General features: G+C 68.1%; 104 protein-coding genes and 2 tRNA genes (2 of these 106 only partly in view). 62 read left to right on the top strand and 44 right to left on the bottom strand.

Going from position 1 to position 109966, the window contains the following annotated elements; translation table 11 throughout:
* Both DELCS14_RS23235 and DELCS14_RS23240 read right to left on the bottom strand, forming a co-directional pair.
* A protein-coding gene (locus DELCS14_RS23235; RefSeq protein WP_013803825.1) for an SCO family protein crosses the window boundary here: on the bottom strand, positions 1–263 show its 5' portion. Its footprint begins 403 nt before the window's first position; 263 of the gene's 666 nt are visible here — the first part of the coding sequence; its start codon is at positions 261–263; the stop codon falls past the left edge of the window.
* A gap of 124 nt (positions 264–387) precedes the next feature.
* Positions 388–756: a DUF2946 family protein gene (locus tag DELCS14_RS23240; protein WP_013803826.1), complete on the bottom strand. Its 369-nt coding sequence runs from the start codon at positions 754–756 to the stop codon at positions 388–390.
* A gap of 103 nt (positions 757–859) precedes the next feature.
* Here DELCS14_RS23240 and DELCS14_RS23245 point away from each other — a divergent pair, with 103 nt between their 5' ends.
* Complete coding sequence (locus tag DELCS14_RS23245; protein ID WP_013803827.1) at positions 860–1624, top strand: alpha/beta fold hydrolase; 765 nt, start codon at positions 860–862, stop codon at positions 1622–1624.
* A 58-nt stretch (positions 1625–1682) separates the two neighbouring features.
* On the opposite strand, the gene DELCS14_RS23250 is transcribed toward DELCS14_RS23245, so the two are convergent.
* From DELCS14_RS23250 to DELCS14_RS23260, 3 genes are read right to left on the bottom strand one after another with little or no spacing between them, the layout of a single operon-like run.
* On the bottom strand, positions 1683–3374 hold the full coding sequence (locus DELCS14_RS23250) for a cobaltochelatase (protein ID WP_013803828.1): 1692 nt from the start codon (positions 3372–3374) through the stop codon (positions 1683–1685).
* Positions 3364–4341 carry an AAA family ATPase gene (locus DELCS14_RS23255; RefSeq protein ID WP_013803829.1) on the bottom strand — a complete coding sequence of 326 codons (978 nt, stop codon included), beginning with the start codon at positions 4339–4341 and terminating at the stop codon, positions 3364–3366. The genes DELCS14_RS23250 and DELCS14_RS23255 overlap by 11 nt, the downstream gene beginning before the upstream one ends.
* Positions 4334–5161: an IclR family transcriptional regulator gene (locus tag DELCS14_RS23260; protein ID WP_012203918.1), complete on the bottom strand. Its 828-nt coding sequence runs from the start codon at positions 5159–5161 to the stop codon at positions 4334–4336. Before DELCS14_RS23260 ends, DELCS14_RS23255 begins: the two co-directional genes overlap by 8 nt.
* A 131-nt stretch (positions 5162–5292) precedes the next feature.
* On the opposite strand from DELCS14_RS23260, the gene xsc reads away from it, so the two are divergent.
* From xsc to DELCS14_RS23280, 4 genes are all read left to right on the top strand, one after another.
* The gene (gene xsc / locus DELCS14_RS23265) at positions 5293–7104 is read left to right on the top strand and encodes a sulfoacetaldehyde acetyltransferase (protein WP_013803830.1); all 1812 of its coding nucleotides are present in this window, start codon (positions 5293–5295) and stop codon (positions 7102–7104) included.
* Between the two features lie 223 nt (positions 7105–7327).
* On the top strand, positions 7328–8302 hold the full coding sequence (locus DELCS14_RS23270) for a bifunctional enoyl-CoA hydratase/phosphate acetyltransferase (RefSeq protein WP_013803831.1): 975 nt from the start codon (positions 7328–7330) through the stop codon (positions 8300–8302).
* On the top strand, positions 8299–9345 hold the full coding sequence (locus tag DELCS14_RS23275; RefSeq protein WP_013803832.1) for a putative sulfate exporter family transporter: 1047 nt from the start codon (positions 8299–8301) through the stop codon (positions 9343–9345). Before DELCS14_RS23270 ends, DELCS14_RS23275 begins: the two co-directional genes overlap by 4 nt.
* A 242-nt stretch (positions 9346–9587) precedes the next feature.
* Positions 9588–9797 carry a hypothetical protein gene (locus tag DELCS14_RS23280; RefSeq protein WP_012203914.1) on the top strand — a complete coding sequence of 70 codons (210 nt, stop codon included), beginning with the start codon at positions 9588–9590 and terminating at the stop codon, positions 9795–9797.
* 19 nt (positions 9798–9816) lie between these two features.
* Here DELCS14_RS23280 and DELCS14_RS23285 read toward each other — a convergent pair whose 3' ends face one another.
* Positions 9817–10710: a LysR family transcriptional regulator gene (locus DELCS14_RS23285; protein WP_013803834.1), complete on the bottom strand. Its 894-nt coding sequence runs from the start codon at positions 10708–10710 to the stop codon at positions 9817–9819.
* Positions 10711–10811: 101 nt separating this feature from the next.
* On the opposite strand from DELCS14_RS23285, the gene DELCS14_RS23290 reads away from it, so the two are divergent.
* Entirely contained in the window at positions 10812–11798 is a 987-nt protein-coding gene (locus DELCS14_RS23290) for an NAD-dependent epimerase/dehydratase family protein (RefSeq protein WP_013803835.1), read from the top strand.
* A gap of 46 nt (positions 11799–11844) precedes the next feature.
* Here DELCS14_RS23290 and DELCS14_RS23295 read toward each other — a convergent pair.
* The 5 genes from DELCS14_RS23295 to DELCS14_RS23315 form a co-directional block, all read right to left on the bottom strand.
* Positions 11845–11921: transfer RNA gene (locus DELCS14_RS23295), tRNA-Gln, on the bottom strand.
* 76 nt (positions 11922–11997) lie between these two features.
* A complete protein-coding gene (locus tag DELCS14_RS23300; RefSeq protein WP_013803836.1) occupies positions 11998–13008 on the bottom strand; it encodes a GTP-binding protein in 1011 nt (336 codons plus the stop codon).
* Entirely contained in the window at positions 13005–14669 is a 1665-nt protein-coding gene (locus DELCS14_RS23305) for an amidohydrolase (RefSeq protein WP_013803837.1), read from the bottom strand. Before DELCS14_RS23305 ends, DELCS14_RS23300 begins: the two co-directional genes overlap by 4 nt.
* A gap of 13 nt (positions 14670–14682) precedes the next feature.
* On the bottom strand, positions 14683–16065 hold the full coding sequence (locus tag DELCS14_RS23310) for a sodium:solute symporter family protein (protein WP_013803838.1): 1383 nt from the start codon (positions 16063–16065) through the stop codon (positions 14683–14685).
* Between the two features lie 13 nt (positions 16066–16078).
* Positions 16079–16285: a DUF3311 domain-containing protein gene (locus DELCS14_RS23315; RefSeq protein WP_012203908.1), complete on the bottom strand. Its 207-nt coding sequence runs from the start codon at positions 16283–16285 to the stop codon at positions 16079–16081.
* Between the two features lie 142 nt (positions 16286–16427).
* On the opposite strand from DELCS14_RS23315, the gene DELCS14_RS23320 reads away from it, so the two are divergent.
* A complete protein-coding gene (locus DELCS14_RS23320; RefSeq protein WP_013803839.1) occupies positions 16428–17339 on the top strand; it encodes a LysR family transcriptional regulator in 912 nt (303 codons plus the stop codon).
* Positions 17340–17356: 17 nt separating this feature from the next.
* Here the strand turns inward: DELCS14_RS23320 and DELCS14_RS23325 are convergent, their stop codons facing one another.
* A complete protein-coding gene (locus tag DELCS14_RS23325) occupies positions 17357–18259 on the bottom strand; it encodes a LysR family transcriptional regulator (RefSeq protein WP_013803840.1) in 903 nt (300 codons plus the stop codon).
* A 171-nt stretch (positions 18260–18430) separates the two neighbouring features.
* On the opposite strand from DELCS14_RS23325, the gene pdxA reads away from it, so the two are divergent.
* Positions 18431–20137 carry a 4-hydroxythreonine-4-phosphate dehydrogenase PdxA gene (gene pdxA, locus DELCS14_RS23330; RefSeq protein WP_043796910.1) on the top strand — a complete coding sequence of 569 codons (1707 nt, stop codon included), beginning with the start codon at positions 18431–18433 and terminating at the stop codon, positions 20135–20137.
* A 423-nt stretch (positions 20138–20560) separates the two neighbouring features.
* On the opposite strand, the gene DELCS14_RS30885 is transcribed toward pdxA, so the two are convergent.
* The gene (locus tag DELCS14_RS30885; protein ID WP_157158316.1) at positions 20561–20857 is read right to left on the bottom strand and encodes a hypothetical protein; all 297 of its coding nucleotides are present in this window, start codon (positions 20855–20857) and stop codon (positions 20561–20563) included.
* 408 nt (positions 20858–21265) lie between these two features.
* Here DELCS14_RS30885 and DELCS14_RS23335 point away from each other — a divergent pair, with 408 nt between their 5' ends.
* From DELCS14_RS23335 to DELCS14_RS23360, 6 genes are all read left to right on the top strand, one after another.
* On the top strand, positions 21266–23446 hold the full coding sequence (locus tag DELCS14_RS23335) for an SdrD B-like domain-containing protein (RefSeq protein WP_228676811.1): 2181 nt from the start codon (positions 21266–21268) through the stop codon (positions 23444–23446).
* Positions 23447–23519: 73 nt separating this feature from the next.
* Positions 23520–24131, top strand: a complete 612-nt coding sequence (locus tag DELCS14_RS23340) for a hypothetical protein (RefSeq protein WP_013803843.1) — start codon at positions 23520–23522, stop codon at positions 24129–24131.
* On the top strand, positions 24131–24751 hold the full coding sequence (locus DELCS14_RS23345) for a hypothetical protein (protein WP_013803844.1): 621 nt from the start codon (positions 24131–24133) through the stop codon (positions 24749–24751). The genes DELCS14_RS23340 and DELCS14_RS23345 overlap by 1 nt, the downstream gene beginning before the upstream one ends.
* A 26-nt stretch (positions 24752–24777) precedes the next feature.
* Complete coding sequence (locus DELCS14_RS23350) at positions 24778–25233, top strand: hypothetical protein (RefSeq protein WP_012203901.1); 456 nt, start codon at positions 24778–24780, stop codon at positions 25231–25233.
* Complete coding sequence (locus DELCS14_RS23355) at positions 25230–26036, top strand: hypothetical protein (protein WP_013803846.1); 807 nt, start codon at positions 25230–25232, stop codon at positions 26034–26036. Before DELCS14_RS23350 ends, DELCS14_RS23355 begins: the two co-directional genes overlap by 4 nt.
* On the top strand, positions 26036–26677 hold the full coding sequence (locus tag DELCS14_RS23360) for a hypothetical protein (protein WP_013803847.1): 642 nt from the start codon (positions 26036–26038) through the stop codon (positions 26675–26677). The genes DELCS14_RS23355 and DELCS14_RS23360 overlap by 1 nt, the downstream gene beginning before the upstream one ends.
* Positions 26678–26719: 42 nt before the next feature.
* Here DELCS14_RS23360 and DELCS14_RS23365 read toward each other — a convergent pair whose 3' ends face one another.
* Together DELCS14_RS23365 and DELCS14_RS23370 are read right to left on the bottom strand one after the other, a co-directional pair.
* On the bottom strand, positions 26720–27070 hold the full coding sequence (locus DELCS14_RS23365; RefSeq protein WP_013803848.1) for a DUF1304 domain-containing protein: 351 nt from the start codon (positions 27068–27070) through the stop codon (positions 26720–26722).
* Positions 27071–27170: 100 nt separating this feature from the next.
* The gene (locus DELCS14_RS23370; protein WP_013803849.1) at positions 27171–27548 is read right to left on the bottom strand and encodes a hypothetical protein; all 378 of its coding nucleotides are present in this window, start codon (positions 27546–27548) and stop codon (positions 27171–27173) included.
* Positions 27549–27951: 403 nt separating this feature from the next.
* Here DELCS14_RS23370 and DELCS14_RS23375 point away from each other — a divergent pair, with 403 nt between their 5' ends.
* From DELCS14_RS23375 to DELCS14_RS31435, 5 genes are all read left to right on the top strand, one after another.
* On the top strand, positions 27952–28308 hold the full coding sequence (locus DELCS14_RS23375) for a PRC-barrel domain-containing protein (RefSeq protein ID WP_013803850.1): 357 nt from the start codon (positions 27952–27954) through the stop codon (positions 28306–28308).
* A 129-nt stretch (positions 28309–28437) separates the two neighbouring features.
* Positions 28438–28788 (top strand): four-helix bundle copper-binding protein, encoded by a 351-nt coding sequence (locus tag DELCS14_RS23380; protein WP_013803851.1) that lies wholly within the window; start codon positions 28438–28440, stop codon positions 28786–28788.
* Between the two features lie 151 nt (positions 28789–28939).
* Complete coding sequence (locus DELCS14_RS23385; RefSeq protein WP_012203894.1) at positions 28940–29299, top strand: hypothetical protein; 360 nt, start codon at positions 28940–28942, stop codon at positions 29297–29299.
* Between the two features lie 134 nt (positions 29300–29433).
* Complete coding sequence (locus tag DELCS14_RS23390; protein ID WP_012203893.1) at positions 29434–29715, top strand: H-NS histone family protein; 282 nt, start codon at positions 29434–29436, stop codon at positions 29713–29715.
* 57 nt (positions 29716–29772) lie between these two features.
* Complete coding sequence (locus DELCS14_RS31435; protein ID WP_267233440.1) at positions 29773–29901, top strand: hypothetical protein; 129 nt, start codon at positions 29773–29775, stop codon at positions 29899–29901.
* 827 nt (positions 29902–30728) lie between these two features.
* Here DELCS14_RS31435 and DELCS14_RS23395 read toward each other — a convergent pair.
* The 3 genes from DELCS14_RS23395 to serS all read right to left on the bottom strand — a co-directional run bounded on the left by DELCS14_RS23395 (position 30729) and on the right by serS (position 32765).
* Complete coding sequence (locus DELCS14_RS23395) at positions 30729–31262, bottom strand: hypothetical protein (RefSeq protein ID WP_157158317.1); 534 nt, start codon at positions 31260–31262, stop codon at positions 30729–30731.
* A gap of 63 nt (positions 31263–31325) precedes the next feature.
* A tRNA-Ser gene (locus DELCS14_RS23400) sits at positions 31326–31415 on the bottom strand.
* A 33-nt stretch (positions 31416–31448) separates the two neighbouring features.
* On the bottom strand, positions 31449–32765 hold the full coding sequence (gene serS, locus DELCS14_RS23405; protein WP_012203833.1) for a serine--tRNA ligase: 1317 nt from the start codon (positions 32763–32765) through the stop codon (positions 31449–31451).
* A gap of 137 nt (positions 32766–32902) precedes the next feature.
* On the opposite strand from serS, the gene DELCS14_RS23410 reads away from it, so the two are divergent.
* Positions 32903–33601 carry a CBS domain-containing protein gene (locus tag DELCS14_RS23410; protein ID WP_013803854.1) on the top strand — a complete coding sequence of 233 codons (699 nt, stop codon included), beginning with the start codon at positions 32903–32905 and terminating at the stop codon, positions 33599–33601.
* A gap of 76 nt (positions 33602–33677) precedes the next feature.
* Here DELCS14_RS23410 and ispH read toward each other — a convergent pair whose 3' ends face one another.
* Both ispH and DELCS14_RS23420 read right to left on the bottom strand, forming a co-directional pair.
* Entirely contained in the window at positions 33678–34676 is a 999-nt protein-coding gene (ispH, locus tag DELCS14_RS23415; RefSeq protein ID WP_012203831.1) for a 4-hydroxy-3-methylbut-2-enyl diphosphate reductase, read from the bottom strand.
* A 1-nt stretch (position 34677) separates the two neighbouring features.
* Positions 34678–35148, bottom strand: a complete 471-nt coding sequence (locus DELCS14_RS23420; RefSeq protein ID WP_012203830.1) for an FKBP-type peptidyl-prolyl cis-trans isomerase — start codon at positions 35146–35148, stop codon at positions 34678–34680.
* 96 nt (positions 35149–35244) lie between these two features.
* Between DELCS14_RS23420 and radC the strand changes: the two genes are divergently transcribed.
* From radC to DELCS14_RS23445, 5 genes are all read left to right on the top strand, one after another.
* Positions 35245–35925 carry a DNA repair protein RadC gene (radC, locus tag DELCS14_RS23425; protein WP_013803855.1) on the top strand — a complete coding sequence of 227 codons (681 nt, stop codon included), beginning with the start codon at positions 35245–35247 and terminating at the stop codon, positions 35923–35925.
* 49 nt (positions 35926–35974) lie between these two features.
* Positions 35975–36487 (top strand): sigma-70 family RNA polymerase sigma factor, encoded by a 513-nt coding sequence (locus DELCS14_RS23430; protein WP_013803856.1) that lies wholly within the window; start codon positions 35975–35977, stop codon positions 36485–36487.
* Between the two features lie 8 nt (positions 36488–36495).
* Positions 36496–37488 carry a FecR domain-containing protein gene (locus tag DELCS14_RS23435; RefSeq protein ID WP_013803857.1) on the top strand — a complete coding sequence of 331 codons (993 nt, stop codon included), beginning with the start codon at positions 36496–36498 and terminating at the stop codon, positions 37486–37488.
* A gap of 98 nt (positions 37489–37586) precedes the next feature.
* Positions 37587–40157: a TonB-dependent receptor gene (locus DELCS14_RS23440; protein WP_013803858.1), complete on the top strand. Its 2571-nt coding sequence runs from the start codon at positions 37587–37589 to the stop codon at positions 40155–40157.
* Between the two features lie 68 nt (positions 40158–40225).
* Positions 40226–40885 carry a Smr/MutS family protein gene (locus tag DELCS14_RS23445; protein WP_013803859.1) on the top strand — a complete coding sequence of 220 codons (660 nt, stop codon included), beginning with the start codon at positions 40226–40228 and terminating at the stop codon, positions 40883–40885.
* 30 nt (positions 40886–40915) lie between these two features.
* On the opposite strand, the gene DELCS14_RS23450 is transcribed toward DELCS14_RS23445, so the two are convergent.
* On the bottom strand, positions 40916–42199 hold the full coding sequence (locus tag DELCS14_RS23450; protein WP_013803860.1) for an MFS transporter: 1284 nt from the start codon (positions 42197–42199) through the stop codon (positions 40916–40918).
* A gap of 35 nt (positions 42200–42234) precedes the next feature.
* On the bottom strand, positions 42235–42729 hold the full coding sequence (locus tag DELCS14_RS23455; RefSeq protein WP_013803861.1) for a MarR family winged helix-turn-helix transcriptional regulator: 495 nt from the start codon (positions 42727–42729) through the stop codon (positions 42235–42237).
* Positions 42730–42834: 105 nt separating this feature from the next.
* Here DELCS14_RS23455 and DELCS14_RS23460 point away from each other — a divergent pair, with 105 nt between their 5' ends.
* Positions 42835–43443 (top strand): PaaI family thioesterase, encoded by a 609-nt coding sequence (locus tag DELCS14_RS23460; protein WP_013803862.1) that lies wholly within the window; start codon positions 42835–42837, stop codon positions 43441–43443.
* Between the two features lie 72 nt (positions 43444–43515).
* Here DELCS14_RS23460 and DELCS14_RS23465 read toward each other — a convergent pair whose 3' ends face one another.
* Positions 43516–45594 carry a bifunctional 2',3'-cyclic-nucleotide 2'-phosphodiesterase/3'-nucleotidase gene (locus DELCS14_RS23465; protein ID WP_013803863.1) on the bottom strand — a complete coding sequence of 693 codons (2079 nt, stop codon included), beginning with the start codon at positions 45592–45594 and terminating at the stop codon, positions 43516–43518.
* Positions 45595–46221: 627 nt separating this feature from the next.
* Here DELCS14_RS23465 and DELCS14_RS23470 point away from each other — a divergent pair.
* Both DELCS14_RS23470 and DELCS14_RS23475 read left to right on the top strand, forming a co-directional pair.
* On the top strand, positions 46222–46551 hold the full coding sequence (locus DELCS14_RS23470; RefSeq protein ID WP_017407724.1) for a hypothetical protein: 330 nt from the start codon (positions 46222–46224) through the stop codon (positions 46549–46551).
* Positions 46552–46615: 64 nt separating this feature from the next.
* A complete protein-coding gene (locus DELCS14_RS23475) occupies positions 46616–47506 on the top strand; it encodes a LysR substrate-binding domain-containing protein (RefSeq protein WP_013803865.1) in 891 nt (296 codons plus the stop codon).
* Between the two features lie 379 nt (positions 47507–47885).
* Here DELCS14_RS23475 and DELCS14_RS23480 read toward each other — a convergent pair whose 3' ends face one another.
* Positions 47886–49274, bottom strand: coding sequence for a hypothetical protein (locus tag DELCS14_RS23480; RefSeq protein ID WP_013803866.1), 1389 nt, complete (start codon positions 49272–49274; stop codon positions 47886–47888).
* A gap of 145 nt (positions 49275–49419) precedes the next feature.
* Here DELCS14_RS23480 and DELCS14_RS23485 point away from each other — a divergent pair, with 145 nt between their 5' ends.
* Positions 49420–50349, top strand: a complete 930-nt coding sequence (locus tag DELCS14_RS23485) for a LysR family transcriptional regulator (RefSeq protein ID WP_013803867.1) — start codon at positions 49420–49422, stop codon at positions 50347–50349.
* A gap of 3 nt (positions 50350–50352) precedes the next feature.
* Positions 50353–51282: a tripartite tricarboxylate transporter substrate binding protein gene (locus DELCS14_RS23490; protein ID WP_013803868.1), complete on the top strand. Its 930-nt coding sequence runs from the start codon at positions 50353–50355 to the stop codon at positions 51280–51282.
* A gap of 87 nt (positions 51283–51369) precedes the next feature.
* Here DELCS14_RS23490 and DELCS14_RS23495 read toward each other — a convergent pair whose 3' ends face one another.
* Positions 51370–52233 carry a DMT family transporter gene (locus DELCS14_RS23495; RefSeq protein ID WP_013803869.1) on the bottom strand — a complete coding sequence of 288 codons (864 nt, stop codon included), beginning with the start codon at positions 52231–52233 and terminating at the stop codon, positions 51370–51372.
* 123 nt (positions 52234–52356) lie between these two features.
* Between DELCS14_RS23495 and DELCS14_RS23500 the strand changes: the two genes are divergently transcribed.
* On the top strand, positions 52357–53736 hold the full coding sequence (locus DELCS14_RS23500; RefSeq protein ID WP_013803870.1) for a PLP-dependent aminotransferase family protein: 1380 nt from the start codon (positions 52357–52359) through the stop codon (positions 53734–53736).
* Here DELCS14_RS23500 and DELCS14_RS23505 read toward each other — a convergent pair.
* Positions 53733–54320, bottom strand: a complete 588-nt coding sequence (locus DELCS14_RS23505) for a TetR/AcrR family transcriptional regulator (RefSeq protein ID WP_012203814.1) — start codon at positions 54318–54320, stop codon at positions 53733–53735. The genes DELCS14_RS23500 and DELCS14_RS23505 overlap by 4 nt on opposite strands.
* A 95-nt stretch (positions 54321–54415) precedes the next feature.
* Here DELCS14_RS23505 and DELCS14_RS23510 point away from each other — a divergent pair, with 95 nt between their 5' ends.
* From DELCS14_RS23510 to DELCS14_RS23530, 5 genes are all read left to right on the top strand, one after another.
* Entirely contained in the window at positions 54416–55612 is a 1197-nt protein-coding gene (locus DELCS14_RS23510) for an MFS transporter (protein WP_013803871.1), read from the top strand.
* Positions 55613–55781: 169 nt separating this feature from the next.
* Positions 55782–58307, top strand: coding sequence for a TonB-dependent receptor (locus DELCS14_RS23515; protein WP_013803872.1), 2526 nt, complete (start codon positions 55782–55784; stop codon positions 58305–58307).
* A 75-nt stretch (positions 58308–58382) separates the two neighbouring features.
* Complete coding sequence (locus DELCS14_RS23520; RefSeq protein WP_043796444.1) at positions 58383–60551, top strand: TonB-dependent siderophore receptor; 2169 nt, start codon at positions 58383–58385, stop codon at positions 60549–60551.
* A gap of 100 nt (positions 60552–60651) precedes the next feature.
* Positions 60652–61794: a PepSY domain-containing protein gene (locus DELCS14_RS23525; protein WP_013803874.1), complete on the top strand. Its 1143-nt coding sequence runs from the start codon at positions 60652–60654 to the stop codon at positions 61792–61794.
* Positions 61791–61988: a hypothetical protein gene (locus DELCS14_RS23530; protein WP_013803875.1), complete on the top strand. Its 198-nt coding sequence runs from the start codon at positions 61791–61793 to the stop codon at positions 61986–61988. The genes DELCS14_RS23525 and DELCS14_RS23530 overlap by 4 nt, the downstream gene beginning before the upstream one ends.
* Before the next feature lie 30 nt (positions 61989–62018).
* On the opposite strand, the gene DELCS14_RS23535 is transcribed toward DELCS14_RS23530, so the two are convergent.
* Positions 62019–62822, bottom strand: a complete 804-nt coding sequence (locus tag DELCS14_RS23535; protein WP_013803876.1) for a response regulator — start codon at positions 62820–62822, stop codon at positions 62019–62021.
* Positions 62819–63457, bottom strand: coding sequence for a response regulator (locus DELCS14_RS23540; protein ID WP_013803877.1), 639 nt, complete (start codon positions 63455–63457; stop codon positions 62819–62821). Before DELCS14_RS23540 ends, DELCS14_RS23535 begins: the two co-directional genes overlap by 4 nt.
* Before the next feature lie 113 nt (positions 63458–63570).
* On the opposite strand from DELCS14_RS23540, the gene DELCS14_RS23545 reads away from it, so the two are divergent.
* From DELCS14_RS23545 to DELCS14_RS23570, 6 genes are all read left to right on the top strand, one after another.
* On the top strand, positions 63571–63942 hold the full coding sequence (locus DELCS14_RS23545; RefSeq protein WP_012203798.1) for a response regulator: 372 nt from the start codon (positions 63571–63573) through the stop codon (positions 63940–63942).
* Positions 63942–64862 (top strand): ABC transporter substrate-binding protein, encoded by a 921-nt coding sequence (locus DELCS14_RS23550; protein ID WP_013803878.1) that lies wholly within the window; start codon positions 63942–63944, stop codon positions 64860–64862. Before DELCS14_RS23545 ends, DELCS14_RS23550 begins: the two co-directional genes overlap by 1 nt.
* Before the next feature lie 24 nt (positions 64863–64886).
* Positions 64887–67415, top strand: coding sequence for an ATP-binding protein (locus tag DELCS14_RS23555; protein WP_013803879.1), 2529 nt, complete (start codon positions 64887–64889; stop codon positions 67413–67415).
* Between the two features lie 126 nt (positions 67416–67541).
* Positions 67542–68102 (top strand): sigma-70 family RNA polymerase sigma factor, encoded by a 561-nt coding sequence (locus DELCS14_RS23560; RefSeq protein WP_013803880.1) that lies wholly within the window; start codon positions 67542–67544, stop codon positions 68100–68102.
* Positions 68099–69163 carry a FecR domain-containing protein gene (locus DELCS14_RS23565; RefSeq protein WP_013803881.1) on the top strand — a complete coding sequence of 355 codons (1065 nt, stop codon included), beginning with the start codon at positions 68099–68101 and terminating at the stop codon, positions 69161–69163. Before DELCS14_RS23560 ends, DELCS14_RS23565 begins: the two co-directional genes overlap by 4 nt.
* An 88-nt stretch (positions 69164–69251) precedes the next feature.
* Positions 69252–71633: a TonB-dependent siderophore receptor gene (locus DELCS14_RS23570; protein ID WP_013803882.1), complete on the top strand. Its 2382-nt coding sequence runs from the start codon at positions 69252–69254 to the stop codon at positions 71631–71633.
* Positions 71634–71800: 167 nt separating this feature from the next.
* Here the strand turns inward: DELCS14_RS23570 and DELCS14_RS23575 are convergent, their stop codons facing one another.
* Complete coding sequence (locus DELCS14_RS23575) at positions 71801–72967, bottom strand: hypothetical protein (protein WP_143290086.1); 1167 nt, start codon at positions 72965–72967, stop codon at positions 71801–71803.
* Between the two features lie 83 nt (positions 72968–73050).
* On the bottom strand, positions 73051–73311 hold the full coding sequence (locus DELCS14_RS23580) for a hypothetical protein (RefSeq protein WP_049801454.1): 261 nt from the start codon (positions 73309–73311) through the stop codon (positions 73051–73053).
* A gap of 282 nt (positions 73312–73593) precedes the next feature.
* Here DELCS14_RS23580 and DELCS14_RS23585 point away from each other — a divergent pair, with 282 nt between their 5' ends.
* The 4 genes from DELCS14_RS23585 (at position 73594) to DELCS14_RS23600 (ending at position 76690) form a co-directional block, all read left to right on the top strand.
* Positions 73594–74781, top strand: coding sequence for a muconate cycloisomerase family protein (locus DELCS14_RS23585; RefSeq protein ID WP_013803884.1), 1188 nt, complete (start codon positions 73594–73596; stop codon positions 74779–74781).
* A gap of 28 nt (positions 74782–74809) precedes the next feature.
* Positions 74810–75088: a muconolactone Delta-isomerase gene (gene catC, locus DELCS14_RS23590; RefSeq protein ID WP_012203794.1), complete on the top strand. Its 279-nt coding sequence runs from the start codon at positions 74810–74812 to the stop codon at positions 75086–75088.
* 42 nt (positions 75089–75130) lie between these two features.
* Entirely contained in the window at positions 75131–76123 is a 993-nt protein-coding gene (locus DELCS14_RS23595; RefSeq protein ID WP_012203793.1) for a tripartite tricarboxylate transporter substrate binding protein, read from the top strand.
* Between the two features lie 144 nt (positions 76124–76267).
* On the top strand, positions 76268–76690 hold the full coding sequence (locus DELCS14_RS23600) for a hypothetical protein (RefSeq protein ID WP_013803885.1): 423 nt from the start codon (positions 76268–76270) through the stop codon (positions 76688–76690).
* A gap of 4 nt (positions 76691–76694) precedes the next feature.
* On the opposite strand, the gene DELCS14_RS23605 is transcribed toward DELCS14_RS23600, so the two are convergent.
* Positions 76695–77651 (bottom strand): DMT family transporter, encoded by a 957-nt coding sequence (locus DELCS14_RS23605; protein WP_013803886.1) that lies wholly within the window; start codon positions 77649–77651, stop codon positions 76695–76697.
* Positions 77652–77723: 72 nt separating this feature from the next.
* Between DELCS14_RS23605 and DELCS14_RS23610 the strand changes: the two genes are divergently transcribed.
* Complete coding sequence (locus DELCS14_RS23610; protein ID WP_013803887.1) at positions 77724–78608, top strand: LysR family transcriptional regulator; 885 nt, start codon at positions 77724–77726, stop codon at positions 78606–78608.
* On the opposite strand, the gene DELCS14_RS23615 is transcribed toward DELCS14_RS23610, so the two are convergent.
* Genes DELCS14_RS23615 through DELCS14_RS23625 form a run of 3 tightly spaced genes read right to left on the bottom strand, consistent with a single transcriptional unit; the run spans position 78605 to position 84024 of the window.
* Positions 78605–78847, bottom strand: coding sequence for a formate dehydrogenase subunit delta (locus DELCS14_RS23615; RefSeq protein WP_013803888.1), 243 nt, complete (start codon positions 78845–78847; stop codon positions 78605–78607). The genes DELCS14_RS23610 and DELCS14_RS23615 overlap by 4 nt on opposite strands.
* The gene (gene fdhF, locus DELCS14_RS23620; protein ID WP_013803889.1) at positions 78847–81783 is read right to left on the bottom strand and encodes a formate dehydrogenase subunit alpha; all 2937 of its coding nucleotides are present in this window, start codon (positions 81781–81783) and stop codon (positions 78847–78849) included. Before fdhF ends, DELCS14_RS23615 begins: the two co-directional genes overlap by 1 nt.
* A 12-nt stretch (positions 81784–81795) precedes the next feature.
* Entirely contained in the window at positions 81796–84024 is a 2229-nt protein-coding gene (locus tag DELCS14_RS23625; RefSeq protein ID WP_013803890.1) for a formate dehydrogenase subunit gamma, read from the bottom strand.
* A 299-nt stretch (positions 84025–84323) separates the two neighbouring features.
* On the opposite strand from DELCS14_RS23625, the gene DELCS14_RS23630 reads away from it, so the two are divergent.
* Entirely contained in the window at positions 84324–84767 is a 444-nt protein-coding gene (locus tag DELCS14_RS23630; protein ID WP_016449026.1) for a MarR family transcriptional regulator, read from the top strand.
* A 93-nt stretch (positions 84768–84860) separates the two neighbouring features.
* Here the strand turns inward: DELCS14_RS23630 and DELCS14_RS23635 are convergent, their stop codons facing one another.
* The 4 genes from DELCS14_RS23635 to DELCS14_RS23650 form a co-directional block, all read right to left on the bottom strand.
* A complete protein-coding gene (locus DELCS14_RS23635; RefSeq protein WP_013803891.1) occupies positions 84861–86177 on the bottom strand; it encodes an MFS transporter in 1317 nt (438 codons plus the stop codon).
* 353 nt (positions 86178–86530) lie between these two features.
* Entirely contained in the window at positions 86531–89503 is a 2973-nt protein-coding gene (locus DELCS14_RS23640) for a cytochrome c (protein ID WP_013803892.1), read from the bottom strand.
* Positions 89500–90057, bottom strand: coding sequence for a (2Fe-2S)-binding protein (locus DELCS14_RS23645; protein ID WP_013803893.1), 558 nt, complete (start codon positions 90055–90057; stop codon positions 89500–89502). The genes DELCS14_RS23640 and DELCS14_RS23645 overlap by 4 nt, the downstream gene beginning before the upstream one ends.
* Positions 90058–90164: 107 nt before the next feature.
* Positions 90165–91322, bottom strand: a complete 1158-nt coding sequence (locus DELCS14_RS23650) for an FAD-dependent monooxygenase (protein WP_012203778.1) — start codon at positions 91320–91322, stop codon at positions 90165–90167.
* Between the two features lie 323 nt (positions 91323–91645).
* Here DELCS14_RS23650 and DELCS14_RS23655 point away from each other — a divergent pair, with 323 nt between their 5' ends.
* The 5 genes from DELCS14_RS23655 to DELCS14_RS23675 all read left to right on the top strand — a co-directional run bounded on the left by DELCS14_RS23655 (position 91646) and on the right by DELCS14_RS23675 (position 97563).
* Positions 91646–92434 (top strand): Asp/Glu racemase, encoded by a 789-nt coding sequence (locus DELCS14_RS23655; RefSeq protein WP_012203777.1) that lies wholly within the window; start codon positions 91646–91648, stop codon positions 92432–92434.
* An 11-nt stretch (positions 92435–92445) separates the two neighbouring features.
* Complete coding sequence (locus DELCS14_RS23660) at positions 92446–93291, top strand: alpha/beta hydrolase (RefSeq protein ID WP_013803894.1); 846 nt, start codon at positions 92446–92448, stop codon at positions 93289–93291.
* A 50-nt stretch (positions 93292–93341) separates the two neighbouring features.
* On the top strand, positions 93342–94427 hold the full coding sequence (locus DELCS14_RS23665) for a hypothetical protein (protein ID WP_012203775.1): 1086 nt from the start codon (positions 93342–93344) through the stop codon (positions 94425–94427).
* Positions 94424–95113 carry an N-carbamoylsarcosine amidohydrolase gene (locus DELCS14_RS23670; protein WP_013803895.1) on the top strand — a complete coding sequence of 230 codons (690 nt, stop codon included), beginning with the start codon at positions 94424–94426 and terminating at the stop codon, positions 95111–95113. Before DELCS14_RS23665 ends, DELCS14_RS23670 begins: the two co-directional genes overlap by 4 nt.
* A 107-nt stretch (positions 95114–95220) precedes the next feature.
* Positions 95221–97563, top strand: a complete 2343-nt coding sequence (locus tag DELCS14_RS23675) for a molybdopterin cofactor-binding domain-containing protein (protein WP_013803896.1) — start codon at positions 95221–95223, stop codon at positions 97561–97563.
* Positions 97564–97576: 13 nt separating this feature from the next.
* On the opposite strand, the gene DELCS14_RS23680 is transcribed toward DELCS14_RS23675, so the two are convergent.
* The 4 genes from DELCS14_RS23680 to apbC form a co-directional block, all read right to left on the bottom strand.
* Positions 97577–98884: a HipA domain-containing protein gene (locus tag DELCS14_RS23680; RefSeq protein ID WP_013803897.1), complete on the bottom strand. Its 1308-nt coding sequence runs from the start codon at positions 98882–98884 to the stop codon at positions 97577–97579.
* Positions 98885–98898: 14 nt separating this feature from the next.
* Positions 98899–99324, bottom strand: a complete 426-nt coding sequence (locus tag DELCS14_RS23685) for a helix-turn-helix domain-containing protein (RefSeq protein WP_228676812.1) — start codon at positions 99322–99324, stop codon at positions 98899–98901.
* Between the two features lie 225 nt (positions 99325–99549).
* Positions 99550–100509 (bottom strand): LysR substrate-binding domain-containing protein, encoded by a 960-nt coding sequence (locus DELCS14_RS23690; protein WP_013803899.1) that lies wholly within the window; start codon positions 100507–100509, stop codon positions 99550–99552.
* 19 nt (positions 100510–100528) lie between these two features.
* On the bottom strand, positions 100529–101620 hold the full coding sequence (apbC, locus tag DELCS14_RS23695; RefSeq protein WP_012203771.1) for an iron-sulfur cluster carrier protein ApbC: 1092 nt from the start codon (positions 101618–101620) through the stop codon (positions 100529–100531).
* Between the two features lie 138 nt (positions 101621–101758).
* Here apbC and DELCS14_RS23700 point away from each other — a divergent pair, with 138 nt between their 5' ends.
* From DELCS14_RS23700 to DELCS14_RS23715, 4 genes are all read left to right on the top strand, one after another.
* Positions 101759–102319, top strand: coding sequence for a restriction endonuclease (locus tag DELCS14_RS23700; protein ID WP_013803900.1), 561 nt, complete (start codon positions 101759–101761; stop codon positions 102317–102319).
* 56 nt (positions 102320–102375) lie between these two features.
* Positions 102376–103614, top strand: a complete 1239-nt coding sequence (locus DELCS14_RS23705) for a patatin-like phospholipase family protein (protein ID WP_013803901.1) — start codon at positions 102376–102378, stop codon at positions 103612–103614.
* Positions 103615–103754: 140 nt separating this feature from the next.
* Positions 103755–105821 (top strand): methionine--tRNA ligase, encoded by a 2067-nt coding sequence (gene metG / locus DELCS14_RS23710; RefSeq protein ID WP_013803902.1) that lies wholly within the window; start codon positions 103755–103757, stop codon positions 105819–105821.
* 12 nt (positions 105822–105833) lie between these two features.
* Positions 105834–106118 (top strand): hypothetical protein, encoded by a 285-nt coding sequence (locus tag DELCS14_RS23715; protein ID WP_013803903.1) that lies wholly within the window; start codon positions 105834–105836, stop codon positions 106116–106118.
* 2 nt (positions 106119–106120) lie between these two features.
* On the opposite strand, the gene DELCS14_RS23720 is transcribed toward DELCS14_RS23715, so the two are convergent.
* Positions 106121–106771 carry a YitT family protein gene (locus DELCS14_RS23720; protein WP_013803904.1) on the bottom strand — a complete coding sequence of 217 codons (651 nt, stop codon included), beginning with the start codon at positions 106769–106771 and terminating at the stop codon, positions 106121–106123.
* 174 nt (positions 106772–106945) lie between these two features.
* Positions 106946–107443: an outer membrane protein assembly factor BamE gene (locus DELCS14_RS23725; RefSeq protein WP_013803905.1), complete on the bottom strand. Its 498-nt coding sequence runs from the start codon at positions 107441–107443 to the stop codon at positions 106946–106948.
* A 46-nt stretch (positions 107444–107489) separates the two neighbouring features.
* Here DELCS14_RS23725 and DELCS14_RS23730 point away from each other — a divergent pair, with 46 nt between their 5' ends.
* From DELCS14_RS23730 to panD, 5 genes are all read left to right on the top strand, one after another.
* Positions 107490–107693: a DUF3460 family protein gene (locus DELCS14_RS23730; RefSeq protein ID WP_012203764.1), complete on the top strand. Its 204-nt coding sequence runs from the start codon at positions 107490–107492 to the stop codon at positions 107691–107693.
* Positions 107694–107741: 48 nt separating this feature from the next.
* On the top strand, positions 107742–108635 hold the full coding sequence (locus DELCS14_RS23735; RefSeq protein WP_034390789.1) for a ScpA family protein: 894 nt from the start codon (positions 107742–107744) through the stop codon (positions 108633–108635).
* Between the two features lie 59 nt (positions 108636–108694).
* Positions 108695–109333 carry a 7-carboxy-7-deazaguanine synthase gene (gene queE, locus DELCS14_RS23740; RefSeq protein ID WP_013803907.1) on the top strand — a complete coding sequence of 213 codons (639 nt, stop codon included), beginning with the start codon at positions 108695–108697 and terminating at the stop codon, positions 109331–109333.
* Between the two features lie 8 nt (positions 109334–109341).
* Positions 109342–109707, top strand: coding sequence for a 6-carboxytetrahydropterin synthase (locus DELCS14_RS23745; protein WP_013803908.1), 366 nt, complete (start codon positions 109342–109344; stop codon positions 109705–109707).
* 142 nt (positions 109708–109849) lie between these two features.
* Positions 109850–109966 carry the 5' portion of an aspartate 1-decarboxylase gene (gene panD / locus DELCS14_RS23750; protein WP_012203760.1) on the top strand. 264 nt of this gene lie beyond the right edge of the window, so only the first 117 of its 381 coding nucleotides appear in the window; its start codon is at positions 109850–109852; its stop codon lies beyond the right edge, outside the window.

Below are 109966 nucleotides of genomic sequence, written 5' to 3' on the forward strand. Positions count from 1 at the left end.
AGGGCCTGGCCCTTGAAGTCGGCCAGCGTGCGCTCGCGCCCATCGGCATCGCGCAGGCGGAAGTCCCGGCCGTACTGCGCGCCGGTGAGGTCGATGCCCTTGAAGGGCACGGTGGCGGGCTTGCAGCCGGCCAGCAGCGCCAGTGCGGCCAGGCCGCCGCCAAGGCAGGCGCGGCGAGACAGGGCAACGCAAGCAACGGATTGGAGGGTCGAAGAAAAATCGGCGGCGCGCTGCGGCGCCGCATGGCAATCGGAACGGAACATGGCTTCCCTGCGTGGAATCTTGGCGAAGCCGCACCACCAAGGCTGCGCCCGGCCGGTGCGGCAATGTTCTGAGACAGGCCAGCGGCCAGACAGCGCGGGACAGCGCTGCACAGCAACCGAGGGCTCAGGCGATCAGCAGCAGCAAGGGAGGCCCGCGCGGCGGCAGCGGCGCGCCGACCAGGGAGGCAATGCGGGCAGAGACGATGGGCTGCAGCGCGCGGCCCAGCGGCTGCGGTTGCGCCCAGGAGGGGGAGACATGCGCGGGCGGCGGCGTTACCGCCAGGCACAGCGGGCAGTCCAGCGAATGCTGGGCAGACACCGCCTGCCCTTCTTCACCGTTGACCACGACCAGCTTGACACTGCCGCCAGCCGTGCAGACCAGCTCCATGGCCTGCGGGTGCACCAGGGGCGATGCAATGGCCAGGCCCAGCGTCAACGCGAACCACGCCATGACCAGGCGGGCCAACGAGATGGAGTTGCGCAGGGCGTGCATGGCTGGGGATTATGGGGCTGAGATGCCGGATATGCGTGGTATCCGTAGCCGCCTGCCCGCATGGGCCATCCCATAATCGCCTTTTCCCCAAGCAGTGACCGCCATGTCGAAACTCCATGTTGTGCAGCAGGGCCAAGGCCCGGCCCTCGTTCTGAGCCACGCGCTCGGTTGTGACCTCCAGATGTGGGACGGCGTTGCCCAGGCGCTGGAAGACCGCTTCACCGTGGTGCGCTATGACCACCGGGGCCACGGCCGCTCGCCCGCCATCGGCGAGGCTTTCGACATGAACGACCTGGCAGACGACGCAGCCGGCGTGATCGAGGCGCTGGGCCAGGGGCCGGTGCACTTCGTGGGCCTGTCCATGGGCGGCATGACGGCCCAGGCCCTGGCCGTGCGCCATCCGGCGCTGGTGCGCAGCATCACCATCGCCAATTCGGCCAGCTACTACGACGAGGCCGCGCGCGCAGGCTGGCAGGCGCGCATTGCCACCGTGCACGACCAGGGCGTGGCGGTGATTGCCGACGGCGCCATGCAGCGCTGGTTCACCCCCGAGTTCCGCACCGGGCAGGCGGCCCGCGTGGCCTCCTTGCGCGCAGGGCTGGAGGCTTTGGCGGCCAAGCCCTATGCGGCGGCCTGTGCGGCCGTGGGCGGCATCGATTTTCGCGAGAGCAATCGGCGCATCGCCTGCCCCGCACTGCTCATTGCGGGCAGTCGCGATGAGGCCACGCCGCCTGCCCTGTCCGAGGACATGCAGGCGCAGATTCCGGGCGCGCAGCTGGTGTCGCTGCCTGCCGCGCATTTGAGTGCCGTGGAAATGCCCGTGGAGTTTGCGCGGTTGGTGAGCGACTTTGTCGCGCAGGTCCGCTAAATCTGCAGTTCCACCCGGGCGGGATGGGGACTGAGCGAAGTCGCTATCGCGGGGGGCATCACGGCCGGCAGATCAACTCCGCCACGTCCATCAGCAGGGCTTCATCGATCTGCTCGCGCAGGTCCGCCGCCAGCCTGCGCCGGTAGAACACGCCCAGGTCCAGCCCCACGCCCAGCGCGCGGATCTGCACGTCGCCCGCGCGCTCGTGCCGGGCGATGACCTGGCGCAGGTGCTGGTCCAGGTAGTGCTCGTCGTTGGCCTGGTGCGTGGCCGTGTCCATGGGGCAGCCGTCCGAGATGACGAGCAGGATGCGGCGCTGCGCGGGCCGCGCCAGCAGCCGCTCGCAGGCCCATTCCACGGCCTCGCCGTCCACGCCCTCGCGAAACAGGTCGGGCCTGCGCAGCGCGGCAATGCCGTGGCGGGCGTGGCGCCAGGGTTTGGCGGCATCCTTGAAGACGATGTGCAGCCGCTCGTTGAGCCGGCCCGGGATGTGGGGCTGGCCCGCGCGCTGCCAGTCGCGGCGGGCGCGGCCGCCGTTCCAGGCCTGGGTGGAAAAGCCCAGCACGTCCACCGGCACGCCGGCCATGGACAGCGCGCGGCCCAGCAGGTCCACCAGCAGGGACAGCGGGCGCGCATGCGCCTTCATCGAGCCCGAGCAGTCCAGCAAGATGGCCACGGCCGCATCGCTGACGGGGCGCGGCAGCTCGTTCCTGAAGATGGCGCGCTGCTGCGGATCGCTGACCAGTTGCGCCAGCCGGCTTGCATCCAGGTGGCCATCCTCCAGGCCGAACTGCCAGCCGTCGTGGCGCGGCACGGCCAGGCGCTGCTGCAGGTGGCGGGCCAGCCGGCCCGCGTGCAAGCCGCTGCGCGCCAGTTCGTCATCCATCTGCCCGCGGAACTCGGCCAGTTGCGCTGCGCGGATCAGCTCGGTGGCCTGCGCCTCGCGGTCATAGGCGCGCGTGAACACGCGGTAGCTGTGGGCAGCGCCGGCCCAGGCGCGGCTGTCGCCGCTGAGCGCCACGGGCGGCGCATCCAGGCTTTGCGATTCAAAGTGCAGCGGCAGCGCGAAGCTGCCCCGCCGGCGCGGCCCGGCAGCGCCACGCGGCACCTCCTCCTGGGCTGACCGCACGGCCTGGCCCACCCAGCGGCTGATGGCCAGGGCCGGCGCAATGAAGGCCTGCTGGTCCTGCCGGTGGCGGCGCAGCAGGGCCCACTGCGCGCCCAGTTGCGCGGACAGGCCGGCGCGCGTGGCCTCGGCCAGGTCGGCCAGGGCATCGGGCGGCTCATGTCCGCTCAGGCGGCTCCAGGCTGTCAGCGCCACAGTGAACAGCAGGATGCCCAGGCTGCTTTCGGTCAGGCCCGAATCGGCAAAGGCCTGGCTCCAGTGCACAAAGCGCGCATGCAGGTTGGCGCGTGCGCCGGGCCATTCTTCAGGCGCCAGGCTTTCCACGCGCAACTGCTCCAGCAGTTCGAACACCAGCCGCTCCACCGGGTCGCCGGGCAGGTAGCGCGCGTGCAGGCCGGCATCGCTCAGCCGCAGGCGCAGGCTGGCACCGTCGAGCAGGCCGCGCTGGTCGGCCAGTTGAGCGGGCACGTCGGATTGGTGGGCCGCTGCCAGCACCACGGGCGCCGTGCCCCGGTACAGCGTCTGCCCGCTCCATTGCAGCGAGGCGTCGCCCGCCATGGCGCGCAGCAGCGCGCCGCCCCAGGCCTCCATGCGCGCCAGCGAGGGGGATGCCTCAGCAGGCATGGGCGGGCTCGTCGCGCAGCGCCAGTTCCTGGCCGAAGCAGCGCTGGAAGTACTCGGCCACGATGGCCCGCTCGGCCGGCTCGCACTTGTTGAGGAAGGACAGCTCGAAGGCCAGCCGCAGGTCGTGGAAGATCTGCGCGTTCTCGGCCCAGGTGATGACGGTGCGCGGCGACATCAGCAGCGACAGGTCGCCCACCGCAAAGCCCTTGCGCGTGAGCGCAGCCAGCGCCACCATGGCGGCCACCTGCTCGCGCCCCTGCGGCGTGGCCAACTGCGGCACGCGCGCCAGCACGATGGCGGCCTCCTCGGCCGGTGCCAGGTAGTCCAGGCTGGTGACCAGGTTCCAGCGGTCGAGCTGGGCGTGGTTGAGCATCTGCGTGCCGTGGTACAGGCCGCTGAGGTTGCCCTGGCCCAGGGTGTTCATGGTGGCGAAGAGGCGGAACTGCGCATGCGGCTGGAGCACGCGCTTTTGGTCCAGCAGGGTGAAGCTGCCCTCGCGTTCGAGCACGCGCTGGATGACGAACATCACATCGGGCCGGCCCGCGTCGTATTCATCGAAGACCAGGGCCACGGGCCGCTGCAGTGCCCAGGGCAGGATGCCTTCCTGGAACTGCGTGACCTGGCGGCCCTCCTGCAGCACGATGGCGTCCTTGCCCACCAGGTCCAGCCGGCTGATGTGGCCGTCGAGGTTGACGCGCACGCAGGGCCAGTTCAGCCGCGCCGCCACCTGCTCGATGTGGGTGGACTTGCCCGTGCCGTGCAGCCCCTGGATGACCACGCGCCGGTTGTGCGCAAAGCCGGCCAGGATGGCCAGCGTGGCCTGCGGGTTGAAGCGGTAGGCCGGGTCCACGGCAGGCACATGCTCGCTGCGTTCGGCAAAGGCCGGCACCTGCATGTCGGTGTCCAGGCCGAAGGTCTCGCGCACGCCAAGTGTGCGCGTGGGATGCATCAGGGTCAGCTCAGTCATCGTCAGGGGCTCCCGGGGGGACTTCGTCGTTGATGCGCGCAATCGCCTCGGCCGCCGCGCGCAGTTGGGGAAGAAAGGACAGCGCCCGCTCGCGCGTGAAACGCATGATGGGCGCCTGCACGGCCAGCCCCATGTTCGAGGGGCCGCCCTGGATGGAGGGCACGAGCACGCCCAGGCACAGCAGGCCGGGCAGGAATTCCTCGTTGTCGAAGGCATGGCCCTGGGCGCGCACCTGGTCCAGTTCGGCGTCCAGCGCGTCGAAGGCCGTCAGCGTGTTGGCCGTGAAGCCTTCCAGCGGCACGGCCGACAGCAGCCGCCTGCGCTGCGCGGGCGCCATCTGGCTCAGGAACAGCTTGCCCGTGGCAGAGCAATGGGCCGGCACGCGCGAGCCCGGGTGCAGATAAAAGCGCAGCGGCGCGGGCGTCTCCACGCGGTCCAGGTAGAGCACCTCGCTGCCCGAGAAGGCGGTGATGTTGCAGCTCTCGCCGATATCGCGCACCAGCTGGGCCAGCACCGCGTGGCGTGCGCCATGCGTGGTGTTGTTGAGCAGCACGCTCTCAGCGAGCCGCATCAGGCGCCGGCCCGTGCCGTAGTGCCGGCCATTGCCCTCGCGCTGCAGGATGCCCGCGCCCTCGAGCTGCTGGAGCATGCGGTGCATGGTGGGCTTGGGCAGGCCTGTCTCCTCGACCATGGTCTGCAGCGTGAAGGGCTCATTCTTCTGGGCAATGGCCTCCAGCAGGGCGAACAGCCGCAGGTTGGGCGTGTCGCCATCGATACGGGCAGGGATGGGGTCACGGGTGTTCATGGTGTTGGTCATCATATGTTTTTCAATTTTTCGAGTCAATTTGTTCCGAAAAAAGAAATTTGTTTGACATCCAGGCGAAGTCAGTCCTAGACTTGCGCCGTAATTTCTTTTTTCGGAACATTGAGTTCCATTTTCAAGGAGACAACATGACTGCAGCCAACAATCGTACGGTGGTCGAAGGCGTCCAGAAGATGACCCCTTCCGAAGCCTTTGTGGAGACCTGCGTGGCCAACGGCGTCACGGAGATGTTCGGCATCATGGGCTCGGCCTTCATGGATGCCATGGACATCTTCGCGCCCGCCGGCATCCGCCTGATCCCCGTGGTGCACGAGCAGGGCGCCGCCCACATGGCCGACGGCTATGCGCGCGTCTCGGGCCGCCACGGCGTGGTGATCGGCCAGAACGGCCCCGGCATCAGCAACTGCGTGACCGCCATCGCGGCCGCCTACTGGGCCCACAGCCCCGTGGTCATGATCACGCCCGAGACCGGCACCATGGGCATGGGCCTGGGGGGCTTCCAGGAAGCCAACCAGCTGCCCATGTTCCAGGAGTTCACCAAGTACCAGGGCCATGTCTGCAACCCCAAGCGCATGGCCGAGTTCACGGCACGCTGCTTTGACCGCGCCATCTCCGAGATGGGCCCCACACAGCTGAACATCCCGCGCGACTATTTCTATGGCGAAGTGCAGTGCGAAATCCCCAAGCCCATGCGCGTGGAGCGCGGCTCGGGCGGTGAAAACAGCCTGCAGGCCGCCACGGAACTGCTGGCCACGGCCAAGTTCCCCGTGATCCTGGCCGGCGGCGGCGTGGTCATGGGCGATGCGGTCGAGGAGTGCAGGCAGCTGGCCGAGCGCCTGGGCGCACCCGTGGTCACGGGCTACCTGCGCAATGACGCCTTCCCCGCCAAGCACCCGCTGTGGGCCGGCCCGCTGGGCTACCAGGGCTCCAAGGCCGCGATGAAGCTCATCGCCCAGGCCGACGTGGTGATCGCGCTGGGCTCGCGCATGGGCCCCTTCGGCACCCTGCCCCAGCACGGCATGGACTACTGGCCCAAGAACGCCAAGATCATCCAGGTCGAGGCCGACCACACCAACCTGGGCCTGGTCAAGAAGATCTCGGTGGGCATCCACGGCGACGCCAAGGCCGTGGCACGCGAGCTGGGCCGCCGCCTGCAGGGCCAGACCCTGGCCTGCGACGCCACCAAGGCCGCGCGCGCCGACACCGTCGCCACCGAGAAGGCGGCCTGGGAGAAGGAGCTGGACGAGTGGACGCATGAGCGCGACCCCTACAGCCTGGACATGATCGAAGAGGCCAAGGGCGAGCGCACGCCCACGGGCGGCCAGTACCTGCATCCGCGCCAGGTGCTGCGCGAGCTGGAAAAGGCCATGCCGCCGCGCGTGATGGTCTCCACCGACATCGGCAACATCAACTCCGTGGCCAACAGCTACCTGCGCTTCGACGAGCCGCGCAGCTTCTTCGCGCCCATGAGCTTCGGCAACTGCGGCTATGCCCTGCCCACCATCATCGGCGCCAAGTGCGCGGCGCCCGACCGTCCGGCCATTGCCTACGCCGGCGACGGCGCCTGGGGCATGAGCATGGTGGAAATCATGACCGCCGTGCGCCATGACATTCCCGTCACGGCCGTGGTCTTCCACAACCGCCAGTGGGGCGCGGAGAAGAAGAACCAGGTGGACTTCTACAACCGCCGCTTCGTGGCCGGCGAGCTGGAAAGCGAAAGCTTCGCGGCGATTGCCAGCGCCATGGGCGCCGAGAGCATCGTGGTCGACCAGATCGAGGACGTGGGCCCGGCGCTGCAAAAAGCCATCGACCTGCAGATGAACCACGGCAAGACCTGCGTGATCGAGGTGATGTGCACGCGCGAACTGGGCGACCCGTTCCGCCGCGATGCGCTGGCCAAGCCCGTGCGCTTCCTCGAAAAGTACAAAGATTTCGTCTGAAGCTGTCTGACACCCCCTGAGGCGCTGCGCGCCTTCCCCCTCTCTACCCGCTGCGCGGGGGAGGGGGACGACACCCTCGGTGCGGGGCGGCCCTTCCTCGGTGTCCCTGGGATGGGCCGCGCCGGTTTCATGCGCCTGGGTGAAGCGCAAGGCCCTCGAAAGCCGATTCCCAGATTCCCTGCGTTGCTCGCGCCGGGCCCTGTACTTTCCCGCAGGAGCTTTCATGGTCCCCCCACTTTCACTCGCCGTGGCCGCCGATGATGCGCCCGCCACGCACCGCCCCCATCTCCAGCACTTGCTCGACCAGGCCAAGGCGCAAGGCCCCATCCCGGTGGCGGTGGCCTATCCCTGTGATGCGGGCTCGCTGCAGGCCGCCATGCAGGCCGCGCAGGCGGGCCTGATCACGCCGCTGCTGGTCGGCCCCGAGGCACGCATCCGGGCGGCGGCCCAGGCAGCCGGGCTGGATCTGGCGGGCGCGTCCATCCATTCCACAGCCGACGATCCACGCGCGGCGGCGGCCCAGGCGGCGGCGCTGTGCGGCAGCGGCCAGGCCCGCGCGCTGATGAAGGGCAGCCTGCACAGCGACGAGTTGCTGGGCGCTGCCGTGGCGCGCGAGGCCGGCCTGCGCGGCAGCCGCCGCGCCAGCCATGTGTTCGTGATGGACCTGCCGGGCTTCGAGCGCCCGCTGCTGATGACCGATTGTGTGGTCAACATCTTCCCCACGCTGATGGACAAGCGCGACATTGCGCAGAACGCCATCGACCTGGCACGTGCCATCGGCATTGCGCGGCCCCGCGTGGCCGTGCTCTCGGCGGTGGAGACGGTCAACCCCGCCATTCCCGGCACCATCGACGCGGCCGCGCTGTGCAAGATGGCCGACCGGGGGCAGATCAGCGGCGCCATCCTCGACGGGCCGCTGGCCTACGACAACGCCATCTCGCTGCGCTCGGCGCATCACAAGGGCATCGTCTCCGATGTGGCCGGCCAGCCCGACGTGCTGCTGGTGCCCAGCCTGGAGGCCGGCAACATGATCTACAAACAGCTGGTCTACATGGCCGATGCCGAGTGCGCGGGCCTGGTGCTGGGCATGCGCGTGCCCATCGTGCTGACCAGCCGTTCGGACTCGGTGGCCAGCCGCATCGCGTCCTGCGCGCTGGCGGTTCTGGCCGATGCGGCGGGCGGCAAGGAGCAGCCATGAGCCAGGTTCAAGCCCCGTTGGCAGCACAGCCGCCCGTGCCGCGCATGCTGCAATGGTTGAAGCTCCTGCCCGGCACAGGCCTGTCGGGCGTGATTGCGCTGGCAGCCACCTTCGTCTCCACGCTGCACGGCGGGCCGCAGCTGCTGTTCGCGCTGTTCTTCGGCGTGGCCTTCCACTTCCTGAGCCAGGACGCGCGCGCCAAGCCGGGCATCGAGTTCTGTGCACGCGGCGTGCTGCGCCTGGGCGTGGGCCTGCTGGGCGCGCGCATCACGGCCACGCAGATCGCGGGCCTGGGCTGGACCACGGCGCTGATCGTCATCGCCGCCGTGGTCACCACGCTGCTGTGCGGCACGCTGCTGGGCCGGCGCCTGGGCCTGACGCGGCCGCAGGGCGTGCTGTCGGGCGGCGCGGTGGCCATCTGCGGCGCCTCGGCGGCGCTGGCCATCTCCTCGGTGCTGCCGCGCGACAAGGACAGCGACCGCTTCACGCTGACCGTGGTGGTCACGGTCACCGTGCTGTCCACGGCCGCCATGGTGCTGTACCCGCTGGTGGCGCGCGCCCTGCACCTGCCGCCCGAGCTGGCGGGCCTGTTCATCGGCGGCACCATCCACGATGTGGCCCAGGTGGTGGGCGCGGGCTACACCATCGACCAGGCCACGGGGGACTACGCCACCATCGTCAAGCTGTTCCGCGTGTCCATGCTGGCCGTGGTGGTGGTCATGGTCTCGGCCCTGTTCAAGCGCCAGCGCGAGGCTGCGGCCGAGCAGCACCACGGCAAGAAGCCGGGCCTGGTGCCCTGGTTCCTGTGGGTGTTCGTCGCGCTGGTGGCCATCAACTCGCTGGGCTGGGTGCCGCCGGGGCTGCAGCACCAGTTGAGCGACCTGTCGCGCAACTGCCTGGTGCTGGCCATTGCGGCCCTGGGCCTGAAGACCTCGTTCCAGCAACTGGCCCAGGCCGGCTGGCGGCCTTTTGCACTGCTGGTGGTGGAGACGCTGTGGATGGCGGCCTTCGTGCTGATCGCCATCGAGTTCGAGATGCGGTGAGCCCAGGCGCAACACGGCAGTTTTCCAGGGCCCGCCATGCGCGGGCCCTTTTCATTTCTCATGGAACCGGCGCATTTGATGTTCGCGCATTGAGGTGATACATTTGCACACAATTTTTTGACGCACATCAACGCCCGACACGAGCCGTGAACGTTCTTCGCAAGCAAGCCGGCAGATTCCGCAGAAGGACTGCCATCCAGGTCCTCGCCCTCCTGCGCAGGCAACAACCCCTGCAAGCCGCCTTGCTGCGGCTGCTTCCGTGCCTGCTGCTGCTGGCCGGCTGCGCCGTGCTGCTGGACTCCCTGGTGCCCATCCCGCTGTGGGCCGTCGCCGGCCTGACCGGGGTCATGGCGGGCTACATCGCCCACAACTGCCAGGCGTTTGTTGCATCCCAGCGCAGGAAATCCATGCTGCGCCATCTCGCGCGCTGCTGCCTGCTGCACGCCCAATGAAACACAGGCGCCCGGGTCTTCAGGCACCGCTGCTGGCATAGGCCGTCAGCGCCTGCGCGACCGCCTTGAAGACCACGGCGCAGCGCTCGCTCTTGCGCAGGTCCTCATGCATGGCCACCCAGGTATCGAGCTTCCATGAGAATGCCTGCGGCAGCACCCGCACCAAGCCCGGGTCCCTGGCCGCCAGCGCCGACTGGCAGATGCCGATGCCAAAGCCAGCGCGGATGGCGCCCAGCTGTGCCAGGTCGCTGTCCGAGCTCAGCGCCATGGCCTCGCGCGTGAACATCGGAAACTGCTGCTGAAACCTGCGGATGAAGGCGTTCTCATGGTCGAAGCCGATTAGCGAGTGCCCGGCCAGTTCCTGCAGCGAAGCCGGCACCCCATGCCTGGCCAGATAGCTCTCATGGGCATGCAGCCCCAGTTCGATGGCGCCGATATGGCGGGCCACCAGCGCCTCCTGCTGCGGCCGGAACATGCGCACGGCCACATCGGCCTCGCGGCGCAGCAGGTCATCGACCGCGTTGGACAGCACCAGTTCGATGCGCAGTTCAGGATGGGCCGCGCGCAATTGCGCCAGCACGGGCGGCAGCAGCTCCACGCCCACGACCTCGCTGGCCGTCAGGCGCACCGTGCCGCGCACGCCCGCGCCATGGCTGGCCGCCACGCGGCGCAGCGCGGCAGCCGTCGCGGCCATGCTGGCCGCATAGGGCTGCAATTCATAGGCCGCCTCGGTGGGCGCGAAGCCATCGGACGAACGGGTGAACAGTTGCAGGCCCAGCGCCGACTCCAGCCCGTCGATGTGCCGGCCCACGGTTGGCTGCGCCAAGCCCATGGCCCGGCCCGCCGCTGACAGCGACCCGGACTCCAGCACCTGCAAAAAGCTGCGATACCACTCCCAATGGGGTTCCGACATCACTGATCCATTCATTTATGCATGGACACCAGAAGATTCTAGGCAATTTTCCTTTTGCGGCGTGTTGCGGACACTGGCGTGGTCACCACAGGACCCGCACCATGCCATCCATTGCACTTTTCGGCGCCGCAGGCGCCATCGGCCAAAGCCTGGCCGCCGCGCTCAGACAACAGGGCCGCGCCTATCGCGTGGTCGGCCGCAACGCAGCCAGCCTGCGCCAGACCTTCGGCGCCGATCCCCTGGCCGAGATCGCCACCTGGAACCCGGATGTCGCCGGCTCCATCGAGGCTGCCGCCCACGGCGTGGACACGCTGGTCTACCTGGTGGGCGTGAACTACTGGCAGTTTCAATTGCATCCCGAACTGATGCGCAAGACGCTGGAAGGCGCCATTGCCGCGGGCGTGCGCCGCATCGTGCTGATCGGCACCGTCTATCCCTACGGAAAGGCCCGCACCCTGCCCGTGGCGGAAGATCATCCGCGCGAGCCCCATACCTTCAAGGGCCGCATGCGCAAAGCCCAGGAGGACCTGCTGCTGCAAGCCCATGCACAGGGCCGCATCGAGGCCACCGTGCTGCGCCTGCCCGACTTCTACGGTCCCGGAGTGCACAACAGCCTGCTGCACGGCGCCTTCGAGGCGGCGGCCCACGGCGGCCGGGCCGACATGATCGGCCCGCTGGACCGGCCGCACGAATTTGTCTATGTGCCTGATGTGGGCCCCGTAGTGGCGCGCCTCATCGACACGCCGCAGGCATTCGGCAGGGTCTGGCACCTGGCGGGCGCGGGGGCGACCACGCAGCGCGACATCGTCTCGGAGATCGAACGCCTGAGCGGCAGGCCGTTGAAACTGCGCGTTGCAGGCAAGACCGCGCTGCGCCTGGCCGGCCTGTTCAGCCCCTTGATGCGCGAACTGGCCGAGATGCACTACCTGCTGACCGATCCGCTGATCATGGATGACTCGGCCCTGCACACCCTGCTGGGCCCCATTGCCAAGACTCCCTACACCCAGGGCATACGCGCCACGCTGGATGCCGCCAGGGCGGGCGCGGGCTCAGCTGTGAACTCCAGCCCGCAGCAGGCCACGGCCTGAAAACAAAAAAGCCCTGACAGCAGAACTGCCAGGGCTTTTGTCTATCTGGCAGGGGAGGAAGGACTCGAACCCTCGCATGCCGGAATCAAAATCCGGTGCCTTTACCAACTTGGCGACTCCCCTAGAAGACGTAAATTCTAATACGTTTTTTTGGGCCGAAATCCAAAATTCAGAAAATTTGGTCCAAAACGTTCTTCAATCATTCCGGCGCCAACGCGGCATCCAGCTGGCCACGAATCGCCTGCTGCCCCGCCGCCGTGAAGCAGCCAATGAAGACAAAGGCGGACCCGGCCACCTGCGCCGCGCCCAGATCCGCCACGCGCAGCCGGCCTCCCACTACATGGATTTCCTGCAAAGGCTGCTGCCCCCGCAACCGCACGATGCCCTTGGCCCGCAGCAGCGGCACCGGCAGGGTGCGCAGTGCCTGCCTGAGGCGCTGCTTGTCGAATTGCCGGTGCGTGGTGTACGAGAAACTGGTGATTCCTGCCATCCCGGCGAGACCTGCCGTGCCATCCACGGCCCTCTTCCAGGCGCCACCTTCACCCGCAAGCGCACCCAGCAGGCGCTGCGGGTGCTGCGGTTGGCGTGGCAGGGGTACGGCATCCAGAAAGACGGCCAAGGGAATCTCGCCGCCCTGTGCGGTCAGCACCATGGTGTGCGGGGCGATCTCGGCCAGGCGCTGCCTTGCCTTGCCGATCATCGCCGCGCTGGCCAGGTCGGTCTTGGTCAGCACCAGCGCCGTCGCGCCGGCGATCTGGCGGCGGACCATGTCGCCGACCAGCGGGTCGCACAGTTGCTCATCGACGTCCTGGACATCCACCGCCACCAGGATGGCGTTGAGCTGCAGCGCGGGGTCGAGCATGCCGACCTGCGCGATGCGCACGGGGTCGGAGACGCCGCTGGCCTCGATGACCAGCAGGTCGGGGCGGTCGGGCCGCGCGCCCACGGCGGCCAGGGCCTCGGCCAGCCGCCCGCCGATGGAGCAGCAGATGCAGCCGTTCTCCAGCTGCAGTACGTCGCTGCTGCGTGTGCGGATCAGGGCGGCGTCGATGTTGATCTCGCCGAAGTCGTTGACCAGGACGGCCACGCGCAGGCCATCGGCGCGCTCCAGCAGCCGGTTGAGCAAGGTGGTCTTGCCCGCGCCCAGGTAGCCGCCCACGACGACCATGGGAATGGGCGCCCGCTGCGCCGCGGCGGCCGGCGTGCTCATGGCGCTGACCCGGGCGCAGGGAAGATGCGCCCGCCCAGCACGGTGCCCCAGACCTTCACGTCCTTGAGCGTCGCTGGCGCCACCGCGCGGGGATCGTCCTCCAGCACGGCGAAGTCCGCCAGCTTGCCGGGCTCGATGCTGCCCACGCGCCGCTCCAGCTTGAGGGTACGGGCCGCGCCCATGGTGATGGCGTGCAGGGCGTCGTCCACCGACAGGCGCTCGGCCTCGCCCAGCACGCGGCCTGAAGCGGTTTCGCGCTGCACGGCGCACCAGGCGGTGAACAAGGGGTTGATGGGGGTGATGGGCGCATCGGAGTGCATGGAAAAGTCCATGCCCAGGCGCCGTGCCGTGCCCGCCGCATTCATGCGTGACGCCCACTCCATACCCACGGTCTGCCCGGCGTGCGCATCCCCCCAGTAATAGAGGTGGTTGGAGAAGAAGTTGACGCACATTCCCAGGCGCGCGGCGCGCTGCAGCTGGGCGCTGCTGGCCAACTGGCAGTGCTGCAGGGTGTGGCGATGGTCGGCGCGCGGGTGCCTGGCCAGCAAGTCCTCGATCACATCCAGCACCACCTCGGTGGCCTCGTCTCCGTTGGTGTGGATGTGCAGTTGCAGATCGGCCAGGTGGAAGGGCTCGAACAGCGCGGGCAGCTGCGACGGCGGAATCAGCCACAGGCCGTTGGGCTGCCCGCCCGCGTAGCCGGGAGCGCGCAGCCGCGCGGTGAAGCCCTGGATGGAGCCGTCCACGATGAACTTGACGGGGCCGAACTGCAGCTTGTCGCTGGCCGACGATGCAGCAGCGGCGTGCACGCGCGCGGCGCCGCCTTCCGGGTTGCGCTGCGGCGCGAAGGCCGGGACGATGCGCAGCGGATAGGCCGCGTCGCCCGTCACCTCGCGCAGCGCGGCCAGGCCCTGGGGCGAGAGATCGCTAACCAGGTCGGTGGCCGTGGTCACGCCCGCGAGCTGGGCCACGCGGCCGAACTTCCAGATGGCCTCGCGCTGCTCGGCAGCGGCCAGCGACAGCGCGCTGCCGATCACCTTCTGCACGGGGTACATGGCGGCGAATTCCTGGAGTTCGCCCGTGGGCTGGCCCTCGGCGTCCTTGTGGATGCCGTCGATATCGGTGTCCTCGTCGATGCCGGCCAGCGCCAGCATGGCCGAGTTCACATTCATCAGGTGCACGCTGGCGTGCAGGATGACGATGGGCCGCGTGGTGGAGACACGGTCCAGCTCGCGCACCGACAGCCGGCTGCTGCCAAAGAGGATGGGATCGAACCCCCAGGCCAGCAGCGTGGCCTGCGCATCGGGCAGGGCACGCTCGGCCTCGGCCAGGCGGGCCAGCACGGCGTCCAGCGTGCGCAGGCCGGGCCACAGTCGCCCGTCGGGATCGCGGCGGTCAAAGTAGCCAAGGTAGACCGCATCCCACATGGCGCCTTCCATCAGGTGGCTGTGGGCCTCGATCAGGCCGGGCATGAGGACCTTGCCGCGCAGGTGGTCGATGCGTTCGGCATCGGGCCAGGCGGCCATGTCGGCCTCCCCGCCCACCGCCAGCACCGTGCTGCCCCGCACGGCCACATGGGTGGCCTGTGGCTGGGCCGGGTTCATGGTGAGGATGGTGCGCGCCGCGAAGATGCGCACGCGCTCGCTGGTTTCGTGGTTCATGGGGATGTTTCCCTCAGGCGGTCTTGACGTGTGCAGCACGCGGCAGGCAGTGGACGATGGCCGTGACCAGCAGGTTCAGCGCCAGGCTGATGAAGCCCAGGTTGATGCCGCCGAAGTCCGGTTGCTGCAGGTACAGCACGATGGCCAGCGCCTGCCCGCAGACGATGCCCAGGGCAATGGCCAGGGGCCGGATGCGCCAGCCAAACAGGATGGCCATCATTCCCGGGAAGAACTGCGTCACGCCGTAGTAGGTGGTGTTGATCAGGGTCAGCATCAGGTTGGGCGTGAGCAGCGTCATCACGATGGACAGCAGCAGGTAGATGACGATCACCACCTTGGCGCCCTGCTTTTGCTTGGCCTCGGGCAGGCCGGGCAGCAGGTTGCGCGCCACGATGGGGCCGATGGCCAGGCAGATGCCCGCCAGCACCAGCAGGCCCGACAGCGCGGCGCCTGCGGCGACCAGGCCCAGCAGCCAGTCGGGCAGCAGGCGCACGGCAGCGGCGAAGAAAGCCTCGTTGGGCGATGCCAGTTCCAGGTTCTGGCTGATGGCGTAGTACGAGGCCAGCACCAGGAACGGGTACATCAGCATGTACAGCGGCATGGCGATCTGCGTGCGGCGGATGGTGTGCGAACTCTTGGCCGTGAAGAAGTTCTGCACGGCGAACGGCATCATGTAGAAGCCCAGCGCCTGGAACAGCATGGTGCTCATGGAAAAGCGCAGCTGTGTATCGGTCATGTGGTTGCTGACCTTGGCACTGGCGGCGGCGAACACATCGCCCACCCCGGCATGCCAGCCCACGGCCACGCCCGTGGCGATGATGGCCACCACCATGAGGATGTCCTTGAGGATGGCGATGTAGGCCGAGGCACGCACGCCCGAGATGGCGATGTAGGTGAAGGCCAGGCCCGCCGAGATCAGCAGCAGGTGCAGCGGCTGGAAGTTCCAGCCCAGCCCCTTGAGCGCCGCCACCAGCCCCGTGAACTGCAGCTGGCCCCAGGGCAGCAGGAACAGGATGGCCGAGCCGGCCACGATCAGCTCCAGCGCGCGGCTGCCGAAGTGGCCCTTGAACAGGTCCGGCAGCGTGATGGCGTTGTGGCGCAGGCCGGCCTTCCAGATCATGGGGCCGAGGAAGTAGCCCAGCGGATAGGCCAGCAGGATGTAGCCCAGGAACCAGACGCCATAGGTCGGCCCCTTGGCGTAGATGCCGCCCGGAAAGCCGACCATGGTGCCGATGCTGTAGATCTCGCCGGCGGCGAGGAAGAACACCAGGTAGGCGCCGAACTGGCGCGAGGCGACGAAGAAGTCATGCACGCTTTGCGCGCCCTTGCCCGTGCGCGAGCGGATGGCCAGGTACAGGGACAGTGCGATGAAGCCCAGAAAGACTGCGGTGGTCATGGCGGTGCTCCCTTCAGGCCGACTGCACGTCGTCGGCTTCGTGGCGGTCGAACATCAGCCAGCACACGAGCATGCACAGCGACGTCAGCACGAACCACATGAAGATCCACAGGTAGATGAAGGGCACGCCGAGCAGATGGCGATCGACGGACGCAACCCAGGGAAGCAGGCCGATCACCGCGATGTACGGGATGCCTATGCCGATGAACAGCTTGAGCATGGTTTGTCTCCTTTTGCTCCGATGAAAGAGTTGGCGGTTGTGGCCGCTCTATAGGACGTTTCAATGTCCATGGATGCGATCTTAGGAAGTGCCTACCTATAATTCAAATGAGAAATTTGCCAACAAACCATGAGGATCACGCATGGATACCCAGAAGCTGCGGCACTTGCTGGCCATCGTCGAGCACGGCACTTTTTCAGACGCGGCGCGCGCCGTGCACCTGACCCAGCCGGCGCTGAGCCGCAGCATCCGCGCACTGGAAGACGAGCTCCGGGCGCAGCTGTTCGACCGGGGCGCGCGGCGCGCCCGGCTGACGGTCTTCGGCGAACTGGTGGCCGAGCGCGCACGCCGCATGCGGCTGGAGGAAACCCAGCTGCGGCGCGACCTGGAGCTGCTGCGCGGCGGCCAGGAGGGCGCACTGGCCATAGGCGTGGCGCCGGCCCCGGCGGCACTGCTGCTCAAGCCCTTTCTGATCCACATGGCGCAGGCGCATCCGCACATCAAGGTGCGCACCGAGATGGGCGCCACCAGCTCCCTGCTGGAGCTGCTGCGCAATGAATCGATAGACGCCATCGTCGGCGACGCCTATGTGCTGCGCGCCGCCGATGACGTGGACATGGAGCTGCTGGGCGAGCTGCCCGCCGGCCTGGTCTGCCGCGCGGGCCACCCCGTGCTGCAAAACCCCGGCATGGACGAGATCCGCCGCTACCCCCTGGCCACCACCACGTTGAGCACGGCCATGGCGCGGCAGCTGGCCGAGCTGTGGGGCGAGGGCGCCGAGCCCGACAAGCTGTTCACCCTGCACTGCAACAACCTGGAATTGCTGCGCAGCGTGACCCTGGCCACGGACACCTTGCTGTTCGGCGTGCTGTCCATCACGCGCCAGGAGCGCGCCAGCGGCACCATGGCCGAAGTGCCCCTGCCCGCCGATCCCCGGCGCTGCGGCCGCTACGGCATGGCGCGCATGGGCGCGCGCAGCCTGTCACCGGCGCTGGAAACCGTCTATGCATTCACCCGCACGCATTGGCGGGAGCTGTCCGAGCACGACCAGTGAAGCCGGGCAGGCGCAAGTCATGCGTCGGCCCGCGCCAGCGGCAATGTCTGCGTGCGCAGCCACTCCAGCACCAGGGCGAAGCGGGCCTCGTCATGCACCGGCCTGGGTGACATGAGCACGTAGTGCGAGCCGTCGGCCACAAAGCCGCGCGGCGCGCACAGGGTGCCGCTGGCCAGATCGTCGGCCACCAGCGCCAGCGGCCCGATGGCAATGCCCGCCCCGGCAACGGCGGCCTGCAGGCTCAGGTAGAAATGCTCGAAGCGGGCCTCGCGCCCGGGCTGCAGCAGCACGCCGGTCAGCTCGCTCCAATGCCGCCATGCGTCTGGGCGCGATGCCGTGTGCAGCAGCACGCCGCCCAGCGGCCCGGAGCGTGCCAGCGTCTTCGCAAGTGCAGGCCTGCAGACGGGACCCACGTGCTCCTGCAAAAAGGGCTCGGCAACCACATCGGCGCCCATGTCGAAATCCGCGCGGCGTATGGCCAGATCGATGCCCTCGCGCGCAAAGGGCACCGAGCCGCCGGCCGACACCAGGCGCAGCTCGCGCTGCGTGCCGATCGCTTCCTGCAAATCGCCCAGGCGGGGAATCAGCCAGCGCATCAGAAAGGTGGGCTCGCAGGACAGCACCAGCGGCCGGTCCGGCCCGGCGGCCTGCCGCGCTCGGCCCAGCGCGCCGCGCAGGCGCTCCAGCGCCAGGGCCACCTCCTCGGCCAGCACACGTGCCGTGGGGGTGGCAATGATGCTGCGGTTGCTGCGCTGGAACAGCGCAAAGCCCAGCGCCTCTTCCATGTCGCGCACGGCGCGGCTCACGGCGCCATCGGTCAGGTGAAGCTCGCGCGCGGCCTTGGAAACGCTGCCGTGGCGCACCGTGGCCTCGAAGGCACGCAGGGCGGACAGCGGCGGCATATGTGTGGGTGGGGCCATGGGACTGGAGGGCGGCATCGGACACATCGGACACATCAGACACATCGAAGAAAGGGAGTGGGGAGAGATTTCAATTGACTTTTGATCAACTGAATACTGAATCCATATCGATTTTCTGCAGTGCGATTTTCATGCAAAGTACCTCCATCGATTGAGCTTTCAGCAATGACCATGAACGAAGCCCCCACCATCGCCCCCGCACCCCTGGCCATCACCATGGGCGATCCCGTGGGCATAGGCCCCGAGATCATCGTCAAGCTGGCCATGGACCCCGCCCGGCCCCGTGCGCCTTTTTTCGTCATCGGCGACACGGGGCGGCTGCAGCGGGCAGCCGACATGCTGGGCGTGCACCCGCGCATCCACGCCATCGACACGCCGGCCCAGGTTCCCGCCACCGTGCCACCCGCCACCGTCTTCGTGCTCCAGACCGGGGACCGGCTGCCCGAGGACCTGGCCTGGGGACGCATCGATGCGCGCGCCGGGGCCGCCTGCCATGCCTACATACAGCGCGGCATCGACCTGGCCCTGGCCGGCGAAGTCGCAGGCCTGGTGACCGCCCCCATCCACAAGGAGGCGCTGCGCGCCGCGGGCTGCCCCCACCCCGGCCATACCGAGATGCTGGCCGAGCGTTCGGGCACGCGCGACTTCGCCATGATGCTCGCCAATGACGAACTGCGGGTGCTGCTGGTCTCCATCCACGTGCCGCTGCAGCAGGCCATTGCCGCAGTCACGCCGGACAACGAACTGCGTGCCATCCGCCTTGCGCACCGGGCCTGCCGGGCGTTCGGCATCGCCCGGCCCCGTGTGGCCGTGGCGGGCCTCAATCCGCACGCCGGCGAGAACGGGCTGTTCGGGGACGAGGACCGCTCGGTGATCATCCCCGCCATTGCGGCCGCACGTGCCGAGGGCATAGACGCCAACGGCCCCTGGCCGGGCGACACGGTCTTCATGCGGGCACGCCGGGGCGAGTTCGACGTGGTGGTCGCCCAATACCATGACCAGGGGCTGATTCCCGTGAAGTACCTGGGCGTCGAGCAGGGCGTGAACATTACCGTGGGCCTGCCCTTCGTGCGCACCTCGGTGGACCACGGCACGGCCTTCGACATCGCCGGCACGGGCCGTGCTGACCATGCCAGCCTGGCCTGCGCGCTGCGCCAGGCGGCGGCCATGGTGCAGGCGGGCCGCTCCGGCGCCAGCGGGCAGGCGCAGCGCCCGGACTTCATCTTCATGCTCACGCAGCAGGACAAGACCATTGCCGATGCGCGCGAGCGGCTGCGCGAAGTGCTGGCCCAGGGCGTGCGCCATGTGGGCTTCAAGGACATAGGCCTGCCCCTGCCCCAGCTGCGCGAGCTGGCCCGGGACATCCGCGCAAGCGGTGCCAGGGTCTATCTGGAAGTCGTCAGCCTGGACGAGGCCAGCGAGGTGGCTTCGGCCCGCGCGGCGGTCGAGCTCGGGGTGGACGTTCTCATGGGCGGCACGCGCCCCGAGGCGGTGCTGCCCGTGCTGCGCGGCAGCGGCATTGCCTACTATCCGTTCCCCGGCAGGATCAGCGGGCATCCGAGCGTGCTTTCAGGGCCGGCCGAGGACATCGTGGCCAGCGCGCGCCGCATCGCGGGGCTGGAGGGCGTTCATGGCCTGGACCTGCTGGCCTACCGTTTCCGGGGCGACGTGCCGGCCCTGATCAAGGCGGTCTGCGATGCGGTGGACAAGCCCGTGGTCGTGGCCGGCTCCATTGATCGCAGCGAACGCATCGCGGCCGTGCTTGCTAGCGGTGCCGCGGGTTTCACGGTAGGCACCGCCGCCTTCGAGGAGACTTTTCCAGCCGCGCGGCCCGGGCTGGCGGCGCAGTTGCAGGCCATACAGGCGCTGGTGGACTGAGAGCGGGCCGGCCACCGCGCGCACCTCAGACAACGCACGCAACTCTCGCACCTCCCGTGCCGGCCACGCCTCCCGCACATTCCGCGCGCCGGTGTCACGGGCCAGCAACTGGCGCCGCTCGGCTTCGGCCAGGCGGTGGGTCTTCAGCCGCTGGACCACATGGAACTGGCGCTTCTTGGCCATGAGGGACGCGCCGCCTGCAAAGCCTTCCATGCGGCTTGCCGCCTTGCCATGCTGCGGGGCATTCCAGGGGTACAGGCCTGCCACCAGGGTCACAACGACAGCCAACACCATGACCACGAGCGCCCTCCAGGGTGCCCGGGGTCTGCGTTGGCCTTGCCTGTGATGCGCCTGAGAGTTCATGAAGACAGGGCAAATGATTGCGGCAGCTTGCATTGGTGCAGGTGCTTTAGCCTGCATCAATCAACCTGGCCGGATACCAGTCCAAAAACCAATCAGAACCTGGCGCACTTCAGTTGCGCCATTCCTTGATTCTCCAGCAGCCGGAATCTGATGAGAACCCTCGTTTTCCAACAGATGAATTGCCTGAAAACGGAGATAACGCCCAGCAGCCTCTATTGCCGCATGAAAAGCAAATGATTCATTGCTATCAATAGAAAACCTGAAACCCATCCATAGCCAAAAAGCAAAGCCCGCCAACTGCCCTCTGGGCGCTGCCAGCCAGGCACCGCAGCGCCACAGATGAACATCGAATGGCATCACCCTTTCCCCTACCATCCGGCAGCGTGCCGTCCTACTGGATAAACCATGCCATTTAGGGAACGATGATATTCACCCTGAATACCTCTCATTCGGCACACCATTGACAACGGCCGGTCTTTGAAGTGCAGCTCCGGTATTTGCAGGGCCCAATCGATGGCTGCACGCATTCAGCCATTTTCCGCAGTTTTGTGATCAGTTGTTTTGGCCAGATGGCTTGGCATCCGATGAATAAAGCAGGGATCTTGGTTGATGATTCGAACGCTGCCGCGGACCGTTGCCGGCCCCGCTGGAGTCTGGTCGCGCCTGCCGCTCGCGTGCCTTGGGTGGAGCCTGGCAGCCGCTCCCGCCTTCCTGTGCGGCGCACAGGCGCAAACACCTTCTTCGGCGGCCGTTGCCGGTACCTCCATGGCTGAGGCACGCATCGAATCCCTGGACCGCGACCAGGCCGAGCAGGCCCGGCTCAAGGCACTCTCCGAAGGGGCCGCCCCTGCCTACCAGGACCGTTTCATGGATCCGGACGAGATCGCACAGTCCGCTGCCGCCGAGCCCGAAGCCGAGCAGCCCGAGGGCTTTCGCGCCTGGGTGGTGGAAAGCCGCCTGGGCCTGGGCGAATCCCGCACCACCGGCTATGGCCGCCAGCGCGCCACAGAAATCGGCCAGCGCCTCGAATACCGCCGCGAGACACTGAACTACGGCGAGTTCACCCTGCAGGCCGAAGGCCGGCACCTGAGCGGCGACAACTTTGGCAATGGCCTGGGTATGGGTGGCTTGAGTATTGGTGGCCTGGGCTATGCCCGGCAAGCCACGAGCGAGCGCTTCACGCTGCGCAACCTTGGCTTTCCGCTGACCACGCAGACCTTCGCCGACACGGCCGTGGGCGACCTCTACAGCGAGCTGACCGATGGCCTGGCGCGCAACTACCGGCTGTCGCTGGGCTCGACCACGGTGCGCGGCGCCTCGGCGCGCATCTTCCGCCCGGACCTGGACCTGCGCGCGGGCTACGGCCAGCGCGGCCTTCTCACGGGAGGGCCCTACCCCGGGTTCGAGAAAAACCAGGGCACGCTGGGCTGGCTGGGCGCCACCGTGCGGCTGGATGGTCCCTGGTTTGCCGCCTTCCAGCTGGACCAGGCCGACGATATTCCCGCCTACTACAGTCTCAGGCACTACCCCGGCGATGACACGCAATACGACCCCGGCTCCGCCCTGGGCCTGGGCAGCAAGCGCGTGACCAGTTGGGCCGCTTCGCTGGGCTACGGGCGCGGCGTGCTGCGCGATGGCGACTTCAGACTTCGCACCACGCTGCTGGGCAGCCGTACCAGCGCGCCCCTGTTTTCTCCAGCGGCAGGCACCGCCGGCACGGAGGGCCGCAGCGCCCAGGGCCTGTTCATCGAGGCCAGTGCGCGCGCGGGCGCCTACCGCCATGAATTCGGCCTGCATGCAGCCCAGCCCCAGCTGCACTTTGGCGACTACGCGCTGTCCAGCGCGGCGCGCGGCGCCTATTGGCGCGTGGACCGCCATGTCACCCGCCTGAGCTGGGGCATGGGGCTGGACTACGAACGCACGCCGCAAACCACGGCGCAGGATGCAGGCTTTCAACTGTCGGGCTACCGCCGCCTGGGAGCGAATGGCAATGCCCAATACCAGTTCGACCGGCACACGGCCGTGGGCGGCAGCTTCAGCGCCTACCAGACGCGCAACGATGCGGGCACCGCAGGCGGCGGCCAATCGCGCAGCCTTTATGGCAGCGCGTTCTACCAGACCCGCTTTTTCGACTGGCCGCGCAGCCGCTTCATGCTGACCGTCCGGCGCAACGAGCTCATCGTGCTGGGCGACTCCTCCGCCACGGGCCAGGAGGTGCAGTGGGAGCAGGACTGGGCTGGTGCACGCCAGGCAACGCTGCGGTCCGAGCTCACCACCACGCTGGGCTATGCGCGCGACCGCAGCGGCGGCATGTCGCGCAACTATCCAACGGCCGGGCTGCAATGGCGCTACTGGCTGGAAAGCGGGCTGCAGCTGGCCGGCAACCTGCGCTACACCTCGCAAAGCGGCAGCCTCTACACCAGCCGGGGCCTGTCGGGCTCGCTGTCGGCCGAGAAGGAACTGGGCCGGGGCTGGCGCATGGGCGTCATGGCGCACTTCAACCAGGCCCGGTCCTCGCTGCTGCCCACGCCCTCTTCCCTGCCCAACCTCTACCGCAGCGACGAGAAGACCGCCTATGTCTACCTGCGCTGGGAAGGTAGCGCGGGCACGGCCTATGCGGCCGCAGGCGCACCCGGTGAAGGCGTGGGCGGCGGCAGCCTGTCCGGCCGCGTGTTCTACGACGCCAACCGCGACGGCGAACAGCAGGCGGGCGAGGCGGGCGTGGCCGGCGTCGAGGTGGTGCTTGACGGCCGCTACCGCACGGTGACCGACCGCGATGGCCAGTTCGAATTCCCGGTGGTGCCCACGGGCCACCACCGGCTGTCGCTCACCCAGGAAAGCGTGCCGCTGCCCTGGGGCGCCTCCGGCGACAACACCAGCAGCGTGCACGTGCCCCTGCGCGGCCAGGCCTCGGCGTCGATTGCCGTGGTCAAGGTGGGCGAGTGAGTGAATGAGTGAATGAATGACTGATTAAGGCGCACAGGCTTCCCAGGCAACCCGTTCCATCCAAGGAGATTCCATGAAACGAACATCCATCGCTCAACGCCTGCTGGCCGCATCGCTCGGCGGCCTCGGCCTGGCCCTGACCGCGTTGCCTGCCATGGCCGAGAGCCAGTACGGATCGGGCACCGGAACCATCACGGCCCAGGCCAAGGTCAACCTCAGCGTGACCGTGCCCAAGCTCATCTTGCTGCGCGTGGGCTCGACCAATACCACGGTGGACACGGTGACCTGGACCTCGACGCTGAGCATCCCCGGCGTGCCCACCACGCCGCTGGCCTCCGTCAACAACACCAACGTGGACTGGAACGGCGCCGCGCCCACCGTCGCCGCCACCTCGGCTGCCGCCACGCTCACGGTCTATGCCTGGACCAATGCAGGCGCCGGCACCATCAACTGCGCGGTCGGCGCCTGGAATGCCACGGGCGGCCCCACCAACGCGGACTTCACCGTCACGACCACCGGCAACCTGCCCCACCCCGGGCCCAATCTGGGTGCCTGCGCGTCCACCTCGTTCCCCTCCAACGTGGTTGCGACGGGAACCTGGGCATATGCGCTGGGAGGTACGCCGGCCAGCTGGGCTGCCAATACCTATACCAACGTCATCACGTATACGGCCCAGGGCATCTGATGGACAAGGCTTTGCCTCGCCTGCTGGCCGCAGCGGCCCTCTGCGTTGTGCAGCCGCCCGCGCAGGCCGTGTTCACCATCGTGACCGACACAGACCTGCTCAACTACAGCCTGACACTGCGCGTGGGCACGACCGGGGCAACCGTGGACACCGTGGCCTTCAGCGTGACGGGAGCCAACGCCGGCCTCACGCCCGTGGCCGTGACGGGCACGCCCAGCATCAGTGTCTCGGTGTCTCCCACACGTCCCGCGCTGGGCACCGCCGTGGCCCGGCCAGTCACGCTGGTCGTCGATTCATCCACCGCACTTTCCTGCCAGTCGGGTGGCTGCGGCAGCGCGACCATTCCGTTCAGCAAGATCAGTTGGGTGGCATCGAACAACGGCAATGCTGCGTCCGGCGACATACAGAACGGGCGCTTCACCGCCAGCGCCGGCCAGTCCATCGCCAGCTACAACGCGAACGCATCCGTCTGTTCTGGCGCGCTGTGCCCGGTCGCTGGCTGGACCGTCCAGTCACGGCAACTGACCGGCACCGTGCTGCAGTTCACCTACGACAACGACGTGGTCTACCCGGGCGGCAACTACAAGGGCACCGTGCGCTTCACGGCATCGATGGTATGAGGCCGCTGGCCTGGCCGCTCCTGTGCATGGCACTGGCCTGGGCCACGGCCCTCGCGGCGCATGCCGAAGTGGCGCGGCTGGACGACTCGGCTTCGCCCCGGTCCCAGGTGCGCAGCGACTTCGCCCGGGCCAGGGTCGTCGGCGAGCGGCTGCTGGAGCTGCCCATGGGACGCATCGAATACCGGCTGGCCACGGCGCCCCATGTCGGCCGCACGGCGCGCATCTTCTATGTGATTCCCGCCCTGGTCACGGGCCTGCGCTCGCCTGCGGGCATGCAGGTGCAGTGGCGCGGCAATGGCGTGTTTGCAGGTGGCACGGGCCGGCCCGGCGATCGGGTCCAGGTCTGGAACGGCGTGGTGCGCACGCCCTGGATGGCCGAGGTTTTCGACCTCACGCTGCACATCGACCCCGCCGAGCTGCGCCTGACCCGGGGCTCGGCGCTGAGCTTCGAGTCCTACTTCGAGATCGAGACCCTGCCATGAAAGCTCCTCCCATCGCCGTTTCACTGGCCCTGCTGATCGCCTGCACCGGCGCCGCCGCCGCACCGTTCGAGCTGGTCGTGGCGCCCTCGCGTTTCGAGCTGTCGGCCAAGCCGGGGGCGCGCACGGGCCAATCGCTGGACATCCACAACCTGGCCTCGGCACCCACCGAGGTGGCCATGCGCACCATCGACTGGACCTATTCCGACACGGGCGACATCACCTACCACGACGAACTGCTGCCCGGCAGTTGCCGGCCCTGGGTGCTGCTGGAGCGGCGCAGCGTCACGATTGCAGGCCGCAGCAAGAAGGCCTTCCGCTTCCAGGTGGAGCCGCCTGCCGATGCGCCGCGCGGCGAATGCCGCTTCATGATCGCCATCGAAGGCGTGGAGCCCGCGCAGCAGACCGTCATACGCAGCGGCGGCGCCAGCCTGAGCCTGCCTGTCACGGGCCGCATCGCGGTGGCCGTCTACGTGACGCTGGGAGGTGCTGCGCCCCAGCTGGACATTCGCCAGCTTTCCATGGCCGAAGACGGCAAGACGCGCCGCGCCCTGGTCACCGTCAGCAACACCGGCGATGCCCATGGCCGGCTGGAAGGCAGCCTGGACGCCGTGGACAACAAGGGCCGCCGCTTCGAACTGGTGCCGGAAGGCACGCCCATATTGCCGGGCCAGACACGCACGCTGGCCCTCATGCCCAAGGGTGAAGACGGCCAGCCCGCCCCGCCGCCCGCGTATCCGGTCAAGGCCAAGGGCAGCCTGGACTGGGAAAAAGGCAGCTTCAAGATCGATGTGGAACTGAAGTGATGACAACCAGGCCGATGGCGTGGCTGGCCCTGTCCATGGCGCTGGGCGGCCTGGGCCACACCGTGCATGCGGCGTCCAGCACCACAGGCCCCAGCCTGCTGGTGCCGCTGAGCACCTCGGTGAACCTGGACTTCACCATCGCCATCGACAAGTTCATCTTCTTTCGCATAGGCGACGGCACCTGGCCCACACCCGGCGGCACGACCAGCAGCGTGGCCTTTGTGCTCGCCCCGTCCATCCCTGGCGTGCCCACCACGCCCGTGGCGGGCAGCAACACCTCGGTGAACTGGAGCGGCGCGGCCCCCAGCTTCAGCATCACGCCCAGCGGCAATGTGCTGCCGGTGGAGGTGCGCAGCAACGCAGGCCAGGTCACGCTGCGCGCCACCGCCACCACGGCGCTGACCAGCGGGGCCAATACCATCCCGCTGTCGGAGATCACCATCGCCACCAGCGACAGCAACCTGCCCGCGCCGCTGATACCCAATACGGGAACGGGCGCAGCGGTCAACGTGGTGGCCACCGCCTTTGCGGGGCTGGTCACCCAGCGCACGGCGAACTGGACCCTGTCCTATGCCAACCTGGCCTCCCGCAGGGCAGGCACCTACACCGGGCAGGTCACCTTCACAGCCAGCTCGCCCTGAGCGCTTTGAAAGCTTTGGGCGCTTTGGGCGCTTTGGGCGCGCTCAAAGGCCCAGGTACAGCGCAACCAGCGACACAGCAGCCGGCACGGCCTGCACCCAGAGGATCTTGCGGCTGGCCGTGGCGGCGCCATACACGCCGGCCACCAGCACGCAGACCAGGAAGAAGTATTTGAAGCCCAGGCCATCGGCCCCCTGCGCCAGCCCCCAGATCAGCCCAGCGGCGAGAAAGCCGTTGTACAGGCCCTGGTTGGCGGCCAGTGTCCTGGTCTGCTGGGCAAATTCGGGCGTCAGGCCAAACGCGCGGCGTCCGGCCGGCTTGTCCCAGAGAAACATCTCCAGCAGGAGGATGTAGACATGGATTGCGGCGACGATGCCGATGAGTACGTTGGCCATCTGGGGTGGGAAGAAAGTGGACAGGCCTCTGTATACGGGATGCACCCACACCCGTCCATGGCCGCTGCGCTACACAGGGCCTGCCACCACCCCTTCCCTGTCACCCGGAAGACTTGCTGCCGAGGTGCGACGGTTTTTCCGCGCCCTGCGCAGGTGCCACGGCGCCAGCGGCCGCACCGCCCAGCGCACCGGCCACGCTGCCTACCGTGCCGCCGACCACCACGCCCACCGGGCCGGCAATCACAGCACCCGCCGCAGCGCCTGCAGCGGCTCCGGCCAGCACGCCGCCGCCGATGAATACCGAGCGCGACTCGCGCTCTGCATCCTCGGGCGACAGTTCGAACTGCGCGGACGCATCGGGGTCCTGCGAAGGAACACCGTGGCCGGGGCGTGCCTGCTCGGCAAGGTCTTCATCCTCGGGGGCATCCGTGGACACCGGCTGGGTGGGCTGGATGGATGGCTTGTTGCTTGCATTCATGGGGCTCTCCTTCGGGGCATGCCACACGCATGCGGGACTGCCTGCGCTTCATTGCCCTGTCGTTTTTGTTGTACGCCTCGCCCTGCCGCGCCGCAGCCGGCCCAGGCTGCTGCCCCGCGTCAGCCAAGGCCCGCAGCCCCGCCGACCTTGACTACAGGGGCTCGTAGGACCTGGCCTCCGCCGCCCAAGGCACCTCCTACGCCCGTCGCGGCGGCCCGACTACCCGGTGCCCGCAGATGCCGTCCTAAGCTAGAACCCAGAAGCACACAGGCTTCGACTTCGCCAGGCGATGCACAGGTTTTCTTGACAGGCCGGCTACCGCGCCCCATTCAAAGCCGCATCGCTCAGCCGCCAGACGCACCGCGCTGGCGGGTCAGCACAAACCCACTCACTGGAGAACGTCATGGTCACACCCAACACCGCATCGAGCGTCATTTCTTCCGAAACCGTCAGCGGCACCAATGTCTACAACCCGGCAGGCGACAAGCTGGGGACCATAGACACGCTGATGATCGACAAGCTGTCCGGCAAGGTCCGCTATGCCGTCATGGAGTTCGGCGGCTTCCTGGGCATCGGCACGGATCGCTATCCGCTGCCCTGGGAATCCCTCAAGTACGAGCCCAACATGAATGGCTACGTGGTGTCGCTGACGCGCGAGCAACTGGACAACGCTCCACGCTACGAACGCGATACGGCTCCGGCATACACCGATGAATATGGCCGCCGCGTGAACGATTACTACGGCGTGCCCTACCTGTAAATCCCGACCCTCGCGGTCTTTGACACAGCCCCGTTCGCGGGGCGTTTTCTTTGGTGCGGATAGCTGCCAGCGAATGGCCAAGGAAGAACGCCCTGCGCAACTTCACTCCCTCATTCCTGGAGAACTGCCATGAATACCACCCCACCTGCCATCGACTACAAGGCCTGCATGGACGCCTGCCAGGCCTGCGTCATTGCCTGCAATACCTGCGCCGCCGCCTGCCTGAAGGAGTCAGACGTCCAGATGATGGCCGCCTGCATTGCCCAGGACCTGGAATGCGCGCAGATCTGCGAACTGGCCGTGGCCGCAATGGCGCGCCAGAGCCCGCATGCGCCGGACATCTGCCGCCTGTGCGCCCAGATCTGCCAGGCCTGCGCCGACGAATGCAGCAAGCATTCCCACGACCATTGCCAGACCTGCGCGGCAGCCTGCCAGCAATGCGCCATGTCGTGCAATCTCATGGGCATGCAGTCTCACTGACACGGCTGGCATGGGCCATGACAGCCGCCCTGGCAGAAATCCTGCAAACACGCAGGAAAAAACGCCACCGGCGCTGTCGCCAAACGCCGCGCCTTCGCGGAACCGGGCCTGCCTACACTTTGATGCATATCCAGGCACACAGGAGGCAGACATGGCACTTGAAATCAGCGCAGAGGAACGGTTCTTCACCCTGCTGAACCAGTTGAAGCACATGCCTCCCTGCTCATCCCGCCAGGAGGCACACGACATGCTGTTGCTGCTCTGGATGCGCATCTGCGAAGGCGCTGGCGCTCGCCGTGAATTGCTCAACCGCATGCGACAACGCACGCTGTGCGCAGAACATGGCTGGAAAAACCTCGACAAAAGCCCTTGCCATCTGGATTCGGACACCCTGCCAGGCATCCGCATCTATCTGCACTCCAACGGCACCATCGTCATTCAAAGACAGGGGGGAGCGCAGGATTCCGAAATCCTGCACTTCAGCGCCAGGCGCGAATTTGCCGAGGCCTAGGCCCGGTCCGCGCACAGCGCATGGGGGCAGTCGGAGCAGAGGCTAGGTGCAAACACCAACGATGTCCCACATGCGACATGGGCCCTGTCTCCATAGAATGCGTCATTGTGTAGCACACTATCCATGAGGAATACATGACAGCAGATTACAAAACCCTCCTCCAGCAGAAGGCCGAGCTTGAGGCAAAGATCGCCGCCACCCTGAAGGCGGAAAAAGGCGGAGTCATCGCCAAGGTCCGCGAACTCGTCGAGCAGTTCGGTCTGACCCAGGATGACATCTTCAGCACCGGCAAGGCCAAGTCCGCCAGCATTGGCGTGGCCAAATACCGCGACCCCGCCAGCGGAGCCACCTGGACCGGCCGGGGCAAACCGCCGCGCTGGATTGAAGGCAAGGACCGCAAGGCCCTCGAGATCTGAGCACGGCCCGCCAACGCGGGCCTTTTTTATGGCCGCAACTGCCTGCTGCGCGAGAACGTGAGCATCCAACTACTGCGCAAGGTATTCGCATCCACCGGCGAAATCGGCTTTACCTGCCACGTCTGCGCTGATGTGGTGATTCCCTACCCGCAGACCTTCGCAGTGGTCAAAGTCGTGCGCGCGTAAGCACAGCCAGGCCCAGATACAACAAAGCCCCGCATGGTTCGCCCAGCGGGGCTCTTTTGAAACATATAGTCAATGCAGCGGAGTGCCCGAGCTGGTCTTAGGCCCAATTGCGAAGAGGTGCATTAAGCCATTCTCCACAGTAGAAGTTATTTGAAGCCCAAGATTGATTGGCTAGCTTCGTAACAAAAACTATGTCATTTCCGTCAACGACTCGAGTTATCAAATCTCTCACTTGGCTTGCTGTCTGGGTTGTGTCAAGCAACCAAACAGACTCCATGCCTTTGCAGTAGTTGTATTGCTTCAGCAGGCTGTGCAGCGGCTCGTAATTTCGACCTGGGTTCTTCAAGTCGTAAGTCACCAAAAGTATTGCCATTGAGTCCTCCTAATGGAGCTCGAAACTTATCAGCATTTGCTTACAACTGATGCCAGGGTTTCTTTGGACTCATAGCAACCCAACCTCTCTCACCTCGCGCAGACGACTCACGAAGCAATCATTGACTGCCAGGAGAACGCCTCGGGCGTGCAGGCGCGCCGCTGCAGTTGCTGGAGGCGATAACAGGGCCACGATCTTCCTGGGGCGCCCCAGGGGCATCCGCAGGGCGGCCAAGGGGTAGGGGGGCAGCCAACGTCCGGAGCCTTTGCAGACCTAGACCGCCCTATTCCTCACGCGCAAAAAATTTCCCCCGTTTGAATTTTGTTAATCAAACAGAAACGCCCCGAAACCCAACATCCATTCGGGTTTTCGGGCGTTCCGATTCTTTGATTCTTTGATTTTTCGTTAAAGCTTTAACATCCCGCCATCGCACATGACGATGCCCAGCGAGGCGTCAAACTGGCGACTCATCCAAGGTCCACTTGGCAAGACGGTCCCGGAAACCGATCGAGGCAGCAACCGCATCAAACAGCTTGATAGCGAAGTTCTGCAGCAGTGGGTAGTGAGGGATAGTCTTCGCTCCTGTCACGATGTACTCCAGCTCCTTCGTGCTGTACATCACATTGAGCAAAGTCAGCACAGACTCGTCCAGGGCGTGCGATTGAAGCAATGAGTCGAGCCCGTTTTCCTTGCTGGCTGTGAAGGCCTTCTCCAAGTCATGGCCCAGCTTACGGCGAAGGTGCTCAAGCGTGACGCCCTTGCTCAGCAGAAAAACCTTGAAGGTGAGTTCCAAGCCATGACCCAAGAGATATAGGGCAGGGACAGGAGGCATGACCATGCGGGAATCTAGCTGGGCCGCACGTTCGTACACAACGAAGGCAGCCTCCAGGAACTCATGTCCGTAGCGGACCATCCCCATGGGCGTCGTTCGCTCCGGATCGTCATGCGGATGGGGTTGGTTCGCTTGACTGGCCATCGCTTCATCCATTGATGGGTAGATTGATGGGCACAACAAAAAAGCGCCTCGGAAGGCGCTTGTTTGCTGACACATTGGCGGAGAGGGAGGGATTCGAACCCTCGGTACGTTCGCACGTACGCCTGATTTCGAGTCAGGTACAATCGACCACTCTGCCACCTCTCCGCAGCGTCGAAGCTGAAATTATAGCCTAAAAATTCAGGCCTTCAGCAAAGTCTGTCCACCCATGTACGGGCGCAGCGCCTCGGGGATGGTCACCGAGCCGTCGGCGTTCTGGTAGTTCTCCAGCACAGCCACCAGCGTGCGGCCCACGGCCAGGCCGGAACCGTTGAGCGTGTGCACCAGCTCGTTCTTGCCCTGGGCATTCTTGAAGCGTGCCTGCAGGCGGCGCGCCTGGAAGGCCTCGCAGTTGGAGACCGAGCTGATCTCGCGGTAGGTGTTCTGCGCAGGCAGCCAGACTTCCAGGTCATAGGTCTTGGCCGCGCCAAAGCCCATGTCTCCCGTGCACAGGCTCATCACGCGGTAGGGCAGGCCCAGCTTCTGCAGCACGGCCTCGGCGTGGCCCGTCATTTCTTCCAGCGCCTCGTAGCTCTTTTCCGGATGCACGATCTGCACCATCTCGACCTTATCGAACTGGTGCTGGCGGATCATGCCGCGCGTGTCGCGGCCATAGCTGCCGGCCTCGGAACGGAAGCAGGGGCTGTGGGCCGTGAGCTTGATGGGCAGTTGGTCCTCGGCCACGACCACGTCGCGCACGAAGTTGGTCAGCGGCACCTCGGCCGTGGGAATCAGGTAGAGCGCCGCGTTGTCGGGCACGGGTTCGCCATCCTGGCCGCCCTTCTTGGCGGCGAACAGGTCGCCCTCGAACTTGGGCAACTGGCCCGTTCCCTTGAGCGAGTCGGCATTGACGGCGTAGGGCACGTAGCACTCGGTGTAGCCATGCGAGTCGGTCTGCAGGTCGATCATGAACTGCGCCAGGGCGCGGTGCAGGCGGGCGATGGGGCCCTTCATCACGGTGAAGCGCGAGCCCGACAGCTTGACGCCCATGTCGAAATCCAGGCCCAGCGGCTGGCCCACGTCCACATGGTCCTTGACCTCGAAATCAAAGGTCTTGGGCGTGCCCCAGCGGCGCGCCTCCACATTGCCGCTTTCGTCCGCACCGACGGGCACGCTGTCGTGCGGCAGGTTGGGCACGGCCAGCAGCATGGTCTGCAGCTCGCCCTGGATCTGCTCCAGGCGCGTGGCCGACTGGTCCAGCTCGGTCTTGAGACTGCCGACTTCGGCCTTGGCGGCCTCGGCAGCGTCCTTCTCGCCCTTGCCCATCAGCATGCCGATCTGCTTGGACAGCTGGTTGCGCTTGGACTGCAGCTCCTCGGTCCGTGTCTGCAGGGACTTGCGCTCTGCTTCCAGGGACTGGAAGGCCTCCACATTCAGGAAGGCCTGGGGCTTTTTGCGGGTCTCCAGCCGTGCGACGGCCGAGTCAAGGTCTTTGCGAAGAAGAAGGATATCGAGCATAGCCGGCAATTTTAGGCGGTATCGCCATGGCAGCGCCCGCCCCTGGGCGTTGGGGGTCTTGCCGCTACAGAAATCCCGCGCCAGCGCCGATACTTCCGATATGCCGCCCACAGCGGTTTGCGCACCCGGGAGCACCCATGTTTTTTGTCTTCGGTCCCAACGGACAGATGTTTCGCGGTCCCGCCGAGCGGCTGGGCCAGGTGGCGCCCGTGCGCCGCGTACAACGCCCGCAGGCCCTGCGCACGCGCTCGGCCGATGTGATGGCGGACGATGCCGCCGCCTCGTTCCCCGCCATCCTGGCCGACCTCGCGGGCCAGCCTGCCGGCGCGCCGGAGCCCGCTCCGCGGCTGCGCGGAGCGGTCGATGCCTACCTTTCCACGGAAAAAGGCCCCAGCCAGCCACGCCAGCCCCTGCAGACCGTGGCCGACGTGATGAGCCACGAGGCCGTGACGGTATCGCCCGAGGCCGGTGTCAACGACGCCTGGCGCGTGTTGGCCGAGCACGGCGTGGCCCAGGCCCCCGTGCTGGATGCCGGTGGCCGCGTGGTCGGGCTGCTGCTGCGTGCCGACATGGCGCCGCTGGACCTGCTGCCCGAGCCCGGTGCGATCAAGGACGCCATTGCCCTGGCGCGCCGGCCCGTGAACGAGGTCATGATCTCCCCCATTCCCACGGTGGCCACCACCACCGACCTGCGCCGCGTGGCAGGCGTGCTGCTGGAGACCGGCCTACCGGGCCTGCCCGTGACCGATGAGCAGGGCCTGCTGGCCGGCTTCATCAGCCGCACCGACATCCTGCGCGCCGTGGCCTCCGATCCTCCGCTGGATCTGTGGAGCTGAGGCTTTCGGCCCCACCATGCAAAACGGGCGCCAGGCGCCCGTTTGCTTTTTGGCCAATGCCCGCTGCGCCTGCGGCTCAGCCGCCCGTCTCGGGCTGCTTGCCCACGGAGATCTCCAGGCCCGTGGCCGCGTCGATCTTCAGGCCCTTGGGCAGCGGGAACTTCACGGTCTCCTCGATGCCATCCATCTTGCGCACCGACAGCGCGCCCAGCTGGCGCAGGCGCTGGATGACCTCGTCCACCAGCACCTCGGGGGCGGAGGCGCCGGCCGTCAGGCCCACGCGCCCGGCATTGGCAAACCATTCCTCGCACAGCTCGCCCGCGTTGTCCACCATGTAGGCGGGCGTTCCCAGGCGCGCGGCCAGCTCGCGCAGGCGGTTGCTGTTGGAGCTGGTGGGGCTGCCCACGACGATGAGCACATCCACCTGCGGCGCCAGCACCTTGACGGCGTCCTGGCGGTTTTGCGTGGCGTAGCAGATGTCCTGCTGCTTGGGCTCGCGCACCTGCGGAAAGCGGGCGCGGATGGCCGCCGTGATGCCGGCGGCATCGTCCACCGACAGCGTGGTCTGCGTGACCACGGCCAGCTTCTCGGTCTGGCGGGGGGTGACCCGGGCCACATCGGCCTCGTCCTCGACCAGGTGGATGCCCTCGGACAGCTGGCCCATGGTGCCCTCGACCTCGGGATGCCCCTTGTGGCCGATCATCAGGAACTCGTAGCCTTCCTTGGCGAGCTTGGCCACTTCCACATGCACCTTGGTCACCAGCGGACAGGTGGCGTCGAAGATGGAGAAACCGCGCCTGCGCGCCTCTTCCTGCACCGCCCGGCTCACGCCGTGGGCGCTGAACACCAGGGTGGAGCCGGGCGGCACGTCGTCCAGCTCCTCGATGAAGATCGCTCCCTTGGCCTTGAGATCGTTGACCACGAAGGTGTTGTGCACGATCTCGTGGCGCACGTAGATGGGCGCGCCGAACTTGGCCAGCGCACGCTCCACGATCTCGATGGCACGGTCCACGCCGGCACAGAAGCCCCGGGGCTCGGCCAGCAGGATTTCCTGGGGCGAGGTCGAGTCCAGCACCTCAGAGCACCCCGATGATCTGCACTTCGAACGTCACCGGCTGGCCCGCCAGCGGGTGGTTGAAGTCGAACAGCACGGCGCCGTCCTCGCGCACCTGCACCACGGCGCCCGCGTAGCTGCCCAGGCCGTCGGGCGTGGGGAACTGCACCACGTCGCCAGGCGCGTACTGCTCGTGCGGGTCGCCCAGCTCGTTCATCAGCTTGCGCGCCACCCACTGCATCATGTCGCCGTTGCGCTCGCCAAAGGCTTCGCCGGCCGGCATCTCGAACGTGGTGCGCGTGCCTTCGGCCAGGCCCAGCAGGCGCTGCTCGACGGCGGGCGACAGCTCGCCCGCGCCCAGGGACAGCGTGGCGGGCTTGTCGTTGAAGGTGTTGATCACATCACCTGCAGGCCCGGACAGGCGGTAGTGCAGCGTGAGGAACGAGCCGGTCTGGACCGTGGGGAGGGCCGAGGAAGAAGCGCTAGAGGTCATGGAAGTCCCGATAAACTGGCCCGTATTGTAGAAAAACATCCATGCCCCCACGCCCCGTGCAACGGTGTCCCTGCGGCGCCCCCACCTGGCTGAACCATGGCTCTCAAAGACCTGCCTGCCCAGGCCCAGCCGCGCGAAAAGCTCGCGGCACACGGCCCCACGGCGCTTTCCGATATCGAACTGCTGGCCATCGTGCTGCGCACCGGCATGGCCGGCAAGGGCGTGCTGCAGCTGGCCCAGGAACTGCTGCAGCTGCCCGGCCGGGCCGGCCTGTCCGGGCTGCTGCAGGCCGGGCACGCCGACCTGAAGGCCATCAAGGGGCTGGGGCCTTCCAAGTGCGCGCAACTCCTGGCCGTGCTCGAACTGGCGCGCCGCGCCATGGCCGAGCAACTGCGCGAGCGCCCGGCCCTGGCCTCGCCCGAGGCCGTGGCGCGCTACCTGCAGCTGCACCTGGCGGCGCGCCAGCATGAGGTCTTCGCCGTGCTGTTCCTGGACGGCCAGAACCGGCTGATCGCGCTGGAAGAAATGTTCCGGGGCACGCTCACGCGCACCAGCGTCTACCCGCGGGAGGTGGTGCTGCGCGCCCTGCACCACCATGCGGGCGCCGTCATCCTGGCCCACAACCATCCCAGCGGACAGGTCCAGGCCAGCGCCGCCGACAAGGCCGTCACGCAGAGCCTGCAGGCCGCCCTGGGCCTGGTGGACATCCAGGTGCTGGACCATGTGATCGTGGCGCCCGGTGCCTCGCTGTCCATGGCCAGCGAGGGGCTGATGTAGGCAGACTCTGTAAAATGAGAAAAATTCTCATTTGCAAAACCGCTGCACCATGCCCTCCCCGTCCACCGCCGACCCGGTGCACACGCTCTACGTCGCCCACCATGACTGGCTGCACGGCTGGCTGCGGCGCAAGCTGGGCAATTCCCACCAGGCCGAGGACCTGGCGCACGACACCTTCGAGCGCGTGGTGGCGTCCCGGCAGGCCCATGCCATCCAGGAGCCGCGTGCCTACCTGACCACGCTGGCCCAGCGGGTGCTCTACAACTTCTGGCGCAGGCGCGAACTGGAGCAGGCCTGGCTCGATGCGCTGGCCACGCTGCCCGAGGAAGTGGCGCCCTCCCCCGAGGACTACGCCCTGGTGCGCGAAGCCATCGAGGCCCTGGACCAATGGCTGGACGGCCTGCCCCCGAAGGTGCGGCAGGCCTTCTTGCTGCGCCGGCTCGACGGCCTCAAGCACGCCGAGATCGCCGAGGCCATGGGCGTGTCCATTGCCACGGTGGAGCGCTACATGAAGCAGGCCCTGGTGCACCTGTACCTGTCGCCGCAGGCATCCCACGGCTGATCACCTGCATGGATGCCGCCACCGATCAGGCCATCGACTGGCTGGTGCGCCTGGACTCGGGCCACGCCAGCGATGACGACCGCCGCGCCTTCGCCCATTGGCTGCGCCAGTCGCCCGGCCATGCCCAGGCCTGGGCCATGGTGCAGCAACGCCTGTCCGCCGGGGTGGAGCCCGCCCTCGTGCAGTTGCGCCGGCAGGGCGGGGGCACGGCATCCCTGGGCCTGCAGGCGCTGGTGGCGCCCATCCCGAAGGCCGCGCGCAGGCGCGGCCTGTTGCGCGGTGGGCTGGCCGCCCTGCTGGCCAGCACCGCCACGGCCTGGCTGGTGCACCGGCAAACACCGCTGACCACGCTGGCCGCCGACCTGCGCACGGGCACCGGCCAGCGCAGCCACCACCGGCTGCCGGACGGCAGCGAGATCGAACTGGACGCCCGCTCGGCCGCCGACATTGCCTACAGCGACACCCGCCGCCTGGTGCGCCTGCGCGAAGGCGCACTGCTGGCGCAGGTGGCTGCCAGCGCGCCGGGCCAGCCCCTGCGCCCGTTTGTCGTGCAAAGCGCCCAGGGCACGGCCCAGGCGCTGGGCACGCGCTTCATGGTGCGCCAGGCCGAAGGCAGCACCCTGGTGCATGTGCTGGAGCACAGCGTGCTGCTCACCAGCCTGAACGGCCGGCAGCACCGGCTGCAGGAGGGCCGCAGCGCCTGGATCGACGCCGATGGCATCCGCACGCAGGACACCGCCCATCTGGCGCCGGCCGCCTGGGCCGACGGCGTCATCGACGTGCGCGACCAGCCGCTGGGCGAGGTGATCGACGCGCTGCGGCCCTACCAGGCCGGCATCATCCGCATCAGCCCCGAGGCCGCGCGCCTGCGGATCTTCGGCGTGTTCCAGCTGGCCCGGCCCGACCAGGTGCTGCAGGACCTGGTGGACACCCATCCCGTCAGCGTGCGCCGCTGGGGGGACTGGCTGACGGTGATCGACGTGCGAAACCGGTCCGCTTGAGTCTTTTTTTGCGCCGCGTGAGGGGTTTTGCCGCCCTTGTCGCACATACGGAATGAAAGCCCTTCATTTCCACCGCAACGACAAGGACCTCCGACTCCATGGCCTCCGCACGCCGCCCTCTCCGTATCCCGCAGCCCGGCAGCACGCCCGCACACCGCAGGCCGAGCCCGCCCTCGCTGCTGCTGCCCGTGGCCGCCGCGCTGGCCTGGTCGCTGTCCGCACCGCCGCAGGCCTGGGCACAGCCGGTGGCGGCCAGCACATCGCAGGCAGCCGCCACCCTGGAATGGAACCTGCCCGCCGGCGCGCTGGACGACTCGCTGGCGCGCATCGCCCGCCAGGCCCAGCGCAGCATCAGCGCCGATCCGGCCCTGCTGGCCGGCAAGCGCGCGCCCGCCATCCGGGGCAGCTACAGCGTGGAGCAGGCCGCCCAGCTGGCGCTGGGCGACAGCGGGCTGCGGCTGGCACGCACGCCCCAGGGCACGCTCACGGTGCTGGCCTCCGTCGCCGCGCCCGCGGCGTCACCGGCCACGGCAGCCCCGGGCCGCGCCCAGGACCATGCGCTGGCCGAGGTCAAGGTGGTCGCCCAGGCCGACCGGGCAGGCACGACCGAAGGCACGGGCAGCTACACCGCGCGCGGCCCCAGCGGCGTGGCCACGGGCCTGGCGCTGAGCGTGCGCGACACGCCGCAGTCGGTCAGCGTGATGACCCAACAGCGCATGGAGGACGAAAACCTCACCAGCATCAGCGACGTGCTGGCGCGCGTGCCGGGCATCTCCACCTCGGCGCTGGGCACCGAGCGCAGCAACGCCAATGCGCGCGGCTACCCCATCACCAACTACCAGCTCGACGGCGTCAGCACGCACACCGAATTCCTGGGCCTGGACGCCCTGCCCACGCAAAGCATTGCCGACATGGCGCTGTACGACCGCATCGAGGTGCTGCGCGGTGCCTCGGGCCTGACCACGGGCGCGGGCGATCCGTCCGGCATCGTCAACATGGTGCGCAAAAAGCCCACGGCGCAGTTCCAGGGCTCGGCCGAGGCCAGCGTGGGCTCCTGGGGCAACCGGCGCGGCGTGCTGGACCTGTCCTCGCCGCTCAACGCCTCGGGCAGCGTGCGCGGCCGCCTGGTCGCCGTGCACCAGGAGGGCGACAGCCACATCGACTTCTACAGCAAGAAAAAAGAGGTGCTCTATGGCGTGATCGAGGCCGACCTCACCTCCACGCTCAAGCTCACCGCCGGGCTGGACCACCAGCGCGGCCGCTCGCGCGGCTCCATGGCCTACCTGGGCTTTCCGCTGTTCAGCAGCGACGGGCGGCAGACCGACTTCCCCGTCTCCTTCAACCCGGCCAGCCGCGACAACCGCTTCAACACCGACTCCACCAGCGCCTTCGTCACGCTGGAGCAGGCGCTGGCCAACCGATGGCAGCTCAAGCTCTCGGCCAACTACCTGCGCTCCAACCAGCGCGAAGACGCGGTCTACCTGGCCGTCAACAACAGCCTGTTCGACCGGGAGACCGGCGATGGCCTGTCGCTTAACGCCGAGCGGCGTGACTACCGGCTGCGCAACAAATCCGTGGACATCAACCTGCGCGGCCCCTTCAACCTGGGCGGGCGCGAGCACGAGGCGGTGCTGGGCTTGGACTACACCGACTTCCAGAGCCTGACCGACGGCAGCTTCGACATCACGGGCCTGCGCAACAAGCCCGTCAACATCTACCAGTGGGACAGCAGCGGCAGCCCGGTGTTCGGCGACCGCTTCGTGGTCTTCGACAGCACGCGCCGCCAGACCAGCCTGTACGGCGCCGGCCGCTTCGCGCTGGCCGACGACCTCAAGCTCATCGTGGGCGGCAAGCTGTTCAACTACGACAGCGACTACCGCACCGACACCACGGACGGATACCACCAGACCTCGCCCTCGTCCGAACGCCGCGTGTTCACGCCCTACGCAGGCCTGGTCTACACGCTGAACCCGCAGCACACGCTGTACGCCAGCTTTGCCACCATCTACAGCCCGCAGACCTCGCGCGACCGCAACGGCGCCTTCCTGGACCCGCAGGAAGGCAACACCTACGAGGCCGGCATCAAGAGCGAATTCCTGGACGGGCGCCTGGCCACCAGCGCCGCCGTCTACCTCATCCGCCAGGACAACCTGGCCGAGTCCGACCCCGGCCAGTTCATCCCGGGCACCACCACCACCGCCTCGCGCGCCATCAAGGGCGCCAAGACGCGGGGCCTGGACCTGGAAGTCAACGGCGCCATCAACCGCCAATGGTCGATTGCCGCCTCCTACAACTTCAGCGCCTCCGAAGACGCCACGGGCCAGCGCATCAACACCACCTTCCCGCGCCAGATGGCCCGCCTGTGGACCACGTACCGCATGCCCGGCGAATGGCGCAGGCTGACCGTAGGCGGTGGTGTCAACTGGAGCAGCGGCATCGAGTACAGCGGCGAAGCCTGGCAGGTCGGCAAGCAGGTCAGCGCACGCCAGGCCTCCTACGCCGTGGCCGGGCTCATGGCCCGCTATGACGTGAGCGACCAGCTGTCGCTGACGCTGAACGTCAACAACCTGTTCGACCGCAAGTACATCGCGGCCATGTCCGGCTGGTGGTACTCGGGCATGTACGGCGCGCCGCGCAATGTCCAGGTCAGCGCCCGCTATCGCTTCTAGGGCCACCAGGCCTTGAGAGGGCGCCATGGCCGCCGGGGTGCCGAAATTGCGGTACAACCGGCGTCACCATGACTTTGAAAGCCACCAGCCTGCAGGACCTCGCGCCAGTGCGCCGCGCACTGGCCGAAGCCGCCGCCCAAGAGGCCCTGCTCCAGCAGCAGCGCGCCGAGGCGGCGCGCCGCCTCCTGGCCGAGCAAAAGCTGTTCGAAAACACCGTGGGCCCGGTGCATGCGCTCAAGTCCGCGCACGCCCGCCACCTCCACGCCCCCGAGCCCCCCGAGCCGCTGCCCCTGCAGCTGGAGCTGGACGAGCAGCGCGTGCTGCAGGAGGCCATGAGCGACGAGTTCGACGTCAGCACCCTGCTGGACACCGACGACCAGCTCAGCTTCCGGCGCCCCGGCATCGGCCTGGACGTGACCCACAAGCTGCGCGCCGGGCAGTGGAGCATCCAGCGCCAGCTGGACCTGCACGGCCTGCGCGTGGACGAGGCGCGCGAGGCGCTGGGCCAGTTCATCCGCCTGTCGCACCGCACCGGCATACGCTGCGTGCGCGTGGTGCACGGCAAGGGCCTGGGCTCGCCGGGCAAGACCCCCGTGCTCAAGGGCCGCGTGCTGCGCTGGCTGGTGCAGAAAAAGGAAGTGCTCGCCTTTGTGCAGGCCCGCCCGGCCGAAGGTGGCGCGGGCGCCCTGGTCGTCCTGCTGCAGCCGGGCAAGCGCCAGCTGTACTGAAGGCGTGGATGGCGTGAACGGTGATGGGGCTCAGGCCGCGGCCACCGCCGCCGCCTTGCGCGCCCGCCCTATCACCAGCGCCATCACCGCCGCCACCAGGCAGGCCAGGCCGGCCGCATACAGCGCGGGCGTATAGGTCAGCAGCAACGTGCGCGTCAGGCCTGCGCCCCAGGCAGCGGTGGCCGCGCCCAGCTGGTGGGCCGCGAAGATCCAGCCGAACACCAGCCCCACCTTCTGCGGCCCGAAATGCTGGGCCGTGAGCTTGACCGTGGGCGGCACCGTGGCGATCCAGTCCAGCCCGTAGAACATGGCGAACAGGCCCAGGCCGTAGAAGGTGAACTCCGAATGCGGCAGCCAGAACAGCGACAGGCCGCGCAGCCCGTAGTACCAGAACAGCAGCTTGCGGTTGTCGTAGCGGTCCGACAGCCAGCCCGACAGCACGGTGCCCACGAAATCGAAGGCCCCCATCATGGCCAGCACCGACGCGGCGGGCACCGCGCCCATGCCGTTGTCGCCGCACAGCGAGATGAAGTGCGTCTGCACCAGGCCGTTGGTGGACAGGCCGCAGATGAAGAAGGTGCCCGCCAGCAGCCAGAAGGTGCGGTTGCGCGCGGCCTCGGCCAGCACCTTGAAGGGCGTGCCGAAGTTCATGGCCATGGCCGGCGGCGGCGGGGCCGAGGCATCGCCGCCAAAGGGCACCAGGCCCAGGTCCGAAGGCCGGTCCCTCACGAACAGCAGGGCCAGCACGGCAATCAAGGCACTGGCCACGAACACCGGCACCGTGGCCGAGCGCCAGCCCCAGTGCTCGATCATCCAGGCGGCCAGCGGCAGGAAGGCCAGCTGCCCCGTGGCCGCACTGGCCGTGAGCACGCCGATGACCAGGCCGCGCCGCGCCGCAAACCAGCGGTTGGCCACCACGGCGCCCAGCACCAGCGCCGTCAGGCCCGTGCCCATGCCCAGCAGCAGGCTCCACAGCAAAAACAGATGCCACAGCTGCGTGGCCTGCGTCACCATCGCCATGGCGCCACCCAACAGGGCCAGGCCCATGCACATCACGGCACGCAGGCCGAAGCGCTCCATCATCACGGCCGCAAACGGCCCCAGCAGGCCGAACAGCGCAAAGCGCAGCGCCAGGCTGCTCGAAATCTGCTCCGTACTCCAGCCGAACTCGCGCGACAGCGGCTGCAGCATGGCGCCCGGCAGGCCCAGCGCCGCCGACATGGTCAGCATGGTGAGGAAAGTGATGGCCGCGACCAGCCAGCCGTAGTGGATGCCGCGCCGCTGCAGCCAGCGCGCCGTGGAGTTGGAGAGCATGGGAGTCTCTTCGGGGGTTGGGAATTCGGTAGGGCCTACGCCTGCGGGCCGTCTGCAGCGTTGCCATCGCCAGCGCCATCGCCATTGCCGCCATCGAGCAGCACCAGGCATTCGTCGATCAGCGCATGCAGGGCCGCCACGCGCTCCGGGCCCACGCGGGCGTTGAGCTCGTTCTGTGCGGTCTTCCAGCTTTGCTTGGCCTCTTCGCGCTTGGCCTGGCCCGCGTCGGTGATGTGCACCAGGCGGCTGCGCTGGTCCTCGCCCTGGCCCATGCGCACCCAGCCGGCGTCGATCAGCGGCTTGAGGTTGCGCGTCAGCGTCGAGGCGTCCATGCGCATGCGCCGCGCCAGGTCCGAGGGCCGCACCGGACCGGCGGCCAGCACATGGCTGAGCAGCGAGTACTGCGTGATGCGCAGCCCCGTCTCGTTCAGATGGGCGTCATACACCTGGCCCACGCTGCGCATGAGCTGGCGCACGCGGTGGTTGGTGCAGCCCTGGGGCACGGCGAGGATGTCTGGATTCACTGGCATGGCGCAGATTATTGCATATACAACTGTTGTAGATACAATAATATCCACGCCGCCATCCCAGACAGTCTGGCGCCCGCATTTTTCCCAATGAAAGAGAGACATTCCATGGACACCCGCACCCACTCCCCGGAGCAGGCCGCCCACAGCCTCACCTCCAGCGTCACCTCCGGCGCCATCTCCCCTGCCCTGCAAGCCTGGCTGGACGAGGAACAGGCGGTCACCCTCCGGCTGGACGCCGGCCCCGGCGCAGGCGTGTCGCGCCCCGACCAGGTCGCAGGCCGCAGCGGGCTGGAGCTGATGCAGGCCATGCTGCGCGGCGAACTGCCCTACCCGCCCATTGCACGCACGCTGGACTTCATGCTGATTTCCGTGGGCGAAGGCAGCGCCGTCTTCCAGGGCCGCCCCGGCGCCAACCACCTCAACCCCATGGGCACAGTGCACGGCGGCTGGTTCGCCACCTTGCTGGACTCGGCGCTGGGCTGCGCCGTCCACACCTGCATGCCGCCGGGCCGGGGCTACACCACGGCCGAGCTGGGCGTGAACCTGGTCAAGGCACTGACCCCGCGCGTGCCGCGCGTGCGCGCCGAAGGCCGCGTGCTGCACTGCGGCCGCCAGCTGGCCACGGCCGAGGCGCGCCTGGTCGGCCCCGATGGCACGCTCTACGCCCACGCCACCACCACCTGCCTGGTGTTCGAGATGCCGCCTGCGCGCTGAAGCCCGTTCGGCACAAGCAAAAAAGCCCCGTGCCAGATGCACGGGGCTTTTTTGTTGCTTGCCTGCCGGAACTTACTTCGACAGATCCAGGCGGTACTTGGACGTGCCCTTGCCCGAGCCGTCATCGGCCGCCACCAGCGAGATGTTGGCCAGGCCCGCCGCCTGCGCCACCGGCAGCGCGTTGGCGCCGGAGCTGAACACCACGTTGGCCGAGGTGGCCACCTTGGTGAAGCGCCAGCTCTTGGCCGCGCCATTGGCAGCGCGCGTGATGCTGCCCTTCTTGCGCACGTAGCCGATCACCACGTCGCGGTTGGCGTCCGGCGAGGCCCAGATGGCGCTGGAGCCGTCGAGCTTGGCGATGAAGCTCTTGCCGCTGGTGGCGCGGTAGTTGTTCGTGGCGATCACGAACTCCTGCGCCGGGTCGATGGCCTTGCCCAGGTACTGCAGGTTCCTGATGCGGCTGCCCACGGGCTGGGTCACGTCGATCTCGTACTGCACATCGGCCGTGGTGAACATGTCGAAGTTGTAGCCCGGGAAGGTGCTGATCAGCTGCTGCTCACCCGTCTTGGCCGGATCGATCTGGTTGAAGCGCTTGGCAGCGGCCTCCAGCCAGTCCTTGATGTCGGCGCCATTCACCTTCACCGCATACACGGTGTTGGGGTACAGGTACAGGTCGGCCGCGTTGTAGATGGCCAGCGGGCCCACGGCCACGTCGGTGTAGTCGGCGCCGCCCTGGAAGCCCGACTTGAACGGCGCGCTCACCGACAGCACGGGCAGCTGCGCGTACTGCGGCAGGCTGGCCTTCACATAGTCGGCCACATAGTCGCGCTGCGCCTGGTTGACGATCTGGATGGCGCCCGGGTCGCCCACATCGGCGAACAGCGTGCTCATGCGGAAGTCCGTGCTGCCGATGGGCGTCTTCACGTACTGGATGGCGGCCTGGTGCTGACTCTCGATCAGCGGCGCCACCGTCGGGTCCACGGCCACGTAGGTGGCCTTGCCTGCGGCGTCCTTGCCGGTCTGGATATTGCGCAGCTCGCTCTTGCCCGCGCTCTTGTCCACGCTCCACTGCTTGCCGTCCCACTTGAGCGCCAGCTGGATCACGCCCAGCGCCTTGCCCCAGGAACTGGCCATCACCGACTGCACGCCGTTGATGGTGCCCGCCTTGTTGTCCACGCCCGCCTGCGTGAACGCCGGCGTGGCCGCCGCATCGGGGAACACGCTGTGCTGGTGGCCCATGACCATGGCGTCGATGCCGGCCACCTTGCTCAGGTGCAGGCCGGGGTTCTCCATCGTCGGCGAGTAGGCCGCGCCATCCAGGCCGCCGTGCAGCATGGCCACCACCACATCGGCGCCCTTGGCGCGCATCTCGGGCAGGTACTTCTGGGCGGACTCCACGGCGCCTTCGGTGTAGAGCTTGCCTTCCAGATAGCGCTTGTCCCAGTTCATGATGCCCGGCGTGGTGAAGCCGATCACGCCGATCTTGATGGGCAGCTCCACCGCCTTGCCATCCTTGTCCTTGGCCGCGATCTTGCGCTCCAGAATCACGTAGGGCTGCACCAGCGGCTGCTTGGTCTTGCTGCTGTAGACGTTGGACAGCGCCATGGGAAAGCCATTGCCCGCGCACTTGAGCGCCTTGTCCACGCCGTCCACGTCCAGGCCGCCGCCCAGCACCTGGTTCAGGAAGGGCAGGCCGTAGTTGAACTCATGGTTGCCCAGCGTGCCCGCATCGAAGCCCAGCGCGCCCATGGCCTTGTACATGGACAGCTGCTGCGTGCAGGAGATCTTGGCCACCTCGGCCTCGTAGTCGGCCAGGGCCGTGCCCTGGATGGTGTCGCCGTTGTCCACCAGCAGCGTATTGGCAAACTCCTTGCGCGCCGCACGCACCAGCGTGGCCGTGCGCTCGAAGCCGTAGGAGGCATCCTCGGCCAGCTTGAAATAGTCATAGCTGCGCACATTGAAGTGCAGATCCGTGGTCTCCAGCACGGCCAGCGTGGCCGTCGCGGGCTGGCTGGCCACCGGGGGCGTCGTGCTGTCGTTGCTGTCGCTGCCACCGCAGGCGGCCACCAGCGCGGCGCTGGCCAGGACGCTCAGCGCCAGGCGGCGGGACAGGAGCAGGGATTGCAATGTGGGGAGGTTGCTCAGCGGCATGTGGTTTTTGTGGGGGTGGTGAAGGGGGGGAGTTTGTTGGTGGGGGTTTACAGGGGTGTGACAGCTGGTCTGTTCTGGTCTGGTCTTGGTCAGGTGCTGTTTTTTGTCCCTGCCGGGGGGGTGTTTTTCGAGGCCGGGTTTCGGCCCGGCGGCCGACCTCCTTTTCTTTGATTCGTCAAAGAAAAGGAGGCAAAAGAAAGACGACCCGGATGTCCGCGACCCCTTCGCTTCGCTGCGGGGCAACCTGCGTCGGGCCACCTGCGGGGTTCGCTGCGGAACTCGCTGCGTTCACTGCGTGAACTCCGCTCAGACAACCGCAGCGAGTCAGATCACGAAGCAGTCCTGTCCTTCGGCAGGACTGCAACCCCGCAGGCGGCCCGACGCAGGCGCTGACATACGGGGAGTTGTTGCGGGCCTTCGCTGCGCTCGGCCTGGCTTCTTGATACGCAGCCGTTAAACTTGCGGCGAGCCGAAAGGCTTGGTGTGTCGTAACACCAGCACGTAGAGGTTGCAGCCCCCACCTAGAGCGGGGCCTTTGTTTCATACAGGAACCAAGTTATGCACCCTCTCACCGCCGCACAGGCGTCTTCTCCCCAACCACCTTTTCTTCCCACTTGGCGGCAGGCCATGCACGCCTCGCTGGGGCTGGTGCAGAGCACGCTGCAGCAGTTGATCGAACTGATGGTCGACGACCCCGACAGGGACGACAGCGAAGTCGATGTGGACTGCGCCGTGGAGCTGGCGCTGGAGCACATCAAGCGCATGGGTGTCCAGCAGCACGCGGACCGCTATGCCTTCGAGGTGGAGTGGATCAAGGCAACGGCGGCGCTGCGGCTGGCGCAGGGCGCCTTCGGGCGGCCGGAATCACGCTTTGGCCTGCGGCTCAAGGATGCCATCCAGCAGCTGGAGATGCTGCCGGAGCTGGTGGAGTTCGTGGACCAGGACGACGGCGAGTGAACTGTGCGGCGCGCCCGTATCTCTGTGAGAAACTGGCCCGCCGAACACCCCCTTGCCTTCACCCATGGAACTGCGCCAGCTGCGCTACTTTGTCGATATCGCCAAGACCGAGCACCTGACGACATCGGCCAGAAACCTCTATGTCACGCAGTCCACGCTCTCGCATGGACTGCGCCAGCTGGAAGAGGAGCTGGGCATGGCGCTGTTCGAGCGCATTGGCCGGGGGCTGAAGCTGTCGCAGGCGGGCGTGGTGTTCCGCAACTATGCGGAGCGTGCGCTGCATGAGGTGGAGGCCGGGCGCATGGCGCTGGCCGACCTCAGCGAGCTGCAGACCGGCACGCTGACCATCGGCGTGATCCCCACCTTCCTCAACACCCTGGTCGCCCCGGCCGTGGCGGCTTTCATGCGTGCCTATCCCAAGGTCAACGTGGTGGTGATCGAGCTGCTGGCCCCGCCCGTGGAGCAGGGATTGCTGGACGGCAGCCTGGACCTGGGCGTGAGCTTTCACCCGCCCCAGCGCGCCGAGCTGGACGCGCTGCCGCTGTTCGACGAACGCATGATGCTGCTGGTCAACCCATCGCATCCGCTGGCCGGGCGCCGCACGCTGTCCGTCAAGTCGCTGACCGGCGTGCCCCTGGCCCTGCTGCCGCGCACGTTCTACACGCGCAGCCTGATCGAGGACGGGCTGCGCACCGCAGGCGTCACGCCCTTGCTGCGCGCGGAAATGGGCTCGGTGGAATCGCTGATCGCGCTGTGCCGCTGGGGCGACATGGCCACCATCGTCCCCGAGCGCGCCGCCCAGCAGGCCACGGACATGGTGGCCATCCACCTGGTCGCCCCCCAGCTCATCCGCACGGCAGGCCTGCTGTGGCGCCGAGGCGCCAGCTACAGCGCGGCCGCGCGCGAGTTCGCGGCGCAACTGGCCCCCGCCACAAGAACCAACATGCCCCGCTAAAAAAACCCCAGGCCGAGCGAAGCAAAGGCCCGAGCAAACTCCCCGTATGTCAGCGCCTGCGTCGTGGCGGTTGCGGGGTTGCAAGCCTGCCGAAGGACAGGCTTGCTTCGTGATCTGACTCGCCGTGATGTTTGAACGTAGCGCGCAGCGCGAAGTGAGTTTCACGGCGAACCCCGCAACCGCCACGACGCAGGTTGCCCCGCAGCGAAGCGAAGGGGTCGCGGACATCCGGGTCGTCTTTCTTTCGCCTACCTTTCTTCGGCCGGCGTACCGGTGACGAATCAAAGAAAGGTAGGTCGGCCGCCAGGCCGAGACCCGGCCTCGAAAAACAACCACCCGGCAGGGTCAAAAACTAACCCGTTGCAGGGAAAAAACCAGCTCACTGCAAAGAAGGCCGCGCCCTCTCAGGCACCCGAGCCCCCAACGCAGCCGGCACATAAGCCGCATCAAAACTACACCCCACCCCAAACTTGGCCTCATTCCCCACACAAGCAGCAGCAATCCCCGCCGCAGTCGGCTTCACCCCCGCCTCCACCCACTGCATCAACGCAGTCATCAAGGTGGGATAGGTCGCATCGCTGATATAGCTGTGCGTCCCCTGCCGCGTAAAGGTCTGCACCAGCCGGTCCCCACTGCCGCCTTGCTGCATCACCGCACGAAACCGCGCATCCAGCTCCACAAAGGCGGTGGGGTCGCTGATCCACTTGGCCGAGAGGACCGGCACGCCAATCCTGCCCACGGGGTCGGTGTCATCGGCGAACTTGCGGTAGGCCGCAGGGTCGGCGCGGTAGCGCAGCACGCCGGCATTGAGCGCGGCATCGTCGGCCGAGCCGGCATAGACCGCACCCTCGTTGCCGAAGGGGCTGGCGCCGCCCGTGCGCTTGGCCGAGATGTCCTGGAAGTGCATGGTGCCCCAGTTCATGTGCGACTGGATGGCGCTTTCGGGGATCTTGATGACCTTGGTGATGGTGTCGATCTTCGCCTGCTGCGCGGCCGTGCGCTGGGCGGCGGGCTTGTCCAGCGCCAGGCATTCGTTCACGCGCAGGGCCACGTCGGCCTGGCGCATCTTGGCGTCAGCGGGCAGGCCCAGGTTGAGCGCGTACTGCGGCTCATTGGGGCGCGGGTGGTTGGCGCACAGGTACTGGTAGACCACGCGCAGGTCGGTGCGGAAGTCGTAGGCATGGGTGCCGCCGCCCAGCACGCCGCTGGTGAGCAGCACGCCGTCGTAGGGGCGCTCGCCCACGGTCTGCTCGTTGAACATTTCCGCGCCCTTGGCCGCCACGCCCGCACCCCAGGACTGGCCGTGCAGGATGGTGCGCTGCGGCTTGGCCACATGCTGGCGGAAGATGCCGCGCAGGCGCTCGGTGTCCTCAGCGGCGGCGCGCACTTCCACGCCGCCCTGGCGGTAGGTGGAGCCAGCCCAGGCGTAGCCTGCGCGCACCATGATGGACCAGCGCACCAGGTCTTCGGCCGCACGGTCGGCGGTGGGCGCGGCCAGGTCCGGGCCGCCGTGGGCGTGCAGCACCAGGGTGCCGTTCCACTGCGCGGGCTTGGCGATCAGGTAGTAGGCGCCCTTGGAGTCCTGCCCGGCCCAGCAGCTGATGCCCGCAGGAATCTCGGCAGGGCAGGCCGTGCTCTTGGGCGCGGTCTCGATGGAGGTGACCGGCCCGTGCAGCACGGCCGAGCCGCCGCCGCAGCCGGCCAGGGCGAGCGCGGCCAGCAGCGAGGCGCTGGCGGGACGCAGGGGGAAATACGCGGATGCTTGCATGTCTTGTCTCCTGTCTTGGCTTCTTGTTGGAAGTCACCTGCCGCGCCGCGGCAAGCGGTCGCATCGATGACTGGATCGGATTCTGTAGAGGCTTGTCCAATATTTCAAAGATTTTTAGGATATCGGCTGGATACTTTTCACATATATGGAACTGCGCCATCTCCGTTACTTCCTGGCCGTGGCCGATACCGGCCACATCACGCGCGCGGCCGAGCTGCTGGGCATGCAGCAGCCGCCGCTGTCGCAGCAGATCCGCGCGCTGGAGGAGGAGCTGGGCATTGCCCTGTTCCGGCGCCACCCCAAGGGCGTGGACCTGACCGACGCGGGCCTGGAGCTGCAGGGCGAGGCCACGCGGCTGCTGGCCGACTTCACCGCCATGCGCGACCGCATGCAGGCCTTTGCGCGCGGCGAGCGCGGGCGCATCCATGTGGGCTTCACCAGCTCGGCGGCGGCCCATGCCTTCACGCCCGAGGTGCTGCGCCTGTGCCGTGGCCGCCATCCCGACATTGCGCTGGATGTGAGCGAGAACAATGCCGCCGAGATCACCGAAGCCGTGCAGGCCGGGCGCATGCACTGCGGCTTTCTGCGCGTGCCGGTGGCCCGGCCCGAAGGCCTGGTGTTCGAGACGCTGCTGCAGGAGCCCGCGCTGCTGGCCATTCCCGTGGACCACCGGCTGGCGCGCGATGCATCGAAGCCCGTGGCGCTCAGGCAGCTCGATGGCGAGCGCCTGATCCTTGTGCGGCGCACGGGCGCGCCGGGGCTGTATGCGAACCTGCTGGCGCTGTGCGCCCGGCACAAGGTACAGGTGGAGGTGGCCGCCGAGGTGGAACGCATGATGACCAATGTGAACCTGGTGGCGGCGGGCGTGGGCCTGTCCATCGTGCCGGCCTCGGTGCGCGGCGCCCATCCCGAGGCGGTGGTCTACCGCGCCTTCGAGCCCGCCGTGCGGCTGAGCGCCCCGCTCACCCTGGTGCACCGCGAGGCCGGCACGGAAACCGGCGGCGCAGGACCCGCGGCCACCTTCATCGCCCTGGCGCGCGAGCTGGCGCAGCGCCACCAGGCGCCGGGCGGCTGAGGCATGCAGGCACCGCAAGGCACCGATACCGGCCGGCGCGCCCTGCTGGCGGCGGCTGCCTGCGCGCTGGCCTGGCCCGGCCAGGCGCTGCCGGCCCGGCCCGCCTGGCCGGGCGCCAGCGTGCGGATCGTGGTGGCCTACCCCGCAGGCGGTGTCAGCGACATGGTGGCCCGCGCCCTGGCCGAGCAACTGGCGCAGCAATGGGGCACGGCCGTGATCGTGGACAACCGCCCCGGCGCCAGCGGCACCGTGGCGCTGGAGCTGCTGGCGCGCAGCGCGCCCGACGGCCGCACCCTGGTCTTTGCCGCCGCCACCGCCGTGGGCCTGGCCGCTGCCTCCGTGACGCCCGTGGCCGGCGTGATGCGCACGCCCATGCTGCTGGTGGGCACGCCGGCGCTGAAGGCCGCAGATTTCGAAGGCATGCTGGCCGAGGCGCGCGGCATGCCCGGCGGCATACGCTGGGCCACCACGGGCGAGGGCACGACGGGCCACGCCGTGCTGCAGCGCATAGAGCAGGCCACGCGCATTCCCATCGTGCATGTGCCCTACAAGGGCGGGGGCCAGCAGCTCAACGATGCGCTGGCCGGGCATTTCGAGCTGCTGTCCACCAATGTGGCGCCGCTGCAGCTGCAGGCGCTGCGCGCGGGCCGCCTCAAGGCCCTGGCCGTGGGCGCGCCGCAGCGGCTGGCAGCCCTGCCCGATGTGCCCACGCTGGCGCAGCTGGGCCATGCGCAGGCCAACCTGGATTCGCTGTTCGGCCTGTTCGCGCCGCCGCAGATGGCGCCAGCGCTGGCCCAGCGCATCAATGCCGCGGTGGCCCAGGCGCTGCGCGCGCCGGCCATCCGCAGCCGGCTGGAGGCGGCCAGCAACCAGCCGTTCGAGGGTTCGGCCGCAGAGTTCGCGCAGCAGGTGATGCGCGAGGCCGGGCGCTGACCGCCCTGCATCGCTCCCCCCGCACCACGCCCTGCACCACGCCCTGCACCACGCCCCGCACCACGCCCCGCACCACGCCGGACGGGCTCAGCGCGCGTACTTCTTCGCCCCGGCCACGCAGACCACGGCGGCCATGGTGACCAGCACCATGCCCCAGCTCACCTGCTCGTGCAGCAGCAGGGCCGCCAGGCCCAGGCCCATGAAGGGCTGCAGCAGCTGGATCTGGCCCACGGCCGCAATGCCGCCCTGGGCCAGGCCCCGGTACCAGAACACAAAGCCGATGAGCATGCTGAACAGCGAGACATAGGCCAGGCCCAACCATGCGGGCCGGCCCACATCGGCCAGCGATGCCGGCATGCTGAGCAGGGCGGCCGGCAGCATGACGGGCAGGGCCAGCACCAGCGACCAGCTGATGACCTGCCAGCCGCCCAGCGTGCGCGACAGGCGCGCGCCCTCGGCATAGCCCAGGCCGCAGACGATGATGGCGGCCAGCATGAGCAGATCGCCGCGCAGCGAGCCCCCGGCCCCGCCCACGGCCGCATAGCCGGCCACGAAGGCCGCGCCCGCCAGCGAGAACAGCCAGAAGGCCGGGCGCGGCCGCTCGCCGCCGCGCAGCACGGCAAACACGGCCGTGGACAGGGGCAGCAGGCCCACGAAGACAATGGAATGCGCCGAGGTGACGTACTGCAGCGCCAGCGCGGTCAGCAGCGGAAAGCCCACCACGCCGCCCAGCGCGCTCAGCGCCAGCGAAGGCATGTCGGCACGCGCGGGCCGGGGCTGGCGCAGCGCCAGCAGCATGGCCAGGGCCAGCAATGCCGCGATGCTGGCGCGCGCACAGGTCAGGAAGGTGGGGTCCAGGTCGGCGACCGCCACGCGGGTGGCCGGCAGCGATCCCGCAAAGATCGCCACGCCGATGAATCCGTTGATCCACCCGTTGCTTGTCTTGTCCATCAAAAAGCTCCTTGGTTTGCAGCAGGCAGTGGGCCATTGCACGGCCGGATCTTCCATAGACAGTCCAATACAATTCAAAAGAACTGTTATGCACACAAATCCACTACAGAAGAAAGAGCAGCCATGCGCAGCGGCACACGCATCCAGGCGGTGATGGAAGAGATCCAGTCGCGCATCGCCGCGCGCACCTACCTGCCCGGCACGCGCCTGCCCTCGGTGCGCGCGCAGGCGCAGGCCATGCAGGTGTCGGTGTCCACGGTGGTGGAGGCCTATGAGCGGCTCGCGGCCGAGGGGGTGATCGTCTCGCGCCCGGGCTCGGGCTTTTATGTGGCGGGGCCGGTGGCGCCGCTGGCGCTGGGCGGTATCGGGCCGCGCGTGGACAGGGAGGTCGACCCCCTGTGGCTGGCCCGCCAGTCGCTGCAGGCAGATGCCCACGCGCTCAAGCCAGGCTGCGGCTGGCTGCCTCCTTCATGGCTGTACGAGGAAGGCGTGCGCCGCGCGCTGCGCTCCCTGGCGCGCTCGGGCACGCTGGAGCTGACGGAGTACGCAACGCCGCTGGGCCACCCGGCACTGCGCCGCCTGCTGGCGCGGCGCATGGCCGCCATGGGGCTGGAGACCTCGCCCGAGCAGATCCTGCTGACGGAGTCGGGCACGCACTCCATCGACCTGGTCTGCCGTTTCCTGCTGGAGCCCGGCGATACGGTGCTGATCGACGACCCCTGCTATTTCAATTTCCATGCGCTGCTCAAGGCGCACCGCGTGCAGGCCGTGAGCGTGCCCTACACGCCGCAGGGGCCCGACGTGGCCCGGTTCGCCGACGCGCTGCAGGCGCATTCGCCACGCCTGTACATCACCAATTCGGCCATTCACAACCCGACGGGCGCCACGCTGTCGCCACTGGTGGCGCACCGCATCCTGAAGCTGGCCGACAGCTCGGACCTGGTGATCGTGGAGGACGACATCTTCTGCGACTTGGAGACCCATGCGGCGCCCCGGCTGGCGGCCTTCGACGGCCTGTCGCGCGTGATCCAGATCGGCAGCTTCTCCAAGACGGTGTCGGCCTCGCTGCGCTGCGGCTTCATCGCGGCGCGGCCCGACTGGACGCAGGACCTGGCGGACCTGAAGATCGCCACCAACTTCGGCGGCGGGCGCATGGCCGCCGACATCGTGCTGCGCACGCTGACCGACAGCGGCTACCGCAGGCACATGGAGTCCGTGCGGCTGCGGCTGGCGCAGGAGATGGAACGCACGGCCGCGCGGCTGCGGGCCCTGGGCATGAAGCCCTGGCTGGTGCCGCAGGCCGGCATGTTCCTGTGGTGCCAGTTGCCCGGGGGCATGGATGCCACGGCGCTTGCGCGTACCTGCCTGGAGGATGGCGTGGTGCTGGCGCCCGGCAATGCCTTCAGCCAGTCGCAGAGCGCAGGCGATTTCCTGCGCTTCAATGTGGCGCAGTGCTCGGATGCGCGGATCTTCGAGGTGCTGGCGCGGGCGCTGAAGGGCTAAGCCGTTTCAGCCTGCAGCAGGCCGCGCACCCGTGCCTGCACGTGTTCCAGGGACGGCGGCAGATCGAACAGCACGCGGTAGACGATGGGTGCGGCCAGCGCGTCGATCAGGGTGTCCGCAGCGGGCATCGCCTCGCCACGCCGCGCTGCGCGCTCGCCGATCTGCGCCAGTTGCCCGCGCAGGATTTCCACGCAGGCGCAGGGCGTGTGCTCGTTGCCCGCTGCGGCGGCCATGTCGCGCAGCATGGTGCGGCCCAGCGGCGAGGCCGATTCCTCCAGGAACTGCTCGGCCCAGGCCAGCAGGTCGCCCTCCAGCGTGCCCGTGTCCAGCGGCGGCGCCGTGGGCCGGATGATTTCCACGGCCACATCGGCCAGCAGCTGCTGTATGTCGCCCCAGCGCCGGTAGAGGGTGGACGGCGTCACGCCCGCCTGGGCGGCGATGAGCGGAAAGCTCAATTCCTCGCGCGGCATGGTTTCCAGCAGGCCCTTGACGGTCTGGTAGACCGTGGCCTGGATGCGCGCGCTGCGTCCGCCGGGACGGGCGGGACCACCTGTTTTGGAAAGGGATGGGACTTGCGTGCTCATGGTTATTAAAGCTAAAAATTTGCGTTAGCAGCGCACAAGCGCAGAATTCGCTAACGCAAAAACTTTGCATTAATTGTGCAGCAGGGCTCTTAACCATGTCGGTACTGCAACCATCCAACTCCACTCCCGCTGCCCGGCCCGGCCGCAGCCTCGCCGTCCTGGCCTTCGGCCTGGGCAGCTTCTTCGCCGCCTCCAGCGCGCCCACGCCGCTGTACCGGCTCTACCAGCAGGACTGGGGCTTTTCCTCCGGCATGCTGACCCTGGTCTTCGCGGTCTATGCGCTGAGCCTGCTGCTGGCCCTGCTCACCACGGGCGCGCTGTCGGACCACCTGGGCCGCAAGCCCGTGATCCTGGCGGCGCTGGTGCTGGAGATCGTCTCGCTGGCGGTGTTCGCCCGCGCGGGCGACGTGCAGGCCCTGGTGCTGGCGCGCGTGCTGCAGGGCTTTGCCACCGGCATGGCCAGTGCGGCCATGGGCGCGGCGCTGCTGGACCTGCACCGCGAGCGCGGCACGCTGGTGAGCACCATGGCGCCCATGGTCGGCATGGCGGCGGGCATTGTCGTGGCGGGCGAGTTCGCGCAGCTGTGGCGCCAGCAGCTGGGCCTGGTGTTCTGGCTCATGGCGCTGATCTTCGTGGCCGTGGCCGCCGCCATGGCCGTGCTGCCCGAGACGGGCGCGCGCCGCCCCGGCGCACTGGCCGCCATGCGCCCGCGCGTGCGGATTCCGGGCCAGGCCCGGGCCGACTTCATGCGCGTGCTGCCCATGAGCATCACGGTGTGGGCGCTGGGGGGCTTTTACCTGTCGCTGGGCCCGTCGATGATCCGCTCGGTCACGGGCTCGGAGGTCGCCGCCAGCTTTGCCGTGTGCATCAACACGCTGAGCGCCGCCGCTGCCATCTGGACGCTGCGCAGCCGCGCGCCGCGCGCCATGCTGCAGTTCGGCGGCAGCGGCCTGCTGGCCGGGGTGGCCCTGCTGCTGGTCGGCGCCCATCTGCAAAGCCTGCCCCTGGTGCTGGGCGCCTCGGTGGTGGCGGGCGCGGGCTTTGGCGTGGGCTTCCAGGGCGCGCTGCGCAGCGTGATCCCGCTGGCCGAGCCGCACGAGCGCGGCGCCCTGATCTCGGCCATCTACATCGCCAGCTACCTGGCGTTCAGCGTGCCGGCCATCGCAGCGGGCATGGCCGCCGCGCGCTTCGGTCTGTTGCCGGTCACCTATGCCTACGGCCTGATGCTGATGCTGTTCGCGGGCCTGGCGCTGGCGGGGACGCGCCAGCCCCGGCCGGTGGTGGTGTCCTGAGGCATTGATCAAAAAATAAAACCATAGCAACCCAGCCTTATTCCACCTGGCGATCAACGGAAAGTAACGGAGAAAATCTCAGCGGCAGCGCAAAAAAAGTCCAGCCGAACTTGCAGGATCGGCAGGGCTTGTTCGGCATACGGGGAGTCACACCACTTTTCCCAGCCCCATGCCCCGCCCCCTCCCCCACCAGCCCCAGGACGGCCTTGCAACCGCCCGGGGCTGGCCTGCGTCCATGGGGATGGCTGGGGTGGCAGCGGTGCTGGGGGTGGCGATGCTGGTTGCCACGGCAGCGGACTGCGTCCATGCGGCGCCGTCCGCCCAGGCCGCCCAAGCCGGCCAGCGCAGCTTTTCGATTGCGGCCGGCCCGCTCACGCATGTGATCGCGCAATACGCCAACCAGGCTGGCGTTGCGCTGTCGTTTGATGCCGCGCAGCTGGGCCGGCTGCAGTCCCCTGGGCTGCAGGGCAGCTATGGCGTGGAAGACGGTTTTGCCAGGCTGCTGCAGGGCACGGCGCTGCAGGCCGTGCGCGAGTCCAGCGGCGTCTACACGCTGCGGCCGCTGCCAGCGGCGGCCTCGGGCACGGGCGGGCAGACGCTGGGCACGGTCACGGTCCGGGCCACGGCGCCGGCCAGTGCCACGACCGAGGCATCGGACAGCTACGCGGCCAGCCTGGTCACGGGCTACAAGGGGCTTCAGTCGGTGCGCGACATCCCGCAGCCCGTGACCGTGCTCACGCGCCAGTGGCTGGACGAGCAGGCCCTGCCCGACCTGCATGCCGTGCTGCAGCACACGCCGGGCGTGACGGTGGAGTACATCGACAGCGAGCGCATCGCCTATTACTCGCGCGGCTACCAGATCGATTCGCTGCAGGTGGACGGGCTCAATGTGAACCAGGTGGCCTCGGCCTCCACCTTCATCCAGCCCGATACGGCCATGCTGGACCGCGTGGAGGTGCTGCGCGGCGCCACGGGCCTGCTGCGTGGCGCGGGCTCGCCCTCGGCCATGGTGAACATGGTGCGCAAGCGGCCCACGGCGCAATGGCAGGGCTCGGCCGCGCTGACGCTGGGCTCCTGGGACCGCCAGCGCATGGAGGCCGACCTGTCCGGCCCGCTGAACGCAGCCGGCACGCTGCGCGGCCGGCTGGTGGCGCTGGCGGACGACAAGGCATCGTTCCAGACCGCGCGCAAGGAAAAGCGCCTGGGCCTGTACGGCGTGCTGGAGGCGGACCTGGGGCCGCGCACCACGCTCACGGCCGGCCTGCAGCACACGGACCTGCAGGCCACGGGCTCCTGGGGCGGCCTGCCCGCCGCCGCCGACGGCAGCCAGCTCGGCCTGCCGCGCAGCACCTACCTGGGCACGCCCTGGAATACCTGGAATCGCCACAACCAGCAGGCCTTTGCCGAGCTGGAGCACCGGCTGGACAGCGGCTGGCAACTGAAGGCCCAGGCGGCGCACACGCGCTTTCGGTCGGACGGGTTCAAGCAGACCTCGTTTTCCAGGGCCAGCGACAGCAATCCCTACCTGTTCGACGTCAGCACCTCCATCTATGGCGGCGACGGCAGCACGCAGAACGCGCTGAGCCTGCTGGCCAGCGGCCCCTTCGAGGCCCTGGGTCGCAGGCACGAGCTGTCGCTGGGCGCCGACCTGCAGCGCATCCGCAGCACGGGCGCCACGGGCTACTGGGGCGTGAGCCCGCTGCGCAATGTGGACATCCGCGGCTGGAATCCGTACACCAGCTACCCCGAGCCGTTCTACAGCGAGGGCAACGGCAACGCCTATTCATCGCCCGTGTCCCACATCCACCAGTACGGCGGATTCGCGCGGGCCCGGCTGTCGCTGACCGACTCGCTCACCGCCATTGCCGGTGCGCGCCTGAGCTGGTGGAGCTATCTCGAACCCGGCAATGCCCAAAGCGGCTACAGCGTGCGCCGCGAGCTGACGCTCTATGCGGGCCTGGTGCATGCGCTGTCGGACACGCTGGACGCCTATGCCAGCTACAGCGAGATCTTCAGCCCCCAGGACAAGAAGGCCGCCGACGGCAGCATCCTGGCGCCCGCCCGGGGCGAGGACCTGGAGGCCGGGCTCAAGGGCAGTTTCATGGACGGCCGGCTGCAGGCCAGCGTGTCGGTGTTCCGCATCCAGCGCGTGGGCAGCGCCATGCAGGACACGGCATCGGCCATGCCCTGCCTGCCGTACTACCCGACCAGCCACTGCTTCATGGCCGGCGGCAAGAGCCGCAGCCAGGGCTGGGAGCTGGAGCTGTCCGGCGAGCCCGCGCCAGGCTGGCAGGTGCTGGCCGGCTACACCTACACCCAGGCCAGGTACCTGCGCGACACCTCCGAGGCTAACGTGGGCCAGCCGCTGCGGCCCGTGGACCCGCGCCATGCGCTGCGCCTGTTTGCCAGCCACCGCTTCAAGGGGCCCTTGCAGGGATGGACCGCAGGCGCCGGCGTGCGGCTGCAAAGCGATGCCTACGCCAGCGTGGGCGATGTCACCACCCGCCAGGGTGGCTATGCGCTTTTTGACGCGCTGCTGGCCTACCGCCTGGATGACACCTACTCGCTGCAGCTGAACGTGAGCAACCTGCTGGACAAGCGCTACTACGCCAAGTTCTCGCCCAACAGCACCTACTTCAACAACTACTACGGCGATCCGCGCAACGTCACGGTGTCGCTGCGCGCGCGCTTCTAGGGCCACGGCCGGCCTGCCCTCCTTTCCCTGTTTTTCTTCCCCGGTTTTTCTTCACGGTTTTTCCAACCTTTGCACATGACTGCCATGACGCACCACAGCACTCCTGCGGACTTCCGCTTCGCTCCCCACCCCCTCACGCGCCTGATCCGCCAATGCCTGGGCGCCGGCCTGGCCCTGGCCGCCGTGGGCGTGGCGGCCCAGACGGCCGAGGGCCCGGCCCTCAAGGAAGTGACGGTGAGCGACCAGGCCGAGGCCATTGGCGGACTGCAAAAGACCTATGCCGGCGGCCAGATCGCGCGCGGCGGCGACCTGGGCATCCTGGGCAAGACCGACCAGATGAACGTGCCCTTCAGCACGACCAACTACACCTCGGAGCTGATCGAGAACCAGCAGGCTCTGACCATCGCCGACGTGGTGATGAACGACGCCTCGGTGCGCACGCTGCAGGCGCGCGGCGGCTATGGCGATGACTTCCAGGTGCGGGGCTTTTCCCTGTCCATGCGCGATGTGTCGGTGAACGGCCTGTACGGCCTGTCGCCCTCCACGCGCCTGCCGCTGGAGGTGATCGAGCGCGTGGAAGTGCTCAAGGGCCCCGGCTCGCTGACCAATGGCGTGGGCCCCAGCGGCAGCATCGGCGGCAGCATCAACGTGGTGACCAAGCGCGCGGGCGACGTGCCGCTGAACCGCCTGACCGCCACCTACATGGGCAAGGCCCAGTTCGGCACCCACCTGGACGTGGGCCGCCGCTTTGGCGAAGACAACCAGTGGGGCGTGCGCGTGAATGGCGTGTGGCGCAACGGCGAAGGCAATATCGACGGCGGCCGCCAGCGCCTGGGCCTGGCATCGGTCGGCCTGGACTACGAAGGCCAGGGCCTGCGCTGGTCGCTGGACGCGCTGACCACCAGCGGCAAGACCACGGAATTCCGCCCGCAAAGCGCCTTCCTGGCCGGCATCACCCAGGTGCCCGCCGTGCCCGACAGCCGCACCAACTTCAACCCGGGCACGGAGCTGCTGGACAAGGCCAAGACCGTGATCTCGCGCGTGGAGTACGACATCAACGCCAACACCTCCGTCTACGGCGGCGTGGGCTACAGCGATGTGTCCAGCGACCAGAGCTTCCCCACGGCCGTGCAGCGCATCGACTCGCTGGGCAACTTCACGGTGCGCAACGGCTTCTACGACGAGTTCAACAAGACCACCTCGGCCGACGTGGGCCTGCGCACGCGCTTCAAGACCGGCGCCATCGGCCACACCGTGGTGGCAGCGGCCAACTACATGGACCGCGAGAGCGGCTACTTCTACCAGCTGACCACCAAAGCCGTCCCCTCCAACATCTACAACCCCTCGCCCCTGCCGGCCATCGACTTCGTGCGCGGCGCGCCCACCAAGAACGCCGAGCTGACGCAGCACAGCCTGGCACTGGCCGACACCATGGCGCTGTTCAGCGACCGCGTGCTGGTGACCGTGGGCCTGCGCGACCAGACCATCGACCAGAAGAACGCCAGCGGCACCACGCTGTACAAGGCCAGCGCCGTGACGCCGCTGGCCGGCGTGGTGTTCAAGCCGCAGAACAATGTCTCGGTCTACGCCAACTACACGGCTGGCCTGTCGGCAGGCGGCACGGCCGGGCCCAACACGGCCAATGCCGGCCAGGTGTTCGCGCCGCAGAAGTCCAAGCAGTACGAGGTCGGCGTGAAGGTGGACTGGGGCCGCATGACCACGCAGGCCGCGCTCTACCAGATCCAGCGCCCGGGCTCCATGACCGACCCGGTGACCAATGTCTACAGCTTCGGCGGCGAGACGCGCAACCGCGGCCTGGAGCTGACCGCATACGGCGAGATCCACAAGGGCCTGCGCCTGCTGGCCAGCGCGGCCTTCAACAACGCCAAGCTCTCGCGCACGGCAGGCGGCGTGAACCAGGGCAACGATGCCAACGGCGTGCCCGAGCGCACCTTCAACCTGGGCCTGGACTGGGATACGCCCTGGGTGGAGGGCCTGAGCCTGAACGGCCGCGTGATCCACACCTCGTCCATGTACTACGACGCGGCCAACATCCTGCGCATGCCCGGCTGGACACGCCTGGACCTGGGCGCACGCCTGCGCACCCACGTGGCCGGCAAGCCGGTGGTGCTGCGCGCCAGCCTGGAGAACGTCAGCAACAAGAGCTACTGGGTGACTGCCGCCGGCTACACCACCACGGGCGCACCGCGCACGCTGATGCTGTCGGCACAAGTGGACTTCTAAGCCCCCGGCCACCGGCAACCGCCCCGCCCCCGGCATGGCGCCGGGGGCGCGGTGATGGCGGGGGCCCCAGGCCCCCTTCTGTCAGAGAAAAAAACACCCCATGCAAAGCCACACGATCAAGACCTGGGCCTGGTTGCACAAATGGAGCAGCCTGGTCTGCACCGTCTTCATGCTGCTGCTGTGCCTGACCGGCCTTCCGCTGATCTTCCACCACGAAATCGGCCACCTGCTGGGCACCGAGGTGGAGGCCCCGCCCATGCCCCAGGGCACGCCCCATGCCAGTCTGGACAAGGTGCTGGAGGTGGCCCGTGCCCAGCACCCGGACCGCGTGGTGCAGTTCGTCTCCAAGTCCGACGACACCGATGACCTCTGGTTCGTCACCATGACGCCCACGCCGGCGCCCACGGACGATTTCCGCTCCGTGGTCATCGATGCGCGCACGGCCGAGCTGCTGGCCCAGCCGCGCTTCGACCAGGGCTTCATGTGGGTCATGTTCAAGCTGCACGTGGACCTGTTCGCGGGGCTGCCGGGCAAGCTGTTCCTGGGCTTCATGGGGCTGCTGCTGCTGATCGCCATCGTCAGCGGCGTGGTGCTGTACGCGCCCTTCATGCGCAAGCTCGATTTCGGCACCGTGCGCCGCACGCGCCAGCCGCGCCTGAAGTGGCTGGACCTGCACAACCTGCTGGGCATCGTCACGCTGGTGTGGCTGTTCGTGGTGGGCGCCACCGGCATGATCAATACCTGGGCCGACCTGCTGATCAAGTACTGGCAGCATGACCAGCTCAGCAGCGTGCTGGCGCCCTACCAGGGCCAGGACACGGTGCCGGTGGCGGAGCGCGCCTCGCTGCAGCAATCGCTGCAGGCCGCCCAGCAGCAGGTGCCGGGCACCAAGCTGTACTTCATCGCCTTCCCCGGCACCACGTTCTCCAGCCCGCACCACCACACCTTCTTCCTGCGCGGCAACGAGCCCCTGACCTCGCGCCTGTTCCTGCCCGTGCTGGTGGACGCCAAGACCGCCCAGGTCACGGCCGCGCCCGCCCTGCCCTGGTATCTGACGGCGCTGCTGGTGTCCCAGCCGCTGCACTTCGGCGACTACGGCGGGCGGGCCATGCAGATCCTCTGGGCGCTGCTGGACATCGCCAGCATCATCGTGCTGGGCACGGGCCTGTACCTGTGGGTCAAAAAGGGCAAGAGCGTGCCGGCCCCGCAGCCCGCGCCGCGCGGCAAGGAGATCACGGCATGAGCGGCGCGCAACATCGGGGCTTTCTCGCCCTCTGGGGCTGGCCCATCGCGCTGGGCGTGCTGACGGCCATCGGCCTGGTCTCGGCCCTGTTCAGCGACGGCGGCTTTGGCGACATGCTGGCCGGCGTCTGCCTGGCCATTCCCACGGCGGCGGGAATCTGGCACGGCTGGGTGCTGCGCAGCCCGCCGCAATGACGGCGGGATGGCGCAATGGCGGGCGCGGTGTCAGCCGCGCCGGGGCCGCTGGCCCGCGCCGTCCAGCATTCCCAGCAGGGCCGCGCCCAGTTGCCGCCAGGCATCGGTGGCGCCCGCCCAGTCGCTGGCCAGGCAGGCCTGCTCCAGCGTCTGCGCCAGGCCGCTGGCCTGCTCGTGCCCCAGCAGGCGCAGCACGCTTTTGAGGTTGTGCGCCAGCCGGCGCAGCGCCGCGGCGTCGCGCGCGGCCAGCAGGTTTTCGCCCAGCGCCACATCGTCGGGCAACTGCGCAAGACAGCTGGCGCGGTAGCTGTGGAACAGGGCGGCATCGCCGCCGAAATAGCTGGAGACGGCGGCCGGGCCGCCATCCGCCGGCATATCCGCCGGCATATCCGCAGGCATATCCACCGGCACATCCGCCTCGGCAGCCTGCACGCTGGCTGGCGCGGGCGAGCCGGCCGGTTGCGCCGCCAGCACCGATTCCACGCAGTCCACCAGTTGCGCCACCGACACGGGCTTGCGCAGCACGCCCCAGACCTGCAGTTGCTCCAGCCGCAGCGCCACGTCGGCCCGCACGCCGGCGCTGAAGACCACGGCGCTGCAGCCTGCCTGCGGGGAGCTGCGCAGCCATTCGATGAGCTCGACCCCGGAGGCGCCGGGCAGCATCAGGTCGGTGATCAGCAGGGCAAAGGGCTGGCTCTGCAGCAGGCTCTGCGCCTGCTCCGCACTCGCGCAGGACACCAGGGTGAGGGGCATGCCCTCCAGCGCCAGCGTGACGAATCGCGCAATCGAGGCATCGTCCTCCACCAGCAGGACCGCAGGATGGGCCGGATTCACGCTGCCTGCCTGCCCAGCAGTTCGCCCAGCGCCTCGGGCAGCTCCTGCACGAGCTGGGGTTTGTGGATCACGCGCGCGCCGCCCAGCGCAAAGGCGTAGGCCTCGCGCTCTGCCGCATCCAGCGAGGTGACCACCAGCAGCTTGCAGCGCGCGAACTGCTCATGCGTGCGCAAGGTGGTGATGAGGGCGGCGCCGTCGATATCGGGCAGCAGGATGTCCACCAGCAGCACGTCGGGCTGGATCTGCCCGTACAGCGCCATGCCGGTGATCCCGTCGTGCGCCACGTGCAGTTGCACGTCGGGAAAGTGGCGCTGCACCAGCAGGCGCACCAGGTTCTGGAAGTGCACGGAGTCCTCGATCAGCAGCACGCGCGGGCCCGTGCCGGCCTGCGCGGGAGCGGGCGCCGGGGCCGCCGCTGGCGCCCCGGACGTGGCGGCCGCATCGCCCTGCCTGCCGCGCCAGCGTTCCACGGAGGCGCGCGTGATGCGCCGATGCCCCCCGGGGGTCTTCCAGGCCTCCAGATCGCCGCGATCGACCATGAGCTGAACCGACCGCACCGCCATGCCCAGCAGCTTGGCCACCTCAGCGGTCGTGTAGTGCGGAATTTGGCCTGGTGGGGTGCTGTTCTCGGACATGGCAGCAATTTTGCATCAAATACGATTAAAAAATTCAATACAAATTTGATGAATTTGATATTTATGATTGAATCCAACGCAGAACCCTTCAACTGCGTTGCGAAAGGCCCGCCATGAAGAAGATACTGATCGCCGAAGACCAAGCCGACATCCGCAAGCTGTTGCGCATGACGCTGGAGTCCAGCGCATACGAAGTCATGGAGGCGCCGACCGGTGACGAAGCCTGGGCCCTGGCCCAGCGCAGCCAGCCCGACGTGGTGCTGCTGGACATGATGATGCCGGGGACGCTGGACGGCCTGGAGGTGTGCTGCCGCATCAAGACCTCCTACGACCTGCGGCACACGCGGGTGATCCTGCTGACGGCCCGGGGCAGTGCGCAGGACCGCGAGGCGGGCTTCAATGCCGGTGCCGACGAATACCTGCTCAAGCCCTTCAGCCCGAACCGGCTGCTGGAGACCCTGGCCAGTCTTTACAGGAGCGACTGATGACGATGCACACGCAGGCCGCCGCGGGCCGATGGCAGATACCGTCCGGGAACGCCGCGCGCCTGTCCGCGCTGGTGCGGGCCGCCGTGCAGGCCGTTGTGCTGCCCGCTGTGCTGCCCGTTGTGCAGGCGCTGCTGCTGGCACTGGTTCCGGTCTGGGTGGCGGTGCTGGCCATGGGGCCTGGCGCAGCACGGGCCGGCGAGGTGCTGGACCGCGTGGCCAGCAGCCACACTCTGAAGGTCTGCATCTGGCCCGACTACTACGGCATCACCTACCGTGACGCACGCACGGGCAGGCTCACGGGCATCGACGCGGAGCTCTCGGCAGAGCTGGCCAAGGACCTGGGCGCGCGGCTGCAGCATGTGGACTCGTCCTTCTCGCGGCTGGTGCCCGACCTGCTGGAGTCGCGCTGCGACGTGGCCATGTTCGCCGTCGGCATCCTGCCGCAGCGCCAGCAGCAGCTGCGCTTCACCCAGCCCTACCTGAGCAGCGATATCTACGGCATCACCACCAAGAGCAACCCCGCCGTGCGCAGCTGGGCCGACATCGACCAGCCCGGCGTGCAGGTGGCCGTGCAGCGCGGCACCTTCATGGAGCCGGTCATGCGCGAGTCGCTCAGGCATGCGCACCTGGTGCTGGTGGAGCCGCCGCAAACCCGCGAAAAGGAACTCATGGCCGGGCGCGTGGACGTGTTCATGACCGACTACCCGTACAGCCGCAAGCTGCTGGACAGCTCGGACTGGGTGCAGCTGATCGCGCCGCCCCAGCCCTTCCATGTGCTGCCCTACGGCTATGCGGCCAGCCCTGCCGACGCCCAGTGGCTGGCACGCCTGAACCAGTTCGTCTCGGACATCAAGCGCGACGGCCGCCTGGCCAGGGCCGCGCGCCACAACGGCCTGACCGCCATCGTCGCGCCCTGAAACTTCCGATGGAGCACCTTCATCATGTCTGAACGAGCTGCCGCGCATCATTTTCTCGGAGCCCGGCGCAGTGCCCACATCAAGGCGCTGGTGCTGACCTTTGCACTGTGCGTGCTCGCCGGACTGGTGCTCTTCGTCTGGAGCCAGCTGCATGCCGATGCGGACCAGAGCAAGTCCCAGGCCTCGCTGCTGGCCCGCGTGCTGGAGGACCAGACGGCCAAGACCTTCGAGAACACCGAAATGGCCCTGGCCAGCCTGGCGCACAACCCGGCCATCGTGGCCGCAGGCAGTGGGCGCGGCACGCGCGAGGCCGCCATGGCCCTGCTGATCGCCCAGTTGCCCTACCTGCGCAGCATGGCGCTGATCGACGACAAGGGCCTCATCCTGGCCAGCACCCAGGCAGGAGAGGCCGGCCAGCAGATCAACACGCAGGATCTGCTGCACGACAAGGCGGCCGTCCTCGTCCCCGGCAAGCCCCAGCTGGGCCGGCTGGTGCCCGGCCGCAGCCTGTCGTCGCTGGCGCCACGGGCGCATCCGACGCCGCGCGGCGTGTCCTTTCTGCCGCAGTTGCTGACCTTCCACCAGGACAACGGCATGCCCGCCGTGCTGGTGGCCCTGATCAATCCCGACGCCGTGGCCAACTTCTACCAGTCCACGCTGGAGACCCTCAGCTACGAGGCCGTGCTGCTGACCTATGACGGCCGACCCCTGGCCAGCACCAATGAGGGCACGGGCGTGCAGGCGGCCGCCGCGCTGCAGACGCCGCTGTTCCAGGAATGGCTGCCGCACAGCGAATTCGGCTCCTACATCGGCGCGGGCATGCTGGGTCGCCACCAGATCGTGTCGTTCCGCACCGTGCGCAACTGGCCGCTGCTGCTGGTGGTGGAGGAGCCCTACGCGGCCATGGTGGCGCGCTGGCGGGACAACGCCTTTGCCTTCTTCGTGGCCGGCGTGGCCCTGCTGGCCCTGGTGCTGGGACTGAGCTGGTCGGTGCTCAAGACCCGCAGGGTCCAGAAGTCGGCACTGCAGGCCATGGAGCAGGCACAGGCGCGCCTGGCGCGCAGCGAGCATGAGATGGCCGTGCTCATGCGCAGCGTGCAGGAGCTGATCTTTCGCACCGACAGCCAGGGACTGCTGACCTTCGTGAACGCGCGCTGGGAGCAGCTGACCGGCCAGCCCAGCGCCGAGGCCGTGGGCCAGCCGCTGGAGAACATCGTGGACGGCTCGTACCTGGCGCAGATCCAGGCCCTGCTCGATCCCCTGGCCCGGCTGGCACCGCGCAACTGCCAGGCCATGTTCCGCCTGCCGGGCAACCGGGAGATGCTCTGCGACATCGCCGTGGTTCCCCTGCTGCGCGACGGCCGGCTGGTGGGCTTTGCCGGCAGCGCCGTGGACGTGACCGCCCGCTGGAAGGCCCAGCAGGAGCTGCAGACCCAGCTGGCCTTCCAGCACCTGCTGTTCGAGACCACGCCCCTGCCCATGCTGGTCACCGACGCGGACCAGCGCGTGGCCCTGGTCAACAAGGCCTGGGAGGACTTCTTCGGCCGGGGCCGCTACGCCGTGCTCGGCCACGAGATCAAGGGCCTGCACGCGCGCGACGATGCCCTGCTGCAGATGCGCAGCAACCAGGTCGTGATGCGCTCGGGCCAGCGCATGATGGTGGAGGCCCGGCTGCCCCATGTGGACGGCAGCTACCGCGATGTGCAGATCTCCAAGGCAGCCGTCAAGAATGCCCAGGGCCAGATCACCGGCGTGCTCAGCATTTTTGTGGACGTGAGCGAATTCCGCGCAGCCGAGCATGCCACCCGCGAAGCCCGCGACGCGGCCGAAGAGGCCTTCCGCGTGAAATCGGAATTCGTGGCCAACATGAGCCATGAGCTGCGCACCCCGCTGCAGTCCATCATGGGCTTTGCCGAGCTGGGCGGCCTGCGCTCGCGCGGCAATCCCGCCATGGCCGACATGTTCAACGACATCCACGAGGCGGGCATACGCATGCTGGCCCTGGTCAACGACCTGCTGGACGTGGCCAAGCTGGAAAGCGCCGTGGGCACCATCCACGTGGAGCGCACCGACCTCAGGAGCCTGATCCGGCCCGTGGTGCGCGAGCTGGAGCCGCAGCAGCAGCAAAAGCTGATCGACCTGCGGCTGGAGCTCGACGACACGCCGCTGATCGCCAAGGCCGACCCCGTGCGCTTCCAGCAGGTGGTGCGCAATGTGCTGGCCAATGCCATCAAGTTCTCGCCCATTGGCGGGCGCATCGATGTGCAGGGCCGCATCGATGAACAGGGCGATATCTGCATCGCCGTCTCCGACCAGGGGCCGGGCATTCCGCCGCAGGAACTGGACAAGATCTTCCAGCCCTTCGTGCAGTCCAGCAAAACCCGCAACGGCTCGGGCGGCACCGGCCTGGGCCTGGCCATCTGCCGCAAGATCATCGACGCCATGGACGGCACCATCGCCGCCAGCAACCGCTCCGAAGGCGGGTCGCTGTTTCGCATCACCCTGCCCTGCCGTACCGGCGCCTCGGAGACGCGGCCGGCGGAGTTGCTGTAGCGGAGCCAGACAGGGCTGAGAGCGCGTGGGCATTCGGCAACAAATGAGAAAAAGTCTCATTTAGAATGCCGCAACCTTGCTCCCTGAACCTGCCGGTCGGCACGCCCGGCCTCCATTCCCGTTCGTATGACACGCCATCCGACTCCCGCAGCCTGGCTGGGCCTGGACCTGCGCTGGGCCTACGGCAGCCTGCTGCCCGCCATCTGGCGCAGCACGCGCTGCATCCACCGTGCGCAGGATGTGCTGCATGACGCCTTCGTGCGCTACGCCCTCAGCGGCAGGCATGAAGGCATCGCCCAGCCGCACGCCTATCTGCGCGTGGTGGCGCGTACCGTGCTCGCGGACCAGATGGCGCATGAACGCCGCTTCGTGCCCCTGCCCGACCTGGCAGGCGAGCCGGACTCCACGGCCCCCGGCAGGCGCGCGGACGCCATCGCCGTGCAGGAAGCATTCACCGCGCCTTCCGCCGAGGTGCTGGCCGATCTGCAGCAGCGCCTGGCCGCTGCGCAGCGGGTCATCGAAGGGCTTCCCCCGCGCTGCCGCGAGGTGTTCTGGCTGTGCAAGGTGGAAGGCCATTCGCAGCCCAGGATTGCCGCCACGCTGGGCATCAGCCTGAACATGGTGGAGCGCCACCTGATGCGCGCCCTGCTGGACCTGCGCGCCGCGCGCGAGCTGCTCGCGCCATGACCACGCCGCGCGAAGAGGCCGCGCGCTGGTTCATACGCATGCACCGGGATGCGGGAGCGCAGCCCGGCGCCGCCGACGCCGCCGCCTGGCGCACCTGGATGGACGCCGACCCGCGCCACGCCGCCGAATACGCCGCCTTCGAGGCGCTGTGGCAGGACTTCGACTCCACGCCCCGCACCGAGGCCCTGGCCACGGCCGTGAACACCGCCGCACGCCAGCGCCGCAACACGCGCCGCGCAGCCATCACCCGCGGCGTGCTGGGCGTTGCCGGCCTGGGCACGGCGGGCCTGCTGGCATGGCGCGGTTGGCTTGAATGGCAGGACGCCACCGTGTTCGCCCTGGCCCGCGACAGTGCGATTGGCGAACGCATCGTGCTGAACCTGCCCGACGCCAGCGTGCTGACCCTGGGACCGGCCAGCCGCATCGCCACGCGATACACGCGCCGCCAGCGCGCCGTGGTGCTGGAGCGGGGCGAGGCCCTGTTCGACGTGGCCAGGGATGCAGACCGCCACTTCACCATCGACGCAGGCCAGGCGCGCATCACCGTGCTGGGCACGCGCTTCACCGTCAACCGCCTGCCGGGCCTGGTGCGGGTGAGCGTGGAGCATGGCACGGTGCGTTTGGCGGTGAAAGGTGCTGACGGAGAACCGTCCTTGCTGCTGCAGGCTGGCGAAGTGGGGGAACTGCCGGACGAAAGCGCCGGTGCCGCCCCCAGTGCAGCACCCGGTGCCGATGGCGCCCACGCCAGCCCCCGCCCCCGTCGCGTGCAGCGCGATGCGCGCGACAGCTTCTCGTCCATCGAACGCGGCCTCATCGTCTTCGACAGCGCCGGGCTGGGCGAGATCGCGGCCACGCTGTCGCGCTGGCGCCGCCAGCCCGTGCGTGCGGCCGTAGCCGACGGCACGGGCGGGCCGCGCATCACGGCCGCCGTGCAGCGCGCCGATGTGGAGAGCTTCCTGGACGCGCTGCCGCGCATCGCCGCCGTGCGCGTGCAGGAGCGCGACGGCGCCACCTGGCTGGCCCCGCGCAGCACGGCGCCGGAAAAAATCCGGAAAAACTGAAAAAAAGCGGCCAACACACATCAGGGATCCGGCGGGCTGCCCCGTCATACAGGCGAGCACAACCGATTTCCAGGAGAACGTTCCCGCCATGCCTGCCCGCCCTCTTTCCTCCCGCCCGGCACGCGCCTGCCTGTCCCTGCTCGCCTGCGCGGCGGCACTGGCCTGCACGCCAGCCCTGGCCGCCCCTGCCGACATCGACCTGCCGGCCCAGCCGCTGTCCGACGCCATCAAGGCCCTGGCGCGCGCCACCGGCACCAGCATCGCGGCCGACAGCGCCCTGCTGGCAGGCAAGACCGCGCCCGCCGTCCAGGGCCGCCTGGAGCCGGCCGAGGCACTGCAGCGCCTGCTGGCCGGCAGCGGGCTGCAAGCCTCTGCCCAGCCCCAGGGCGGCTGGCTGCTGCGCCTCGCCCCGGCGCGCCCGCAGACCGCGCTGGACGAAGTACGGGTGACGGCCACGGCCCTGCGCGACGGCCGCACGGAAGGCACGGGCAGCTACCGGGCGCCCTATGCCAGCGCGGCCACCAAGATCGAGCTGACGGCCCGGGAGACGCCGCAGTCCGTGTCCGTGATCTCGCGCGCGCAGCTCGATGACCAGAACTTCGTGGAGCTCACCGAAGCCGCCAAGGTGGTGCCCGGCATCGTCGTGCGCCGGCAAAGCAGCACAGGCGGGCGCAGCGACATCCTCTCGCGCGGCTACCAGTCGTCCACCTACCAGTTGGACGGTCTCACCGTCAGCGGCAACCCGGCCACCCAGGAAACGCTGGACCTGGCCCTGTTCGACCGGGTCGAGGCCCTGCGCGGGCCGGCCGGGCTGTTCTCGGGCGCGGGCGAGCCCAGCGTCATGCTCAACCTGGTGCGCAAGCGCGCCCTGCCGGACTACCAGGGCCAGGGCGCCATCGGCCTGGGCTCGCGGGGCCGCAAGCGGGCCGAGGTGGATGTCACCGGCCCGCTGTCCGAAGATGGCCGCCTGCGTGGCCGGGTGGTGGCGCTGCACGAGAACTTCGGCAGCCCCGTGATGGCCATGGACGGCCACAAGCAGGCCCTGTATGGCACGGTGGAGCTGGACATCACTTCCCAGAGCACGGTCTCGGTGGGCGCCACCTGGCAGCGCGGCCGGGGCAACTACGACACCGGCCTGCCCGCCCACGCCGACGGCAGGCTGACCCCCATTCCGCGCGACGTGGCCATTGCCGCCGATTGGGGCCGCGCCGCGCCCGAATCGCTGGCCGGCTTCATCGAGTTGGAGACGCGGCTCGACGGCGGCGGCCTGTTCAAGGTGGCCGCGCGCCGTGTGCTGCGCCAGCAGCGCGACAAGTACATCAACGGCTACTCGGCCGTATCGGACACCGGCATCAGCCGCTTCACCCAGGCCCAGACCGTGGACCGCGACTATGCCGACACCACGGCCGACATCTACTACAGCACGCCCTGGCAATGGGCCGGGCAGACGCACCATTTCATCGCGGGCGCGGACTACCGCAGCTCCAACATGCACCTGCGCATGCTGCGCGGCGCCATGAACACGCCCGCCGACCTGTTCCACTACGACCCCTCCTCCATCCCCGAGCCCAGCTTCAAGCCCTTTGCCGACGACATCACGCGCACCAGCCTGCGCGGCGTCTACGGCCAGTTGCGCATCAAGCCCACGCAGGCCCTCACCCTGGTGGCGGGCGCGCGCAAGAGCTGGTGGAAGACAGAAACCTCGGACCGGCTGCAGAACACGCGCTCGGGCTACGAGGTCGATGGCCAGTTCACGCCCTTCGGCGCCGTGCTCTTCGATCTGAACGACAGCTGGACGCTCTACGCCAGCCAGTCGCGCATCTTCCAGCCGCAAAGCGGGCGCCTGGCCGGCGGCGGCCAGATCGCCCCGCGCGAGGGCCGGCAGGTGGAGGCCGGCATCAAGGGCAGCCTGCTGGACGGACGCCTGAGCGCCACCGCCGCCGTCTACCGCATGCAGGACACCAACCGCGCGCTGGCCGACCCCGCCGATGCCGCCTTCGTCATCCCCGCAGGCAAGGTGCGCTCCGAAGGCTTCGAGGCCGAAGTGGTCGGCTCGCTGTCGCCGCGCTGGGACGTGGCGGCCAGCTACGCCTACATGCGCTCCAAATACCTGCAGGGCACCGTCACGCAGACGGGCACCGACTTCAGCACCATGTCGCCGCGCCACAGCGTGAACCTGTGGGCGCGCTACCGCGTGGCCGGCCCCGTGGCCCAGGGGCTGGAGCTGGGCGCGGGCGTGCGCGCCGTCAGCGAGTTCTACGACACCCTGGGCACCGTGCGCTGGCGCGCGGGCGGCTACGGCGTCTGGTCCGTCTATGCCGCCTACCCGCTCACGCCCAAGGTCAAGCTGGCCGTGAACATCGACAACCTCTTCGACCGCGTCTACTGGGAGCGCGTGGGCACGGCCACGCGCAGCAACTACTACGGCCTGCCGCGCAGCATCATGGTCACGCTGCGCAGCAGTTTCTGAAGGTGCCCAGCCGCGCGCCGAGCCACCCTGTCAGCCCGCCATGCAGCCCAAGCCTCGCGGCAAGGAGGTGGCAACATGGGCGGCGCGCGGCACCAGAGCCTCCTGCCCACCTGGGGCTGGCCATCGCCCGGGGCATTTCCATGGTGGCAGACATCTGGTACAGAACGCTAGGGCGCGGACACCGAGCTCGCCGAGTGCCTGCCTCTGGCACCATAGGCTGGTCCGGACATCGGGCCGCAACCTGAGGCAGGCAGGCCATGCACGATGCGACGGGTGGTATTCATCGGCACATCGCTGCGTGCGGCATTGCCGGTAGCCACCTGGTATCCGGTGATGGCCGTGTGCAGTTCACCGCCGGGCTGGCACGATGGCAAGCCCACGCTGTCACAAAAGCCGGCCACGGTTTCGGGAATAGGCTCTCCGCGCAAGAAGGGCAGATTGGGCCTGGCGGCGAAACGATTGAGCGCCTGCGTGATATCTATCCAGCGATACAGCAACTTGACTTGCTCGATGCGCTCATACGCCTCCTTGTCCAAGGGTGCCAGGCCATCGATGAAATGCTGGGCCAACAGCGTGCCGGAAGCAGCGATGCGGCCCGTGAACTTTTCATCTGCCGGCGTTTCCCCGGGAACGACACTGACACCGCGCAGCCATGCGGCGGCTCCGGGCTCAAGCGCCTCGAATGCTGCATCGACCTGCTCTCTCAGGCCATGGGCATCGGCAAGCCGCGCTGCTCGCGCCAACGGCCAGTTCCAATAGCGCCCTGAACTCACGTCGACCAGGCTGCCGGCCGCCTTTGTCAGCGCCAACTGGACCTCTCGTATGGCCCGCCCTCTACGGCCCTGCGGTGAATTGCGCAAGGTATCCCACGATGCAAGCTCCTTTTCGCTGAACGCGTGCTTTGCCAGAACCGGGAGCATTTCGCGCACGGCTACCGAATAGGGCTCCGGCGGCAGATCGGAATATGCTTCGCCTGTCATCCAGCGCAGGACTTCCGTGCTTGCCGCAACCATTGCTGGCGCAGCTTGCTGGGGAAACTTCCGATCCAGTGCAGTGCAGCGATCCAGCAGCAGTACACGGCGCGCATTGTCGTGAGCCATCAACCAGAGATCTACACCGTACGCCATGTTTTCCCGCATGGCAGCCGAGCCATCCAGGCCATGGGGAACCTGAACGGACAGTGCCTGGGCCTGCGCTGGACTCGCTGCCACCAGGCAAGAAAGCAGCGGCACAATGGCCGCTGCATACAGGGATGCACACGCGGTGTGCAAGCTGCGCATGCCGAATGTGGAGCGCTTTGTATTTTGCATTCCTGCATTCTCGGCCAATTGCACGTGCCCTCCGTCCACATCATCGCTTGGCTTCCTGCGTTGCGGCCTCTTCTTCACGATCCGGTGCGTGGCATACCGATGCCGCTTCACTTGATCATCTGGCAAGCCACTGCCGAATTGAAGCGGATGCTCTTTCCTGAATTGCCTATGTGCAATTCATCGGCCGAGCCCACCATCAAGGTGGTCTTCTTGCTGGTCTCCTTGAAATAGGAAGCCTCTTCCGTGCTCGCGAATTCATTGATCTTGCTCACGCCCAGTTTTTTGGCCATCTGCTTGCCGGATTGCCTTTTCAGATAGACCGAGATCTTTTTCTCGCCATCGGAATCCGTCACATCGGCCGCCAGCACTTCATCGCCGAATCATCGCGCCAGACTGCGCACTGCATCACCGCAATTCATCCGCTCCTGCATTGGCTGCAGGGTCAGGCGGGTTTGCCGCTGTCTGCTGCCTTCCCTGGCGCAAGCGCTCCAGTGCAGCCTGCCACATCCCACCGGCCCGGCAGCCTCTAGAGTGACGGCACACCGTCGGCACGACGGATTGCCGCACGCACTCAATTTATCGATTTCATCGAACAATTCCTGGAAAATAATTCACTGGAACAGTGCAATACATGCCACTACGCTTGTGGCATGCAAGACCGTTTCCTGATCGAGCGCATCGAGGCGCGGATCCTCGACATTCCCACCATCCGTCCGCACAAGCTGTCGTTCGGCTCCATCAGCCGGCAAAGCCCGGTGATCGTGCAGCTGTGGCTGCGCAATGGCGCCACGGGCTTTGGCGAGGCCGCCACCATCGGCGGTCCGTCGTGGAACGAGGAATCGCCCGAGAGCATCCACCACGCCATCACCAACCACCTGGCGCCCAGCCTGATCGGCCAGGACGGCGCGCGCTTCGAGGCCTGCCTCTCGCGCATGGACCTGGCCTGCAAGGGCAATGCCTTTGCCAAGAGCGCCGTGGAAATCGCGCTGATGGACGCCGTGGCCCGCAGCCTGCAGCTGCCCGTGTGGCAATTGCTGGGCGGCAAGCAGCGCGATAGCCTGCCCCTGGCCTGGACGCTGGCCAGCGGCGACATCGAGCGCGACCTGGCCGAGGCCCATCTGCGCCTGGAACAAAAGCGCCACCGCATCTTCAAGATGAAGATCGGCGCGCGCACGCCCGAAGCCGATGTGGCCCATGTGAGCGAGATCGCACGCGGCCTGCAGGGACGCGCCACGCTGACCGTGGACGTCAACCAGGCCTGGGACGGCGCCACGGCGCGGCGCTTTCTGCCGCAATTGATCGATGCCGGCGTGACCCTGATCGAGCAGCCCGTGGCTGGCTGGAACGTGCCCGCGCTGCGCGAGCTGACGGCCACGCTGCAGGGCGCGCTGGTCATGGCCGACGAGAGCGTGTGCACGCCCTACGACGCCATGCGCCTGGCGCGCGAGCAGGCCAGCCATGTGTTCTCGCTCAAGGTGGCCAAGCACGGCGGCCTGCTGCGCACGCGCAAGGTGGCGGCCATTGCCCAGGCGGCCGACATCGGCTGGTACGGCGGCACCATGCTGGAGACCTCGATCGGCTCGGCCGCCTCGGCCCATGTCTTTGCCACGCTGGGCGGGCAGCACTACAACTGCGAGCTGTTCGGCCCCCAGCTGCTGGTGGACGACATCGTCACCGAGCGCATGGCCATCCGCGACTTCGAGCTGCAACTGCCCGACGGGCCCGGCCTGGGCGTGGAGATCGACCTGCAGCAACTCGCGCGTTTCGACCGTGCGCTGGCCGGCAGCCAGCCGCAGCACTTCGACATGGGGCAGGCCCGGACCGGGGCTGCGACCTGAATTCCTTTCATTCCTCCTGGAGACAAACATGCTTTATCTGGTCCGCATGGACGTGAAGATCCCCCACGACCTGCCCGCCGACGTGGCAGCCGAGATCAAGGCCCGCGAGAAGGCCTATTCCCAGCAGCTGCAGCACGACGGACGCTGGCCCCACATCTGGCGCGTGGTGGGCGAGTACGCCAACTACAGCGTGTTCGACGTGGCCTCCAACGACGAGCTGCACGAGCTGCTGCAGGGCCTGCCGCTGTTCCCCTACATGGACATCCAGGTCACGCCGCTGGCAAGGCATCCCTCGGCCATCGCCTGAGCACAGCCCAAACCAAGACCAAATTTTTCGGAGACAACTGAAGTGAATGTGAAACGCCGTTTTCTGACCGCCGCAGCCGCAGGCCTGTGCCTGTCCGCCGTGATGCCCGCCGCGCACGCCCAGGCTCCCGAGGCCAACTGGCCCAGCAAGCCCATCCGCTGGATCGTGCCCTTCCCGCCGGGCGGCGCCATGGACGCCATTGCGCGCACCCTGGGCGAGAAGGCCGGCCGCACGCTGGGCCAGCCCTTCGTGATCGAGAACCGTCCCGGCGCCGGCGGCAACATCGGCGCCGACTTCGTGGCCAAGCAGCCCGGCGACGGCTACACGCTGATGATCACCTCCATCGGCATGGCCACCAACAAGCCGCTGTACCGCAAGCTCAGCTACGACCCGATCAAGGACTTCGCCCCCGTGGGCGTGCTGGCCGTGGTGCCCAACATCCTGGTCACCAACTCCACCCAGCCCAACGTCAAGAGCGTGGCCGACGTGGTGGCCGCCGCCAAGGCCTCGCCCGGCAAGCTGACCTATGCCTCGGCCGGCAACGGCACCTCCATCCACCTGGCGGGCGAAGTGTTCAACTCACTGGCCGGCGTGGACATCCTGCACATCCCCTACAAGGGATCGGGCCCGGCCGTGTCCGACCTGCTGGGCGGACAGGTCAACTACATGTTCGACTCCATCACCTCGGCGCGCCCGCACATCCAGTCGGGCAAGCTGCGCGCCCTGGCCGTGACCACGGCCAAGCGCTCGTCCAGCATGCCCGACGTGCCCACCATGGAAGAGGCCGGCATCAAGGGCTACGAGGTCTCGCCCTGGTTCGCCGTCTTCATGCCCGCCAGCACGCCGCCGGCCATCGTCAAGAAGCTCAACCAGGTCTTCGTGGCCGAGATGAAGCAGCCCGACGTGCTCGAACGCTTCAAGGCCATTGGCGCCGAGGTCGTGGGCTCCACGCCCGAGGAAGCGGCCAAGCACCTGCAGGCCGAGTCCGTGCGCTGGACCAAGGTGATCACGGAGCGCAACATCAGCATGGATTGAGCCTGGGCCGCCTCCGGCCGCCCGACAGGTTTTGATACGCTCGCCGGATCACACAACCAGGGGGACGGGATGGGCAAGCTCAGGAAATCACCATGCTGCGGCACACAGCCTTCTGAAGCGCACGGACGCTGAAAGAAGGCTGCCATGTTGTTGCGCATCCGCAAGGCCCTTGCGGCACGGTTCGAAGCCGTGGCCGAAATCGTGGGCCTGATCCTGTCCCTGGGCGGCGCGGCCGCAGCCAGCTTGCTGGGCAAGCTGGTGCTGGCCTTGATTCTGGGCACCATCGCCCTGGGCATTTTCTTCAGGCTGGCAGGACGCCGAAAGCGTTCCCAAGCCGGTACATCGCAGCGCGAACCCGGCTGGCTTGCCGCCATGGCAGGCCTGCTGGCGTTCATCGAGATCGGCGTGCTGGTGGAGGCAGTCGATCTGCCCGTGCGCTTTCACCAGCCAGGGTTTGCCTTGCATCACTGGCTCATCGTTGCGGCAGGCCTGCTGGCCTCATGCTGGCTCCAGTTGAAGCTGCTGCGCGCCGCGCGCAACGCCATCCGCGCCAGGCGGAGCACCTGACACGTCAACTGCGGACTGCCGCCTGCGCACCCTGCATGCGCGGGGCGGACGCAGGCCTGCGCCCCCAGTTCATCAGCGCCGTGCCGGCCACGGCCATGCCGCCGCCCAGCACGATGCTGGCATCGATGCTCTCGCCCAGCCACAGCGCCGACAGCGCCACGCCGATCACGGGCACCAGGGTGATGTAGCCCGAGGCCGCACCCGCACCCAGCGCCTTGACGCCATCGAAATACCAGGCATAGGCAAGCGCCGTGGCGCCGAAGGCCAGGAAGGCCAGCGCGCCCCAGGCGGTTGCGTTGCCAAGCACGGCAGCCTGCAGGCCGGCCGGCCCTTCCACCACCAGGCTGGCCACCAGCAGCATGGCCGCGCCCATGGTCGAGGTCACGGCCGTGGCCGACAGCGCATCCACGCCCGTGAGCAGCCAGCGGCCGATCAGGGTGTAGGTCACCCAGCACACCACGCAGCCCAGGATCAGCAGCTCTCCGGCGCCCACCGATCCCTGCAGCAGCGCCAGCGGCTGGCCATGCGAGATCACCACCACGGCGCCGCAGGCCGCCAGCGCCATGCCCAGGGCAATGGTGCGGTTGAGCCGCTCGCCGAACAGCCAGACCGCCAGCGCCAGCGTGAGCACCGGGTTGAGCGTGATCACCAGGGCCGCCTTGCCGGCCGGCACATGCTGCAGCCCCATGAGGAAGAAGGCCGCATAGCCGAACACGCCCGTGGCGCCAGCGGCCGCCATGCCCAGCCAGCGTTTGGCGCTCCAGTGCCTGAGACCGGCCATGCCACCGGCCCAGTACAGCCACGGCAGCAGCACGGCGGCGGCCAGCAGGAAGCGCAGGCTGGCGGCTGCCAGCGGCGGCATGTTCTGTGCGACCACGCGGCCTGCAGGCCAGGAAGCGCCCCACAGCAGGGCCATGCCGACAAGCCGCAGGTGGGGACCGAAGAAGCGTTGAAAATTCATGGCGCGTACTATGTGCTCATATCGATTCATAGACAAATGAGCGAATGCTCATGACCTGGACACCGTGATCCCATGACCTTCACCCAGCTCGAAGTGTTCGCGGCGCTGGCCCGCGCCGGCAGTTTCTCGCGCGCAGCCGCGCTGCTGGGCATTACCCAGAGCGCCGTCAGCCATGCCCTGCGCGCGCTGGAAGGCGAGCTGCAGGTGCAGTTGGTGCGGCGCGAAGGCCCTCACTCCCCGCTGACCGACGCAGGCACGCGGCTGCTGCAGCGCGCCAACGACATCCTCCAGCAAAAGGAGGCCTTGCGGCAGGAGGCCGATGCCGAGCGCGGCATGGCGCGCGGCACGCTGCGCGTGGCCTCGTTCGGCGCCACCTCTTCGCTGCGTCTGCTGCCCCCGCTGATCACCGAATACCGGCGCCGCCAGCCCGCCGTACTGGTGCAGATCGACGAGCAAAACGACGACACCGTGGTCAAGTGGCTGCTGGAGCGGCGCGTGGAGATCGGCTTCGTCGTGCTGCCCGACGAGCGCTTCGAGACCGTACCCCTGGTGGAAGACGAACTGGTGGCGCTGCTGCCCGCCGCGCACCGGCTGGCGGTCCAGCGCAGCATCCGCGCCGCCGACCTGCAGGGCGAGGCCTTTGTGCGCACCTCGGCCGGGTCGGGCGCGCACATCGACCGCTTCCTGGCCGAGGCCGGCGCCCAGCCTGCGGCCATCTACCACTTCGAGCAGATGTCCTCCATGCAGGGCTTCGTGGCCCAGGGCCACGCCATTGCCATTGCCGCACGCCTGGCCGTGCCCGAGCAGGCGCCCGAAGGCATGGTCTACCGCAGCCTCGCGCCCCGCCAGCGCCGCGTCACCGGCCTGGCCGTGCGCAGCATGGAACGCCTGTCGCCAGCGGCCGCAGGCTTTGTGGCGCTGGCGCGGGAGATGGCGAAGAAGAAGCGGTTTGGCTAAGCCTGCGCCGCCGACGGCAAGGTCAGCGGATGCAGCACCAGCGCCTCGCGCACGATGGGCTTGAGCGCCTGCGCCTCGTCGGGGCTGGCCAGCACGCGGGCCAGTTCGGCGCGCATGCGGGGCTCCCAGAATTTGCGGATGTGTTCGGCAATGCCCTGCAGGGCCTCGTCACGCTCGGGCATGGCCTCGAAGAACTCGCCGATGCGGTTGGCCATGCGGACCAGGTTCGCGCTGTCCATCACTTGCCTCCCGCCACGGCCATGCTGCCTGCCTGCGCGGCATGCAGCAGGCCGATCTGCTCTTCATGCATGCGCGCAAAGCCGCGCTGCCAGTCTGACGGCTGGGCGTGCTGGGGGACGGGCAGCACCTGCACGGCCGTGACCTTGTATTCGGGGCAGTTGGTGGCCCAGTCCGAGCTGTCGGTGGTGATGACGTTGGCGCCCGATTCGGGAAAGTGGAAGGTGGTGTAGACAACGCCGGGCTGTATGCGCTCGGTGACGGTGGCGCGCAGCACGGTCTCGCCCGCGCGGCTGGCGATGCCGACCCAGTCGCCGTCGCGTATGCCGCGGTCCTCGGCGTCATGCGGATGGATTTCCAGCCGGTCCTCGCTGTGCCAGTGGCTGTTGTGCGTGCGCCGGGTCTGGGCGCCCACGTTGTACTGCGACAGAATGCGCCCCGTGGTCAGCAGCAGCGGAAAACGCTGGGTGACCTTCTCGTCGGTGGCCACGTACTGGGTGATGATGAAGCGGCCCTTGCCGCGCACGAAGCGGTCCCTGTGCATGATGGAAGTGCCGGCCTCTTCGGTGCTGTCATTGCAGGGCCATTGCACGCTGCCCAGCCGGTCGATCTTGTCGTAGTTCACGCCCGCGAAGCTGGGCGTGAGCGCGGCGATCTCGGCCATGATTTCGCTCGGGTGCGTGTAGTGCATGGCGTAGCCCAGCGCATTGGCCAGCAGCTGGGTGACCTCCCAATCGGCATAGCCGGCCAGCGGCGCCATGACCTTGCGCACGCGCGAGATGCGGCGCTCGGCATTGGTGAAGGTGCCGTCCTTTTCGAGGAAGGAAGCGCCTGGCAGGAAGACATGGGCGTACTTGGCGGTTTCGTTGAGGAAGATGTCCTGCACCACCACGCATTCCATGGCCGAGAGCGCGGCCGTCACATGCTGGGTGTTGGGGTCGGACTGCACGATGTCCTCGCCCTCGCAGTACAGGCCCATGAAGCTGCCGGCCAGGGCCGCCTCGAACATGTTGGGAATGCGCAGCCCGGGCTCGGGGCTGAGCGCCACGCCCCAGGCCCCCTCGAACTCGGCACGCACCGTGCTGTCCGAGATGTGGCGGTAGCCGGGCAGCTCATGCGGGAAGGAGCCCATGTCGCAGGAGCCCTGCACATTGTTCTGGCCGCGCAGCGGGTTCACGCCCACGCCTTCGCGGCCCACGTTGCCCGTGGCCATGGCCAGGTTGGCAATGCCCATGACCATGGTCGAGCCCTGCGCATGCTCGGTCACGCCCAGGCCGTAGTAGATGGCCGCGTTGACGGGAGTGCCCGCCGCGTGGTCCTCGGCACCCAGCGCATACAGGCGCGCGGCGCCGCGCACCAGGTCAGGCGCCACCCCGGTGACCTCGGCCATGGCCTCGGGCGAGTTCTCGGGCCGGGCCACGAATTCCTTCCACTGCGCGAAGGACTTGGCATCGCAGCGCTCGGCGATGTAGTCCTCGGCCAGCCAGCCTTCGGTGACGATGACATGGGCCAGCGAGGTGATCATGGCCACGTTGGTGCCGGGCCGCAGTTGCAGGTGGTAGTCGGCGCGGATGTGGGGCGACTTGACGAGCTCGATCTCGCGCGGGTCGATGACGATGAGCTTGGCGCCCGCACGCCGGCCGTCGCCGCGCAGGCGCTTTTTCATGCGCGAGCCGAACACCGGGTGCGCGGCCGTGGGATTGGCGCCGATGACCATGACCACGTCCGTGTGCTCGATGGACTTGAAGGTCTGCGTGCCGGCCGAGGTGCCATAGGTCTGGCCCAGGCCATAGCCCGTGGGCGAGTGGCACACGCGCGCGCAGGTATCGACGTTGTTGTTGCCGAAGGCCGTGCGCACCAGCTTTTGCACCAGGTAGGCCTCTTCGTTGGTGCAGCGCGAGGAGGTGATGCCGCCAATCGAGTCCTTGCCGTGCTTCGCCTGGATGCGGCGGAACTCGCTGGCCGTGTGGGCAATGGCCTCTTCCCAGCTCACTTCGCGCCAGGGGTCGGTGATCTTCGCGCGGACCATGGGCCGGGTGATGCGGTCCTTGTGCGTGGCATAGCCCCAGGCAAAGCGGCCCTTGACGCAGGCATGGCCCTCGTTGGCCTGGCCGTCCTTCCAGGGCACCATGCGCACGACCTGCTCGCCCTTCATCTCGGCCTTGAAGCCGCAGCCCACGCCGCAGTAGGCGCAGGTGGTGATGGCGCTGTGCCCGGCCTGGCCCAGCTCGGTCACGGTCTTTTCCTGCAGCGTGGCCGTGGGGCAGGCCTGCACGCAGGCGCCGCAGCTGACGCAGTCGCTGTCCATGAAGCTGCCGCCCTGCCCCGCCGTGACGCGCGATTCGAACCCCCGGCCCGAGATGGTCAGCGCAAAGGTGCCCTGCGTCTCCTCGCAGGCGCGCACGCAGCGGTTGCAGACGATGCACTTGCTGGGGTCGTAGCTGAAGTACGGGTTGGAGACATCGACCTCGGCGCGCGCCTGGCCCTTGAAATGGTTGGCGCCGTCGAAGCCGTAGCGCACCTCGCGCAGGCCCACGGTGCCGGCCATCTCCTGCAGTTCGCAGTCGCCGTTGGCGCTGCAGGTCAGGCAGTCCAGCGGATGGTCGGAGATGTACAGCTCCATCACGCCGCGGCGCAGGTCCTGCAGCTGCGGGCTTTGCGTGCGCACCTTCATGCCGGGCTCGGCCGGCGTGGTGCACGAGGCCGGAAAGCCCTTGCGGCCTTCGATCTGCACCAGGCACAGGCGGCAGGAGCCGAAGGGCTCCAGGCTGTCGGTGGCGCATAGCTTGGGCACGCTGACGCCGCCTTCCATGGCAGCGCGCATCAGCGAGGTGCCCTCGGGAACGCAGACCTCGCGGCCGTCGATCTCCAGGGTGATCAGGCGTTCGGACGGGCTGGCGGGCGTGCCCCAGTCGGCTTGCTTCAAGTGGTCGAGCATGGTGTTCTCCGGTCAGGCAGCCGTTGCGGCCGTGGTGGACTCGATGCCGAAGTCCTGGGGGTAGTGGTTCAGCGCCGAGCGCACGGGATACGGCGTCATCCCGCCCATGGCGCACATGGAGCCGTGCTGCATGGTGTCGCACAGGCTTTCCAGCAGGGCCACCTGGCCGGCGTGGGCAGCAGGGTCGGTGCCGGCGCGCACGATGCGGTCGATGACCTCCACGCCGCGCGTGGAGCCGATGCGGCAGGGCGTGCACTTGCCGCAGGACTCGATGGCGCAAAACTCCATGGCATAGCGCGCCAGCTGCGCCATGTCGGCCGTGTCGTCGTGCACGACGATGCCGCCGTGTCCCACCACGTTGCCCTTGGCGGCATAGGCCTCGTAGTCCAGCGGCGCATCCCAGTCGGCCGGCGCCACATAGCTGCCCAGCGGGCCGCCCACCTGCACGGCCTTGACGGTGCGGCCCGTGGCCGTGCCGCCGCCAAAGTCTTCCACCAGCTCGCGCAGGCTCAGGCCGAAGGCCTTTTCCACCAGGCCGCCGCGCGCAATGTTGCCGGCCAGCTGGAACGGCAGGGTGCCGCGCGAGCGGCCCATGCCGAAGCCCTGGTAGAAGGCCGCGCCGCGCGCCAGGATCAGCGGCACCGTGGCCAGCGTGATCACGTTGTTGATGACCGTGGGCCGGCTCCACAGCCCCTCGATGGCCGGCAGCGGCGGCTTGGCGCGCACGATGCCGCGCCGGCCCTCGATGCTCTCCAGCATGGCCGTTTCCTCGCCGCAGACATAGCTGCCCGCGCCCTTGCGCACCTCCATGTGGAAGGCCCGCCCGCTGCCGGCCACGTCGCGGCCCAGCCAGCCTGCGGCCTCGGCGCGCGCAATGGCTTCGCGCAGGGTGGCGATGGCATGCGGATACTCGCTGCGCACATAGACCAGGCCCTGCGTGGCGCCCACGGCCAGGCCCGCGATGGCCATGCCTTCGATCAGCGTGTAGGGATCGCCTTCCATCAGCAGCCGGTCGGCGAAGGTGCCCGAGTCGCCCTCGTCGGCGTTGCAGGCAATGTACTTTTGCGGCCCCGCTGCGGCGGCCACGGTCTTCCATTTGATGCCGGCCGGAAACGCCGCACCGCCACGGCCGCGCAGGCCCGAATCCAGCACCTCCTGCACGATGGCCGCGGGCTCCATGCGCGCCGCGCGCTCCAGCCCCTGCCAGCCGCCATGGGCTGCGTAGTCGGACAGGTTCAGCGGGTCGATGACGCCCACGCGCGCAAAGGTCAGGCGCTCCTGGCGCGCCAGGTAGGCAATGGCCTCGGTCAGTCCATGGCACAGCGCATGGCTGCCGCCCTGCAGCATTCCGGCATCGATCAGGCCCGGCACCGCATCGGCCGTGACCGGGCCGTAGGCCACGCGGCCTTCGGGCGTCTCGACTTCCACCAGGGTCTCCAGCCACAGCAGGCCGCGCGAGCCGTTGCGCACGATCTGCACCTGAAGGCCGCGCGCCGCGCACTCGCGCTGCAGGGCGCCGGCCACGGCGTCAGCGCCCACGGCCAGCGCGGCGGCATCGCGGGGCACGTAGACGCGCACGCCGGGGCCTGCCCCTGCCCCTGCTCCTGCCTCTGCCCCTGCCTCTGCCCCTGCCCCTGCCCCTGCCCCTGCATGCGCAGGCTGGGCCGCCGGCTCGCCGGCCTGCTCCGGCTGGCGGCATTGCGCGATGAGTGCATCCAGTCCGTTGGCCGAGACATGCGCATGGGGCTGGCCATCGAGCATCACGGCAGGCGATGACGCGCACAGGCCCAGGCAATAGACCGGCTCCAGCGTGACGGCGCCATCGGCACTGGTTGCATGCCCATGCCCATGCCCGTGCTCACTCGATCCGCAGCCCAGCGCCTGGCCTGCGTGGGCCAGCAGCGCGTCCGCACCGCGCGACTGGCAGGCCTCGGCGCGGCAGACCTGCAGCACATGGCGGCCCGCTGGCGTGCTGCGGAAATGGGGGTAGTAGGAGATGACGCCATGCACCTCGGCACGCGAGAGGTTCAGCGCATCGGCAATGCGCGGCACGGCGGCTTCGGGGATATGGCCCAGCATGTCCTGCACGGCGTGCAGCCACTCGATCAGGGGGCCGGGGCGCCGGGCATGGACGGCAATGGCGTGCTCGACGGCCTCGCGCTCATGGGCGCCGAGTGCGCTGCCGGCAGCAGCGGCATTGAGGACGGCAATGGGAATGATCTTCCCTTGTGTGGCTGGCATGGGTATCCCTGCTGGCTTTCGTTGTGGGGAGCGGCGCGGTCCGGTCCGCTGGCGCTTTGTCTCTCATGCCATTTCAAGGCCTGCCGGGCAAGCCGTCAAATTCAAACGGATGATTGCGCCATTCAATCGGCAAATGAGCCGCCGGGCAGTGCTGCGCCTGCTGCCCCAGGTCTTGCGGATGCCGCAGCCAGCGCGGGTTTGCGGCACTTGGCAAATGCGCCCGGCTTGTCGCAAATCACACGGTATTTGGTGTGAATTTTGATAAGCTCACGCGCACCATGAACCACCCGCCATCAGCCATGACGCCACAGGATGGCTATCATTTTTCAGACCAGATCGGCCACCTGCTGCGGCGTGTCTATCAGCGCCACACTGCACTCTTCCAGCAATACATTCCCGACTCGCAGCTCACGGCTGCGCAATTCGTGGTGCTGTGCTCCGTGCGCGACAACAGCGGCAGCTCACTTGCCGACATCGTCAAGGCCACCGTGATCGACCAGGCCACCATCCGCGGCGTGGTGGACCGGCTCAAGCAGCGCGAATTGGTGCAGGTGGACCATGACCGCATCGACCGCCGCAAGGTCGTCATCAACCTCACCGAGGCCGGCCAGGACCTGGTGCGCGACATGGAGCCCTTCGCCAAGCAGATCACCGAAAGCACCTACGGCAAGCTCAATCCGGCCGAGCGCCTGGCGCTGGATTTTCTGCTCAAGAAGATGCTGGAAGGTGGCGAGGCCGACTGAGCCGTTGCAGCCTCCCCAAAAAAACAAAGGCCAGAAGGAAAAATCCTTCTGGCCTTTTTGCTGAGCCGACCTTTCAGTCAGCTCAGGCCGTCATCAATCCAGCGCCCGGTTGCGCGATTCCACATCCACGGCCCAGATCGACAGGGCGCCGCCCACCAGCATGGCGGACAGCACGGCCAGCGCCAGGGTGAAGTGGGTGGCCATGATGGGCGCAATGATGGCCGGGGCGAACAGGCCGCCGAAGCGCGCCACGGCGCCGGCCATGCCCATGCCGCTGGCGCGCAGGTCGGTGGGGTAGACCTCGGGGGTGAAGGCATACAGCGCGCCCCAGGTGCCCAGCAGCGAGAAGCTCATCAGCAGGGTGGAGCCGATGACCACGAAGGGCGACGAGCCCAGGCTGTAGAACATGCAGCCGACGGCGCTGAGCAGCAAAAAGCCGATCAGCGTGGGCTTGCGGCCCCAGCGCTCCACGCCATAGGCCGACAGCGCAAAGCCGGGCAGTTGCACCAGGGCCAGCACCACCAGGAAGACCTGGCCGCGCATGAAGGCGAAGCCCTCGCTGCTGAGCTTGACAGGCAGGTAGACGAAGACACCGTAGTAGGCGATGGAGATCAGCGCCCAGGCCAGGAACAGCGAGAGGCTGCGGCGGCGCAGGTCGCCGTTGAACAGCGCGAGGATGGATTTGCGCTCCTGCTTTTCAGGCTGCAGGGCGGGGATGTCCGCGGTGGTGCCGTTGACCTTGGCCACCCGCTGCAGCACCTTGCGCGCCTCCTCAGACTTGCCGTTGCGGTTGAGGAACATGGGCGACTCGGGGATGTAGAAGCGCAGCACCACGCCGATCAGCGCCGGCAGTCCGGTCACGAAGAAGATCACGCGCCAGGCATCGTCACCCCAGGACACGGCCACCAGCGCCAGGATGGCCAGGAAGATGGTACCCACGGCCCAGAACGATTCCAGCAGCACCAGCCAGCGGCCGCGGCGGTCGCTGGGCAGGAACTCGGCCATCATGGTGTAGTCCACGGGCAGCGTGCCGCCCACGCCGATGCCGGTGATGAAGCGCAGCACCAGCAGCCAGGCGAACTCGGGCGCAAAGGCCGAGGCCACGCCCGCAAAGGCGTCGATCACCACGGCCATCATCAGCACCGGGCGGCGCCCGATGCGGTCGGCCAGGCGGCCGAAGACGAAGGCGCCGATCAGCATGCCGATGAAGAAGAAGGTGCCGGTCTGCAGCGCCTCGGGCACGGTCTTGCCGAAGGTCTTGGCAATGGACGGCGCGCTGAAGCCGATGGACAGCACCTGCATGGCATCGGCCAGCCAGACCAGCCCGAAGATGACGAACAGCCGATATTGGAACTTGCCGACACCCGCTGTCTGGATGCCTTTTTCCACCGAAATGTATGTAGATGACATGCAGGGACTCCTTTTCTAGCCATCGCAATTGTTGAATCTGTCTTTTCCCAGGCAAGGCCGTTCAGCTTGTGTTGCCGTCTCCTGCCGTGCCTTCCACCCTTCACACATCCGGAGCGAACCGCTCCCTCGGCGCCATCTCCATGGCCCGATGAAAAATTTCCGGATGTCGGTCTCTGCATCCGGGCGATGGGCGCATTGCGGACAGGCTGCACATCGACAGCGCCGTCCGTTGTTGCCCATCACCCGTCCCCAGCATCAGATGTCAGGACCCAGGCCCTGGAGAGATTCCAGGGCAAGGTGTCCATATCCGCGGCATCGCCCCTGCCGCCGCCCATTGCTGCCCATTGCCGCCCTCAGTGCGCATGCGCCTGCATGCGCAGCCGGTTAATCGTCTTCGTGTCGTCTGGCCAAGCTTTTTCCTCCGGTGCAAATCGTTCGCGCAAATATCCGAGCAGGTCCGCGATCTGCCTGTCATCCAGGCTGTCCCCGAAGCCGGGCATGTAGCCCAGCGCATCGTCGGCCGGCGCCTGTATGCCGTTCAGGATCACCTGGACCAGGTTGTCGGGGCTGGCCGCATGCAGGTTGGTGTTCAGGGCCAGCTGCGGCTTGACGCCGAACAATGTGGGACCGCTGCCCGCCTCATGGCAGACGGCGCAGGCGTTCTGGTAGATGCGCTCGCCATTGGCGTGGCGGTCCAGGGCCCTGGCAGGTGGAGCCGCAGGCGCCGCCGCCTGCACGGCGGCCGGTGCCGGCATGGCCGGGGCGGCGGCCTGTGGGGCCTGTGGGGCCTGGCCCGGCAGTTCCATCAGATAGGTGGCCATGGCGCGCACATCGGCTTCGGGCAACTGGGCCAGGCCGTGGATGACGGGCGCCATGGGGCCGGCTGCCACGCCGTGGCGGGCCGAGAAGCCGGTGCGCAGGTACTGGTACAGCTCTTCGCGGCTCCAGGGCAGCTTGCCGCCGGCCAGTTGATTGAGCGCGGGCGCCGTCCAGCCTTCGGCCTCGCCGCCGCCCAGGTAGTGGATGCCGGTCTTTTCGGCACCCAGCGCATTGCGCGGCGAGTGGCAGGCCGCGCAGTGGCCCGCGCCTTCGACCAGGTAGGCGCCCCGGTTCCATTCGGCGCTGCGCGCGGGGTCGGCCTTGAAGGGCGTGGCGTCGTGGAACAGCAGGTTCCAGCCCGCCATGGCCGGGCGCAGGTTGTAGGGGAAGGCCAGCTGTGTCTCGGGCGCCTTGGCCTTCACGGCGGGCTGGGACATCAGGTAGCCGTAGAGGGCCTGCAGGTCGCCATCGCTGAGCTTGGCGAAGGCCGTGTACGGGAAGGCCGGATACAGCTGGCGCCCATCTTGGTGGATGCCGTGGCGCATGGCGCGCTCGAAGGCCGCGTAGGACCAGCGGCCGATGCCGGTTTCGTTGTCGGGCGTGATGTTGGTGGAGTAGATGGTGCCGAACGGCGTCTCCAGCCCGAAGCCGCCGGCATTGGCCGCGCCGCCCGGGGCCGTGTGGCAGACCACGCAGTCGCCCGCAGCCGCCACCAGGCGGCCGCGCTCCAGGGCCTGCGGCGAGTACAGGGAAACATCGGGCCCGTCGGTCAGCGGCAGGGCCGGCTTCAGCGGCCAGACCATGGCGGCCATGCCGGCAAGGCCTGCGGCGCCTGCGGCCAGCCAGCCCCAGCCACGGCCGGGCCGCGCCGCACCGGGCTTGCCGGCGCCCTCGCCCGCCAGGGCCAGGCGCAGTTGCTCGGGCTGGAAGGGCACTTCGCGCAGGCGCACGCCTGTCGCATGGTGAATGGCGTTGGCAATGGCGGCGGCGGCGGGCAGCGTGGCCACGCCGTCCAGCGCCAGATCGCCCTGGCGGATGACCGCGACATCGCCGGGCGCATGCTGCGCCAGGTCGGAGCCGGGCTTGGCGACCACGTCGAAAGAAGCAGCGGAAGCTGTGGACCCCGCCCAGTCGTCAAAAGCGGGGGCCGCGCCCAGCAGCCGGCGCGCATCGGCCAGCAGTTGCGGGTCCTGCTGGACGATCTCGGGCCGCGTGCTGGCGGCCTGCGCCGCTTGCAGGCTGCGGCTGTCATGGCCGGCCACGACGCGGGTCACTTCGATCTCGCCCGTATGCGGGTGCACGGCCACCTCGGCCACCCAGGCGCTCCAGGCATGGAGGTCGGCGCCCTGCGCATCCAGGGTCTGCAGCTGGGCGGTGGCAAAGCCCCGGCCCAGCAGGCGGCCGTCGGCACCCTCGTGGGACGGTGCCTGCTGCGATGCCTGCGCACGCTCGGCCACCTGCCGGGCCAGATCGCGCACCGGGCCTTCGGGCAGGTGCTGCAGCCGCCATTGCAGCGGATCACGGCCCTGGTCCAGCGCCTGCTCATGCCAGTGGCTTTCGCGGGCAAAGACCTGGGCGGCATTCAGATCATCGACGCCGGCATGCCGCAGGCTGGCGGCCAGCCTGCGTTCATGCACTTCGCCGGCATCGAGCACGGTGGCCAGGGCCGCGGCGCGCGCCAGCTCGGGCTGGCTCAACAGGCGCGCCATGCTGGGGCGCACGGCCCAGGGCGTGTCGGACAGCAGCAGGTCTGGCTGCGGCGATGCATTGCCCGGCTGAGGCTGCACCACCGTGTAGGCTTCAAGCCCTTGCGAAGGCTGCGCATCCACGCGCAGCACCAGCTCCCGGCTGTGTGCGCTGCCCGCAGCAGTCCAGGCCTCGCAGGCCACGCTGACAGGCCGGCCCACGGCCTGGGACAGCAGGGCCGCATCGGCCGCTGCGTCCATGAGATCCAGCACATGCGGGGTGCCGGCCGCCGTGGCCGGCAGGCTGAACAGCCGCAGCGCGGACTCGGGGCATTGCAGCAATGCAGCCAGTTCGCGGCCGATCATCTGCCGCACATCGGCGTCACAGGGCGGCAGCCAGACGCTGGCATGGCCGTCCAGGCACCACACGGCTGCGCGTGCGGCACCCTCGCAAGACACGGGCGCCGCCATGCGCCAGACATAGCGGCCGGCATCGGGCAGGTCGGCCTTGTCAGCCTTGTCGGTTCTGTCGGCAGCACGGGGCGCGCTGGCGGCCCTGGCTTCCTGCCGGTCATCCCAGGCAGGGGCCAGGCTGGCAGCGGCCTGCCGGGCATGGACAGGCGCCACGGCCACCACACCCAGAAAATGCCCGCGCTGCACCGCAGCCACCACGCCGGCCATGGCCTGGGCGTCCTGCAGCCGTGCATGCAGGGGCACGCTGCCCCGGTAGCGCAGACCGTCCCAGGCCGCGACGGGCGGGCGCAGCGCCAGGCCGTGCAGCAGGTCGGAAGGCAGGGCGGGAGTGTGGCCGGCCGGGCTCATGGCTGGACCTCGCCCGCGCTGGAAGATGGAAAACCGGAGGGTGCCTGCAGCGCGGCGCGTTGCGCCCGCAGCTGCACGGCGCGCAGGGCGGCCTGCATGATTTCCACATGCGTGCCGCAGCGGCACAGGTTGTGGTGCAGCTCGTTGCGCAGCTCTTGCTCGCTGGGATTGGGGTTGCGGCGCAGCAGGGCCTCCACCGTCATGATCATGCCGTTGAGGCAGTAGCCGCACTGGGCCGCCTGGCAGTCGATGAAGGCCTGCTGCGTGGGGCCGGGGCACTGGCGCGAGCCCAGGCCTTCCAGCGTGGTGACCTCGCGGCCCACGGCCGCCCGCACGGGGATCACGCAGGAACGCGCGGCCACGCCATCGATCAGCACCGTGCAGGCGCCGCATTCGCCCAGGCCGCAGCCGTACTTGGGCCCGTTCAGCTCCAGGTCATTGCGCAGCACATGCAGCAGCGCCGTCCCGGGCGCTGCCGGCACCTCGCATGCGCGTGCATTGACCTGCAGGCGGATGGGGCTGGGGGTACTGCTTGGATGGACTGGGGTTCCCATGGGACGAGGCTCTTGCAACTTGGCTGCGGTTCAGGATGTCGGCGTTCTGCGGCCGGACAGGAGGGGGGGATTCCCTCCCCTCCCCTCGTCCGGCAAGGCAGCGAGTATCAGGCCGCTGCCTTGACCTTGGGCTCGACCAGGGGCACGTTGAACACGTCGTAGCCGAAGCACCAGGACGGATCTTCGTTGGTGCGCAGCCAGGTGTTGTCGTGCGAGATGCGCTGCACCTTGCTGGCGCGTTCGGCACGGTTGGCTTCGTACAGGGCGAAGGCCAGCTCATGGTTGTGCGCGCCGACTTCCTTGAGGCAGCGCGCCAGCATGGCGCCGTCCTCGATGGCCATGGCCGCACCCTGGGCCATGTGGGGCTTCATGGGGTGGCAGGCATCGCCCAGCAGCACCAGGCGGCCACGGCTCCACAGCGGCAGCGGATCGCGCTCGAGCAGCGACCACTTGGTCACTTCCACGGTGGCGTCGATCAGTGCCTGCACGGTGGGATGCCAGCCCGAGAAGGCCTCGCGCATCTCTTCCTTGCTGCTTTCCAGCCAGCGATCGTTGAGGTCCCACTTCTCGACGGGCACGCCGGTCACGTAGTACAGCTCGTCGGCCTTGCCGGTGACGAAGTAGGTCATCATGTGGCGGTCATCGCTCCACCATTTCACGCAGGCATCGAAGGGCAGCATGCCGGCCTTGACCTCGGGCGTGGGGAACACGGCGCGGTGGGCCAGGTAGCCCGCGTACTTGGGCAGTTCCGGGCCCAGGAGTTCCTCGCGGATGCGGGAGTTCACGCCATCGGCGCCGATGACGATGTCCGCCTCCTCGGTCGTGCCGTCCGCAAAGTGCATGACCACCACATTGCCGCGGTCCTCCACCTTGGTCAGGAACTTGCCGTAGGCCATCACGCTGTCGGGCAGGGCCTCGACCAGCAGCGCATGGAAGTCGCCACGGTGCACGGTCAGGTAGCTGGCGCCGTATTCCTTGACGGCGTAGTCGCCCAGCGGGATCTGGGCCAGCACGTCGCCCGTCTGCCAGTGGCGGCTGTACCAGTAGTCGGGATGCGAGCCCTGCTCGTTGAGCGCGTCCTCGATGCCGATGCGGCGCAGGATCTTCATCACATTGGGCCCGACGTGGATGCCGGCTCCCAGGCGCGAGAAGCTGGGCGCCTGCTCATAGACGCGGACATTGAAGCCTTCCTGGAGCAGCAGCTTGGCAGCTGCAGCCCCGCCGAGACCGGCGCCGACAACGGCGATTCGAGGGGATTGAGACACAGTTTTCTCCTTGCAGGAATGTTGAAAGCCAGACGGGGCAACCGTTGCTTCGGCGCGTCCTTGCAGGGTGTAGAGCAGGAAGCGTGCCAGGCAACAAAACACTTAATTCAGGTGTATGCGCTTGAATTTTTCAAATCGACGCATGCACCATAGGGCGGCAGAATAAATTGAAGTTCGCCATTTTTGGTGCAATTTCTGCACCAAATCAGTACAAACCCCGAGAAAATTCTCATTTGCAAGGCGGCACGTCTTTTGCAAGAATAAAGCGTACACACTCAGTTGATTCTGATCAGAAACCCTCGAAACTTCGCAAAGGCAAGTCCATGACCAAAACGTTCCGCATCGGCCAGATCGTCCCCAGCTCCAACACCACCATGGAGACCGAAGTGCCTGCCATGCTGCAGGCCCACTCCACGCTGCGCCCGCAGGACCGCTTCACCTTCCACTCCAGCCGCATGCGCATGAAGAAGGTCCAGAAGGAGGAGCTGGCCGCCATGGACGCCGAAAGCGACCGCTGCGCGCTGGAGCTGAGCGACGCGCGCGTGGACGTGCTGGGCTATGCCTGCCTGGTGGCCATCATGGCCATGGGCAAGGGCTACCACCGCGTCTCGCAGCAGCGCCTGACCGAGCGCACGGCCAGCAATGGCGCCACCGCCCCAGTGATCACCAGCGCCGGCGCGCTGGTGGAAGCGCTCAAGGTGATGGGCGCCAAGAAGATCGCCCTGGTGGCGCCCTACATGATTCCGCTGACCCAGCTGGTCATGGACTACGTGGCCGCCGAAGGCTTCGAGATCGTGGACTGGCGCGCGCTGGAGATCCCCGACAACCTGGACGTGGGCCGCCACGACCCCGCCAAGCTGCCCGGCATCGTGGCCGGCATGAACTACGCCGACGCCGACGTGATCGTGCTGTCGGCCTGCGTGCAGATGCCCTCGCTGCCGGCCGTGGCCCAGGTCGAGGCCCAGACCGGCAAGCCCGTGCTGACCGCCTCCATCGCTACCACCTATGCCATCCTCAAGGAACTGGGGCTGGACCCCGTGGTGCCGGGCGCGGGTGCGCTGCTGTCGGGCGCCTATCCCTACGACACCGGCACCAGCGCAGCCAAGGCCTGAGGAACACACGCATGACCAGCATCTCCAGCACCCCCAGCACATTCCGCTACGGCGGCAACGTCCATGCCAACGGCATCCGCCAGCACTACCTGCGCTACGGCGGCGCCGAGGGCGAACGCGCGCAGCGCGACGCCGTCATCCTGATCCCCGGCATCACCAGCCCGGCCGTGACCTGGGGTTTCGTGGCCGAGCACCTGGGCCGCCAGTTCGACACCTATGTGCTGGACGTGCGCGGGCGCGGCCTGTCGTCCTCCGGCCCGGACCTGGACTACAGCCTCGATGCCCAGGCCGCCGACGTGGCCGCCTTCGCCCAGGCCCTGGGCCTGCAGCGCTGGGCGCTGGTCGGCCACTCCATGGGCGGGCGCATCGCCGTGCGCGCCGCACGCAGCCAGCCGGCCGGGCTCACGCGCCTGGTCATCGTCGATCCGCCGGTCTCCGGCCCCGGCCGCCGCGCCTACCCGGCCGCCCTGCCCTGGTATGTGGACTCCATCCGCCAGGCCACGCTGGGCATGGATGCCGAGGCCATGCGCGCCTTCTGCCCCACCTGGACCGAAGAGCAGCGCCAGCTGCGCGCCCAGTGGCTGCACACCTGCCACGAGCCGGCCATCGTGCAGAGCTTCGAGGACTTCGGCCGTGACGACATCCATGCCGACCTGCCCCGCATCCAGCACCCGCTGCTGCTGGTCACGGCCGAGCGCGGCGACGTGGTGCGCAGCGAGGACGTGGCCGAGTGGCAAGGCCTGGCACCCCAGACCGAGCATGTGCGCGTGCCCAATGCCGGCCACATGATTCCCTGGGACAACGAGGCCGGCTTCTATTCGGCCCTGGGCGATTTCCTCGGCGCGCGGGTGGACTGAATGTCCAACCGCAGCCCACTCCCATCCATCGCGACACCAAGGAGCCGACCATGTCCGTCAGCGATATCGATCTGATCCACGCCTGGAAGCAGGTGCTCACGCTGTCCCGGCTCGAAGCCGGCCAGACCGTCACCGTGCTCACGGGCGCCGACACGCACCCGCAGACACTGCGCTGCGCCATTGCCGCCTCCAGCGAAATGGGTGCGCGCGTCAACCGCCTGGACCTGCCGCCCGTCAATGCCGAAAAATCACTGAGCCGCGACTCGCTGGCCTACCTGGGAACGACGCCGCTGACCGGCAACCCCGCCGCCATCGCCGCGCTCAAGGCCAGCGACCTGGTGCTGGACCTGATGACCCTGCTGTTCTCGCCCGAGCAGCACGAGATCCTGCAGACCGGCACCAAGATCCTGCTGGCCGTGGAGCCGCCCGAGGTGCTGTGCCGCCTGGTGCCCACCGAGGGCGACCGCGCGCGCGTGCAGGCCGCATCCAAGCTGATCGAGGCGGCCGGGCAGATGCACATCACCTCGGCCGCGGGCACCGACCTGCGCTGCCGCCTGGGCAGCTTCCCGGCCATCTGCGAATACGGCTTCGTGGACCAGCCCGGCCGCTGGGACCACTGGCCCAGCGGCTTCGTGCTGACCTGGCCCGACGAGGGCGAGAGCAACGGCCGCGTGGTGCTGGACCGGGGCGACATCCTGCTGCCCATGAAGGACTACGTGACCGAGCCCATCGAACTCGTCATCGAAAAGGGCTACGTCACGCGCATCAGCGGCGGCCTGCAGGCCGACATCCTCAAGGAGTACATGGCCTCCTACGAGGACCCCGAGGCCTATGCCGTCTCCCACATCGGCTGGGGGCTGCAGCCGCGCGCCCACTGGTCCATGCTGGCCCACTACAACAAGGAAACCCACATCGGCATGGACGCCCGCGCCTTCGAGGGCAACTTCCTGTGGTCCATGGGTCCCAACAACGAGGCCGGGGGCAGCCGCACCACGGCCTGCCACATCGACATTCCCATGCGCCACTGCTCGGTGGCGCTGGACGGCAAGCCCACGGTCATCGACGGCGTGGTGCAGGACGAGGAAGGACTGGCGCGCGCCGCCAAAAGGTCCAAGCAAGGAAAGGACATCGCATGACCACGACAACCTCCGGCCAGGCCACCGGCGCGCAGAGCGTTCCCACCGAGGGCGTGCAGGGCGACATCTCTGCCTACGCGCGCCAGGGCTTCGGCACGCCGCTGCCGCTCAAGGCCCCGTTCGGCCTGCTCATCATCGACTTCGTCAACGGCTTTGCCGACCCGGCCGTGTTCGGCGGCGGCAACATCCCCGAAGCCATCGCGCAGACGCAGCACCTGCTGGCCCATGCGCGCGAGCGCGGCTGGCCCGTGGCGCACAGCCGCATCGTGTTCTCGGACGACGATGCCGACCACAACATCTTCTGCCTGAAGGTGCCCGGCATGCTGACCCTGAAGGAAGACAGCCCCAACAGCGCCATCGTGCCCCAGCTGGCTCCGGCCGCTGGCGAATACGTGGTGCGCAAGAGCACGCCCTCGGCCTTCTTCGGCACCATGCTCGCACCCTGGCTGGCCCAGCGCGGCGTGCAGACCCTGCTGGTGGCCGGCTGCGTGACCAGCGGCTGCGTGCGCGCCAGCGTGGTCGATGCCATGCAGTCGGGCTTTCGCCCGCTGGTCGTGGCCGACTGCTGCGGCGACCGCGCCCTGGGCCCGCACGAAGCCAATCTGTTCGACATGGCCCAGAAGTACGCGGCCGTGATGCCGCTGAGCCAGGCCATCGCCGACACCGACGCCCTCGCCGCAGGTTGATCCCACCGCGCCAACGCGCCTATGGGGCCGGCCCTGCGCAGCCGGCCCCGGAGTGCATAACATGCACAGGGCACGCCTGAAAGCGTGCCCGCGAAGAACACCGCCCCATGAACCTGCCCCAGCCCCAAGCCCTGCACGCACAGCTGCTCACGCGCGCCGACACCCTGCTTGTGGTGCGCCAGCCCGTGGCGCCGCCGCGCCCTGCGCCCGGCCAGCCCGGCACGGCCACCGACTATGTGCAGTCCACGCCCGAGGTCTTCGTGGCCGTGCTGGCCGACGAAGCCGCGCCCCAGGGCTGGCGCGCCCTGGCCTTCAACGGCCATGTGGACCTGGGCACAGGCATACGTACAGCCCTGGCGCAGATCGTGGCGGAAGAGCTCGAAGTGCCTTTGGCGCGCCTGGACATGGTGCTGGGCCACACGGCCGCCGCGCCCAACCAGGGCCCGACCATTGCCAGCGCCAGCATCCAGATCTCGGCCGTGCCGCTGCGCCGCGCCGCCGCCCAGGCGCGCGAGCAGCTGCTGGCGCTGGCCGCGCAGCAATGGAGCGTGGCGGCGGACCGGCTCCAGGCGCGCGAAGGCCTGGTGCGCTTTGCCGATGGCAGCGATGCCCGCGAACTCGGCTATGGCGATCTGCTGCGCGGCCAGCAACTGCAGCTGACGCTGGCCCCGCCCGATCAGGAAGTGAAGCTCAAGCCCGCCAGCGAATACCGGCTCGTCGGCCGTGGCGCGGCGCGCGTGGACATCCCTGCCAAGGCCACGGGCGAGCTGAGCTTTGTGCACGATGTGCGCGTGCCCGGCATGCGCCATGGCCGCGTCATCCGCCCTCCGCACCCGGGCCGCGACGGTGGCGATTTCATCGGCCGCTGCCTGGTGGCCGTGGAGCGCGACTCCGTGGCCCACCTGCCCGGCAACGTGCAGGTGGTCACCGAGGGCGACTTCGTCGGCGTGGTCGCCGACCGCGAGGAACAGGCCATTGCCGCCATGCGCGCGCTGCGCGTGCAATGGCAGGCCGTGCCGCCAGCGCCTGACTTATCCGATCTGGCTGCGGCGATACGCGCCAATCCCGCCCAGCACCGCTCGCTGTTGGACCAGGGCACTGTGGACGATGCCTTCGCGGGCGTCGGCACGGGTGCGGCCACCGAACTGCGCCGCAGCTACGTCTGGCCCTACCAGATGCATGCCTCCATCGGTCCGTCCTGCGCCGTGGCCGATTTCAGCGGGGGCCGTCTCAAGCTCTGGGCCGGCACGCAGAACCCCCACATGCTGCGCACCGACCTGGACCGCCTGCTGCAACTGGGCGAGGACCGCATCGAGATCGTGCGCCTGGAGGCGGCCGGCTGCTACGGCCGCAACTGCGCCGACGATGTCTGCGCCGACGCCGCCCTGCTGTCCATGGCCGTGGGCGCGCCCGTGCGCGTGCAGCTCACGCGCGAGCAGGAACACCAGTGGGAGCCCAAGGGCACGGCCCAGCTCATGGACGTGAGCGCGGCCATTGATGCCCGGGGCGAACTGCTGGCCTACGACTTTGCCGTGCGCTACCCCTCCAACGACGCGCCGCTGCTGGCCCTGCTGCTCACGGGCCGCATCCCGGGCGAGCCGCGCACGCTGGAGATGGGCGACCGCACCGCCGTGCCGCCCTACCGCTACGCCAGCCAGCGCATCACCTGCCATGACATGGCGCCCATCGTGCGCTCATCCTGGCTGCGCGGCGTCTCGGCCCTGCCCAATTCCTTTGCCCACGATTGCATGATCGACGAGCTGGCCCATGCGGCCGGCGCCGACCCCGTGGACTACCGTGTTCGCCACCTCGATGACCCGCGCGCCATCGAGCTGATCGAGGCCACGGCTCGCCACGCCGGCTGGCAGCGGAATCACACAGGAAGCCGGGGCCGCCCCGGCGCCGACGGCCTGCTGCACGGGCGCGGCGTGGCCTATGCGCGCTACATCCACAGCCGCTTTCCCGGCTTCGGCGCGGCCTGGGCCGCCTGGGTCATCGACATCGACGTGGACCCCGCCAGCGGCCGCATCACCGTGCGGCGCCTGGTCGTGGGCCAGGACACGGGAATGATGGTCAACCCCGACGGCGTGCGCCACCAGATCCACGGCAACGTCATCCAGACCCTGAGCCGCAGCCTGATGGAGAAGGTCGCCTTCAATGCGCAAGGTGTGGCCAGCCGCGAATGGGGCAGCTACCCCATCATCGGCTTCCGCGACCTGCCCCCCATCGAAGTGGTGCTGATGCCGCGCCAGGACGAGCCCCCCATGGGCGCAGGCGAATCGGCCTCGGTCCCCGGCCCGGCCGCGCTGGCCAATGCGCTGTTCGACGCCACCGGCCGGCGCTTCTACGCCGCGCCCTTCACGCCCGACGTGGTGCGCGCCGCACTGAATGCCGCGCCGAACGCCACGCCAGAGACTGCGCTGGCAGGCCAGCGGGCACAGCCGGCCTGAACCGTCCAGGCCCTCACAGGCCCGCCAGTTTCCTGGCGTCATCCAGGTCCGGGTGGTCGAACGCCAGGGCAAACTCATCGAGCTCCTGCGCGGTCATTCCAACCTCCGCAGACAGGCCCAGCACGCGCCACTGCAACACGGCCTCGACAACCTGGCGCACGATCGCCAGCGACTGGTCGCGGCTCAGTGAAAATTGCGAGGCTTGGCCCATCAACTGCGCCATGCTGGTGATAGGGCCTGTGTCTTCGCTCAACCATGTCTTGGACTCACGGTTCTTTTCCGGCATGGGATTGATGTCGAATGCCGGGGAAAGCTGCCATTGGTTGTCCCCTACATAGAGGAACCCCAGATTTTGCAGATGGTCATCGACATTGGTGATGAGGTGATGGAACACCAGGCGCCGCCATAGTTGCCGCGCGTCATCCACGTAGTTCGCGCTCAGCCCTTTCATCTGCGCGAGCACCTCGGTGTACGCGTGTTCATGCTGCCGACTCGCCTGCAGCAGTGTGGCGCCGGATATGTAGGGAATGCGCGTATCCCCGGGCCCACGGTCGAAACGGCGGATGACCGCCACAGGTGTGCCATGCACGGCAACCACATGGGCTTGTGCAGCATCAATGCCGGCCAGACGTGCCAGTTTCAACGCCAGGACTTCGGCACGCGTCACATTGCGATCGTCCTGAACGCTGGGGAATTTCCCCAACGCCAAATGCCCCTTTTCATCAAGGATGCTGCACTTCGGGCGCATGCCTCCCAGCGAGGTCGCCTTGCCCCGCAGGTAGGCCAGATCCTGGGCCGACTCCCTGCCGAGCTCCACGGCCCTCGAGGAGGCGAGCATTTTCTCCAGTTCCAGCATCGGAGGCGTCGCAGTCTGCCCTGCGCGTACGGACTCCAGATAGACGCCTTGCGCACTGCGCAACCTCAGGGCGCCCATCCGGCTGAAGTCATCGACGGCGCAAAGGTAGTCGAGTTCGGTCAGTGCCCCAAGAGCCGGGTCCTTCTCGCGCCGCTTGGCATGCGCACGGGCAATGACACGCCGCCCCCAGGCATCCGGCTCCGTGTCTCCCAGCGCAAGGAAGAACAAGGAGTCCTCCCGGGTCTCTGGTTTGCGCGTCTGGTAGATCGGCGTGAGTGCGAGATCGGGGGAGACGTTGAACGCATCCTTGTGACCCAGCCAGTCCTGGAAGTAGGCGAACTGGGTGAACATGCGCATGCCGTTGCGCACGAATACCAGCCTGCCCACGGCCGTGCCCGCCTTGCCCAGGCACACGTCCAGTTCCGACTTCATGTTGTGGACCATTGCAGCGGAGCGCGTCACCATGTCGCATTCGCCCTTCAGAACGCCTTGGGTGCCTTGCGGCGTTTGCTGTAGATGCGCGCAGGCAGTTGCGCATCCATCAGTGCCAATCCGACGGAGTCGGTCGGGGTGTCCAGGAGCAGGCGCAATTTCTCCAACTCACCGAAGACCTGCAGGGCACTTGCCAGGTAGGACAGCGCAATTCCGGGGTGGCCATCTTCCAGGCGGCGCACGGTGCTGACCGAAACGCCCATGCGGGATGCCAGATCGGCCTGCGACAGCCCCCGCCGCCGCCGCGCCAGCTCAATGCTCTGGCCCAGTGCCTTGATGGCCCGATCAACGGGAAGATTGGTTGCAGTTGCCATCAAAATATTCTCATACGAGTGCTTGCAGCATGCAAGCGCTCTGATATGAATGATATTACGGCCTTTGAACGATGCCCGCCTGTGCCGGAAGAAGCCCAACAGACAGCACTCCCGGTCGCTGCTTCCAGCGAAGGGCGCTAGGGCCTGTTCACACTAATGCGGGGTCGCGAAGCTGCCTGCCAGCCCGCCAATCAAGGCGCGCGACGCCGTGCGTGTGCTCACACGCACAAGGAGCGCAACGCTGAGTGGCGGGCTGGCAGGCAGCTTCCCTTCGGGTTGCCCGGCTGCGGGGCAACGCGATCCTCGCATTAGTGTGAACAGGCCCTAACCCGCCAGCGCCCCCGCATGCCGCAGGCACTGCGCACGCCAACCGGCGTCGTCCTGCAGTTGCAGCGCCGCCTGCAGAGCGCGCGTGGGCGCCACGCCCTGCTGGGCCATGAAGCCTATGGGCGTGACCAGCTCGGGCGAGCGCAGTGGCCGGGCCACCAGGCCCGGCATGTGGCGCACCGTTGCCACCATGGCGCCGGGCAGCACGGTGGTCATGCCATCCGTTCCTTGCGCCACGGCCATCACCAGGGTCAGCACGGAGTTGGTTTCCATGGCGGGCTGCACGGCCATGTCCACGGCGGCGAAGGCCTCGTCGATCACCGTGCGGTTGTGCATGTCGGGCGTGAGCAGGCACAGCGGCATGCCGGCCACTTCGCGCCAGGCGATGTCGGCGCCAAAGGCAAAGGGCCGGCCCTCGCCCTGCCCATCGCAGCACTCGCGGCACAGCAGGTAGTAATGCTCCTCGTACTGGGGCCAGGACTGCAGGCGCGGGCCGCGCGGCGGCATGCGCGCGCTGTAGCCCAGGGCCAGGTCCAGGGACAGGTCTTCGAGCCCGCTCTCGATCTCGGCCGAACTCATGGACAGCACCACGGGCGTGATGCCCGGATGGTGCTCGCGCAGCAGGGCCGCAAAGCGCGTGAGCATGGGCATGGCCGTGGGCACGGCCGCCATGCGCAGCTGCCCGCGCAGCGCGCCGGCGGCGGCGCTCAGTTCCTGGCGCAGGCCTTCCTCGGCCCGCAGCATGGCCAGGGCCGTGGCCAGCACCTGATCGCCCTCGGGCGTGAAGCCCGCGAACGAGCGGCCCCGGCGCACGATGACCGTGCCGAACTCCTCCTCCAGCGCGCGCAGCGCATTGGACAGCGCCGGCTGGGTGATGTGGCATGCCAGCGCCGCGCGGCCGAAATGGCGGTGCTCGTTGAGCGCCGCCAGATACCGCATCGAGGTCAGCAGGTTCATGCCGGCAGCGCCAGAAGGGTCAGGTTCCCTGGCTCACCGTGATGGTGGGGAACTTGCTCGTGAAATCGCGTGCCTTGAGCGCCACCTTCACGGCCAGGTCGCGCGCCACCTTCTTGTAGATCTGCGCGGCCTCGCTGTCGGGCTCGGCCACCACGGTGGGCTTGCCGCTGTCGGCCTGCAGGCGGATCTGCAGCGACAGGGGCAGTGCGCCCAGGTAGTCGATGCCGTACTCGGCCGCCATCTGCTTGCCGCCCTCGGCGCCGAAGATGTGCTCCACATGGCCGCAGTTGGTGCAGACGTGGGCCGCCATGTTCTCCACCAGGCCCAGGATGGGCACGCCCACCTTCTCGAACATCTTCACGCCCTTCTTGGCGTCGATCAGCGCGATGTCCTGGGGCGTGGTGACGACCACGGCGCCCGTCATGGGCACGCGCTGGGCCAGCGTCAGCTGGATGTCGCCGGTGCCGGGCGGCATGTCCACCAGCAGGTAGTCCAGATCCTTCCAGTTGGTCTGGCGCAGCATCTGCTCCAGCGCCTGCGTGGCCATGGGGCCGCGCCAGATCATGGCCTGGTCGTTGTTGACCAGGAAACCGATGGACATGACCTGCACGCCGTGGCTTTCCATGGGCTCCATGGTCTTGCCGTCGGGGCTTTCGGGGCGGCCCGAGATGCCCATCATCATGGGCTGGCTGGGGCCGTAGATGTCGGCGTCCAGGATGCCCACGCGCGCGCCCTCGGCGGCCAGCGCCAGCGCCAGGTTGGCCGTGGTCGTGCTCTTGCCCACGCCGCCCTTGCCGGACGAGATGGCGATGATGTTCTTGACGCCCGGCAGCAGTTGCACGCCGCGCTGCACCGCATGCGCGGCGACCTTGGATGTGATGTTGACCGAGACATTGCCCACGCCCTCGACGGTCTTGGCCGCCGCGACGAACTGGCCGCGCAGCGCCGGCACCAGGCTTTGCGCCGGATAGCCCATCTCCACGTCGAAGGCCACGTCGGCCCCCGTGACCTGCAGGTTGCGCAGGGCGCGGGTGCTCACATAGTCCTTGCCGGTGTGGGGGTCGAGCACGCTGGAGAGCGCGGCCAAGAGCGCTTGTTCTGTGACTGCCATTGCTTTGATTACTCCTAGAGCCGGATAGTCTATCCAAGGCACCATCCCCTCGCTCACGCGAGACAATGCGGGCCTTGCTGCCTTTGCGGCCCCTGTTCCCGCCTTTTTCCGCGAAAGATCCGCCCCGTGAAATTCAAGATGGCCCACAACTCCCTGTTCGCGATCCTGCTGCGCTCGCGCTGGTGGATCAGCATCGCGCTGGCCGCGCTGGTGACCCTGGTGTCCACGGCGCTGCTGCCCAAGGACATCGCGCCGTTCGCCGCCATCACCGCCCTGCCCTTCTTCGGCATAGGCTGCGTTGCCGCCTGGCGCCAGCTGCGCGCGCCCAGCCCCGCCAAGGTGGAGCAGGCCCTGGAGATCGCCGCCCAGCAAAGCTGGCGCGAGTTCGCCGATCGGCTCGATCGCGCCTGGCAGGCCGAGGGCTACACCGTGACCCGCCTGTCCGACAAGGATGGCGCCGACTTCGTGCTGGAACGCGAAGGCCGCACCACCGTGGCCAGCGCCAAGCGCTGGAAGGCCGGCGTGCACGGCATGGAGCCGCTGCGCGCCCTGCTGGCCGCAGGCCAGGCGCGCGATGCGGTCACGGTCTGCTACCTGTCGCTGCAGCCGCCGGCCGAGAATGCAGCCGCCTGGGCCAAGCAGCAGGGCATCGCCCTGATCTCCGGCAAGGACCTGGGCTCCCTGCTGGCCAAGGCCTGATCCCTTCGGGGTCATCCCCTGATCTGATGACGGCCGGCGCGCGGCACACTCCAGGCATGCCCGATGCCGCGCCCTCACCCGACTCCAGCCTCCCTCCCCCCAGCACCGGACTGCTGCTCAGCGGCGGCGGCGCCCGCGCCGCCTACCAGGCCGGCGTGCTGGAGGCCATTGCCGAGATACGCCGCGCCTGCGGCCAGCAGCATGGCCCCAATCCCTTTCCCATCCTGGTCGGCACCTCGGCCGGCGCCATCAACGCGGCGGCCCTGGCCTGCGGCAGCGACCATTTCGACCGGGCCGTGCGCCGCATGTCGCGCATCTGGCGCAACCTGCGGCCCGAGGACATCTACCTGTCCGACTCGCTGAGCGTGCTGCGCAGCGGCGCGCGCTGGCTGACCCTGCTGTCCCTGGGCTGGGCCCTGGCGCGCTGGGGCCGCATGCGCCCGCGTTCGCTGCTGGACAACCAGCCGCTGGGCCGGCTGCTGTCGCGCGGCCTGGTTCCGCTGGAGCGCCTGCCCCAACTGATCGCGGACGGCCACCTGCGTGCGCTGGCGGTGTCCGCCTCCAGCTACACCACCAGCGAGCACGTGACCTTCTGCCAGGCGCAGGACCAGCTCCAGCCCTGGGTGCGCAACCAGCGCAAGGCTGCCGCCGCCCAGATCACGCACGCGCACCTGCTGGCCTCCTCGGCCATTCCCTTCATCTTTCCGGCCACGCCGCTGCCGCTGGACGGCGCCACCGAATACTTCGGCGACGGCTCCATGCGCCAGACCGCTCCGCTGGCGCCCGCCATCCACCTGGGCGCCGAGCGCATCCTCGTCGTGGGCGCGGGCCGGCGCACCGAGCCGCCGGCCAGGCCGCCGCCAGAAGGCGCAAGCTACCCGTCGCTGGCCCACATCGCGGGCCACACGCTGTCGAGCATCTTCCTCGACGCCCTGTCCCTGGACGTGGAGCGCGCCGAGCGCATCAACCAGACGCTGGCCCTGATCCCGCCCGCCGACCGCGAACGCAGCCGGCTGCGCCCGCTGCAGTTGCTGGTCATCTCGCCCTCCGAGCGCATAGACGCCATCGCCGCGCGCCACGTGGGCCAGTTGCCCCTGCCCATGCGCACCCTGCTGGGCGCCCTGGGCGTGCGCCAGGACGCCAGTGACCCGCGCGGCGCCGCCCTGGCCAGCTACCTGCTGTTCGAGCGCAGCTTCACCCGCGAACTCATGGCCCTGGGCCGGCGCGACGCGCTGGCGCGGCGCAGCGATATCGAGCAGTTCCTGGGCTGGCAACGGCCGCTGGTCGCCAACTGACGGCCTGCAGCCAACAGGCCTAGCGCAGCGAAGGCCCGCAACAACTCCCTCGTATGTCGGCCTGCACGGAAAAGCCATCGCCGCCCCACAACCGCCCAGCCCTTCTAGAATGTCAGGTTCCCCCGAGAAAGCCGCCATCCATGACCGCACGCAAACTCTTCGTCACCACCGCCCTGCCGTACGCCAACGGCAACTTCCACATCGGCCACATCATGGAATACATCCAGGCCGACACCTGGGTGCGTGCGCAGCGAATGCAGGGCAACGCGGTCAACTTCGTGGGTGCCGATGATGCCCACGGCGCGCCCATCATGATTGCGGCCGAGAAGGCCGGCAAGACGCCCCAGCAGTTCGTGGCCGACATCGCCGCAGGCCGCAAGCAGTACCTGGACGGCTTCCACATCGCCTTCGACAACTGGCACAACACCGACGCGCCCGAGAACCACGTGCTGGCCCAGCAGATCTACAGGGACCTGAAGGCTGCCGGCTTCATCGAGACGCGCACCATCGAGCAGTTCTTCGACACCGAGAAGAACATGTTCCTGCCCGACCGCTTCATCAAGGGCGAATGCCCGCGCTGTCACGCCAAGGACCAGTACGGCGACAACTGCGAGGTCTGCAGCGCCGTCTACGCGCCCACCGACCTGATCAGTCCCTACTCGGCGCTGTCCGGCGCCAAGCCCGTGCTCAAGAGCTCGGAGCATTTCTTCTTCAAGCTGTCGGACCCGCGCTGCGTGGAGTTCCTGACCGAGTGGACCCAGGACGGCCAGCATGTGCAGCCCGAGGTGGCCAACAAGATCAAGGAATGGTTCGGCGTACGCACCAACCCGGACGGCACGACCAGCGAAGGCCTGGGCGACTGGGACATCTCGCGCGACGCGCCCTACTTCGGCATCGAGATCCCCGATGCGCCGGGCAAGTACTTCTACGTCTGGCTGGACGCGCCCGTGGGCTACCTGGCCTCGCTCAAGAACCTGCTGGACCGCCGTGGCGAGGACTACGAGGCCTACATGGCCGACCCCACGCTGGAGCAGTACCACTTCATCGGCAAGGACATCATCACCTTCCACACGCTGTTCTGGCCCGCCATGCTCAAGTTCAGCGGCCGCAAGACGCCCACCAAGATCTGCGTGCACGGCTTCATGACCGTGAACAACGGCGAGAAGATGAGCAAGAGCCGCGGCACCGGCCTGGACCCACTCAAGTACCTGGGCCTGCAGATGAACCCCGAGTGGCTGCGCTACTACCTGGGCGCCAAGCTCAACGGCAAGAATGAAGACATCGACTTCAACCCCGATGACTTCATGGCCCGCGTCAACTCCGACCTGATCGGCAAGTACGTGAACATCGCCTCGCGCGCGGCCGGCTTCATCGCCAAGCGCTTCGACGGCAAGCTGGGCACGGTCAGCGAAGACGGCCAGGCCCTGCTGACCCAGCTGCGCGGCCAGAGCGAGGCCGTCGTCCAGGCCTTCGAGAACCGCGACACGGCCCGCGCCGTGCGCGAAATCATGCAGCTGTGCGACCGCGTCAACGAATACGTGGATGCCAACAAGCCCTGGGAGCTGGCCAAGCAGGAAGGCATGGACGCCCGCCTGCAGGACGTGTGCACCACCTGCATCGAGGCCTTCCGCCTGCTGACCATCTACCTGAAGCCCATCCTGCCGGCCGTGGCCGAACAGGTGGAAGGCTTCCTGAACGTGGCGCCGCTGCAGTTCGCCGACGCACAGAACCTGCTGGGCGCCGGCCATGCCATCGGCCTGTACAAGCACCTGATGCAGCGCGTGGACGTCAAGCAGCTGGAGGCCCTGTTCGAGGCCCCCGAACCCGTGGTCGAGAAGGTCCTGCCCGGCGGCGAGGAGATTGCCGAAACCATCAGCATCGACGACTTCGCCAAGGTGGACCTGCGCATTGCCAAGATCGTGGAATGCAAGCCCGTGGAAGGCTCGACCAAGCTGCTGCAGCTCACGCTGGACGTGGGCGAAGGCAAGACACGCAACGTGTTCTCCGGCATCTCCAGCATGTACCAGCCCGAGCAGCTGCAGGGCAAGCTCACCGTGATGGTGGCCAACCTGGCGCCGCGCAAGATGAAGTTCGGCATCTCCGAAGGCATGGTGCTGGCCGCCAGCCACGCCGATGAGAAGGCCAACCCCGGCATCTACGTGCTGGAGCCCTTCCCCGGTGCCACCCCCGGCATGCGCATCCACTGAAGCAAGGCATCCATGTCCCGCAAGCCCTCACGGTCCCCGGCCCTGGGGGCTTTTCTTTGCCTGTGCGCCAGCGCCCTGCTGTCCGGCTGCACCGTGGTGGCCGTGACCGCCACGGCGGTCAGCGTCACGGCCTCGGCCGTGGGGCTGGCCGCGGATGCGGCCGTGGGCACGGTAAAAATCGTCGGCAAGGGAGTGGGCAAGGCCGTCGATGCGATGAGCGATGACGGGGCTGCCGCAGACAACAGCGGCATCACCGTCCGCTACCGCACGCCCGATGGGCAGCCTCTGACGCCCTGAGGCTACTGCCCGGCGTAGCGCCCGGGCCGGTGGCTCACGGCCAGGAACACGCCCATGACCACGGCCGCCAGCACCGACCAGGCCACGCGCTCGAAGGGCACGACCCACAGCGCCAGCAGCACCACGCAGCAGTCGATGGCCATCTGCACCTTGCCGGCGCGGATGCCGTAGCGGTCCTGCAGGTAGAGCGAGGCAATGGTGGCGCCGCCCAGGCTGGAGCGGTGGCGCGCCAGGAACAGCAGGCCCGAGCCCATGAGCAGGCCGCCCGCGATGGCGGCAAAGGCCGGGTGCAGGTAGTCGATGTGGATGAGGCGCGGCCCCATTTCGGTGATCAGCGACAGCGCGCCCACGCAGATGAAGGTCTTGACCGTGAAGGTGCGGCCCACGCGCGTCCAGGCAAACCAGTAGAACGGGATATTGATCGCGAAGAAGACCAGGCCGAACGGCCAGCCCGTGGCGTAGTGCAGCACGAAGGCCAGGCCCGCCGTGCTGCCCGTCAAAAGCCCCGCCTGGGCGAACATCATCATGGCGATGCCCACGAACAGGGTTCCGGTGAAGAGGGCCTGGACATCCTCGAAGAGGCCATGGCGCAGCGAAGCGGTGGCCGGGACAGGCGCAGCGGGCGCGGCAGCGGGTAGGGAAGGCGTGGACATTGTCGGGGTGATGACAGATCTATCGTCGCAAAGGCCCCGGTTCGGGGCCTTCACCGTACCCATGGGGTGTCATAGGTACAAACCCGGATTCTAGAGATTGTTGCCCCGGCGCGCTGTGGCGTGCAGGGTACAGCGCATCGCAGGATGCTTGCAGGAACTTGCAAGGGCCTGCTGTCAGGCGCCGCCGTGCAGTTTCTCGCGGCCGGCGCTGCGCAGCACGCGGCCGTCGGGCCCGAAGGTCACGGTGAACTCCATGTCGCGCGTGGGGGGATCGATGTAGTTCCAGTCCCAGTCGGTTTCCTGCTTGAGCTGGTAGGGCGTGATCTTGGCGGGCTTGCCCAGCATGCGGCGCACCTGCTCCTCGTCCATGCCGGGGTGGATCTTCTCGAAGTTGTGCGGCGCCAGCACCTGGCGCAGCGCGCTCATGCGGCCATCGGTGCCGATGGTGATCATGTAGTTGCGGCTGCCGGCAGGCTGGCGGTTGTACTCGAAGGTGCGCGAGCCGTCCGGCTCGGTCCAGATACGTTCGGGCTCGCCAAAGCGGGCGCGGACGTCGGCCTCGGTGGACAGGCCTTCTTCGAGTTCCTTGATGTTTTGGGGATCGCAGCCGGGCAGCGAGAGCATGCCCAGCACGGCCACGGCAACCCCCAGAAGACGGGAGACTAGGTTCATCGGCGGTGTCCCGGTAAAATCACGCGATTCAAGAGGTTATCAGACTATGTCATTCTTTCGCCGCCCCGACTATCGCTCCGACGCCACCAACTTCATCAACGATCTGAAGAAGCAAAAGCCCGAGCTGCCCAGCCAGCAGCTGGCCGGCCGCTCGCTGCTGTGGGACAAGGACGTGAACCACGAAGTCTGGGAAGACCTGCGCGCCGGCCGCGTGGACCAGAAGCCCTACGTCTACCAGACGAACTCCTGATTGCCCATGCGATGAAAAATCAGCCTGTTCCCACCGTGCACCCTGCGCATGCGGCATTCGCCCAGGCAGCAAGGCATGGCCGAGGCTGAATCCGCGCTGGCGCCTGCGGGCGCCTCCGCCACATCCCCCCCTCCTGGCGACGGCACCCCGGTCGTGATCGACCAGGTGGCTTTGGCGCGCCTGTACGGCGAGCCGCTGTTCGCCCTGCCGCAGGATCTGTACATCCCGCCCGATGCGCTGGAGGTCTTCCTCGAAGCCTTCGAAGGGCCGCTGGACCTGTTGCTGTACCTGATCCGCAAGCAGAACTTCAACATCCTCGACATTCCCATGCTGGACGTGACGCGCCAGTACATGCGCTATGTCGACGAGATCCGCAGCCGCAACCTCGAGCTGGCGGCCGAGTACCTGCTGATGGCGGCCATGCTCATCGAGATCAAGTCGCGCATGCTGCTGCCGCCCAAGAAGCAGGAAGGCGGCGAAGAGGCCGAGGACCCGCGCGCCGAGCTGGTGCGCCGGCTGCTCGAATACGAGCAGATCAAGCTCGCTGCCCACCAGCTCGGCCAGGTGCCGCACTACGGACGCGACTTCCTCAGGGCCCAGATCCACATCGAGCAGAACCTGCAGCCGCGCTTTCCCGATGTGGACGTGGCCGAGCTGCAATCGGCCTGGCGCGACATTCTCAAGCGCGCCAAGCTCGTGCAAAGCCACAAGATCACGCGCGAGGAACTCTCGGTGCGCGAGTACATGAGCCAGGTGCTCAAGGCCCTGCAGGGCCGGCGCTTCGTCGAGTTCGAGACCCTGTTCCAGCCCGAGAAAGGCTCGACCGTGCTGGTCGTGACCTTCATCGCCCTGCTGGAGCTGGCCAAGGAAACGCTGATCGAGATCACCCAGGCCGAAGCCTTTGCGCCCATCTACGTGCGCCTGGCCTATACGCCCGTCTAGCGGGCACGGACACAGGCACGCGCACACCGACAGGCCGGCTCCACCGGCCTCCATGCACCATGACTTACAGCGTCAAAGAAATCTTCTACACCCTGCAGGGCGAGGGCGGCCAGGCCGGCACGCCGGCCATCTTCTGCCGCTTTGCAGGCTGCAACCTCTGGACCGGCCGCGAGCAGGACCGCGCCAGCGCCATCTGCCAGTTCTGCGATACCGACTTCGTGGGTACCGACGGCACGCTGGGCGGCAAGTTCGCCACGGCCGACGCCCTGGCCGAACGCATCCTGTCCCAATGGCCAGCCGACGACAGCCAGCACCGCATGGTGGTGCTGACCGGGGGAGAGCCCCTGCTGCAGGTGGACGAGCCCCTGATCGCGGCCCTGCATGCGCGCGGCTTTCGCATTTCCGTGGAAAGCAACGGCACGGTGGCCGCGCCCGAGGGCATCGACTGGCTGTGCATCAGCCCCAAGGCGGGCGCCGAATGGGTGCAGCGCAGCGGCCAGGAGCTCAAGCTGGTCTGGCCGCAGCCCGGCTTCGATCTGCAGGCCATCGAGGCCGGTACCCGTTTCGACCGCTATTTCCTGCAGCCCATGGACAACGTCCTGCAGGCCGACAACACGGCCGCCTGCATAGCGCAATGCCTGCAGCGCCCGGCCTGGCGCCTGAGCCTGCAGACCCACAAGCTCACCGGCATCCGCTGATTTTTGCCATGCAGTTCACCGTTCACCAGCGCTTTTTCTTCGATGCCGCCCACACGCTGGAGCGCGCCATCGAAACCGAGAGCAGCCGCCGCATCCACGGCCACACCTACTATGCCGAAGTCAGCGTCACCGGCCCGCGCAATCCGGACAACGGCATGGTGATCGACCTGGGCTACCTGCGCTCGCGCCTGAAGACCCTGAGCGACGCGCTGGACCATCGCTTTCTCGACGAAATCCCCGGCCTGGGCAAGCCCACGCTGGAAAACCTGTGCCTGTTCATTGCCGATTCCCTGGCCGACCTGCAGCCCGCCCCCAGCCGCATCCGCGTATGGCGCGACAGCATCGGCGATGGCTGCGTGCTCGACCTGAACTGAAGCCAGGCCCCGCAGCAGCGCCGCTGCCGTTGAACAACTTCACGGCCTTCATGGGATTTCTCCTTCGCATATAGACTTGGTGGCTTTTTTTGCCAGCCAAGGCCCCATCAAGACCGCGCAAAGCGCCCCTCGAGAGACAAACATGTTCCGCACCCTGCTCAAATCCAAGATCCATCGCGTCAAGACCACGCAATGCGAGCTGCACTATGAAGGCTCCTGCGCCATCGACGAGGACCTGCTGGACGCCGCCAACATCGTC

It is taken from the genome of Delftia sp. Cs1-4, from assembly GCF_000214395.1.
GTDB lineage: Bacteria > Pseudomonadota > Gammaproteobacteria > Burkholderiales > Burkholderiaceae_C > Comamonas > Comamonas acidovorans.

What these genes read in the sequence shown, in the direction of transcription:
- DELCS14_RS23240 (WP_013803826.1), bottom strand. Translation starts at nt 756, where the DNA reads ATGCACGCCCTGCGCAACTCCATCTCGTTGGCCCGCCTGGTCATGGCG.
- DELCS14_RS23245 (WP_013803827.1), top strand. Translation starts at nt 860, where the DNA reads ATGTCGAAACTCCATGTTGTGCAGCAGGGCCAAGGCCCGGCCCTCGTT.
- DELCS14_RS23250 (WP_013803828.1), bottom strand. Translation starts at nt 3,374, where the DNA reads ATGCCTGCTGAGGCATCCCCCTCGCTGGCGCGCATGGAGGCCTGGGGC.
- DELCS14_RS23255 (WP_013803829.1), bottom strand. Translation starts at nt 4,341, where the DNA reads ATGACTGAGCTGACCCTGATGCATCCCACGCGCACACTTGGCGTGCGC.
- DELCS14_RS23260 (WP_012203918.1), bottom strand. Translation starts at nt 5,161, where the DNA reads ATGATGACCAACACCATGAACACCCGTGACCCCATCCCTGCCCGTATC.
- xsc (WP_013803830.1), top strand. Translation starts at nt 5,293, where the DNA reads ATGACTGCAGCCAACAATCGTACGGTGGTCGAAGGCGTCCAGAAGATG.
- DELCS14_RS23270 (WP_013803831.1), top strand. Translation starts at nt 7,328, where the DNA reads ATGGTCCCCCCACTTTCACTCGCCGTGGCCGCCGATGATGCGCCCGCC.
- DELCS14_RS23275 (WP_013803832.1), top strand. Translation starts at nt 8,299, where the DNA reads ATGAGCCAGGTTCAAGCCCCGTTGGCAGCACAGCCGCCCGTGCCGCGC.
- DELCS14_RS23285 (WP_013803834.1), bottom strand. Translation starts at nt 10,710, where the DNA reads ATGTCGGAACCCCATTGGGAGTGGTATCGCAGCTTTTTGCAGGTGCTG.
- DELCS14_RS23290 (WP_013803835.1), top strand. Translation starts at nt 10,812, where the DNA reads ATGCCATCCATTGCACTTTTCGGCGCCGCAGGCGCCATCGGCCAAAGC.
- DELCS14_RS23300 (WP_013803836.1), bottom strand. Translation starts at nt 13,008, where the DNA reads ATGAGCACGCCGGCCGCCGCGGCGCAGCGGGCGCCCATTCCCATGGTC.
- DELCS14_RS23305 (WP_013803837.1), bottom strand. Translation starts at nt 14,669, where the DNA reads ATGAACCACGAAACCAGCGAGCGCGTGCGCATCTTCGCGGCGCGCACC.
- DELCS14_RS23310 (WP_013803838.1), bottom strand. Translation starts at nt 16,065, where the DNA reads ATGACCACCGCAGTCTTTCTGGGCTTCATCGCACTGTCCCTGTACCTG.
- DELCS14_RS23315 (WP_012203908.1), bottom strand. Translation starts at nt 16,285, where the DNA reads ATGCTCAAGCTGTTCATCGGCATAGGCATCCCGTACATCGCGGTGATC.
- DELCS14_RS23320 (WP_013803839.1), top strand. Translation starts at nt 16,428, where the DNA reads ATGGATACCCAGAAGCTGCGGCACTTGCTGGCCATCGTCGAGCACGGC.
- DELCS14_RS23325 (WP_013803840.1), bottom strand. Translation starts at nt 18,259, where the DNA reads ATGGCCCCACCCACACATATGCCGCCGCTGTCCGCCCTGCGTGCCTTC.
- pdxA (WP_043796910.1), top strand. Translation starts at nt 18,431, where the DNA reads ATGAACGAAGCCCCCACCATCGCCCCCGCACCCCTGGCCATCACCATG.
- DELCS14_RS30885 (WP_157158316.1), bottom strand. Translation starts at nt 20,857, where the DNA reads ATGCCATTCGATGTTCATCTGTGGCGCTGCGGTGCCTGGCTGGCAGCG.
- DELCS14_RS23335 (WP_228676811.1), top strand. Translation starts at nt 21,266, where the DNA reads ATGGCTGAGGCACGCATCGAATCCCTGGACCGCGACCAGGCCGAGCAG.
- DELCS14_RS23340 (WP_013803843.1), top strand. Translation starts at nt 23,520, where the DNA reads ATGAAACGAACATCCATCGCTCAACGCCTGCTGGCCGCATCGCTCGGC.
- DELCS14_RS23345 (WP_013803844.1), top strand. Translation starts at nt 24,131, where the DNA reads ATGGACAAGGCTTTGCCTCGCCTGCTGGCCGCAGCGGCCCTCTGCGTT.
- DELCS14_RS23350 (WP_012203901.1), top strand. Translation starts at nt 24,778, where the DNA reads ATGGCACTGGCCTGGGCCACGGCCCTCGCGGCGCATGCCGAAGTGGCG.
- DELCS14_RS23355 (WP_013803846.1), top strand. Translation starts at nt 25,230, where the DNA reads ATGAAAGCTCCTCCCATCGCCGTTTCACTGGCCCTGCTGATCGCCTGC.
- DELCS14_RS23360 (WP_013803847.1), top strand. Translation starts at nt 26,036, where the DNA reads ATGACAACCAGGCCGATGGCGTGGCTGGCCCTGTCCATGGCGCTGGGC.
- DELCS14_RS23365 (WP_013803848.1), bottom strand. Translation starts at nt 27,070, where the DNA reads ATGGCCAACGTACTCATCGGCATCGTCGCCGCAATCCATGTCTACATC.
- DELCS14_RS23370 (WP_013803849.1), bottom strand. Translation starts at nt 27,548, where the DNA reads ATGAATGCAAGCAACAAGCCATCCATCCAGCCCACCCAGCCGGTGTCC.
- DELCS14_RS23375 (WP_013803850.1), top strand. Translation starts at nt 27,952, where the DNA reads ATGGTCACACCCAACACCGCATCGAGCGTCATTTCTTCCGAAACCGTC.
- DELCS14_RS23380 (WP_013803851.1), top strand. Translation starts at nt 28,438, where the DNA reads ATGAATACCACCCCACCTGCCATCGACTACAAGGCCTGCATGGACGCC.
- DELCS14_RS23385 (WP_012203894.1), top strand. Translation starts at nt 28,940, where the DNA reads ATGGCACTTGAAATCAGCGCAGAGGAACGGTTCTTCACCCTGCTGAAC.
- DELCS14_RS23390 (WP_012203893.1), top strand. Translation starts at nt 29,434, where the DNA reads ATGACAGCAGATTACAAAACCCTCCTCCAGCAGAAGGCCGAGCTTGAG.
- DELCS14_RS23395 (WP_157158317.1), bottom strand. Translation starts at nt 31,262, where the DNA reads ATGGATGAAGCGATGGCCAGTCAAGCGAACCAACCCCATCCGCATGAC.
- serS (WP_012203833.1), bottom strand. Translation starts at nt 32,765, where the DNA reads ATGCTCGATATCCTTCTTCTTCGCAAAGACCTTGACTCGGCCGTCGCA.
- DELCS14_RS23410 (WP_013803854.1), top strand. Translation starts at nt 32,903, where the DNA reads ATGTTTTTTGTCTTCGGTCCCAACGGACAGATGTTTCGCGGTCCCGCC.
- DELCS14_RS23420 (WP_012203830.1), bottom strand. Translation starts at nt 35,148, where the DNA reads ATGACCTCTAGCGCTTCTTCCTCGGCCCTCCCCACGGTCCAGACCGGC.
- radC (WP_013803855.1), top strand. Translation starts at nt 35,245, where the DNA reads ATGGCTCTCAAAGACCTGCCTGCCCAGGCCCAGCCGCGCGAAAAGCTC.
- DELCS14_RS23430 (WP_013803856.1), top strand. Translation starts at nt 35,975, where the DNA reads ATGCCCTCCCCGTCCACCGCCGACCCGGTGCACACGCTCTACGTCGCC.
- DELCS14_RS23435 (WP_013803857.1), top strand. Translation starts at nt 36,496, where the DNA reads ATGGATGCCGCCACCGATCAGGCCATCGACTGGCTGGTGCGCCTGGAC.
- DELCS14_RS23440 (WP_013803858.1), top strand. Translation starts at nt 37,587, where the DNA reads ATGGCCTCCGCACGCCGCCCTCTCCGTATCCCGCAGCCCGGCAGCACG.
- DELCS14_RS23445 (WP_013803859.1), top strand. Translation starts at nt 40,226, where the DNA reads ATGACTTTGAAAGCCACCAGCCTGCAGGACCTCGCGCCAGTGCGCCGC.
- DELCS14_RS23450 (WP_013803860.1), bottom strand. Translation starts at nt 42,199, where the DNA reads ATGCTCTCCAACTCCACGGCGCGCTGGCTGCAGCGGCGCGGCATCCAC.
- DELCS14_RS23455 (WP_013803861.1), bottom strand. Translation starts at nt 42,729, where the DNA reads ATGCCAGTGAATCCAGACATCCTCGCCGTGCCCCAGGGCTGCACCAAC.
- DELCS14_RS23460 (WP_013803862.1), top strand. Translation starts at nt 42,835, where the DNA reads ATGGACACCCGCACCCACTCCCCGGAGCAGGCCGCCCACAGCCTCACC.
- DELCS14_RS23465 (WP_013803863.1), bottom strand. Translation starts at nt 45,594, where the DNA reads ATGCCGCTGAGCAACCTCCCCACATTGCAATCCCTGCTCCTGTCCCGC.
- DELCS14_RS23470 (WP_017407724.1), top strand. Translation starts at nt 46,222, where the DNA reads ATGCACGCCTCGCTGGGGCTGGTGCAGAGCACGCTGCAGCAGTTGATC.
- DELCS14_RS23475 (WP_013803865.1), top strand. Translation starts at nt 46,616, where the DNA reads ATGGAACTGCGCCAGCTGCGCTACTTTGTCGATATCGCCAAGACCGAG.
- DELCS14_RS23480 (WP_013803866.1), bottom strand. Translation starts at nt 49,274, where the DNA reads ATGCAAGCATCCGCGTATTTCCCCCTGCGTCCCGCCAGCGCCTCGCTG.
- DELCS14_RS23485 (WP_013803867.1), top strand. Translation starts at nt 49,420, where the DNA reads ATGGAACTGCGCCATCTCCGTTACTTCCTGGCCGTGGCCGATACCGGC.
- DELCS14_RS23490 (WP_013803868.1), top strand. Translation starts at nt 50,353, where the DNA reads ATGCAGGCACCGCAAGGCACCGATACCGGCCGGCGCGCCCTGCTGGCG.
- DELCS14_RS23495 (WP_013803869.1), bottom strand. Translation starts at nt 52,233, where the DNA reads ATGGACAAGACAAGCAACGGGTGGATCAACGGATTCATCGGCGTGGCG.
- DELCS14_RS23500 (WP_013803870.1), top strand. Translation starts at nt 52,357, where the DNA reads ATGCGCAGCGGCACACGCATCCAGGCGGTGATGGAAGAGATCCAGTCG.
- DELCS14_RS23505 (WP_012203814.1), bottom strand. Translation starts at nt 54,320, where the DNA reads ATGAGCACGCAAGTCCCATCCCTTTCCAAAACAGGTGGTCCCGCCCGT.
- DELCS14_RS23510 (WP_013803871.1), top strand. Translation starts at nt 54,416, where the DNA reads ATGTCGGTACTGCAACCATCCAACTCCACTCCCGCTGCCCGGCCCGGC.
- DELCS14_RS23515 (WP_013803872.1), top strand. Translation starts at nt 55,782, where the DNA reads ATGCCCCGCCCCCTCCCCCACCAGCCCCAGGACGGCCTTGCAACCGCC.
- DELCS14_RS23520 (WP_043796444.1), top strand. Translation starts at nt 58,383, where the DNA reads ATGACTGCCATGACGCACCACAGCACTCCTGCGGACTTCCGCTTCGCT.
- DELCS14_RS23525 (WP_013803874.1), top strand. Translation starts at nt 60,652, where the DNA reads ATGCAAAGCCACACGATCAAGACCTGGGCCTGGTTGCACAAATGGAGC.
- DELCS14_RS23530 (WP_013803875.1), top strand. Translation starts at nt 61,791, where the DNA reads ATGAGCGGCGCGCAACATCGGGGCTTTCTCGCCCTCTGGGGCTGGCCC.
- DELCS14_RS23540 (WP_013803877.1), bottom strand. Translation starts at nt 63,457, where the DNA reads ATGTCCGAGAACAGCACCCCACCAGGCCAAATTCCGCACTACACGACC.
- DELCS14_RS23545 (WP_012203798.1), top strand. Translation starts at nt 63,571, where the DNA reads ATGAAGAAGATACTGATCGCCGAAGACCAAGCCGACATCCGCAAGCTG.
- DELCS14_RS23550 (WP_013803878.1), top strand. Translation starts at nt 63,942, where the DNA reads ATGACGATGCACACGCAGGCCGCCGCGGGCCGATGGCAGATACCGTCC.
- DELCS14_RS23555 (WP_013803879.1), top strand. Translation starts at nt 64,887, where the DNA reads ATGTCTGAACGAGCTGCCGCGCATCATTTTCTCGGAGCCCGGCGCAGT.
- DELCS14_RS23560 (WP_013803880.1), top strand. Translation starts at nt 67,542, where the DNA reads ATGACACGCCATCCGACTCCCGCAGCCTGGCTGGGCCTGGACCTGCGC.
- DELCS14_RS23565 (WP_013803881.1), top strand. Translation starts at nt 68,099, where the DNA reads ATGACCACGCCGCGCGAAGAGGCCGCGCGCTGGTTCATACGCATGCAC.
- DELCS14_RS23570 (WP_013803882.1), top strand. Translation starts at nt 69,252, where the DNA reads ATGCCTGCCCGCCCTCTTTCCTCCCGCCCGGCACGCGCCTGCCTGTCC.
- DELCS14_RS23585 (WP_013803884.1), top strand. Translation starts at nt 73,594, where the DNA reads ATGCAAGACCGTTTCCTGATCGAGCGCATCGAGGCGCGGATCCTCGAC.
- catC (WP_012203794.1), top strand. Translation starts at nt 74,810, where the DNA reads ATGCTTTATCTGGTCCGCATGGACGTGAAGATCCCCCACGACCTGCCC.
- DELCS14_RS23600 (WP_013803885.1), top strand. Translation starts at nt 76,268, where the DNA reads ATGTTGTTGCGCATCCGCAAGGCCCTTGCGGCACGGTTCGAAGCCGTG.
- DELCS14_RS23605 (WP_013803886.1), bottom strand. Translation starts at nt 77,651, where the DNA reads ATGAATTTTCAACGCTTCTTCGGTCCCCACCTGCGGCTTGTCGGCATG.
- DELCS14_RS23610 (WP_013803887.1), top strand. Translation starts at nt 77,724, where the DNA reads ATGACCTTCACCCAGCTCGAAGTGTTCGCGGCGCTGGCCCGCGCCGGC.
- DELCS14_RS23615 (WP_013803888.1), bottom strand. Translation starts at nt 78,847, where the DNA reads ATGGACAGCGCGAACCTGGTCCGCATGGCCAACCGCATCGGCGAGTTC.
- fdhF (WP_013803889.1), bottom strand. Translation starts at nt 81,783, where the DNA reads ATGCTCGACCACTTGAAGCAAGCCGACTGGGGCACGCCCGCCAGCCCG.
- DELCS14_RS23625 (WP_013803890.1), bottom strand. Translation starts at nt 84,024, where the DNA reads ATGCCAGCCACACAAGGGAAGATCATTCCCATTGCCGTCCTCAATGCC.
- DELCS14_RS23630 (WP_016449026.1), top strand. Translation starts at nt 84,324, where the DNA reads ATGACGCCACAGGATGGCTATCATTTTTCAGACCAGATCGGCCACCTG.
- DELCS14_RS23635 (WP_013803891.1), bottom strand. Translation starts at nt 86,177, where the DNA reads ATGTCATCTACATACATTTCGGTGGAAAAAGGCATCCAGACAGCGGGT.
- DELCS14_RS23640 (WP_013803892.1), bottom strand. Translation starts at nt 89,503, where the DNA reads ATGAGCCCGGCCGGCCACACTCCCGCCCTGCCTTCCGACCTGCTGCAC.
- DELCS14_RS23645 (WP_013803893.1), bottom strand. Translation starts at nt 90,057, where the DNA reads ATGGGAACCCCAGTCCATCCAAGCAGTACCCCCAGCCCCATCCGCCTG.
- DELCS14_RS23655 (WP_012203777.1), top strand. Translation starts at nt 91,646, where the DNA reads ATGACCAAAACGTTCCGCATCGGCCAGATCGTCCCCAGCTCCAACACC.
- DELCS14_RS23660 (WP_013803894.1), top strand. Translation starts at nt 92,446, where the DNA reads ATGACCAGCATCTCCAGCACCCCCAGCACATTCCGCTACGGCGGCAAC.
- DELCS14_RS23665 (WP_012203775.1), top strand. Translation starts at nt 93,342, where the DNA reads ATGTCCGTCAGCGATATCGATCTGATCCACGCCTGGAAGCAGGTGCTC.
- DELCS14_RS23670 (WP_013803895.1), top strand. Translation starts at nt 94,424, where the DNA reads ATGACCACGACAACCTCCGGCCAGGCCACCGGCGCGCAGAGCGTTCCC.
- DELCS14_RS23675 (WP_013803896.1), top strand. Translation starts at nt 95,221, where the DNA reads ATGAACCTGCCCCAGCCCCAAGCCCTGCACGCACAGCTGCTCACGCGC.
- DELCS14_RS23680 (WP_013803897.1), bottom strand. Translation starts at nt 98,884, where the DNA reads ATGGTGACGCGCTCCGCTGCAATGGTCCACAACATGAAGTCGGAACTG.
- DELCS14_RS23690 (WP_013803899.1), bottom strand. Translation starts at nt 100,509, where the DNA reads ATGAACCTGCTGACCTCGATGCGGTATCTGGCGGCGCTCAACGAGCAC.
- apbC (WP_012203771.1), bottom strand. Translation starts at nt 101,620, where the DNA reads ATGGCAGTCACAGAACAAGCGCTCTTGGCCGCGCTCTCCAGCGTGCTC.
- DELCS14_RS23700 (WP_013803900.1), top strand. Translation starts at nt 101,759, where the DNA reads ATGGCCCACAACTCCCTGTTCGCGATCCTGCTGCGCTCGCGCTGGTGG.
- DELCS14_RS23705 (WP_013803901.1), top strand. Translation starts at nt 102,376, where the DNA reads ATGCCCGATGCCGCGCCCTCACCCGACTCCAGCCTCCCTCCCCCCAGC.
- metG (WP_013803902.1), top strand. Translation starts at nt 103,755, where the DNA reads ATGACCGCACGCAAACTCTTCGTCACCACCGCCCTGCCGTACGCCAAC.
- DELCS14_RS23715 (WP_013803903.1), top strand. Translation starts at nt 105,834, where the DNA reads ATGTCCCGCAAGCCCTCACGGTCCCCGGCCCTGGGGGCTTTTCTTTGC.
- DELCS14_RS23720 (WP_013803904.1), bottom strand. Translation starts at nt 106,771, where the DNA reads ATGTCCACGCCTTCCCTACCCGCTGCCGCGCCCGCTGCGCCTGTCCCG.
- DELCS14_RS23725 (WP_013803905.1), bottom strand. Translation starts at nt 107,443, where the DNA reads ATGAACCTAGTCTCCCGTCTTCTGGGGGTTGCCGTGGCCGTGCTGGGC.
- DELCS14_RS23730 (WP_012203764.1), top strand. Translation starts at nt 107,490, where the DNA reads ATGTCATTCTTTCGCCGCCCCGACTATCGCTCCGACGCCACCAACTTC.
- DELCS14_RS23735 (WP_034390789.1), top strand. Translation starts at nt 107,742, where the DNA reads ATGCGGCATTCGCCCAGGCAGCAAGGCATGGCCGAGGCTGAATCCGCG.
- queE (WP_013803907.1), top strand. Translation starts at nt 108,695, where the DNA reads ATGACTTACAGCGTCAAAGAAATCTTCTACACCCTGCAGGGCGAGGGC.
- DELCS14_RS23745 (WP_013803908.1), top strand. Translation starts at nt 109,342, where the DNA reads ATGCAGTTCACCGTTCACCAGCGCTTTTTCTTCGATGCCGCCCACACG.